Origin of the sequence: Halobacillus sp. KGW1 (genome assembly GCF_001592845.1) — a bacterium.
In the GTDB taxonomy this organism is placed as follows: domain Bacteria; phylum Bacillota; class Bacilli; order Bacillales; family Halobacillaceae; genus Halobacillus.
Genome location: NZ_LSOC01000002.1, coordinates 1,120 through 114,500 on the forward strand (window position 1 = coordinate 1,120; position 113,381 = coordinate 114,500).

118 protein-coding genes, 7 tRNA genes and 1 riboswitch (1 of these 126 running past the window's edge) are annotated in these 113,381 nt (G+C 46.5%); of the genes, 86 read left to right on the forward strand and 39 right to left on the reverse strand.

What is annotated here, in order from left to right; all coding sequences use genetic code 11:
* Positions 1–14 precede the first annotated feature (14 nt).
* From AXG56_RS00500 to AXG56_RS00530, 7 genes are all read left to right on the forward strand, one after another.
* Positions 15–85: transfer RNA gene (locus AXG56_RS00500), tRNA-Trp, on the forward strand.
* Between the two features lie 15 nt (positions 86–100).
* Positions 101–176 (forward strand) — tRNA-His (locus AXG56_RS00505).
* 27 nt (positions 177–203) lie between these two features.
* Positions 204–278: transfer RNA gene (locus tag AXG56_RS00510), tRNA-Gln, on the forward strand.
* 8 nt (positions 279–286) lie between these two features.
* Positions 287–361 (forward strand) — tRNA-Gly (locus AXG56_RS00515).
* Between the two features lie 61 nt (positions 362–422).
* Positions 423–496: transfer RNA gene (locus tag AXG56_RS00520), tRNA-Cys, on the forward strand.
* 8 nt (positions 497–504) lie between these two features.
* A tRNA-Leu gene (locus tag AXG56_RS00525) sits at positions 505–586 on the forward strand.
* A gap of 220 nt (positions 587–806) precedes the next feature.
* Positions 807–1,241, forward strand: a complete 435-nt coding sequence (locus AXG56_RS00530) for an endonuclease domain-containing protein (RefSeq protein WP_008634550.1) — start codon at positions 807–809, stop codon at positions 1,239–1,241.
* 33 nt (positions 1,242–1,274) lie between these two features.
* Here the strand turns inward: AXG56_RS00530 and ade are convergent, their stop codons facing one another.
* The gene (gene ade, locus AXG56_RS00535; RefSeq protein WP_062512767.1) at positions 1,275–3,020 is read right to left on the reverse strand and encodes an adenine deaminase; all 1,746 of its coding nucleotides are present in this window, start codon (positions 3,018–3,020) and stop codon (positions 1,275–1,277) included.
* 94 nt (positions 3,021–3,114) lie between these two features.
* Positions 3,115–3,216: riboswitch (purine riboswitch) on the reverse strand.
* 133 nt (positions 3,217–3,349) lie between these two features.
* On the opposite strand from ade, the gene AXG56_RS00540 reads away from it, so the two are divergent.
* The 10 genes from AXG56_RS00540 to AXG56_RS00585 all read left to right on the forward strand — a co-directional run bounded on the left by AXG56_RS00540 (position 3,350) and on the right by AXG56_RS00585 (position 11,722).
* Positions 3,350–4,522, forward strand: a complete 1,173-nt coding sequence (locus AXG56_RS00540; RefSeq protein WP_008634554.1) for a TraB/GumN family protein — start codon at positions 3,350–3,352, stop codon at positions 4,520–4,522.
* Between the two features lie 177 nt (positions 4,523–4,699).
* Entirely contained in the window at positions 4,700–5,203 is a 504-nt protein-coding gene (locus tag AXG56_RS00545; protein WP_062512768.1) for a hypothetical protein, read from the forward strand.
* A 170-nt stretch (positions 5,204–5,373) separates the two neighbouring features.
* Positions 5,374–5,826, forward strand: a complete 453-nt coding sequence (locus AXG56_RS00550; RefSeq protein ID WP_008634557.1) for a hypothetical protein — start codon at positions 5,374–5,376, stop codon at positions 5,824–5,826.
* A gap of 185 nt (positions 5,827–6,011) precedes the next feature.
* Positions 6,012–6,085, forward strand: a tRNA-Gly gene (locus tag AXG56_RS00555).
* Between the two features lie 131 nt (positions 6,086–6,216).
* The gene (locus AXG56_RS00560) at positions 6,217–7,926 is read left to right on the forward strand and encodes an ABC-ATPase domain-containing protein (RefSeq protein ID WP_026578300.1); all 1,710 of its coding nucleotides are present in this window, start codon (positions 6,217–6,219) and stop codon (positions 7,924–7,926) included.
* Between the two features lie 16 nt (positions 7,927–7,942).
* Positions 7,943–9,076 carry a tRNA epoxyqueuosine(34) reductase QueG gene (gene queG / locus AXG56_RS00565; RefSeq protein ID WP_008634559.1) on the forward strand — a complete coding sequence of 378 codons (1,134 nt, stop codon included), beginning with the start codon at positions 7,943–7,945 and terminating at the stop codon, positions 9,074–9,076.
* A gap of 73 nt (positions 9,077–9,149) precedes the next feature.
* Positions 9,150–9,704 carry a methylated-DNA--[protein]-cysteine S-methyltransferase gene (locus AXG56_RS19805; protein ID WP_008634562.1) on the forward strand — a complete coding sequence of 185 codons (555 nt, stop codon included), beginning with the start codon at positions 9,150–9,152 and terminating at the stop codon, positions 9,702–9,704.
* A 75-nt stretch (positions 9,705–9,779) separates the two neighbouring features.
* A complete protein-coding gene (locus AXG56_RS00575; protein ID WP_008634564.1) occupies positions 9,780–10,643 on the forward strand; it encodes an amidase domain-containing protein in 864 nt (287 codons plus the stop codon).
* 51 nt (positions 10,644–10,694) lie between these two features.
* Positions 10,695–11,171: a tRNA (uridine(34)/cytosine(34)/5-carboxymethylaminomethyluridine(34)-2'-O)-methyltransferase TrmL gene (gene trmL, locus AXG56_RS00580; RefSeq protein ID WP_008634566.1), complete on the forward strand. Its 477-nt coding sequence runs from the start codon at positions 10,695–10,697 to the stop codon at positions 11,169–11,171.
* 323 nt (positions 11,172–11,494) lie between these two features.
* On the forward strand, positions 11,495–11,722 hold the full coding sequence (locus AXG56_RS00585; protein ID WP_008634568.1) for a hypothetical protein: 228 nt from the start codon (positions 11,495–11,497) through the stop codon (positions 11,720–11,722).
* A gap of 41 nt (positions 11,723–11,763) precedes the next feature.
* Here AXG56_RS00585 and lipA read toward each other — a convergent pair whose 3' ends face one another.
* Both lipA and AXG56_RS00595 read right to left on the reverse strand, forming a co-directional pair.
* A complete protein-coding gene (gene lipA, locus AXG56_RS00590; RefSeq protein WP_008634569.1) occupies positions 11,764–12,708 on the reverse strand; it encodes a lipoyl synthase in 945 nt (314 codons plus the stop codon).
* Between the two features lie 17 nt (positions 12,709–12,725).
* Positions 12,726–13,541: a biotin/lipoate A/B protein ligase family protein gene (locus AXG56_RS00595; RefSeq protein ID WP_008634570.1), complete on the reverse strand. Its 816-nt coding sequence runs from the start codon at positions 13,539–13,541 to the stop codon at positions 12,726–12,728.
* A 200-nt stretch (positions 13,542–13,741) separates the two neighbouring features.
* Here AXG56_RS00595 and AXG56_RS00600 point away from each other — a divergent pair, with 200 nt between their 5' ends.
* The 17 genes from AXG56_RS00600 to AXG56_RS00680 all read left to right on the forward strand — a co-directional run bounded on the left by AXG56_RS00600 (position 13,742) and on the right by AXG56_RS00680 (position 36,724).
* Positions 13,742–13,921: a hypothetical protein gene (locus AXG56_RS00600; RefSeq protein WP_026578302.1), complete on the forward strand. Its 180-nt coding sequence runs from the start codon at positions 13,742–13,744 to the stop codon at positions 13,919–13,921.
* A 212-nt stretch (positions 13,922–14,133) separates the two neighbouring features.
* The gene (locus AXG56_RS00605) at positions 14,134–16,029 is read left to right on the forward strand and encodes a PrkA family serine protein kinase (protein ID WP_008634571.1); all 1,896 of its coding nucleotides are present in this window, start codon (positions 14,134–14,136) and stop codon (positions 16,027–16,029) included.
* 85 nt (positions 16,030–16,114) lie between these two features.
* Entirely contained in the window at positions 16,115–17,647 is a 1,533-nt protein-coding gene (locus AXG56_RS00610; protein ID WP_008634572.1) for a Ppx/GppA family phosphatase, read from the forward strand.
* Positions 17,648–17,678: 31 nt separating this feature from the next.
* Positions 17,679–19,778 (forward strand): RNA degradosome polyphosphate kinase, encoded by a 2,100-nt coding sequence (locus AXG56_RS00615; protein ID WP_062512770.1) that lies wholly within the window; start codon positions 17,679–17,681, stop codon positions 19,776–19,778.
* 254 nt (positions 19,779–20,032) lie between these two features.
* Entirely contained in the window at positions 20,033–22,843 is a 2,811-nt protein-coding gene (locus AXG56_RS00620; RefSeq protein ID WP_051348973.1) for a 2-oxoglutarate dehydrogenase E1 component, read from the forward strand.
* Positions 22,840–24,126: a 2-oxoglutarate dehydrogenase complex dihydrolipoyllysine-residue succinyltransferase gene (gene odhB, locus AXG56_RS00625; protein ID WP_062512771.1), complete on the forward strand. Its 1,287-nt coding sequence runs from the start codon at positions 22,840–22,842 to the stop codon at positions 24,124–24,126. Before AXG56_RS00620 ends, odhB begins: the two co-directional genes overlap by 4 nt.
* A 189-nt stretch (positions 24,127–24,315) precedes the next feature.
* On the forward strand, positions 24,316–24,603 hold the full coding sequence (locus AXG56_RS00630; RefSeq protein WP_008634576.1) for a hypothetical protein: 288 nt from the start codon (positions 24,316–24,318) through the stop codon (positions 24,601–24,603).
* Positions 24,604–24,636: 33 nt separating this feature from the next.
* Complete coding sequence (yidC, locus tag AXG56_RS00635; protein WP_026578305.1) at positions 24,637–25,380, forward strand: membrane protein insertase YidC; 744 nt, start codon at positions 24,637–24,639, stop codon at positions 25,378–25,380.
* 173 nt (positions 25,381–25,553) lie between these two features.
* Positions 25,554–26,711 (forward strand): sporulation protein YhbH, encoded by a 1,158-nt coding sequence (gene yhbH, locus AXG56_RS00640; protein ID WP_008634580.1) that lies wholly within the window; start codon positions 25,554–25,556, stop codon positions 26,709–26,711.
* A 282-nt stretch (positions 26,712–26,993) separates the two neighbouring features.
* Complete coding sequence (gene proC / locus AXG56_RS00645) at positions 26,994–27,806, forward strand: pyrroline-5-carboxylate reductase (RefSeq protein ID WP_008634582.1); 813 nt, start codon at positions 26,994–26,996, stop codon at positions 27,804–27,806.
* Positions 27,807–27,864: 58 nt separating this feature from the next.
* Positions 27,865–28,344 carry a PH domain-containing protein gene (locus tag AXG56_RS00650; RefSeq protein WP_062512773.1) on the forward strand — a complete coding sequence of 160 codons (480 nt, stop codon included), beginning with the start codon at positions 27,865–27,867 and terminating at the stop codon, positions 28,342–28,344.
* Positions 28,334–29,794, forward strand: coding sequence for a PH domain-containing protein (locus tag AXG56_RS00655; protein ID WP_062512774.1), 1,461 nt, complete (start codon positions 28,334–28,336; stop codon positions 29,792–29,794). Before AXG56_RS00650 ends, AXG56_RS00655 begins: the two co-directional genes overlap by 11 nt.
* A 139-nt stretch (positions 29,795–29,933) precedes the next feature.
* The gene (locus tag AXG56_RS00660; RefSeq protein ID WP_062512775.1) at positions 29,934–31,226 is read left to right on the forward strand and encodes an NCS2 family permease; all 1,293 of its coding nucleotides are present in this window, start codon (positions 29,934–29,936) and stop codon (positions 31,224–31,226) included.
* 107 nt (positions 31,227–31,333) lie between these two features.
* Complete coding sequence (locus AXG56_RS00665; protein WP_062512777.1) at positions 31,334–32,908, forward strand: spore germination protein; 1,575 nt, start codon at positions 31,334–31,336, stop codon at positions 32,906–32,908.
* On the forward strand, positions 32,847–33,998 hold the full coding sequence (locus tag AXG56_RS00670; protein WP_062512779.1) for an endospore germination permease: 1,152 nt from the start codon (positions 32,847–32,849) through the stop codon (positions 33,996–33,998). The genes AXG56_RS00665 and AXG56_RS00670 overlap by 62 nt, the downstream gene beginning before the upstream one ends.
* Before the next feature lie 4 nt (positions 33,999–34,002).
* The gene (locus AXG56_RS00675) at positions 34,003–35,121 is read left to right on the forward strand and encodes a Ger(x)C family spore germination protein (protein ID WP_062512782.1); all 1,119 of its coding nucleotides are present in this window, start codon (positions 34,003–34,005) and stop codon (positions 35,119–35,121) included.
* A 415-nt stretch (positions 35,122–35,536) separates the two neighbouring features.
* The gene (locus AXG56_RS00680) at positions 35,537–36,724 is read left to right on the forward strand and encodes a NupC/NupG family nucleoside CNT transporter (protein WP_062512784.1); all 1,188 of its coding nucleotides are present in this window, start codon (positions 35,537–35,539) and stop codon (positions 36,722–36,724) included.
* Between the two features lie 52 nt (positions 36,725–36,776).
* Here AXG56_RS00680 and AXG56_RS00685 read toward each other — a convergent pair whose 3' ends face one another.
* Positions 36,777–38,138, reverse strand: coding sequence for an MATE family efflux transporter (locus AXG56_RS00685; RefSeq protein WP_026578311.1), 1,362 nt, complete (start codon positions 38,136–38,138; stop codon positions 36,777–36,779).
* A gap of 111 nt (positions 38,139–38,249) precedes the next feature.
* On the opposite strand from AXG56_RS00685, the gene AXG56_RS00690 reads away from it, so the two are divergent.
* The 5 genes from AXG56_RS00690 to AXG56_RS00710 all read left to right on the forward strand — a co-directional run bounded on the left by AXG56_RS00690 (position 38,250) and on the right by AXG56_RS00710 (position 42,158).
* Entirely contained in the window at positions 38,250–39,326 is a 1,077-nt protein-coding gene (locus AXG56_RS00690) for an undecaprenyldiphospho-muramoylpentapeptide beta-N-acetylglucosaminyltransferase (RefSeq protein WP_062512786.1), read from the forward strand.
* 219 nt (positions 39,327–39,545) lie between these two features.
* A complete protein-coding gene (locus AXG56_RS00695) occupies positions 39,546–40,955 on the forward strand; it encodes a methyl-accepting chemotaxis protein (protein ID WP_062512787.1) in 1,410 nt (469 codons plus the stop codon).
* Complete coding sequence (locus AXG56_RS00700; protein WP_008634600.1) at positions 40,930–41,232, forward strand: STAS domain-containing protein; 303 nt, start codon at positions 40,930–40,932, stop codon at positions 41,230–41,232. Before AXG56_RS00695 ends, AXG56_RS00700 begins: the two co-directional genes overlap by 26 nt.
* 145 nt (positions 41,233–41,377) lie before the next feature.
* The gene (locus AXG56_RS00705; RefSeq protein ID WP_062512789.1) at positions 41,378–41,800 is read left to right on the forward strand and encodes an ATP-binding protein; all 423 of its coding nucleotides are present in this window, start codon (positions 41,378–41,380) and stop codon (positions 41,798–41,800) included.
* Between the two features lie 7 nt (positions 41,801–41,807).
* Entirely contained in the window at positions 41,808–42,158 is a 351-nt protein-coding gene (locus AXG56_RS00710) for a hypothetical protein (RefSeq protein WP_026578315.1), read from the forward strand.
* Positions 42,159–42,199: 41 nt separating this feature from the next.
* Here the strand turns inward: AXG56_RS00710 and AXG56_RS00715 are convergent, their stop codons facing one another.
* Genes AXG56_RS00715 through AXG56_RS00725 form a run of 3 tightly spaced genes read right to left on the reverse strand, consistent with a single transcriptional unit; the run spans position 42,200 to position 45,868 of the window.
* Positions 42,200–43,333, reverse strand: a complete 1,134-nt coding sequence (locus tag AXG56_RS00715; protein ID WP_062512791.1) for a Ger(x)C family spore germination protein — start codon at positions 43,331–43,333, stop codon at positions 42,200–42,202.
* Positions 43,311–44,435, reverse strand: a complete 1,125-nt coding sequence (locus tag AXG56_RS00720; RefSeq protein WP_062512793.1) for a GerAB/ArcD/ProY family transporter — start codon at positions 44,433–44,435, stop codon at positions 43,311–43,313. The genes AXG56_RS00715 and AXG56_RS00720 overlap by 23 nt, the downstream gene beginning before the upstream one ends.
* On the reverse strand, positions 44,432–45,868 hold the full coding sequence (locus AXG56_RS00725) for a spore germination protein (protein WP_235601452.1): 1,437 nt from the start codon (positions 45,866–45,868) through the stop codon (positions 44,432–44,434). The genes AXG56_RS00720 and AXG56_RS00725 overlap by 4 nt, the downstream gene beginning before the upstream one ends.
* A gap of 138 nt (positions 45,869–46,006) precedes the next feature.
* Here AXG56_RS00725 and AXG56_RS00730 point away from each other — a divergent pair, with 138 nt between their 5' ends.
* Together AXG56_RS00730 and AXG56_RS00735 are read left to right on the forward strand one after the other, a co-directional pair.
* On the forward strand, positions 46,007–47,011 hold the full coding sequence (locus AXG56_RS00730; protein WP_062512797.1) for a TIGR00341 family protein: 1,005 nt from the start codon (positions 46,007–46,009) through the stop codon (positions 47,009–47,011).
* Between the two features lie 157 nt (positions 47,012–47,168).
* The gene (locus AXG56_RS00735; RefSeq protein WP_062512799.1) at positions 47,169–47,993 is read left to right on the forward strand and encodes a S1C family serine protease; all 825 of its coding nucleotides are present in this window, start codon (positions 47,169–47,171) and stop codon (positions 47,991–47,993) included.
* A 46-nt stretch (positions 47,994–48,039) separates the two neighbouring features.
* On the opposite strand, the gene AXG56_RS00740 is transcribed toward AXG56_RS00735, so the two are convergent.
* Complete coding sequence (locus AXG56_RS00740; RefSeq protein WP_008634615.1) at positions 48,040–48,633, reverse strand: flavodoxin family protein; 594 nt, start codon at positions 48,631–48,633, stop codon at positions 48,040–48,042.
* 424 nt (positions 48,634–49,057) lie between these two features.
* Between AXG56_RS00740 and sigI the strand changes: the two genes are divergently transcribed.
* The 4 genes from sigI to AXG56_RS00760 all read left to right on the forward strand — a co-directional run bounded on the left by sigI (position 49,058) and on the right by AXG56_RS00760 (position 52,841).
* Positions 49,058–49,798 (forward strand): RNA polymerase sigma factor SigI, encoded by a 741-nt coding sequence (gene sigI / locus AXG56_RS00745; RefSeq protein WP_008634616.1) that lies wholly within the window; start codon positions 49,058–49,060, stop codon positions 49,796–49,798.
* On the forward strand, positions 49,795–50,955 hold the full coding sequence (locus AXG56_RS00750) for an anti-sigma factor domain-containing protein (RefSeq protein ID WP_062512801.1): 1,161 nt from the start codon (positions 49,795–49,797) through the stop codon (positions 50,953–50,955). The genes sigI and AXG56_RS00750 overlap by 4 nt, the downstream gene beginning before the upstream one ends.
* A gap of 72 nt (positions 50,956–51,027) precedes the next feature.
* Positions 51,028–51,423 carry a DUF1499 domain-containing protein gene (locus tag AXG56_RS00755; RefSeq protein WP_008634618.1) on the forward strand — a complete coding sequence of 132 codons (396 nt, stop codon included), beginning with the start codon at positions 51,028–51,030 and terminating at the stop codon, positions 51,421–51,423.
* Entirely contained in the window at positions 51,420–52,841 is a 1,422-nt protein-coding gene (locus AXG56_RS00760; protein ID WP_008634619.1) for an NAD(P)/FAD-dependent oxidoreductase, read from the forward strand. The genes AXG56_RS00755 and AXG56_RS00760 overlap by 4 nt, the downstream gene beginning before the upstream one ends.
* 75 nt (positions 52,842–52,916) lie before the next feature.
* Here the strand turns inward: AXG56_RS00760 and AXG56_RS00765 are convergent, their stop codons facing one another.
* Positions 52,917–53,519: a TetR/AcrR family transcriptional regulator gene (locus AXG56_RS00765; RefSeq protein WP_008634620.1), complete on the reverse strand. Its 603-nt coding sequence runs from the start codon at positions 53,517–53,519 to the stop codon at positions 52,917–52,919.
* Positions 53,520–53,677: 158 nt separating this feature from the next.
* Here AXG56_RS00765 and AXG56_RS00770 point away from each other — a divergent pair, with 158 nt between their 5' ends.
* Complete coding sequence (locus AXG56_RS00770; protein ID WP_008634622.1) at positions 53,678–55,225, forward strand: GNAT family N-acetyltransferase; 1,548 nt, start codon at positions 53,678–53,680, stop codon at positions 55,223–55,225.
* 41 nt (positions 55,226–55,266) lie between these two features.
* Here the strand turns inward: AXG56_RS00770 and AXG56_RS00775 are convergent, their stop codons facing one another.
* Complete coding sequence (locus AXG56_RS00775; RefSeq protein ID WP_008634626.1) at positions 55,267–55,500, reverse strand: YhdB family protein; 234 nt, start codon at positions 55,498–55,500, stop codon at positions 55,267–55,269.
* Positions 55,501–55,686: 186 nt separating this feature from the next.
* Here AXG56_RS00775 and AXG56_RS00780 point away from each other — a divergent pair, with 186 nt between their 5' ends.
* The 6 genes from AXG56_RS00780 to AXG56_RS00805 all read left to right on the forward strand — a co-directional run bounded on the left by AXG56_RS00780 (position 55,687) and on the right by AXG56_RS00805 (position 60,801).
* Positions 55,687–56,154, forward strand: a complete 468-nt coding sequence (locus AXG56_RS00780; RefSeq protein WP_062512803.1) for a hypothetical protein — start codon at positions 55,687–55,689, stop codon at positions 56,152–56,154.
* A gap of 112 nt (positions 56,155–56,266) precedes the next feature.
* Positions 56,267–56,812, forward strand: a complete 546-nt coding sequence (locus AXG56_RS00785) for a YhcN/YlaJ family sporulation lipoprotein (RefSeq protein ID WP_008634629.1) — start codon at positions 56,267–56,269, stop codon at positions 56,810–56,812.
* 224 nt (positions 56,813–57,036) lie between these two features.
* Entirely contained in the window at positions 57,037–58,446 is a 1,410-nt protein-coding gene (locus AXG56_RS00790; protein ID WP_062512805.1) for a SpoVR family protein, read from the forward strand.
* Positions 58,447–58,461: 15 nt separating this feature from the next.
* On the forward strand, positions 58,462–59,181 hold the full coding sequence (locus AXG56_RS00795; protein ID WP_062512807.1) for a hypothetical protein: 720 nt from the start codon (positions 58,462–58,464) through the stop codon (positions 59,179–59,181).
* 169 nt (positions 59,182–59,350) lie between these two features.
* On the forward strand, positions 59,351–60,241 hold the full coding sequence (gene dat / locus AXG56_RS00800; protein ID WP_062512809.1) for a D-amino-acid transaminase: 891 nt from the start codon (positions 59,351–59,353) through the stop codon (positions 60,239–60,241).
* A gap of 113 nt (positions 60,242–60,354) precedes the next feature.
* The gene (locus AXG56_RS00805; RefSeq protein WP_235601453.1) at positions 60,355–60,801 is read left to right on the forward strand and encodes a hypothetical protein; all 447 of its coding nucleotides are present in this window, start codon (positions 60,355–60,357) and stop codon (positions 60,799–60,801) included.
* Positions 60,802–60,826: 25 nt separating this feature from the next.
* Here AXG56_RS00805 and AXG56_RS00810 read toward each other — a convergent pair whose 3' ends face one another.
* Positions 60,827–61,462, reverse strand: coding sequence for a YitT family protein (locus AXG56_RS00810; RefSeq protein ID WP_062512811.1), 636 nt, complete (start codon positions 61,460–61,462; stop codon positions 60,827–60,829).
* A 133-nt stretch (positions 61,463–61,595) separates the two neighbouring features.
* Between AXG56_RS00810 and AXG56_RS00815 the strand changes: the two genes are divergently transcribed.
* Positions 61,596–62,345: a (S)-benzoin forming benzil reductase gene (locus AXG56_RS00815; RefSeq protein WP_062512813.1), complete on the forward strand. Its 750-nt coding sequence runs from the start codon at positions 61,596–61,598 to the stop codon at positions 62,343–62,345.
* Between the two features lie 37 nt (positions 62,346–62,382).
* Here AXG56_RS00815 and AXG56_RS00820 read toward each other — a convergent pair whose 3' ends face one another.
* From AXG56_RS00820 to AXG56_RS00830, 3 genes are all read right to left on the reverse strand, one after another.
* Positions 62,383–63,360, reverse strand: coding sequence for a S66 peptidase family protein (locus tag AXG56_RS00820; RefSeq protein WP_062512815.1), 978 nt, complete (start codon positions 63,358–63,360; stop codon positions 62,383–62,385).
* 117 nt (positions 63,361–63,477) lie between these two features.
* Entirely contained in the window at positions 63,478–64,017 is a 540-nt protein-coding gene (locus AXG56_RS00825; RefSeq protein ID WP_008634666.1) for a dihydrofolate reductase family protein, read from the reverse strand.
* A gap of 94 nt (positions 64,018–64,111) precedes the next feature.
* A complete protein-coding gene (locus AXG56_RS00830) occupies positions 64,112–64,981 on the reverse strand; it encodes a DMT family transporter (protein ID WP_008634668.1) in 870 nt (289 codons plus the stop codon).
* A 129-nt stretch (positions 64,982–65,110) separates the two neighbouring features.
* Here AXG56_RS00830 and AXG56_RS00835 point away from each other — a divergent pair, with 129 nt between their 5' ends.
* Positions 65,111–65,407, forward strand: coding sequence for a hypothetical protein (locus AXG56_RS00835; RefSeq protein ID WP_062512817.1), 297 nt, complete (start codon positions 65,111–65,113; stop codon positions 65,405–65,407).
* A 24-nt stretch (positions 65,408–65,431) separates the two neighbouring features.
* Positions 65,432–65,998 carry a GNAT family N-acetyltransferase gene (locus AXG56_RS00840; protein WP_062512818.1) on the forward strand — a complete coding sequence of 189 codons (567 nt, stop codon included), beginning with the start codon at positions 65,432–65,434 and terminating at the stop codon, positions 65,996–65,998.
* A gap of 29 nt (positions 65,999–66,027) precedes the next feature.
* Here AXG56_RS00840 and AXG56_RS00845 read toward each other — a convergent pair whose 3' ends face one another.
* Positions 66,028–67,500 carry a SulP family inorganic anion transporter gene (locus tag AXG56_RS00845; protein WP_026578318.1) on the reverse strand — a complete coding sequence of 491 codons (1,473 nt, stop codon included), beginning with the start codon at positions 67,498–67,500 and terminating at the stop codon, positions 66,028–66,030.
* Positions 67,501–67,741: 241 nt separating this feature from the next.
* Here AXG56_RS00845 and AXG56_RS00850 point away from each other — a divergent pair, with 241 nt between their 5' ends.
* Positions 67,742–68,161: a universal stress protein gene (locus AXG56_RS00850; RefSeq protein ID WP_062512822.1), complete on the forward strand. Its 420-nt coding sequence runs from the start codon at positions 67,742–67,744 to the stop codon at positions 68,159–68,161.
* A gap of 53 nt (positions 68,162–68,214) precedes the next feature.
* Here AXG56_RS00850 and AXG56_RS00855 read toward each other — a convergent pair whose 3' ends face one another.
* The 3 genes from AXG56_RS00855 to AXG56_RS00865 all read right to left on the reverse strand — a co-directional run bounded on the left by AXG56_RS00855 (position 68,215) and on the right by AXG56_RS00865 (position 71,137).
* Positions 68,215–69,852: an ABC transporter permease gene (locus tag AXG56_RS00855; RefSeq protein WP_008634681.1), complete on the reverse strand. Its 1,638-nt coding sequence runs from the start codon at positions 69,850–69,852 to the stop codon at positions 68,215–68,217.
* Positions 69,845–70,567 (reverse strand): ABC transporter ATP-binding protein, encoded by a 723-nt coding sequence (locus AXG56_RS00860; RefSeq protein WP_062512824.1) that lies wholly within the window; start codon positions 70,565–70,567, stop codon positions 69,845–69,847. The genes AXG56_RS00855 and AXG56_RS00860 overlap by 8 nt, the downstream gene beginning before the upstream one ends.
* Positions 70,568–70,633: 66 nt before the next feature.
* Positions 70,634–71,137: a GNAT family N-acetyltransferase gene (locus tag AXG56_RS00865; RefSeq protein WP_062512826.1), complete on the reverse strand. Its 504-nt coding sequence runs from the start codon at positions 71,135–71,137 to the stop codon at positions 70,634–70,636.
* Between the two features lie 89 nt (positions 71,138–71,226).
* On the opposite strand from AXG56_RS00865, the gene AXG56_RS00870 reads away from it, so the two are divergent.
* Together AXG56_RS00870 and map are read left to right on the forward strand one after the other, a co-directional pair.
* Positions 71,227–71,781, forward strand: coding sequence for a sugar O-acetyltransferase (locus AXG56_RS00870; RefSeq protein WP_026578320.1), 555 nt, complete (start codon positions 71,227–71,229; stop codon positions 71,779–71,781).
* A gap of 87 nt (positions 71,782–71,868) precedes the next feature.
* A complete protein-coding gene (map, locus tag AXG56_RS00875; RefSeq protein WP_008634701.1) occupies positions 71,869–72,624 on the forward strand; it encodes a type I methionyl aminopeptidase in 756 nt (251 codons plus the stop codon).
* A gap of 73 nt (positions 72,625–72,697) precedes the next feature.
* Here the strand turns inward: map and AXG56_RS00880 are convergent, their stop codons facing one another.
* The 3 genes from AXG56_RS00880 to AXG56_RS00890 all read right to left on the reverse strand — a co-directional run bounded on the left by AXG56_RS00880 (position 72,698) and on the right by AXG56_RS00890 (position 74,790).
* Positions 72,698–72,895, reverse strand: coding sequence for a cold-shock protein (locus AXG56_RS00880; RefSeq protein ID WP_008634702.1), 198 nt, complete (start codon positions 72,893–72,895; stop codon positions 72,698–72,700).
* A gap of 195 nt (positions 72,896–73,090) precedes the next feature.
* A complete protein-coding gene (locus AXG56_RS00885; protein ID WP_062512828.1) occupies positions 73,091–73,942 on the reverse strand; it encodes a hypothetical protein in 852 nt (283 codons plus the stop codon).
* Positions 73,943–73,962: 20 nt separating this feature from the next.
* Positions 73,963–74,790, reverse strand: coding sequence for an alpha/beta fold hydrolase (locus AXG56_RS00890; RefSeq protein ID WP_008634704.1), 828 nt, complete (start codon positions 74,788–74,790; stop codon positions 73,963–73,965).
* A 95-nt stretch (positions 74,791–74,885) separates the two neighbouring features.
* Between AXG56_RS00890 and AXG56_RS00895 the strand changes: the two genes are divergently transcribed.
* Entirely contained in the window at positions 74,886–75,665 is a 780-nt protein-coding gene (locus tag AXG56_RS00895) for a cobalamin-binding protein (RefSeq protein WP_062512830.1), read from the forward strand.
* Positions 75,666–75,685: 20 nt separating this feature from the next.
* Here AXG56_RS00895 and AXG56_RS00900 read toward each other — a convergent pair whose 3' ends face one another.
* The gene (locus AXG56_RS00900; protein ID WP_062512832.1) at positions 75,686–76,522 is read right to left on the reverse strand and encodes an MBL fold metallo-hydrolase; all 837 of its coding nucleotides are present in this window, start codon (positions 76,520–76,522) and stop codon (positions 75,686–75,688) included.
* Positions 76,523–76,711: 189 nt separating this feature from the next.
* Positions 76,712–78,112 carry a Na+/H+ antiporter NhaC gene (gene nhaC, locus AXG56_RS00905; protein WP_008634710.1) on the reverse strand — a complete coding sequence of 467 codons (1,401 nt, stop codon included), beginning with the start codon at positions 78,110–78,112 and terminating at the stop codon, positions 76,712–76,714.
* Between the two features lie 400 nt (positions 78,113–78,512).
* Here nhaC and AXG56_RS00910 point away from each other — a divergent pair, with 400 nt between their 5' ends.
* From AXG56_RS00910 to AXG56_RS00920, 4 genes are all read left to right on the forward strand, one after another.
* Positions 78,513–79,253, forward strand: a complete 741-nt coding sequence (locus tag AXG56_RS00910) for an AzlC family ABC transporter permease (protein ID WP_008634712.1) — start codon at positions 78,513–78,515, stop codon at positions 79,251–79,253.
* Complete coding sequence (locus AXG56_RS00915; protein ID WP_008634714.1) at positions 79,250–79,543, forward strand: AzlD domain-containing protein; 294 nt, start codon at positions 79,250–79,252, stop codon at positions 79,541–79,543. Before AXG56_RS00910 ends, AXG56_RS00915 begins: the two co-directional genes overlap by 4 nt.
* Before the next feature lie 61 nt (positions 79,544–79,604).
* Positions 79,605–80,003, forward strand: coding sequence for a hypothetical protein (locus tag AXG56_RS19610; protein ID WP_008634716.1), 399 nt, complete (start codon positions 79,605–79,607; stop codon positions 80,001–80,003).
* Between the two features lie 122 nt (positions 80,004–80,125).
* On the forward strand, positions 80,126–80,659 hold the full coding sequence (locus AXG56_RS00920; RefSeq protein WP_008634718.1) for a GNAT family N-acetyltransferase: 534 nt from the start codon (positions 80,126–80,128) through the stop codon (positions 80,657–80,659).
* Positions 80,660–80,696: 37 nt separating this feature from the next.
* On the opposite strand, the gene AXG56_RS00925 is transcribed toward AXG56_RS00920, so the two are convergent.
* Positions 80,697–81,575: a cation diffusion facilitator family transporter gene (locus tag AXG56_RS00925; protein WP_062512834.1), complete on the reverse strand. Its 879-nt coding sequence runs from the start codon at positions 81,573–81,575 to the stop codon at positions 80,697–80,699.
* Positions 81,576–81,884: 309 nt separating this feature from the next.
* Between AXG56_RS00925 and wrbA the strand changes: the two genes are divergently transcribed.
* The 3 genes from wrbA (at position 81,885) to AXG56_RS00940 (ending at position 84,021) form a co-directional block, all read left to right on the forward strand.
* On the forward strand, positions 81,885–82,490 hold the full coding sequence (wrbA, locus tag AXG56_RS00930; protein WP_062512836.1) for an NAD(P)H:quinone oxidoreductase: 606 nt from the start codon (positions 81,885–81,887) through the stop codon (positions 82,488–82,490).
* Between the two features lie 382 nt (positions 82,491–82,872).
* Complete coding sequence (locus tag AXG56_RS00935; protein WP_008634724.1) at positions 82,873–83,115, forward strand: IDEAL domain-containing protein; 243 nt, start codon at positions 82,873–82,875, stop codon at positions 83,113–83,115.
* 126 nt (positions 83,116–83,241) lie between these two features.
* Positions 83,242–84,021 (forward strand): D-alanyl-D-alanine carboxypeptidase family protein, encoded by a 780-nt coding sequence (locus AXG56_RS00940; protein WP_035388439.1) that lies wholly within the window; start codon positions 83,242–83,244, stop codon positions 84,019–84,021.
* 217 nt (positions 84,022–84,238) lie between these two features.
* Here AXG56_RS00940 and AXG56_RS00945 read toward each other — a convergent pair whose 3' ends face one another.
* A complete protein-coding gene (locus AXG56_RS00945; RefSeq protein WP_026578328.1) occupies positions 84,239–84,859 on the reverse strand; it encodes an NAD(P)-dependent oxidoreductase in 621 nt (206 codons plus the stop codon).
* A gap of 340 nt (positions 84,860–85,199) precedes the next feature.
* On the opposite strand from AXG56_RS00945, the gene fumC reads away from it, so the two are divergent.
* The 3 genes from fumC to AXG56_RS00960 all read left to right on the forward strand — a co-directional run bounded on the left by fumC (position 85,200) and on the right by AXG56_RS00960 (position 87,224).
* Complete coding sequence (gene fumC, locus AXG56_RS00950; protein WP_062512839.1) at positions 85,200–86,591, forward strand: class II fumarate hydratase; 1,392 nt, start codon at positions 85,200–85,202, stop codon at positions 86,589–86,591.
* A gap of 131 nt (positions 86,592–86,722) precedes the next feature.
* On the forward strand, positions 86,723–86,926 hold the full coding sequence (locus AXG56_RS00955) for an alpha/beta-type small acid-soluble spore protein (RefSeq protein ID WP_008634733.1): 204 nt from the start codon (positions 86,723–86,725) through the stop codon (positions 86,924–86,926).
* Positions 86,927–86,990: 64 nt separating this feature from the next.
* Complete coding sequence (locus AXG56_RS00960; protein ID WP_062512841.1) at positions 86,991–87,224, forward strand: hypothetical protein; 234 nt, start codon at positions 86,991–86,993, stop codon at positions 87,222–87,224.
* A gap of 98 nt (positions 87,225–87,322) precedes the next feature.
* Here the strand turns inward: AXG56_RS00960 and AXG56_RS00965 are convergent, their stop codons facing one another.
* Together AXG56_RS00965 and AXG56_RS00970 are read right to left on the reverse strand one after the other, a co-directional pair.
* Positions 87,323–88,420, reverse strand: a complete 1,098-nt coding sequence (locus AXG56_RS00965) for an ABC transporter ATP-binding protein (protein ID WP_008634738.1) — start codon at positions 88,418–88,420, stop codon at positions 87,323–87,325.
* A 143-nt stretch (positions 88,421–88,563) separates the two neighbouring features.
* A complete protein-coding gene (locus AXG56_RS00970; protein WP_026578331.1) occupies positions 88,564–89,457 on the reverse strand; it encodes a CdaR family transcriptional regulator in 894 nt (297 codons plus the stop codon).
* A 120-nt stretch (positions 89,458–89,577) separates the two neighbouring features.
* On the opposite strand from AXG56_RS00970, the gene AXG56_RS00975 reads away from it, so the two are divergent.
* Complete coding sequence (locus AXG56_RS00975; RefSeq protein WP_008634743.1) at positions 89,578–89,859, forward strand: metal-sensitive transcriptional regulator; 282 nt, start codon at positions 89,578–89,580, stop codon at positions 89,857–89,859.
* A gap of 70 nt (positions 89,860–89,929) precedes the next feature.
* On the opposite strand, the gene AXG56_RS19615 is transcribed toward AXG56_RS00975, so the two are convergent.
* On the reverse strand, positions 89,930–90,106 hold the full coding sequence (locus AXG56_RS19615) for a hypothetical protein (RefSeq protein WP_008634745.1): 177 nt from the start codon (positions 90,104–90,106) through the stop codon (positions 89,930–89,932).
* A gap of 133 nt (positions 90,107–90,239) precedes the next feature.
* Between AXG56_RS19615 and AXG56_RS00980 the strand changes: the two genes are divergently transcribed.
* The 3 genes from AXG56_RS00980 to AXG56_RS00990 all read left to right on the forward strand — a co-directional run bounded on the left by AXG56_RS00980 (position 90,240) and on the right by AXG56_RS00990 (position 92,753).
* Positions 90,240–91,376, forward strand: a complete 1,137-nt coding sequence (locus tag AXG56_RS00980; RefSeq protein ID WP_026578333.1) for a DUF445 domain-containing protein — start codon at positions 90,240–90,242, stop codon at positions 91,374–91,376.
* 86 nt (positions 91,377–91,462) lie between these two features.
* The gene (locus AXG56_RS00985; RefSeq protein WP_008634748.1) at positions 91,463–91,822 is read left to right on the forward strand and encodes a YlbF family regulator; all 360 of its coding nucleotides are present in this window, start codon (positions 91,463–91,465) and stop codon (positions 91,820–91,822) included.
* A gap of 160 nt (positions 91,823–91,982) precedes the next feature.
* Positions 91,983–92,753 (forward strand): enoyl-CoA hydratase, encoded by a 771-nt coding sequence (locus AXG56_RS00990; protein ID WP_026578334.1) that lies wholly within the window; start codon positions 91,983–91,985, stop codon positions 92,751–92,753.
* 46 nt (positions 92,754–92,799) lie between these two features.
* Here AXG56_RS00990 and AXG56_RS00995 read toward each other — a convergent pair whose 3' ends face one another.
* Entirely contained in the window at positions 92,800–92,985 is a 186-nt protein-coding gene (locus AXG56_RS00995; RefSeq protein ID WP_026578335.1) for a YhzD family protein, read from the reverse strand.
* A 160-nt stretch (positions 92,986–93,145) separates the two neighbouring features.
* Between AXG56_RS00995 and AXG56_RS01000 the strand changes: the two genes are divergently transcribed.
* The 6 genes from AXG56_RS01000 (at position 93,146) to AXG56_RS01025 (ending at position 101,196) form a co-directional block, all read left to right on the forward strand.
* Positions 93,146–94,045 carry an ABC transporter ATP-binding protein gene (locus AXG56_RS01000; RefSeq protein ID WP_008634754.1) on the forward strand — a complete coding sequence of 300 codons (900 nt, stop codon included), beginning with the start codon at positions 93,146–93,148 and terminating at the stop codon, positions 94,043–94,045.
* Entirely contained in the window at positions 94,038–95,291 is a 1,254-nt protein-coding gene (locus tag AXG56_RS01005; RefSeq protein ID WP_026578336.1) for an ABC transporter permease, read from the forward strand. Before AXG56_RS01000 ends, AXG56_RS01005 begins: the two co-directional genes overlap by 8 nt.
* Positions 95,292–95,411: 120 nt before the next feature.
* Positions 95,412–96,659: a DNA repair exonuclease gene (locus tag AXG56_RS01010; protein WP_051348946.1), complete on the forward strand. Its 1,248-nt coding sequence runs from the start codon at positions 95,412–95,414 to the stop codon at positions 96,657–96,659.
* Positions 96,656–99,577, forward strand: a complete 2,922-nt coding sequence (locus tag AXG56_RS01015; protein WP_062512843.1) for an AAA family ATPase — start codon at positions 96,656–96,658, stop codon at positions 99,575–99,577. Before AXG56_RS01010 ends, AXG56_RS01015 begins: the two co-directional genes overlap by 4 nt.
* A gap of 92 nt (positions 99,578–99,669) precedes the next feature.
* Positions 99,670–100,932, forward strand: a complete 1,263-nt coding sequence (locus AXG56_RS01020) for an MFS transporter (protein WP_008634757.1) — start codon at positions 99,670–99,672, stop codon at positions 100,930–100,932.
* Between the two features lie 72 nt (positions 100,933–101,004).
* The gene (locus tag AXG56_RS01025; protein ID WP_008634758.1) at positions 101,005–101,196 is read left to right on the forward strand and encodes a sporulation YhaL family protein; all 192 of its coding nucleotides are present in this window, start codon (positions 101,005–101,007) and stop codon (positions 101,194–101,196) included.
* 40 nt (positions 101,197–101,236) lie between these two features.
* Here AXG56_RS01025 and AXG56_RS01030 read toward each other — a convergent pair whose 3' ends face one another.
* The 3 genes from AXG56_RS01030 to AXG56_RS01040 form a co-directional block, all read right to left on the reverse strand.
* Complete coding sequence (locus AXG56_RS01030) at positions 101,237–102,127, reverse strand: peptidylprolyl isomerase (protein ID WP_008634760.1); 891 nt, start codon at positions 102,125–102,127, stop codon at positions 101,237–101,239.
* A 233-nt stretch (positions 102,128–102,360) separates the two neighbouring features.
* Positions 102,361–102,543, reverse strand: coding sequence for a hypothetical protein (locus AXG56_RS01035; RefSeq protein ID WP_008634761.1), 183 nt, complete (start codon positions 102,541–102,543; stop codon positions 102,361–102,363).
* A gap of 119 nt (positions 102,544–102,662) precedes the next feature.
* The gene (locus AXG56_RS01040) at positions 102,663–103,214 is read right to left on the reverse strand and encodes a DUF3267 domain-containing protein (RefSeq protein WP_008634763.1); all 552 of its coding nucleotides are present in this window, start codon (positions 103,212–103,214) and stop codon (positions 102,663–102,665) included.
* 226 nt (positions 103,215–103,440) lie between these two features.
* Between AXG56_RS01040 and AXG56_RS01045 the strand changes: the two genes are divergently transcribed.
* Positions 103,441–103,773 (forward strand): DUF1878 family protein, encoded by a 333-nt coding sequence (locus AXG56_RS01045; RefSeq protein WP_008634765.1) that lies wholly within the window; start codon positions 103,441–103,443, stop codon positions 103,771–103,773.
* 52 nt (positions 103,774–103,825) lie between these two features.
* Here AXG56_RS01045 and AXG56_RS01050 read toward each other — a convergent pair whose 3' ends face one another.
* From AXG56_RS01050 to AXG56_RS01065, 4 genes are all read right to left on the reverse strand, one after another.
* Positions 103,826–104,398, reverse strand: coding sequence for an HTH-type transcriptional regulator Hpr (locus AXG56_RS01050; protein ID WP_062512845.1), 573 nt, complete (start codon positions 104,396–104,398; stop codon positions 103,826–103,828).
* A 513-nt stretch (positions 104,399–104,911) separates the two neighbouring features.
* Positions 104,912–105,319, reverse strand: coding sequence for a YtxH domain-containing protein (locus AXG56_RS01055; RefSeq protein WP_062512847.1), 408 nt, complete (start codon positions 105,317–105,319; stop codon positions 104,912–104,914).
* A gap of 148 nt (positions 105,320–105,467) precedes the next feature.
* Positions 105,468–106,007 (reverse strand): tryptophan transporter, encoded by a 540-nt coding sequence (locus AXG56_RS01060; protein ID WP_008634771.1) that lies wholly within the window; start codon positions 106,005–106,007, stop codon positions 105,468–105,470.
* 127 nt (positions 106,008–106,134) lie between these two features.
* Positions 106,135–106,557 (reverse strand): HIT family protein, encoded by a 423-nt coding sequence (locus AXG56_RS01065; RefSeq protein WP_062512850.1) that lies wholly within the window; start codon positions 106,555–106,557, stop codon positions 106,135–106,137.
* Between the two features lie 135 nt (positions 106,558–106,692).
* Between AXG56_RS01065 and AXG56_RS01070 the strand changes: the two genes are divergently transcribed.
* From AXG56_RS01070 to AXG56_RS01080, 3 genes are all read left to right on the forward strand, one after another.
* A complete protein-coding gene (locus AXG56_RS01070; RefSeq protein WP_062512852.1) occupies positions 106,693–107,436 on the forward strand; it encodes an ABC transporter ATP-binding protein in 744 nt (247 codons plus the stop codon).
* Entirely contained in the window at positions 107,429–108,643 is a 1,215-nt protein-coding gene (locus AXG56_RS01075) for an ABC transporter permease (protein ID WP_008634777.1), read from the forward strand. The genes AXG56_RS01070 and AXG56_RS01075 overlap by 8 nt, the downstream gene beginning before the upstream one ends.
* A 110-nt stretch (positions 108,644–108,753) precedes the next feature.
* Positions 108,754–109,455: an EcsC family protein gene (locus AXG56_RS01080; protein WP_008634779.1), complete on the forward strand. Its 702-nt coding sequence runs from the start codon at positions 108,754–108,756 to the stop codon at positions 109,453–109,455.
* Here the strand turns inward: AXG56_RS01080 and AXG56_RS01085 are convergent.
* Complete coding sequence (locus AXG56_RS01085; protein WP_062512854.1) at positions 109,452–110,630, reverse strand: M20 family metallopeptidase; 1,179 nt, start codon at positions 110,628–110,630, stop codon at positions 109,452–109,454. The two genes, AXG56_RS01080 and AXG56_RS01085, sit on opposite strands and share 4 nt — an antisense overlap.
* 123 nt (positions 110,631–110,753) lie before the next feature.
* Positions 110,754–111,191 (reverse strand): ferritin-like domain-containing protein, encoded by a 438-nt coding sequence (locus tag AXG56_RS01090; RefSeq protein ID WP_008634790.1) that lies wholly within the window; start codon positions 111,189–111,191, stop codon positions 110,754–110,756.
* A 205-nt stretch (positions 111,192–111,396) separates the two neighbouring features.
* On the opposite strand from AXG56_RS01090, the gene AXG56_RS01095 reads away from it, so the two are divergent.
* Together AXG56_RS01095 and AXG56_RS01100 are read left to right on the forward strand one after the other, a co-directional pair.
* Positions 111,397–111,822: a disulfide oxidoreductase gene (locus AXG56_RS01095; protein WP_152522229.1), complete on the forward strand. Its 426-nt coding sequence runs from the start codon at positions 111,397–111,399 to the stop codon at positions 111,820–111,822.
* On the forward strand, positions 111,819–112,316 hold the full coding sequence (locus AXG56_RS01100) for a thioredoxin family protein (protein WP_062512855.1): 498 nt from the start codon (positions 111,819–111,821) through the stop codon (positions 112,314–112,316). The genes AXG56_RS01095 and AXG56_RS01100 overlap by 4 nt, the downstream gene beginning before the upstream one ends.
* A gap of 79 nt (positions 112,317–112,395) precedes the next feature.
* On the opposite strand, the gene AXG56_RS01105 is transcribed toward AXG56_RS01100, so the two are convergent.
* Positions 112,396–112,902: an antibiotic biosynthesis monooxygenase gene (locus AXG56_RS01105; RefSeq protein WP_008634803.1), complete on the reverse strand. Its 507-nt coding sequence runs from the start codon at positions 112,900–112,902 to the stop codon at positions 112,396–112,398.
* A gap of 96 nt (positions 112,903–112,998) precedes the next feature.
* On the opposite strand from AXG56_RS01105, the gene AXG56_RS01110 reads away from it, so the two are divergent.
* Positions 112,999–113,381: the start of a transglycosylase domain-containing protein gene (locus AXG56_RS01110; RefSeq protein ID WP_235601454.1), read on the forward strand. 1,762 nt of this gene lie beyond the right edge of the window; 383 of the gene's 2,145 nt are visible here — the first part of the coding sequence; the start codon lies at positions 112,999–113,001; the stop codon falls past the right edge of the window.

The following is a 113,381-nucleotide window of genomic DNA, read 5'->3' on the forward strand; positions in this document are numbered from 1 at the left end:
CATTTCATTCAAATAGGGGTATAGTTTAATGGTAAAACTACGGTCTCCAAAACCGTCAATGTGGGTTCAATTCCTACTACCCCTGCTTTTACTTCATATGGCGGCTGTGGCGAAGTGGTTAACGCACCGGATTGTGGTTCCGGCATTCGTGGGTTCGATTCCCATCAGCCGCCCCATTAATATTTCTCAACTGAACTGATCATTGGGCCATAGCCAAGCGGTAAGGCAACGGTTTTTGGTACCGTCATGCGCTGGTTCGAATCCAGCTGGCCCAGCCATTACATATGCGGGAGTAGTTCAGTGGTAGAACACCACCTTGCCAAGGTGGGGGTCGCGGGTTCGAATCCCGTCTCCCGCTCCAATAAAACTTTGAATATATTCAGTGCCACTTGAATATGTTAGAATGTAAATAATAAATAAGTGGCGGCATAGCCAAGCGGTAAGGCAGAGGACTGCAACTCCTTTATCACCGGTTCGATTCCGGTTGCCGCCTCCAAGACATATGCCGGTGTGGCGGAATTGGCAGACGCGCACGACTCAAAATCGTGTTCCTCACGGAGTGTCGGTTCGACCCCGACCACCGGTACTACAAGAATGAAAAGACGTTATCCTTATAACAGGATAACGTCTTTTTTGTTTTGCAGATAGGGTCTTTCTTATTCAATTAAAAACATGGTGAAAGACTGTGGAAGCTGTCGATCACTTCTAAAAAGTGGGGACACACAAAGAGGTACAAAATGGTCATTTTCGTTCTTTTACGAATAGAATGCCAGGGTGTTTGGATAGAATGGTAGTGGGTGATAAAGATGAATATGATGATGTTTTTGGAATACGCTGCTTTCATGGGTCTGCTGATTCTTTCTGTTGTCCTCATTCTGCGTATCAAAGGGGAGGAAAGAGTTCCGTCCTTGGATGAGAAGGACATCCTTTCTTCCACGATTGTGAAGAAATTGTACAGCGAACTTGTGTCGCATGGACTTCGGCCGGCTCTCCGTCATCAGGTGGGGAAATATCAGGTGGACGTTGCTTTTCCTTCCGTGAAAATTGCAGTGGAGGCTGTGGAACATGACTTTTTGGTCTCCTCTCCGGCAATGAATCAGGAATGGGAGAAGGATGAGTATCTGAGGAACCATGGCTGGAAGATTCTTCGTTTCAGTGGAGCGAGGATTGAAGAAGACCTGCCGAGAGTGGTCGAGAAGATCAGTCGGGAACTAAGTGTGAAATCGAATTCAAGCTCATAAAAACGGCCCGGCGAAGTCGCCAGGCCGTTTTATTTATGAACAGGAAACGTCAATATGACGAAGTTTAGTAACGTCGAACAAGCCTTTGTCTGTCAGTTTCAGAGACGGGATGACCGGCAGTGTGAGGAAGGATAGGGTAAGGAATGGATTGAAATCTCCTTGGAACCCCTGCTCCTTTAATGAATGGTGCACATGATCCAAGGCGGCATTAACTTCTTCTGCCGTTTTGTCGGACATCAGACCTCCGATAGGAAGCGAGAGGGATGCGGCAGGCTTTCCATCGACAACGACAGCAAGTCCGCCGTTTATGTCTGAGAGATGCTTGATTGCTTGGATCATATCATGATCATTCGTACCGACGGCGACAATGTTATGGGAATCGTGGGCAATCGTTGTAGCAATGGCTCCGCGCTTTAAGCCGAGTCCTTTCACGACACCGAGTCCGATATTGCCTGTTTGATGATGACGTTCCACTGCAGCCAGCTTCAACTGATCTTCTTCCACAGAAGGAAGGAAAGAGCCGTTCTCTACCTGGACATGTTCCACGTTGTGGTCGGTTCTCAGGCTGTTAGGATTGATTTTTATGACGTTAGCTTTGGAGGATTCCATCGGGATTTTCAGTGAAACTTCCGACAGTTCCGGCAGGTGGACAGTGTTGGTAATCGCTGATGCAAGGTCCTTCCTGCCCGGAGCAGGTCCGATGTAGGAACCATTCTTGGCAACATGCTTTCCTTCCTTATAGACATCTGAGATTACAGGATCATTCAAGTCGTCAAACAAGATCAAATCGGCTTTATATCCGGGAGCGACAGCCCCTTTATCAGTCAGTCCGTAACATTCTGCAGCATTCAGGGATGCCATCTGGATGGCCGTTATCGGATCTGTCCCGTTTGCTATGGCCAGACGGACATGATGATCGATGCTGCCGTTTCGAAGCAGATCATCGATATGTTTATCATCGGTGCAGAAGAAGAAGCGCCGTGAATTGTGAGGCTTTACTGCTGGAAGCAGGGCAAGCAGGTCTTTGGCAACCGATCCTTCCCGCATCATGACATACATCCCTCTCCGGATACGTTCAAGGGCGTCTCCCGGCGTGTTGCACTCATGATCCGTCAGGACACCGGCAGCTCTGTAGATGTTAATGGCGTGCGGGTCCAGACCTGCCAGGTGACCGTCAATCTTTTTCCCTTCCAGGGTCGTGGACGTCAACTTGCCGATGAGATCGGGTGCGGCGCTCCGGAGGGAGGGGTAGTCCATCACTTCTGCCAGGCCAAGTACTTGGGGATGGTCATAGTAGGGACGAAGATCTTCATCCATGAGACGGGCACCTGCGTTTTCGAACGGTGTGGCGGGGACACAGGATGGCAGCATGAAATGCATATCCATACAGGTATCCTTCGCCTGATCGAGCATGAACTGGATGCCGCGGTTTCCACAGACGTTGGCTACTTCATGTGGGTCTGTAACGATCGTCGTCACGCCGTGGGGAAGAACGACTCTCGCGAATTCTTCGGGAGGAACCATAGAGGATTCGATGTGGACATGTCCGTCGATGAAGGCAGGAGCAATGTACTTCCCATGGGCATCGATTACTTCGTTTCCATCGTATTCGCCGATTCCTGAAATCGTGCCTTCTGTGATGGCTATATCTGCTTCCAGGACTTCCATATTGAAAACATCGATGATGCGCCCGTTCTTAATGACGACATCAGCGGGAACATCCTTATTTGCTGTCCGGATGCGTTTCGTTAGTATATCTTTGGGTGTATTGGCTGTCATAATGGAATCTCCTCCTTTTGATGAAAAAACCCCCTAGCATTTTTTCTAAAACTAGAGGGTACAAAAGAAGGACAGGCTGTATGTCGTACATGCACATGCAGCCTATCCCTCTCGTAGTCAAACCATTTACGGTAGTTCGGTAGAAACGTTTGGACCCTATTTCCAAATATATACGAGCTGTATGGATTTATTATAGAGATTTTATCTTTCTCCTTTCCGTTTGTCAACGCCCGGGATAAATCAGGGGAAAGGATTCTCTTTTAAGGGAATCTAGTTTAATATGGTAGAAGAGAGGTAAATTTCTGACTTAAGACAAAGGAAGGTTTTTGATGTCTATAATGGAAGAGAATATAACAAGAATACATATTGGTGAGAAGGAATTCATTCTTATCGGTACTGCCCACGTGTCGAAGCAGAGCGCAGAACAGGTGAAGGAAGTCATCGAAGCGGAACGGCCGGACTCTGTTTGTGTCGAGCTCGATGAGCAGCGTTTTGAATCGATCCGTGACGGGGACCGATGGAAGAATACAGATATATTTGAAGTGATCAAAAGTAAAAAAGCGTCGTTGCTGCTCGTCAACCTGGCGATCTCTTCGTTTCAGAAGAAGATGGCGAAGCAATTCGGGATCCAGGCGGGCCAGGAGATGATCCAGGGAATCGAATCAGCTGAGAAAACGGGAGCGGAACTGGTTCTTGCCGACCGTAACATCCAAATTACTTTTGCAAGGATTTGGGGAAATATCGGTTTCAAGGGAAAGGCGAAGCTGCTTCTCTCGATCATTTACGGGATCTTCAGTAAAGAGGAGATATCAGAGGAAGAGTTGGAGAAGCTGAAAACACAGGATATGCTGGATGGTATGCTCCAGGATATGACGGATAGTTTCCCTACGTTGAAGAAGCCGTTGATCGATGAGCGTGATCAGTACTTGGCGCATTCCATCAAGCATGCTCCAGGGAATAAAGTGGTCGCTGTTTTGGGAGCTGCCCACGTTCCGGGGATCAAAGAAGAGATCCATAAAGAGCATGACTTGAAGAAATTGACGGAGCGGCCGAAGAAATCAAAAGCGCCGAAGATCATCGGTTGGACGATTCCTTTATTGATATTGTCGGTCATTGTCTATACGTTCTTCTCCAACCCTGCCGCAGGGACGCAGCAGACCATCAGCTGGATCCTTTGGAACGGATCTTTTTCGGCATTAGGAACCGCTGTCGCCTTAGCTCATCCGCTGGCAGTTGTGACGGCCTTCATCATGGCGCCGATCACTTCGTTGAATCCGCTGATTGCAGCAGGCTGGTTCGCGGGTATTGTCCAGGCGTACTTCCGACGTCCGAATGTAGGAGACTTCGATACGCTGTCGGATGATGTGACGAGTGTGAAAGGCTTTTGGAATAACAAAGTGACACGGATCCTTCTCGTAGTCGTTCTTGCCAACCTCGGAAGTTCATTAGGTACGTTTATCGGTGGCGCAGACGTCATTCGCTTGTTTATCCGAAATTTATAAGTGGAGAATGGGTAATCTTTGGACATTGCTTCCCTGTGGAGGGAGGCGATGTTCTTTTTTATATTCTTTTGTTTTTTTCTGACATCCGTTTACAGTAATTTTTTGTAATGTTACAATCATGTTACAAAGTGTCGAAAAATTCCTTTTGTTCAGAGGGATAAGGAAGGAACGGGGTAAATGAGCAGGTTTGTGAAAGTCACGTCCATACTGGGAATTGCAGCAATCAGCTTTGGAGTGTGGCAGTTAAGTCAGCAGGATAGTCAAGCGAATATAGAAGCAAGTCCAAAGGAAACCATCAGCGAGCATTCACAAACTTATCAGAGGATACACATTGACAAAGAAGAAGCGGAAGAACAGAAGGTATCCGTACGAGCGCCTGTGGATGCACGGACAGTCAGATCCTTCAAGGAAGCGGTGGAGAAGCAAAAGGAAGTAAAGGTATTAGTGGAAGGCGTCGGTGAACCAGAAGGAAAGGAAGAGCCGAAGTGGTCTGATATTGAGAAAGATAGTAAGGAAAAAATCCAGTTGTTGGATAAATTAACGGGCTTATCGGACAATGATATTGTGGAAGAATTCGCAAAAAAGGCCAATCATAAGCTGGAACGTGCCTTGGATAGCAAACAGGCAGCGGAATACATAGAAACGGTAGAGCTCTTCCATTACATCTCCGAGCAGTTATGAGAAATGACGTCAACGGGAAAAGAAGGGAACGACGTCGAAACTATCGAACTTTCGAAACCCCTTGAAGTATCGTGATTGGTAAATATTGTTTATATTTGCCAGCATTCGTTTTAGCAGCTCTTGAAACGGGGACTTGAACAGAGAAAGCAAATAAAGGAGGTTTTCTATTCATGTCCCAAACACTGAAGGAAAGACTAAGTACGGAAGAACTGGGTCACCTGCAAAGAGCCGCTGTACTGGAATTTACGGAAGACCTGTTTGAGTCTGATAACTATTGCTCGCTCGAAGCTGCCGATTCAGACCTGGATCAATTATTTATTGTCAATCGGAACGATCGTACGTTGACAGTGCTCAGTATGTCCAAGGACATGTCGCTGAAGAAGGAAACACTCTTTACAGATCGGATCATTTCCATGAAAGAATACTTCGAGGATTACAGCATGAATGAGAATACAGCTCCCCGGAAGATCGAAGTCGTTTTTGATGGGGGACGGACCCTGTTGATCGAACCGGATCTCTCCGGTGAGAAGGCCGAGATGTACAAAAAGCCTGAAATCGCCCGGCAGGTCCAAGAGGAGTTTGAGAATCTGATTGCAGCATTAAAGAATACCGTAATTCTGTAAAAAGAAAAGAGACGGCCCGCATCCACGGATGCGGGTCGTCTTTTGTTTGGACATTGTGTATTGCAACACGCTTAACACGATCCTGTCATGAAAAAACAATATTCGACAAGAAATTGCAAATTAATTGTTGCATGGTTAAAAAACGATTGTTATAATAGCAAATGTACTTCCGATGAGGGAGACATGCGGGTGTAGTTTAGTGGTAAAACCTCAGCCTTCCAAGCTGATGATGAGGGTTCGATTCCCTTCACCCGCTCCAAAAGCTATTATTTTTTATACTTATGTGAACCAACGCAGTGTTTCGTTAAATGGATAACGAAGCATTGCGTTTTTTCTTGAGGAAAAATGGATACATCCTATAGTAGAACTACAAATCAGGAGGAATCCACTATGAACCGGTTACAGCAGCAACTGAAACAGATAGATGGTAAAAGTTATAAAGCATACAAGCAGCTTCAGGGGAATTATCGTTTCCCGAATTACGATTTATTCTTGGATTATGTCCAGGGGGATCCGTTTGCATCCCCGTCCAAAATCAGAATCCGAATCCCGGATAAACAGCGGGAAATGAAAGCGAGTTGGAAAGACGGGAGCAGACGGAAGTATTACACGGAAGACAGATTGACAAGAGCCGTGGCAAAAAGGATAAGTAAAACCCAGACGAGTGTGAAAGGGAGCGGCAAAAGCGGAATCGTTTCTGTCGATCGTCCCGGTCAGGAAATATTGGAGCGGACGGCTGTTCAGTTGGAGAACGATTCTGTGGTCGTTTGTCTTACGGTAGGTCTGCCTGCGAATGGGAGACGGATCAATGGGAAACAGGCAGAGAAACTGTTCTTCTCTATATTACCGGAAATCATGAAACAGTCGATTTTTAAAATCAAGGATGAAGAATTGGAAGCAGCCTGCCAGCTTGCCGATCAGCATGAAGCGATTCTCCGTGAAATGAAGAAGAACGATTGGATTTCGTTTATAGCAGACGGTTCAGTCCTTCCAAGGGAGAGCGGCATCAGTCAGCGCCCGATGAAGGACGCGGTACCGTTCCGGAGCCCGGAGGAGAAGCGGGTGTCCTTCTCCATTCCACACAGAGAGGAACCGTTGACGGGGATGGCTCTGAACAAAGGAATTGTATTGATTGTCGGTGGAGGTTATCATGGTAAAAGTACCCTCTTGAATGCAATGGAGCGGGGTGTGTATCCTCATATTCAAGGGGATGGAAGGGAGTATGTGCTGACGGACCCCGATGCAGTCAAAGTTCGTGCGGAGGATGGCCGTCAGGTGACGAATGTAGATATTTCCCCATTCATCAAAAATCTTCCTCATGGTGCAGATACGACGACTTTCTCCACAGAAAACGCCAGCGGCAGCACGTCACAGGCCGCGAATGTAATAGAAGCTTTGGAAGCAGGTGCTACGACGCTTCTCGTCGATGAAGACACGAGTGCTACGAACTTCATGATCCGTGATGAACGGATGCAGCAGCTTGTTGTACAGGAGAAGGAACCAATCACTCCTTTCCTTGATAAAGTCAAGCAGCTCAGAGATGGCTTGGGAATCTCTACGCTCCTCGTGATGGGCGGATCCGGAGACTATTTCCAGGTGGCCGACGACGTCATTATGATGGATCAATACATTCCTTATGATGTCACGAAGAAGGCAAAGCAAATTGCCGAAGCGTATCCGACTGGACGTACGACCCAGGAGCAAGCGGCTTTTGGAACCCTGCCGAAGCGGGCGTTCCTTCCGAGTACTATCCAGGCACAAAAAGGCAGGAAGGAAAAGATGCAGGCGAAAGGGTTGAAAAGAATTCTCATGGGGCATACCGATATAGAGTTGGACGGGATCGAGCAGTTGATCGATTCGTCCCAGACGAGAATGATTGCCGATATTCTGCTTCATTTGGAGAAGAGAGGCATCTGGAAAGAAGAACGGAGTGTATCGGAAATACTCTCCATGATTGAGAAACAAATGAACGAAGAGGGGCTGGCATCTTTTGCACCTTTCAAAAACCAGCATCCCGGGGAGCTTGCCAGACCACGAATGATGGAAATAGCAGCGGTACTCAACCGCATACGGACAGCTAAAGTTAAAGACTTACGATAGAAAGGAGAGGATCAGGGTGGATTATCAACAGCTGAAAGACGAAGTCATCGCATACAGCAAAGAAATAGGCATTGATAAAATCGGCTTCGCTGCAGCAGACGTGTTCGGCGAACTGAAGGCACGCCTGATCCGTCAGGAAGAGCTCGGCTATCAGTCCGGATTTGAGAAAGGAAGCGCAGAAGAGCGTACGGAACCGAGTCGCCTTCTCCCGGGGGCACAATCGATCCTGTCGATCGCCCTGGCCTATCCTTCCAAAATGAAAGACGCTCCGAAAAGCAGAAAGGGAGAGCGAAGAGGCCTTTTCTGCCGCGCCTCCTGGGGACAGGATTACCATGATGTACTGCGCGACCGCCTGCAGAAGTTGGGGGAATTCCTTAAACAGAAAGTGCCCGACGCCGAACTGAAGATGATGGTGGATACGGGGGAACTTTCCGACAGGGCTGTGGCAGAGCGGGCCGGTATAGGCTTCAGCGGGAAGAACTGCGCCGTCATCACTCCGGAGTTCGGCTCATATGTATATTTAGGAGAAATAGTTACTAATATCCCTTTTGCCCCGGATGAACCGGTGGACGACAGCTGCGGGGACTGTTCCATCTGCGTGGATGCATGTCCGACCGATGCTCTCGTGCAGGGCGGGCAGTTGAATGCCCAGCGGTGTATCGCTTTCCTTACGCAGACGAAGGATTTTCTTCCGGATGAATTCCGAACAGTGATCGGCAATCGCCTCTATGGATGCGATACCTGTCAGACGGTCTGTCCGAAGAACAGAAAGAAAGATTTTCATAACCATGAAGAATTCGAGCCGGACCCTGAAGTTGTGAAACCAAAATTGGTTCCGCTCTTATCCATTTCCAATCGAGAATTCAAGAATACCTATGGTTCTATATCAGGATCCTGGAGAGGTAAAAAACCTATTCAGCGTAATGCTATCCTCGCGCTCGCCCATTACCGGGATGAGACGGCCGTTCCGGAGTTGATCCGATTGATGAAGGAAGATCCACGTCCGGTGATCCGGGGGACATCTGCCTGGGCACTCGGCAAGATTGGAACAGAGGACGGCAGGGAAGAGATCCTTAAGGCAATGGAGAAAGAAGAGAACGATCAGGTACGGGTGGAAATGGAGAAAGGGCTCCAATTTGAGAAACTATAAGCGCCTGTACCTTTTCATCTATCTACAGCTCTTGTATAATAGAAAATAATGTTAATTGAAGAAGGGGTTGACCATGAACCATCAGTCTTTCTTATATCATGACACATTCGAGACTCCTTTAGGTGCTGTTACAGTACTTGCGAATGATGAAGGGGTCTGCCGCATTGATTATGGCAAATACGAAGATCGGACCGCATTCTATCAAACTTGGAAAAGGAAGCACTTTCTCAAAGGGGAGTTGGTCTACGACCCTGAGCAAACATATGTGGCACAGACGAGGGAGGAACTCCAGGAATATTTTGCAGGCAGGCGTTCGGAATTCCAGGTACCTCTCCAATGTTACGGTACGGACTTTCAACGGCAGGTCTGGCGGACGCTGCACCACCAGATCCCTTATGGAGAAACACGTTCCTATAAGGACATCGCCTCCTATATCCACGCCCCGAAAGCGATCCGGGCTGTCGGAGGTGCTGTTAACCAAAATCCATTTTCTATCGTGGTCCCGTGTCACCGGGTCATTGGAAGTAACGGGAAACTCGTAGGGTATGCGGGTGGAATAGATAAGAAAGAGAAGTTATTAGAGCTCGAACGAGAGCACCATTCCGTAACGGAACATAGAAGCGGCTGATCCTGTTTGGATGAGCCGTTTTTTTCATGTATTCCTATCCTTTTTCATAGATATGAAGGTGGGGAGGGGAGACGGATGAGTGCTGTTCATTTATTACAGCGGTACTGGGAGAGAATCATGGATCGCCTGTTTGACCAGAACGAAGAAGAGTGGCTGAGAAAGAAAGTCGACGCATTAGAAGCGGGTGGGAAGTCGCTGCGACGGGTTACATTTGAACTGAAACCGTACCACCGGGCCGCCTACGACAAGGAGGTCTGTCTTGATTATTTGCTGCACGTCTCCATGTTGGTGAAGGACGGACCGCGAACTTACTTGGAAGAAGGAATATACGAGGGAAGAAGCAGATTCTCTAAAGGGGAGTGGCTGGATCATCGAATCCGAACGGAGCGCCCGGGTACGGATTCCTTAACATCCGCTTTGGAATTCAGTCATTCAAGGGAGAGGGAGGAGAGCCGTTTTACGTACGACAGAAGAGCAGCCGTGCGCTACGCGGACAGGTGGTGGGACAGCTATAACCCGGCTTACCGGCACTTTGATGTCGATTGCACCAATTATGTATCTCAGTGTCTGCGGGCCGGTGGTGCCCCTATGCATGGCTCGCCTGCAAGAAGTAAGGGATGGTGGTATGGAAGTGGGACATGGAGCTACAGCTGGACGGTCGCTCATGCGCTGCGCTGGTATATGAGTGGTGCGCGGAAAGGATTGACGGCTACGGAAGTATCATCAGCCGATCAGCTGTCGCCGGGGGATATCATCTGCTATGATTTCCAGGGGAACGGGCGCTTTGATCATAATACGATCGTAACAAGGAAGGATGCGAGCGGTATGCCGCTCGTCAATGCCCATACATCTAACAGCCGACATCGTTACTGGGCCTATGAAGATTCTACCGCCTATACCCCGTCAATCCAGTACAAATTTTTCCGAATTGACGGATGAACGGTATGTTATAATGGTCTGGTTGATTATGACTAGACTGAGGTGAAAGACATGCCGAACCATATTGTTTTATTTGAACCGGAGATTCCGGCTAATACCGGTAATATTGCAAGGACCTGCTTAGCGACAAATACAGAACTTCATTTGATCCGTCCGCTTGGTTTCTCAACAGATGATAAGATGCTTCGCCGGGCCGGTTTGGACTACTGGCATAAGGTGAACGTCCACTATCATGATTCCATTAAAGAATTGTACGAGGCTTATCCGGAAGCGGAATTTTATTACATTGAAAATTTCGGAACGAAGTCGTATGCCGATTTCGATTTCAGCAGTCCGGAGAAAGATTGGATGTTCGTATTCGGGAAAGAAACGACAGGCATACCGAAAGACCTCCTTGAGGGATTGGAAGATCGCTGCCTGCGCATCCCTATGACAGGGGAAGTTCGTTCTTTGAATTTATCGAACACCGCCTCCATCATTTTATACGATGCGTTGAAGCAGCAAGGCTATCCAAACTTGATCAAATGACAAAAAAGAGTGCGTCCGCAAAGGGAGGCACTCTTTTCCTTATTTCTTAGGTGATCCAGCCTTCGTGTTGTAGCCGGCAGTGAAAATGGCCGTAAGAAATGCAACGCTTACAAGAATGATCAAAGTTAGATTCATCGTCCATCCTCCTTTATTAGCCAGACAAGTCGTTCTGGTCTTTATTATACCTCACTTCCAAATTGAAGGAAATGGCTTGTCCTGCTAATTTTATCCTTTCTCGGATGACAGATGCCTATACGCCTCACCGGGCGTTTACATAGAGTGAAGAGTAGGTGAATAACCAAGGTTGGATTGGAGGAGTAGGAATGAATCAATATTCGTATTACTACCCGAATCACATGCAGGATGGCTTCCGCGATGAAGATGAACGGTTCTTCTTTTTAGGGCCGTTCGCCGGCGGACTGCTCGGCGGTTTTCTCGGAGGTGCACTTGCTCCAGGTTTCTACGGAGGTTTTGGTGGAGGGTATCCGCCACCGCCGCCTCCGTACTATGGCGGATACTACGGACGTCCCCCATACGGCGGTTTCTGGTAAATGGAAAAGGCCCCTCGAATGGAGGGGCCTTTTCGTTTAAGTTAGAAGTTTGTTGTATCCAATTCTTTTCCTTGAGACTCATAGCCTTTCATGTATTTGATTCGGCGCTGAGCGGATGTGGAATTGACTTGTTCATCTGCGTGGTAAGAAGAACGGACCATCGGACCGGCTTCACAGTGTCGGAAGCCTTTATCCAGAGCGATTTGTTTCAGCTCTTCGAACTCATCCGGATGGTAATAGCGTTCCACATTCAAGTGTTTTTTCGTCGGCTGCAAATATTGGCCGATTGTCATGATATCGACATTGTTTTCCAGCAGGTCGTCCATCGCTTGAATAATTTCTTCTTTCGTTTCCCCGAGGCCGACCATGATGCTTGATTTTGTCGGTGTGTTAGGGCGGATTTCCTTAACGCGGCGCAGCAATTCCAGAGAACGGTCGTACATCGCACGAGCGCGGACTTTCTTAGTAAGTCGACGTACGGTTTCGATGTTGTGATTGAAGATGTCCGGCTCTCCAGCCATAAGTGTGTGAAGGCTCTCGTAATCACCTTTCATGTCAGAAGGAAGGATTTCCACCGTGCATCCAGGGACACGTCGGCGAATCGCTTTTACCGTTTCCGCGAAAACGGCTGCACCACCGTCATTCAGATCGTCACGGGCGACAGCTGTGACCACTACGTGTTTCAGTCCCATGATTTCGACAGATTCAGCCACGCGTTCCGGCTCTCCCCAGTCCAATTCGTTCGGAAGTCCGGTTTTTACCGCGCAGAAGCGGCACCCGCGTGTGCACGTATCCCCAAGGATCATAAAGGTTGCCGTTTTACGTTCGCTCCAGCATTCGTGAATATTCGGGCAGCGTGCTTCCTCACAAACCGTGTTCAGTTTCTTCTCCCTCATCAGCTTTTTCAGCCCGGTGTAGGATTTGTTCGTGTTGATTTTGATTTTAAGCCAATCCGGCTTTCTTATGTACTCTTGGTCTTTAGCCATGTTGTCCACTCCTTTAATTATCGGGAAAAGTTCCACTCATCCGATTGATATCGTTCTGCGGCGATTTTCTCTACTGTTTTCCATTGATCATCAGAGAGTTCGAAAGGTTCAAGCGTTATGTCCATCCCTTTTTCAAATCCACTCTTAAACGCATGTTTTGTCTCGTTGAAATCAACGGGCTTATCGAGCAGTTGGTTGATGGCAACCGCTTTGTCTCCGAATGCTTTTCGCGCGCGTTCTTTCACCCGTTCATTTTTATATAGGAACATATCGAAAAGCTTGACATCATCTACATCAATCGGGATCGATCCGTGCTGCAGGATGATTCCCTTTTTGCGTGTCTGGGCACTGCCAGCAGCTTTCTTTCCCTCTACAATCAGTTCATACCAGGACGGCTCTTCAAAACATACGGCAGAGCCTGTCACGCCAAGTTTACCTTCCGGTACAGCAAAATCAGCTTGGATCCCCAGGTTGCGAAACCCTTCTAGGAGTCCTTTGGAAATTACCAAATAGGCTTCTTTCACGGAAGCCGGCATCGCTTCATGTTGTTCTGAGACGATAACACTGTATGTCAGTTCTTTGTCGTGCAGAACAGCCCGGCCGCCGGTTTGGCGACGGACAAGCTCGTAGCCGTGTTTTTTCACGCCATCCATGTCTATCTTCCCGTTCACTTTCTGAAAGTACCCTACGGATAAGCCGGCTGGTGCCCAGCCGTAGAATCGGAGGACAGGCGGAATTTCTCCGGCTCTGTGCCAATTCATCAAAGCCTCATCCAGTGCCATGTTCATGGCAGGAGTACAGTGACCGGAATCGACAAAGTACCATGTTTCCATATGCAATCCTTCTTTCTGTCAGTTAAGCACTTTATCACATTAAAATAACCACAATCATTCTAACAAGGGCAATGGAATGTGTCAAAATTTGCAAAGGATGTAAATGTCCTTGTTTTATAGGTTGAATTACCCAGTTACAATGGTTGGTGGCATACATAAGTACAGAATTGTTTTATAATTGAAACAGGAGGGGATGCCTTGTGAATCAGTCTTTGATATCCAGTGTGCTTTTTTTGATCAGCGCTTTCATTTGGGCATTGCTAGCAATCATTTATGAAGAATTCCGACTCCTCAATTTTTTTCTTTTTATTACTTTTCTGGTAATCGGACTGGCGAAGAGGCGCCGGTATCAGGAACGAAGGGATTATGAAGAAGACTGAAATTTCCAGTCTTCTTTTTTTATGGTCAAGATTTGAAGCGGTGCGGCATAGGCATGAAGAAGGTGGACAGCTCAGGTGCTAAAGGGGATGGACCTTCTAACGGTCTCTGGTGTCCGCCTGCATCCTTAATTACGAGTCAGTCACACATGTTTTCGATAATCCAAGCATAGGATGTATTAAAATTCGTCTCTTACGACGGGGGAGGTCGCGAAGTGGACATTTTAAAGAAAATACAAGACCACCGGGAACACGAAGAGGAACTCAAATGGGAAGGTACGTTCGCAGAATATTTGGATCTATTGAAAGAACGTCCGTATTTAGCTCAATCCGCACATTCCCGCGTTTACAATATGATCAAGAATGCGGGGGTTGCAGAAGAACATGACCATAAGCGGTATAAATTCTTCGATGAGGATATTTATGGTCTTGATGAAGCGATGGAGAAACTGGTAGAGGAGTACTTCCACCCTGCGGCAAGGCGGTTGGATGTCAGGAAGCGGATCCTTTTATTAATGGGACCGGTCAGTGGTGGTAAATCGACGCTTGTCAACTTGTTGAAGCGGGGAATGGAAGAATACACCCATACAGCGGAAGGCGCGGTCTTTGCCATTAAAGGATGCCCGATGCATGAAGATCCCCTGCATTTAATACCTAACCATTTGAGGAAAGAATTCCAGGAGGAGTATGGAATTCGTATAGAGGGCAGTTTGTCACCTTTGAATACCATGCGGGTCGAGACAGAATATGACGGCCGGATTGAGGACGTTCAAGTAGAGCGTATCTTTTTCTCCGAAGATAAGCGTACAGGCATTGGAACATTCAGTCCATCTGATCCGAAATCTCAGGATATCGCCGATTTGACAGGATCGATCGACTTTTCTACTATCGCCCAGTTTGGTTCGGAATCGGACCCTCGTGCGTACCGGTTTGACGGGGAATTGAATAAAGCGAACCGCGGCATCATGGAATTCCAGGAGATGCTGAAGTGTGATGAGAAATTCCTGTGGCACCTGCTCAGTTTGACGCAGGAAGGGAATTTCAAAGCCGGTAGATTCGCGCTAATATCTGCAGATGAATTGATCATCGCCCATACGAACGAAGCGGAGTATCGGTCTTTCATTGCTAATAAGAAGAACGAAGCTCTCCACTCCCGTATGATCGTGATGCCGGTCCCTTATAACTTGAAAGTGAGTCAGGAAGAGAAAATCTATGAGAAGATGATCCGGGAAAGCGATATAAGAGACGTGCACATCGCACCACATACGCTGCGGGTTGCGGCAATGTTCACGATATTGACAAGGCTTAAGGAGTCGAAGAAAGCTTCCATTGATGTATTGAAGAAGATGCGTCTGTACGATGGAGAAATCCTGGAGGGCTTCAGTGATGTGGATGTCGAGGAGTTGAAGAAGGAGCATGCAGATGAGGGAATGAGCGGAATTGATCCTCGTTATGTCATTAACCGGATTTCATCCACCATCATCAAGAAGGAGTTGACTTCCATCAACGCGCTGGACGTTCTCCGGTCGTTGAAGGACGGCCTTGGAAGCCATGCCTCCATTTCCAGTGATGATAAGGAGCGTTACTTGGATTTCATATCCCTTGCACGGAAGGAATACGATGAGATCGCTAAGAAAGAAGTTCAGAAAGCGTTCGTCTATTCTTATGAAGAGTCAGCTGTCACTTTGATGGATAACTACCTGGATAATGTCGAAGCTTATTGCAACAAAGCGAAACTTCGTGACCCTCTGACAGGAGAGGAGTTGAATCCGGATGAACGTTTGATGCGTTCCATTGAAGAGCAGATCGGTGTTTCTGAAAACGCGAAGAAAGCGTTCCGGGAAGAAATCTTGATTCGTATCTCCGCCTATGCCCGTAAAGGGAAGAAGTTCGATTACCAATCTCATGAACGGCTTAGAGAAGCCATTCAGAAGAAGCTGTTTGCCGACTTGAAAGACGTAGTGAAAATTACGACGTCTACGAAAACACCGGATGAACAGCAGCTTAAGAAGATCAATGAAGTGGTGGCGACTCTCGTGGATGAGCATGGATACAACTCCAGCTCCGCTAATGAATTGCTTAAATATGTAGGAAGTCTTTTAAACCGATAAACTTGTCGTACCCCCGCCTTCGACAGCGAAGGCTGGGGTTTTTCTATGGTATAATGTCGGAAAATGAAGGGAGTGGGGAGAGACGATGCCGAAGAAATATTATGCCATCATCGATGTCGGTTCCAATACCATGCGTTTGGTCATTTACAGGAGAGACAATGGCGGGCGTTTCCGTGAAATTGAAAACGTAAAGGCGGTGGCCCGCCTTAGAAGTCACCTGCAGGATGACGGTACTCTGTCCAACGCAGGTATGGATACCCTTTTAAGAACGTTGAAAGGATTCAGCGAGGTTGTTCTCTCCTATCGTCTGGAAGAGCTCATTTGTGTCGCTACGGCTACCATCCGTCAGGCTGGGAACCAGGAGGATATCATACGAGCTGTGTCAGATGAGACAGGGTTTGATATGAGGATTCTTACAGAGCAGGAGGAAGCCTATTATGGTTACCTTGCTGTCGTTAATTCCACACCTGTCAAGGAAGGGATCACGATTGACATCGGAGGAGGCAGTACGGAAGTTACATATTTCAAAGACCGTCAGCTGATCGACTCTCACAGCTTCCCCTTCGGTGCCTTGACCTTAAAGCAGGATTTCTTTGCAGACGATCTTCCATCAGAAGAAGAGCTGGGAGAGCTCCGCAGGTATCTGCTTGAGCAGTTCGGTACGCTCCCATGGTTGAAGGACCGCCGTGTTCCTGTTATCGGAATCGGCGGCGGAGCCAGGAACCTTGTCCAAATCGACCAGAATATGAAGGAATACCCGCTTGCGGGACTGCATCAATACAGAATGAAGGAAAATGACCTTGCTTTCATTAAGAATTATCTGCACACCCTGTCTATGGAAAAACTGCAGAAAGTAGAAGGGTTATCGAAAGATCGTGCCGATATCATCTTACCGGCTACCGAGGTTTTTCACTGTCTATACGACCGGGCAGCGGCGACCAGCTTTATCCTCAGCCGTAAAGGGTTGAGGGACGGAATCTTTTATGAACAGTTGACGAAAGATATGGGGACAGATGTGTTTCCGAATGTACTGGAAGAAAGCATCCAGGAACTCGTCAGTGACTATGACTTGAACCTTAAGCAGATTCATCATGTCCAGCACTTGGCTGGCGATCTCTTCCGTGCCCTTCAGGAGAAGGGAATCGGGTCTTTGAATAAGGAAGACTGGCTCGAAGTGAAACGTGCCGGCCACGTGTTTAATTTAGGAGAATATATTGACGGGGAATCGAGTTCTCAACACACTTTTTATCTGCTTGCGAATCGTACGATCGACGGACTGATGCATACGGACAGGCTGCGTCTCGCTCTGCTCGCTTCTTTTAAAAATAAAACGGTGTTTAAACAGTTCCTGTCTCCTTTCAAGGAATGGTTCTTAAAAGAAGAACGGAAAAAACTCCGTCTGATGGGGGCACTTCTGAAATTATGCTACAGTCTCGACAGTACGAGGAGGCAGGCTGTGGAGAAGTTGGAAGTTGAGGTGACTTCGGAGGAAGTCCTGCTCATCTGCCATTGTAAAGGAGCGTGGATGGCGGAGGAATACCAGGCGGAAAAGCATAAAAAGCATTTGGAAAAGTCGATCAAGAGGTCTATTACGATGCAGTTTGTGGAAAAGAGATAACGAAGCGAATACGAGATAAAGGGTGATCACCATGTCCATGGAAGATGAGAAGGCGGTGCTGGGGCGGCCGGATTATTATAACAACCGTGAACTCAGCTGGCTCGCGTTTAATGAGAGGGTGCTCGCTGAGGCGCTCGATTTGGATAATCCATTGATGGAACGGTTGAAATTTCTTGCCATCGGTTCCTCCAACCTGGACGAATTCTTCATGGTCCGCGTAGCGGGTCTGAAAGATCAGGTGAAGGCTGGTTTTAACAAACCGGAGAATAAAGCAGGTCTGACTCCAAAGCAGCAGTTAAAGAGGATTGCGGATACCAACCACCGGATCGTTGACAGGCAATACGACTCTTTCCGCTCTATGAAGGCGGAGCTGAAAGAGGAAGGGATCAACTTAATGAACATGGCGGACCTCTCCAATGCAGAAAAAGCGTTACTGGAAAAATATTTCGATGAAGAGATCTTTCCTGTTCTTACTCCAATGGCTGTAGATGCGTACCGGCCATTTCCCATGCTCTTGAATAAATCGATCAATCTGGCAATTGTCATACGAGATGTTCTGGATCCGGAACAATCTAAGAAAACAGCTATTGTCCAGGTGCCTTCGGTGCTCGACCGTTTCATTCAACTGGATCATCAGACAGACTATCCGTTTATTCTCCTCGAAGAAGTCATCGGTCACTTCATCGGAAAGCTCTTCAAAGGGTATGAAGTAGAATCGATAACGGAATTCAGAATAACGAGAAATGCTGATATGACCATTCACGAAGAAGGTGCTCGTGATCTACTGAAAGAAATTGAGAAAGAATTAAAAAAGAGGAAATGGGGAGCTGCCGTCCGTCTGGAAGTCCGGGAAGGCAAATATGATGAGAATGTTATCCATTTTCTCCGTAAGGTATTGGAAGTAGAAAAAGCCGATATTTATGTGAATGACGGACCTTTGGATCTTACTTTTTTGTTCGCGTTCCATGGTGCATTGGAGAAAGAAAAGGAGCATTTATACTATGAAACATTGATTCCCCAGCCCCCGAAGGATCTGGAAGGAAGAGAAGATATCTTTCAAGCGATCGAAGAGAAGGATATCTTCCTCCATCATCCGTACGAATCATTCGCGCCGGTCGTCGACTTCGTTTCCGACGCAGCGGATGACCCATACGTCCTTGCGATCAAGCAGACGCTCTACCGGGTGAGCGGCGACTCTCCCATTATCGATGCTTTGAAACGAGCAGCAGAAAACGGCAAGCAAGTGACGGTGTTAGTGGAGCTGAAGGCCCGGTTTGACGAAGAAAACAACGTCCAATGGGCAAAAGAATTGGAAAAGGCAGGCTGTCATGTCATTTACGGGATGACATACCTCAAGACCCACAGCAAAATTACTCTCATCGTCCGGAAGAAAGAAAAAAAGATTGAGCGGTACGTGCATTTAGGCACAGGGAACTATAATGACCAGACGGCATCGTTATACACCGATATGGGCATCTTCACCGCTGACGATCCATTCGGAACGGATGCGACCGATTTCTTCAATTATTTGAGCGGCTACACAGAAAAACCGCAATTTCATTATCTTTCCATGGCTCCGTTCGATATCCGTAATGATTTTATCCGCTGCATAGAACAGGAAATCCGTTTTCATGAAGAATATGGGAACGGCCGGATCATTGCAAAGATGAATTCACTGACGGATAAGTATTTGATTATGAAGCTCTATGAAGCTTCCCGAGCGGGCGTTCACATCGATCTGATCGTCCGCGGCATCTGCTGTCTGCGTCCGGGTATTCAAGGGGTGAGTCAGAACATCCGTGTCATCAGTATTGTCGGACGGCTTCTTGAGCACAGCCGGATCTATTATTTCCGCCACCACGGACAGGATAAACTTTTTCTGTCTTCTGCAGATATGATGACAAGGAACATGGTCAAACGGGTGGAACTCCTGTTTCCTGTGGTTGAACCTGCGATTAAGCTCAGGCTGAATAAGATTCTGTCTATCATGCTTAGCGATAATGTGAAGGCGAGGGAGCAGAGGAACGACGGCAGTTATGTGTATGTGAAGCGGGACCACGGGCAGGAGCAGATCGACAGCCAGCGGCTTCTGTATGACATGGCTTACCGCGTGCTGGAAGATGAAGAATGAGCGTCCAACAGATTATTTGGAAAAAAGTGAAAAAGGCGTACCCATGCGGTCGCCTTTCTTGTTATAATGGTCTTGTTGATATTTTGAAAAAAAACAGTGAAATTTGTTGAATAAGTAAGCGTTTCAATTCTATAATAGTACTTGGACTTGGAAACGTTTTCGAGGAAACGATAGCCAACAATTACTTGGGGGTATTTTACGTGTCTAAACAAGGCTCCAATCAAAGCTTTTGGGAAATTTTCCATGGCCCCAACATGGGGTATATTGAAGAACAATTCGAACAATATGAGAACGATCCTAGTGCTGTCGATCCTTCCTTGCGGGAGATCTTCGAAGAGCACGGGGCACCGGACTGGATGGAAAGCGCACCGGCGTCTGCAGTAGAGACGAACGGAAAGGCGGCACCTTCAGGGCTGGACGTTGCAAAGATCTCCTCAGCGTTGAAACTTGTTGAGGCTATTCGTCGTCATGGTCATCTTCACGCTAACATATATGCCGTGGGAAGCGATGAACGACCATCAACAAATTTACTTGAACTAGAAACATATGGCCTGAAAGAGCAGGATCTCAAGGAGATGCCTGCAGAATGGGTATGGCCTGATTCGCCTATCAAGCTGGATAACGCCCTTCAGGTCGTCCGTACCTTGAAAGAAAGGTATGCAGGTACTATTTCGTTTGAATTCGGCCATGTGAACAATGAAGACGAAAGAAAATGGCTTCTTGATAAAGTGGATACCGGTTCCTATCAGGCATCTTTGAGTAAGGAAGAGAAGAAACAGCTGCTTCACCGGCTTGCAGAGGTGGAGGGTTTTGAAAACTTCCTTGCGAAAACCTTTGTGGCGCAGAAGCGATTCTCCATTGAAGGTTTGGACGTTATGGTTCCGATGCTTGACCATATTATCCAGTCTGCCTCCCTTGATCGTATTAAAAATATCATGATGGGTATGGCCCACCGTGGACGTTTGAACGTCCTTGCGCACATTCTCGGTAAGCCGTACGACAAGATCTTTTCCGAGTTTCATCACTCTCCGGATAAAGAATTGATGCCTTCGGAAGGTTCCATGGGAATCAACTACGGCTGGACAGGAGATGTGAAGTACCACTTTGGTGCGAGAAGAGAAATCGAGAACGGGGAACAATCGGCGACACGTGTAACGTTGAGCCACAACCCTTCCCACTTGGAATATGTTAATCCGGTGGTAGAAGGATTCACAAGAGCAGCTCAGGATGATCGCTCGGAACCTGGCTATCCGGAGATGGACCAGGATGAAGCTGTCGGTCTGCTTATTCATGGAGACGCTGCCTTCATTGGAGAAGGTGTTGTCGCTGAAACATTGAACATGAGTGACCTTCCGGGTTATCGTACCGGAGGAACCGTTCACATTATTGCAAACAACTTGATCGGGTTTACGACGAACAGAAAAGACGGTCGCTCTACAAGGTATGCCAGTGACTTGGCGAAAGGTTTTGAGATACCTGTCGTCCATGTCAATGCGGATGATCCGATCGCCTGCTTGTCTGCGATGACGTTCGCCTATGAATACCGCAAGAAGTTTCATAAAGACTTCCTGATTGACCTGGTCGGCTATCGTCGCTTTGGACATAACGAAATGGACGAGCCGAGATCAACACAGCCGAAGCTCTATAAAGAGATTGACGATCATGCAACGGTCGCGGAAATCTTTGAAAAGCAGCTTCAGGGTGAGGCAATCGTGGAAGAAGGAACGCTTGCCGGGATGAAGGAAGAATTTGAACAGAAACTCCGTGATATTTACAACAATATGGGAGAACACGAAACAACTTCGCCGGATGTGAAAGATCGTCCAAGCGGGGTGGAGCGTGATCTTGATGAGATCCAAACGGCTATCGGCCGCGATCGCCTTACAAGCCTTAATGAGGGATTGTTGAAACGCCCGGAAGGCTTCAACGGGTTCAAAAAACTTGAAAAGATTTTGCAGCGCCGTGCCAAAATGCTGGATGATGGTCAGAAAGTGGACTGGGCTACGGCGGAAGCGCTTGCTTTTGCTTCGATTCTCGAAGACGGCACGCCGATCCGTATTACCGGACAGGATACCGAGCGGGGGACATTTGCCCACCGTCACCTCGTCCTGCACGACGTGGAAACAGGAGAGACCTATTGCCCGCTGCACGGACTGGAACAGGCAAAAGCCTCCTTTGATATTCATAACAGTCCGCTATCGGAAGCCGGAGTGATCGGTTTTGAGTACGGCTACAGTGTACAGGCTCCGGAAGCGCTCGTCCTTTGGGAGGCGCAGTTCGGTGATTTCGCCAACGCCGGACAGGTCATCTTTGACCAGTTCATTTCCGCCGGCCGTGCCAAATGGGGCGAGAAGTCCAGTATGGTCTTTCTTCTGCCGCACGGATATGAAGGACAGGGGCCGGAACACTCAAGCGCACGTTTAGAGCGTTTCTTGCAGTTGGCTGCTGAGAACAACTGGACGGTCGCTAATGTTACCTCATCCGCTCAGTATTTCCACTTGCTGCGCAGGCAGGCGGCGATCAGCAATGAAGAAGAAGCGCGTCCGCTTGTCTTGATGACACCGAAGAGTCTGCTCCGTAACCAGCGTGTAGCCGTAGGGAGTCAGCAGTTCGTTGACGGTCATTTCCAATCAATTATGAAACAGCCGCTGCTTTCAGAGAACAAGGATAAGAAGAAAGTGAAAACGCTTCTCCTTGGAAGCGGAAAGATCATGGTTGATATTGAGGATAAAGTGGAGAACAGTGACGAGAGTTTTGAAACGATCGATGCTGTAAGAATTGAACAGATTTATCCATTCCCTGAAAAACACCTGGCAGAGATGCTGGAAACGTATCCGAATTTAGAAGAACTCGTATGGGTCCAAGAAGAACCGCAGAACATGGGTAGCTGGTATTTCGTAGAAGGAATCCTTTATAAGCTGTTGAAAGAGGGACAGATCCACCGTTATGTTGGACGACCTCATCGCGCATCTCCTTCTGTCGGAGAACCGAACATCCATAAAACAGAGCAAAATCGCATTATTCACGAAGCGCTACAGATTTCTAAAGGAGGAAATACGAAATGAAGGAAATAAAAGTTCCTGAATTAGCTGAATCCATAACAGAAGGTACGATCGCAGAGTGGTTAGTGAAAAAAGGGGATCAGGTGGAAAAAGGCGACCCGATTCTTGAATTGGAAACGGATAAAGTAAACGTAGAAGTAAATGCGGACGCAAGCGGCATCATTGCCGAGCTGCTTGCCGGGGAAGGGGATGACGTCGAAGTCGGAGACGTCATCGCCAAAGTGGATGAGAACGGTGAAGCAGGTGGCGGCAGTTCGGAAGTAGAAGGTTCCGCCAAGGAAGAACCGGCACCATCTAACGAAAAACAGGAAAAAGAAGAGCCTGCACAGAAAACGGAAGAGAAGCAGCCGGAAGAAAGCAATGGATCCAAAGACGTCATTGCGACACCTGCTGCCCGCAAACGCGCCCGTGAGCTCGGAATCGACCTTAGCGAAGTTTCCGCACGCGATCCACTTGGCCGCATCCGTCCGGAAGATGTCGACGCAGCAGCAAAAGGCAGCGGAAACAAGCAGGAACAGCCGAAAGCTTCCTCCTCTTCCAAAGAGAAAGAGAAACAGAACAGCTCAGATTCCAATGATTTCGATAAGCCGGTGGAACGCATCAAGATGTCCCGACGCCGTCAGACAATTGCCAAGCGTCTCGTCGAAGCACAGCAGACATCCGCTATGCTTACAACGTTCAACGAGGTGGACATGACGAATGTCATGAAGCTTCGTAGTGAACGGAAGGAATCCTTCCAGAAGAAACATGATATTAAGCTTGGGTTCATGTCCTTCTTCACCAAAGCGGCTGTCGGTGCTTTGAAAGAGTTCCCGCTTATCAATGCAGAAATTCAAGGCAATGAAATCATTAAGAAGAAATTCTATGACATTGGAATGGCCGTATCTACAGAAGAAGGTTTGGTCGTACCGGTCGTCCGTGACGCCGATCGTCTTGATTTTGCAGGTATTGAGAAAGGTATTGCTGATTTGGCGACAAAAGCACGAAACAAAGAACTTGGTTTGGAAGACTTGCAGGGCGGGTCGTTCACGATCACTAATGGAGGTATCTTCGGTTCCATGCTTTCTACACCGATTCTGAATGCTCCACAGGTCGGGATCCTCGGTCTTCATAACATTGAGAAGCGTGCAAAAGTTATGCCTGATGATTCGATTCAGGTGCGTCCAATGATGTATATTGCCCTTTCCTATGATCATAGAATCGTAGATGGTAAAGATGCTGTTCAATTCCTGAAGCGTATCAAAGAAATGATTGAAGATCCGTTTGATCTTCTATTGGAAGGCTGAGTTATTCACGGAAATAAAGGCTGTGCATCTTCCCTGGGACAGGGGGGAGGCACAGCCTTTTTCTTTACCAGAAGAGAAGGCGGTTTAGTCTTTCCCGGTATCTGTGTTAATATAGAAGGAGAAAAATGATGAAACGTTTCTTCTGCTTGATTCGTATCATTATTACTACCGCATAGAAAAGAGATGCTTATGTTCCCAATAATGGAATGGCTGGACGGATCTTATGATTTGCTGTTCCTGTCTATATACGTAACCGCCCTTACCGGTATGGCGCTTCAATCGCTGTGGTCCCACTTCATTAATGACTCTTCATCATGGATAGAGGATCGATCCATTGAATTAATGACAGCTGATACGGGACAGATCGGTGAAAGTACGGGGGCAGTGTTCGTACAACCGTTAATCCATTGGCTCCGCCGTACGGTTTGGAGGCAGGAGGCTTCGGACGAAAGCGACTATTCCCTCATTATTCGTTAACAGATATACACGAATAATGAGGAGGAATTATAATTGAAACGTTTATTATCCATTTTCGGTTTATTGACATTGCTGCTTGCCGGGTGTTCGCCATCTGATCAACAAGGGGGAGGCTTCTTCCACACCTATTTCGTAGAGCCGTTCATTCAGGCGATTCAGTTCCTTGCAGGATTGTTTCATGATAACTATGGACTGGCTATCATTATCATTACGCTCGGTGTCCGCTTCATTCTGATGCCGATCATGCTGAGAACTTACAAGAACAGTCAGCAGATGCGTGTGAAGATGAATACCGTCAAACCGGAGATGACCCTTGTTCAGGATAAGATGAAGAAGGCGAAGACACCAGAAGAAAAGCAAAAGGCTCAGGCGGAAATGATGGAACTGTATCGTAAACACGACATCAATCCGATGAACATGGGCTGTCTGCCGATTCTCATTCAAATGCCTATATTTATGGGTGTGTACTATGCTATTCGAAGCTCTGAAGAGATTGCAACCCATTCATTCCTCTGGTTCGATCTCGGTCAATCAGATATTGCGATGGCGTTAATAGCTGGATTGTTGTATTTCATTCAATACCGCGTTACCTTGATTGGAATACCGGAACAGCAGCAAAAGCAGATGAAAGTGATTGGTCTTCTGTCTCCGATCATGATTCTGATCATTTCCTTTAATGCCCCATCCGCGCTGCCTCTTTATTGGGCAGTCGGAGGACTGTTCCTGATCATTCAGACATTAATTTCTAAAAAACTATATCCTGTTCAACAAAGCTGATGAAAAGCACAGTCCTATTAATAGGACTGTGCTTTTCTGTTTGTTCGAGGATAGCGTTTAGGTGGGATAGGGCAGGTTTTTATATGAAATTATCCATTCCTCTCTTAATAAGTTTCATCCATTGACGTGGACCTGCATACGATAAAGTAATACTCGATTAGGAGGGAAAAAATATGGATGAAGAGAAAAGTTTCGTAATCGCCGAAGACGACTGGTCCCTCCATCGGAAAGGCTACGACGATCAACGGCGACATCAGGAAAAAGTAAAAGACGCCATGAACAAGCAGCTTCCTGATCTTATTACAGAAGAGAATATTGTGATGTCGAATGGAAAACGAGTCGTAAAGATTCCTATACGTTCCCTTGATGAATATAAGATTCGATACAACTACGAGAAGAATAAGCATGCAGGACAAGGAGACGGGGACAGCCAGGTCGGAGATGTAGTGGCCCAGGCTCCTCAGTCAAAAGGAAAGCCTGGAGACGGTGATGGAGCAGGTGATCAGGCAGGAGAAGACTACTATGAAGCGGAAATTTCCCTTGCAGAGTTGGAGGAAGCCTTGTTCAAGGAGCTGACGCTTCCCAACCTTGATGAAAAAGAAAAAGACAATATTATTCAGACCGATATTGAGTTCAGCGATATTCGGAAGACCGGATTGACAGGAAACATTGACAAGAAGCGTACAATGTTGGAGGCGTATAAGCGGAATGCATTGAGCGGGGATGCGGCTTTTGCACCGATTTATCCGGAAGATATCCGTTTTAAAACGTGGAATGAAAAAACAAAGCCGGAATCAAAAGCTGTCGTTCTTGCCATGATGGATACGAGCGGCTCGATGGGACAGTGGGAAAAATATATGGCGCGCAGTTTCTTCTTCTGGATGAATCGTTTTCTAGGGAAGAATTATGAGACAGTCGAAGTAGAGTTTGTTGCGCACCATACACAGGCGAAAGTAGTCAGTGAGGAAGATTTCTTCTCGAAAGGCGAAAGTGGTGGAACGATTTGTTCTTCGGCCTACCGCAAAGCGTTGGAATTGATAGAGACGAAATATTCACCGGATCGCTATAATATCTATCCGTTCCACTTCTCGGACGGCGATAATTTAACATCAGACAACAAACGCTGCCTCGGGTTAATTGATCAGCTGATTGAAGTTTCCCAGATGTTCGGTTATGGAGAAGTAAATCAGTATAACCGCTCTTCGAGTCTCATGCAGGCGTACAAAACGATTGATCATCCGAAGTTCAGGCACTATATTCTTCGGAGGAAAGCGGATGTGTTCCATGCCATGAAGCACTTTTTTAATGAGCAGGGAGAAGTTGTTAAATGAATCTTTTCGAACCGGATGGCCCCAAGGCCATCCGGTTTCGTTTGTCTACACGAAAAAAGCTGAGCTTAGGGCAGCTCAGCTTTTTTCGTAGCAGCTATGATATTTTGGGCGTTTCACTATGATATGAAGAATACAGTTTCTATTATAGGTAATCCAGAACAGTTTGTAAACCTCTCTTCTAGAAAATATGTAATTTTTACTAGAAACTTACAACAACCCGAAAGGAATTGTACAGTCGACCTTCTTCCTATACAATAAGGAAAGATGAAGGGGGAATGTACGGTGAATAAGCGGATTGGGTTCATTGGTTGCGGACAAATGGGGCGTGCGATGATTCAGGGCATGATTGATGCGGGTCTCGTCCAGGCGGAGGAGATAGCCGCAACGGCCCTGTCGGATGAAACGATTGACTTCGTAACCGATGAGTACGGGATTCAGATCAATCATGACAATAAACAACTGGCCAGAGAATGTGACCTGCTGTTTCTTGCTATCAAGCCATATGTGTATGAAGATGTGATAAAAGAAATAAAAGACGATGTACCGGCGGATACAGTGGTCGTTACCATTGCCGCCGGTATCACTCTGCAGGCGATGAGGGATGCGTTCGGCCGTGATGTCAAAGTGATACGCTCGATGCCTAATACGCCTTCCTTGGTAGGTGCCGGGATGAGTGCCTTATGTCCGAATGAACTCGTTTCAAAAGAAGAGTTGGCGGACGTAATGGAAGTGTTTGAGAGCTTTGGAGAAGCCGAAATCGTTCCCGAGAAGCTGATGGACGCTGTCCCGTCCGTAAGCGGGTCGGCACCGGCCTTTATTTATATGCTTATTGAAGCCATGGCTGATGCAGCTGTCGCTCAAGGATTTCCGCGGGATAAAGCGTATAAGATGGTTACCCAGACGGTGGAAGGCTCCGCCCGGATGGTACGGGAAACTGGTAAACATCCTGGTGAACTGAAGGATGCTGTCTGTACCCCCGGGGGGACGACCATAGCCGGAGTAACGAAATTAGAAGAAGCAGGTCTTCGAAATGCGATCATCCAAGGGATGTACGCATGTACAGAGAAGTCTAAAGAATTATCTAAAGGAAAGTAAAGGGGAAAAAACCGGACGAAATGTCCGGTTTTTTTAAACCGTTTGAGGAGGTGGAGAGATGGAGCAGCAACTGCGGCGGGTCATATCTGAAAAAGCTTTGTTTATCTGGAGAATTCATGGAGGAATTCAGGCTTTTCTTCTTTTCCTGATCTGCATTGCACTTTCGACTGCTGTTTATTTTTGGCAATGGCCGGTCTGGCTCGTCTTCACGGGTGCAGGAACATTGCTCCTGCACGTAGTGCTTATGATCTGGCTGATTCCTGTTTGGCGTTGGCGGCGCTGGAAATACCATGTCAGCGAAAAGGATATTGATATCCAACATGGTATTTTTATTGTGACTCGAACGCTTATACCTATGGTACGTGTGCAGCATGTCGATACAGAACAGGGGCCGTTATTAAGGAAGTTCGGGGTTTCCACCATTCGGATTTCGACAGCCGCCACCGTTCATAAAATTCCGGCGCTTGATCAAAAGGAAGCGGAAAGGCTGAGGTTGTCCATTTCTGCGCTGGCAAGGGTGGCCGAAGATGATGTTTAAAAAGAGACGCCTTCATCCTTTATCCGCTCTCCTTCATGTCGGGGGCCTGTTGAAAAATGCGTTTTTTCCTTTAATCGTTATTCTTTTCTTGAATGGCGGAAATATTGTTAAGGGTAATATGGGATGGATGCCTCTGCTTATCGGGGGCGGCATTTTTGGGCTCGTGTTTGTTTCCGGGCTTATAAGGTGGTGGCGCTTCACGTATCGAGTGGAAGAAGGGGAGCTTAGAATCGAATACGGGTTAATTTTCCGGAAGAAACGGTACATACCTTTGGAGCGGATTCAAAGTCTCGATCATTCCGAGGGAATCGTTCATCGACCTTTCGGCTTAGTAAAGCTGTCCATAGAGACAGCGGCTTCCAGCGTTGGGAATGCGGAAGCGGAATTAACTGCCATTCGATTGTTCGAAGCGCTTGAACTGGAAGCGTTATTGGTACAAGCGCATAAGGAAGAATCGGAGTCGCTTCTAATCCAAGGTCACGAGGAGAAGAGGAACTATCTGTTCCGAATGGACACGAAGGACATTATGCTGATGGCTGTAACCTCCGGGGGAGCGGGTGTGGTACTTTCCGGCGTTGCCGTATTTTTGTCCCAAGCGACAGACATACTTCCTATGGGCTGGATGTATGATCAGCTCATCCAGTGGATCCGCTTCGGATTCTTTCTTGCAGCCCTTCTTGTTTTCGGTGTCTTCGTGTTTGCATATGGCTTTTCCATTCTCCTTGCATTCATCCGTTATGCCGGCTTTTCCGTTTCTTTGGAGGGGGAGGATGTCATCATAACGAGAGGGCTTCTCGAGAAGAAACAGATTACTGTTCCAATCAATCGAATACAGGGGATCCGGGTGGACGAGAATATGCTCAGACAGCCCATCGGCTATGTCAGTGTGACACTGATTAGTGCAGGCGGGACCGTCGATAAAGGATCAGAACATAAGTGGAATCTGTTTCCTTTGATTAAGAAGAAAGACCTGCCCGCGGTATTGAAAAGTGTGCTGCCGGAGTATCAATGGAACGATGTGTACAATAAGGCGCCGAAACGGGGGAGAAGAAGGTACCTGATTACTTATACCTTGTTCCCGCTGATCGGCTCCGCTGCTGTGAGTATTTTCTTCTTTCCATACGGTCTGTTATCTATGATTTCCTTTCCTCTGTTTCTCGTACTGGGCGACCTGGCTTTCCGTGATGCCGGGTGGCGGATCGATAATCAGCAGCTGACTCTGCGCAACCGGTCATGGAGCAGGCATACGTTTCTGATGAAGAAACACCGGATACAGTCTGCCCGTATAACACAAACCATTTTTCAAAAGAATGCAGATCTCGGCAGTGTAAGGTGTACACTCCCTTCTGGACAAGGGCCGGCAGTAGCGCGTTGCTTCCATTTGGATAAGGACACGGCAGAAGAGATCCTGACATGGTACAAACCTGGATATCATAACGAAAACCGGTAGAAGGAGGAAGGCTCTGCCGGTTTTTTTACTGCTTGTAAGCTAAACACGAACATTAACAATTTTAATGTTGATTTTTGTTCGTGAAAAGTATATGATAGGGAACGTTGTCATCATAAAAGAAAGTCAGGTGTTCATGACTATGAAACGTTTTTTTAAATTAGATCAAAACCAGACCAACGTCAAAACGGAAATTCTTGCGGGAATTACGACGTTCTTGACGATGGCCTATATTATAGTAGTCAACCCCGTCATCCTGTCGGGTGCGGATGTGCCGTTCCAGCAAGTGTTCATGGCTACGATTCTTGCCGCTGTGATCGGAACGCTGATCATGTCCTTTGCTGCCAATTATCCAATCGCCATAGCTCCCGGAATGGGATTGAACGCATACTTCGTGACGGAAGTGGTGCAGCAGGATGTCAGCTACTCCGTTATGTTCGGTGCGGTATTCGTTTCCGGTATTCTTTTCGTTATCTTGAGTATGACGAGTCTGCGCAAGACGTTGATTAAGGCTATTCCTCCTTCTTTGAAGTATGGAATTACATCAGGAATCGGCTTATTTATCGCGTTTCTCGGGCTGCGCATGAGTGGGATCATCGAGCCGAGCGAATCCACGTTAGTGACTCTTGGTGACCTGACGGCGCCGGGACAGCTGCTTACCGTCTTCGGACTGATTGTCACGTTGATTCTCATCGCACGAAATGTGACAGGAGGTCTGTTCATCGGAATGTTCCTGACAGGTCTTGTCGGCTTTTTCACTGGTCAGCTTGAAATCAACGGATTTGTGGATGCGCCGCCTGCTCCAGTTTTTTGGGACATGGATATTGGTGCCGTATTCAGTAACGGTTTATACACCGTCGTATTCGCTTTTCTGCTCGTTACGATCTTCGATACGACAGGTACGATGGTCGGAGTGGCCGAGCAGGCAGGGTTCATTAAACCGGACGGAAGCCTGCCGCGTGCCCGTGCCGCATTGATGGCAGATGCTTCTGCCACTACGGTGGGTGCCATGTTCGGGACGAGTCCGTCTTCTGCTTATGTAGAGTCTTCTTCTGGAGTCGCAGCAGGTGGTCGTACAGGGCTGACGACGCTTGTCGTGGCTGCTCTGTTCCTATTGTCGATGTTCTTCTCTCCAATCGTCGGAGCTGTATCAGGGCTTCCGGCAATTACGGCGCCGGTCTTGATCATCGTCGGGTGCTTCATGATGGAAGGACTTGCCAAGGTCAATTGGGGTTCATTCGATGATGCTTTCCCGGCTTTCATCATTATATTGTCCATGCCTCTTACATCCAGCATTGCTACAGGAATTTCCTTCGGTTTCATCACGTATCCGATCTTGAAGCTTGTAGTCGGAAAAGGAAAAGAAGTACACTGGATTCTTTATATGTTCGCCATTATTTTCATCCTTCAACTGGCCTTCTTCCCGGGTCATTGATTCTAAAGCAACCACTTCTGTGGTTGCTTTTTTTTTATACCTGCTATTTTCCCGTAGGACAGTATAGTTTTACCATGGCGGTGGCAATCTAAGTGCAGGTGATGCATATGGGATTTTTAAAACGATTATTTTTCGGAGATCATACGAAAATTTCAGATAGGAAAATTGCTGATCAAGCCGATGAGCCGGTCCAGCTCAGTACAATGAAGCTCGCTGAAAATGTGGAGTACATTTTGAATGCCTTCCACGAAACGAATGACCTGAAAATAAGGGTGATGCATAAGGGAAATGCGGCTTTAATGTACTTCGAATCCATGAGTGAGCAGGAAAAGATTCATGAGAAGATCTTTGAGCCGGTTCAACTTGGTAATGTCGACAGCATAGCGGAAATTCCGGATTGTAAACATACCAATAACCTTGAAGAAGCGATCGTTACGCTGCTTCGGGGGCATGCCATTTATTTGGAAGATGGCAGCCGCCGCATTTCGATGTTTAACGTAACCTCATCCTTCAATAGAAGTCCGGAAGAGCCGGCCAATGAGAAAGTAGTACGCGGATCGCACGATGGCTTCGTCGAGAACATGATGATCAATATCAACCTTGTCAGGAAGAGGATCGAGCATAGGGATTTAACGGTTAAATACTACAAGCTCGGAAAGAAAACCAACACCAATGTCGGTCTTTTATATATGGATGGAATTACAGATCCAACTCTTGTTGAAGAGATTGAGAAACGGATGAAGACGATCCACACAGATATGGTGCACAGTCCGGGATATGTAGAGGAATTCATTGAAGACCAGACCGTTTCTCCATTCCCGCAAATGCTTAATACCGAACGTCCTGATCGGGTAGTGGCCAATTTGATGGAAGGGAGGGTCGTCATCATGGCTGAGGGTAGTCCTACGGCCTTGATTGCACCTTCTACCTTCTTCATGTTTTATCAATCGCCGGATGACTACAACATGCGCTGGTTTACGGGCACCTTTATTCGCTTGATCCGTTTATTCAGTTTTGTCATAGCAGTGACGCTGCCCGCATTTTATATTGCTGTCGTTAGTTTTCATTTTGAAGTGATTCCGGATGAGCTCATCGTCCCCGTCAAGTCATCGATAAACGAAATAGCCTATCCACCGATTATGGAAGCGTTAGTGATGGTCATCATCATCGAGCTGATAAGGGAAGCGGGGATCAGGCTGCCGCAGCCGATCGGACAGACGATCGGCATTGTCGGCGGTCTCGTCATTGGAGATGCGGTCGTCAGGGCCGGTCTTGTATCCAATTTGATGGTCATCGTCGTTGCATTGACGGCCATCGCATCCTTCGTCGTCCCGTCGAATGAACTGAGTACGACGCTGCGCCTGTTGACGTTTCCATTAATCCTGCTTGCCGGGACGCTCGGATTTATCGGTATCGTCTTCGGAATGTTGTTCATTCTTGTGCATTTGACAAGGCTTCATTCTTTCGGCGTACCTTATTTTGCGCCGCTTGCTCCTTTAAGCCTTGTCGACCTTAAAGATACATTTGTGCGTGTACCTCTGCCAATGATGAAACGAAGACCGAAAGACGCTCACTCGATTGATCCTGTTGCCTTTAAATCGTCTAGGGAGTGGAAGCAAATTGAGCACGAAAAAGAAGAACAAGCAAAAGCAAACGATACCTCAAAGCCAGGCGAATCCTAAGCCGGAGCAAAAACTGTCTCAGCGTCAGTTCTTTTTCATGATCATTCAAACCCAAATCGGGGTCGGGGTGCTGTCTATTCCCCATGAGCTTCATAATGCATCCAAACAGGATGGATGGATTTCTTTAATTATTGCAGCGGTTCTTATACAAATCGTGGTGCTCGTCATCTGGCTGACCGCAAGAAACCACCCGGAGAACAACTTGTTTCAAATTAACGAACTTATCTTCTCCAAATGGATCGGAAAAGGGCTCAGCTTCCTCTATGTTCTCTACTTCATTGCTGTCGGCACGTTGATCATTCTCTTGTACGGGCGGATGATCAGTGTTTGGGTCCTGCCCAACACCCCGCTATGGGTGCTGTCGTTGCTAATGATTCTTATTTGCGGCTATTTGGTCGCGGGCGGCCTGCTTGTGGTAGCCAGACTTTATACGATGCTGTCCTTCCTGCTTATCATTTTGATTGCGCTTGTTATTTATTCCATGAAAGAAATGAACCTCATGTATATTCTCCCCGTTTTTGAAGAAGGTGTCGGAAGGGTTCTCAAAGGGGTGGATAAAGCCGTCCTTTCCTTTTTTGGATTTATCGTTTCCCTTGTTATATTTCCGAAGGTGGAAGGAACACCGAAGCAGCGACTGAAGACGATGGTGAAGGCGCACTGGTTTGTCACCGGGTTTTACCTGTTTACCGTTTTCGCAAGCTTTACTTTCTTCAGCTCGATGGAATTGACGACCATTCCGGAACCGCTCTTATATATGTTGAAATCTTTTGAACTGCCAATCATCGCAAGGATTGACCTATTCTTCATATCCATTTGGATCATCAGTGTAGCTACATCCTTTGCCACCTATATTTATATGGGAAGCCTTGGACTGAAGCATACGTTCATGAAGAAAGGAAATGTCCGGCATATTGTATTGATTAGTTCCGTCATTTTTGTCATTACGATGTATATGGGGTTTGACATCACAAAAGTAGAAACCTTTAACAAGTTCGTGGTCTACGCCGGTTATTTCTTTTCCCTGATGCTCCCATTTATTATGCTCCCATTCAGTTATCTTGCGAAAAAACGGAAGAAAGGAAAGGGCTGAACGTATGAAACGATGCATCATAGCACTCGCATGTCTGCTTTTGCTGACAGGCTGTTGGGATGAACGTCAGTTTAAGAATATGAAGCTGGTCCTTTCCATGGGATTGGATAAAGGGGAGGAGCAGGAAATCCGCCAGACCGTTTCCATTCCGACTGTGGAGAGAGGGTTGGATGGACCTGGGGCAGAAAAGGTGCAGATCATCTCCACCGATGCTCATACGCCCAGGGATGGAAGGGATAAAATTGACCAGATGATATCGGAATCGTTCGATCCTTCCAAGCTGCGCGTCATCGTGCTCGGAGAAGAACTGGCGAAAGAGAATATGTATCCCGTTTTGGATGAACTTTACCGTAACCCGAACAGTAATTTGAATGCCGCTTTAGTCATTGCAGATGGTACAACTGCCGAAGGAATTCTGAATGTGAAGAATGAAAATGAAATGAGGATCAGCAACTATTTAAGCGGGATTATCGAAGCTGGAGTTGCCGCCACCCATACAACCGGTGAAAATCTACAGATGCTGAACGCTGAAATTCTGGAACCGGGCGTCGATTTTTCCGTACCGACGATGGCGGTAGATGAAAACAGGCAGCTGTTGATCATTACCGGGATGGGTCTCTTTCACGGAAAACATTACACTGGAAAGAAAATTGACTCTTCTTTGACGGTCCTTTACATGCTTCTCGAAGGGAAAATGGGAAATGTGGCAAGGCTTACGGAAAAGATATCCGATGGAGAAGATGATGATCTGCTTAATTTTGTTACCGTTCATGTCTTGAAGAATGACCGAAAGATGAAAATAGACGTAGTAAACGGGGAAGTGAAGGTGAAAATCAATCTGAACTTATCGGTGAAGATTGTGGAATACCCTTCCGATCATCTTTACGTCAAAGGCAAAATCGGAACGGTTGAGAAAGAGCTTGAAAAAGTGTTGACAGAGAAAGCAGAAAGCATTATTTCCACCATTCAAGAGGCTAACAGCGACGTCCTGGGTGTTGGAAGGCGTGTAAGGGCTTATCATAATAAAGAGTGGAAAAAACTGAACTGGGAAGAAGAGTACCCTAATATAACAATGGATCCCCATATCAAGGTGAAGGTTGTCCAGCACGGGATCATCAATTAGAAATGTACAAAAAGTGAAACCTTTAAGCAAGCTCACTCGTCTGTATAGAGAATCATAAAGGAAGTAATGGACCGGGAGGGTCTCTCATCAGATGCCAAATGACAGAGCTCTTCCATTCATTCATACATCACTATACCTCCCCTAAGGTATAGCCCTCGTCGATTGACCACCGACGGGGGTATTTTATTTTGTAGAAAATGGGAGGACTTTGTTCCTTTATTATACAAATGTAAGAATGACATCTGCGAATTTAGACATATTAAGATGTGACTAGACACTTGTCAGCGTTTCCATATTTTTTTCTTGTGAATAAACCTTGCATGACGTCTGACAACCTGATAAAATCCATAATAGAATTACTTTGTGTAAGCATTTTCATAAGGGTCAAAACAACAACATCAGGGGAGGATTTATTGTGGATATTCTTTTAGGTATTCTTGCTGTTGCGGTCATTCTCGGGATCGCTTTTTTAATGTCCAATGATCGTAAGAACATTAATTATAAGGGCATCGTGATTATGATCGCCGTTCAGTTGATCATCACGTGGTTTATGTTTAATACGGAAATCGGGAGAATCATCATTGACGGGATCTCTACCGGCTTCAACAAGCTGATCGGTTACGGATCCGAAGGGGTCGCTTTCGTCCTCGGCGGTTTTGAAATCGGAGAGGGCGGCGTGTTTTTCTTCAATGTCCTGTTGATCATCATATTCTTCGCTACTATTTTGTCTGTGCTGACATATTTGAAGATTTTGCCATTCATCATTAAGTATCTCGGTTGGGGTCTTTCCAAAATTACAGGTCTTCCGAAAGTAGAATCATTTAACGCTGTCAACAGTATCTTCTTCGGCCAATCGGAAGCGTTGATTGCCATCAAGTCTCAGTTCCATAATTTGAATGATAACCGTCTGTACATTGTCAGTGCATCAGCGATGGGATCTGTTTCCGCATCCATCGTCGGAGCATATCTCGGGATGCTTCCTCCACAATATATCCTTGTGGCACTGCCGCTTAACATGTTCAGTGCATTGATCGTCTCCTCGATGATTGCACCGGTCAAGGTTCCTAAAGAAGAGGACAAGGTAGACGTGAAAGACGTATCAAATGCCAAGAGCTTCTTCGAAGCGATGGGTAACGGTGCCCTTGATGGTGGTAAGATTGCCTTGATTGTTGCAGCTATGCTGATCGCCTTCATCGCCTCCCTGGAGCTTGTGAACGCGGTATTTGGAGCTGTCTTCAATGGATTTACCCTTCAGGAACTGCTTGGATACATCATTTCGCCTCTAGGTATCCTTATGGGTATCCCGATGAGTGAAGTAGTCGATGCAGGAGCGATCATGGGGACGAAGATCGTGACGAACGAATTTGTCGCTATGCTTCAATTCCAAGGTATGCTTGACGCTGTGTCTGAGAAGACGATTGGTATCGTCACTGTGTTCTTGACAAGCTTTGCCAACTTCTCCTCTATCGGTATCATTGCAGGTACGGTACAGGGAATTGATGCAGAGAAGGGTGCGCGCGTTTCCGGTTTCGGTATGAAACTGTTGATCGGTGCCACACTTGCTTCTATGTTGTCTGCGACGATTGCCGGATTGTTCATTTAATAGAAAAAAGCCGACTGAGGATCATATCCTGAGCCGGCTTTTTTTGTCTTTCTTATGTAGAAAGAGCGGTTTTTCTTTCTCTGCGCTGTATATGCAGCATGCGCAGAAGCAGGGTAACAGCACCGGCTGTCAACCCAAGGGTCAGGCTGATCCAATATCCGTAGGGACCGAAGCTTGTGTAGTTCGCCAGTAGATAACCGCTCGGGAGACCAATGCCCCAGTAAGAGATGAATGCCATGATGAGCGTTATGTTCACGTCTTTGTACCCGCGCAGGATACCTTGAAGAGGTGCACCGAAACCATCGGATAACTGAAAGAAAATAGCAAAGAAGATGAAATTCTTCGTCAGTTCGATCACTTTCTCATCAGAGCTGTATAGACGAGCCACCGTATCATCAAAAGTGAACAAGATGACACCAGCTACGATACTCATCATAACGGCAAACGTAATACCCAGATAGGAATACGCGCGTGCCGCCTGGTGCCGCCCTCCTCCTATTTCAAATCCCACCGCAATCGTCAAGGTAAAGGCGATGCTCAATGGAATCATATAAAGGAAGGAAGCAAAGTTGATCGCTGCCTGGTGCGCCGCAATTGTGTTCGTATCATAGGCCGTCATAAACAGGGTGACAGCTGCGAAAATGCTCGTTTCAAAAAAGATGGAAAAACCGATGGGAATGCCGATTTTCAGTTGAGCAGCCCATTCTTTCATAACCGGGAGGACAGGATTTCTGAATATCCCGTACTTTTTTATAGACGGTAGCTTATGTATAAGCATAACGATTACACCGAGAGAGACCCAGTATGTTATGGCACTTGCTACTCCTGCCCCGACACCGCCGAGCTCCGGAGCACCGAACTTACCGAAAATGAAGAGGTAATTGAAGAAGACATTTGTCGGAAGCGTCAACAGAATGACCAGCATGGATATCTTCGTCATTCCGAGCGCGTCTACAAAGGAACGCAATAAGTTAAAAATGAATAAAGGAATGATGCCGGCACTGAGAGCAATCAAATAATATTTAGCGACACGATTCACTTCTGGCTCGATATCCATGAGAGAAAGAACAGGATCGAGCAGGAAGAATCCGACACAGGCAACCGTGACGGCAAGGGCGATGGCAAGGTAAATCCCCTGCTTGACAGAATGGGTGATTTCCCCTGATTTTCCAGCGCCTTTCAACTGGGCAACGATGGGGGACACAGCCATCAGAATTCCGTTCAAACCAGTGAAGACAGGCACCCATATGCTTGACCCGATCGCAACTCCGGCCAGTTGGTCAGGACCTGCTTTCCCTGCCATAATCGTGTCGAAGAAGTTCATGGCGTACAAACCGATTTGAGTGATCAGGATGGGTACCAGAATCGTGAAGAACAATTTCATTTTTTCTTTTAAAGTCTTTGTTTCATACATAGGACCCCTTCTTTTCTGTTACAATTCTTTTAGAGGAAACATGAGGATTATAGCATATCGGGGCTGAACAGCCTACCTTTTGAGTACCTCAGAAAGGACGTTGAACGAAATATGAACCGTAATAAAAGGATTTTATTTACCGGTGGTGGAACAGCAGGGCACGTGATTGTGAACCTGGCCCTCATTCCGGAATTCCAAGAACAAGGATATGATGTAGACTATATTGGATCTTATGAAGGAATTGAGCGTCAGCTGATCGAGCCGTTGGAGGGCGTAACGTATCATGGCATATCCACCGGTAAACTGCGCAGGTATATGTCGAAGGAAAATTTTAAGGATCCGTTTAAAGTATTGAAAGGATTGATGCAGTCCCTCCGGATTCTTTCGAAGCGGAAGCCGGATGTCATCTTCTCCAAAGGTGGATTCGTTTCTGTTCCCGTTGTCATGGCGGGAAAAATTAAAAATGTCCCGACGGTTATTCACGAATCGGACTATACTCCAGGACTTGCCAACAAGTTGTCGTTCCCGTTTGCGAAGAAAATCCTTGCGACTTTTCCCGAAACGATGCAGCATCTGCCGGAAGGGAAAGGCGAGTTCATTGGAGCCGTCGTGCGTGAAGAATTGTTCACCGGTGACCGTTTGAAGGGGTTATCGATGTGTGGATTCCATAAACAGAAGCCGGTCGTTATGGTCATGGGAGGCAGTATGGGATCGAAGCGGATCAATGATGCCATCCGTGAAAACTTAGACGACTTGCTGAAGGACGTACAAATCATCCATATCTGTGGAAAAGGAAACGAAGATTCCACTATCCATAGACAGGGATATGCCCAGTTCGAGTATGTGCAAGATGAATTGAAGCACCTATTCGCCGCTTCGGATTATGTCGTTTCCCGCGCAGGTTCCAATGCGATCTTCGAGTTTCTGGCTTTAAAGAAACCGATGCTCCTCATTCCGTTATCCAGAGCAGCGAGCAGAGGGGACCAAATTTTAAATGCCGACTCCTTCGTAAAACAGGGCTATGCGTTAAAACTGGAAGAGGAAGAATTGACGAGCGAGCGTTTTCTTGCAGAACTGCAGAAATTGATGAAGGAAGAACGAGCGATCCTCTCAGCTATGGAGAGTTATCAAAGTGAGGAAGCAAAAGAAAAAGTGATGACAAGAATTAAGGAACAACAGAGAAGATAAATTATAGAGGGATACCTCTTATCCAGAACCAAACTATATCCATGAATCATAAGTTATCGTTTAATCATAACCGATAACCCTTTGCACCAAAAGGTGTGAAGGGTTATTTTTTTAATTTTATGAATTTTTAGAAAAAAAGTGGTTTGTCTGCAGGAAGATAGGGTATTTGTTTATTATTATAATGGAAATAAGTCATAAGTCTTAGGAGGAGTTGATCATATGAATGAGAAAAGTAGTTCGGCATTCACCCAATGGAGTATAGCGAAGAAGCTTATGCTGGTTGTCGTTGCAGCAACCGTCTTCAGTCTGCTTATGGGGACGCCGATTTCGTATGTCCAGCGTTTTCTGCTGCAGTCAGAGCTTGCAGAAGCTCTCGGTCCAACGGCCGTCGCATTTATTCAAACCTATTTTACTATTCTCATCAACCTGTTTATTATGGTGGCTTTTGTGTATTGCGGCATACGGAAGGTTATCTCGAAGCCGATGAAGGAACTGGAGGCCCATATGAAATCCATGAACGGGTCGACCATCGATTTATCAAAGGATATGGATATAAGGACGAAGGATGAGTTTGGCAGGCTGGCTGCGACCTTTAATCGATTAAACGCTACGCTTCGTAATGTCGTGCAGACGTTTAAAGAGTCCAGTGAATCGGTAGCAGCGACATCAGAAGAGAATGCAGCATCCGCAGATGAAGTAGAGGAACAGTCCAAGCGGGTGATGGTACAGGGGGAGATGCTGCAAAAACTAGCGGAAAAGGGGGAGGTGACAGTAAGAGAGGTATCGCGTAGTCTTTTGGAGCTTTCCTCCCTGATCCAAATTGCAAAACAACGGGCAGAGTTGGCAAGAGAATCGTCAGAAGCTACTGTGGAAGCTGCGGAGGAGGGGAAGAGCGCCGTACAAACTGTCCTTGAAACGATGCATGGGATCAAGAATCAAAATGCCAGAACGAAAGTAGAGATTGAGAACCTTCATCATTTCTCCAGCAAGATTAACCGAATGGTAGATACGATTTCAAACATTGCTGAGCAGACGAATCTGCTTGCATTGAATGCGGCGATTGAAGCGGCAAGGGCTGGAGACTCCGGTAGAGGATTTGCTGTTGTTGCCGATGAAGTGAGGAAGCTTGCGGAAGAGTCCACCAAGGAAGCTGCAGAAATCGCTGATGTTGTTAAACAGGTGACCGATACGACCGCTGATGCATCGAAAGAAATGGAGCGAAGCGTAGCGCTCATTGAAGACGGAGTGAAATTTGCTGGACAAGCGGACGACTCCCTCCGGCAGATCGAAGAATCCTTCCAGCAGTCGGAAGCAGAATTGAAAGAGATTAAAATAGTGACAGGAGAAAAAGTGGCAACGAGTGCCGATATTCTCTCCTTAATCAAAAGCCTTGGTCATTTTCTCGACGAAACTGCCATCTCCTCCAGGGAAATGGACCTTCGTACGAAGGAAATTAATACTTCCATCGCCAATATCGTCGGAACATCCGACCATATGAGCCGGATGGCAACAGAATTGACGGATGAATTGAGAGTTTTTGAAACGTCCAAACACACGGAAGCAACCGTTTCACCATTATTTGAAACAGAAAGGGGGCGTCGAAATGAACGGAACAATCAAGCCTCTTAATCGAGGAGCTGCCATCCGTTTCCCTGTTAAGGACGATATTCGAGATATCGTTGACTTTCGCAGTGCTATGCTGGATAGGATAGAAAAAGGAGAAACCTATCTTACGGTAGATATGTCAGATACGCTGGTGGTGGACAGTGCCGGCCTTGGTATTCTGGTAACGGGGTATAAACGTTTGCAGGAGAAGGGTGGGCACTTGATCATCAGAGGTGTCCGTAATTCTGTGAAGGAGACATTTGTTCAGGCACGATTGTCAGATATATTCACTTTCCAATGATTCACTCCTGTTGCTGAGTCTTCCGATATTTGTAAAATAACCGTTAATCCCCCTTTTGAAATCCCGGGGATAAGGGAATAGATGAATGAACCAATCATTCAGGTCTAATTTACAATCATCGACTCAGCGGAGGAGAGGTTGAATTATGAAGACATCAATAGAAGCGAAAATAAGACATCCGAGAGAGTTGAAGTCCGTCCGGCGAAGGTATTATCCCTATCTAGCGAAGTTCTACGGACACGACCAACTTCTGGTGGATGCTTCCATCAGCGAAGCGGTTTGGAATGCGTGGACATACGGCCATGATAAACAGAGCCATTATCCTATTTATTTAAACCTGCGCTTTTTGAATACGCGATTGATTGTTCGTATATCGGATCATGGAGGAGGATTTGATTGGAGATCTTATCACTTGGCCGGTGATGTAAAGCAGTGGTTTCCGACGCTTGATGATTTGGAACAGAGCGGACGAGGTATAATGTTAATGCTTAGAGTTATGGATGTTTTGCGGTATAATGATAGTGGCAATGAATGTTTGCTGATGAAAAAATATCTATTTCAGGAGTAGATCTTTCGTGAAAACAAACATGTGTCGCTACTGCTATAAAGAAATCAGGGATAGGGATGAACTGGTAACGGCGTCAAACTGGTTTCGCATCCGCCCTTATCATTACCGCTGTTTTGAAAAAATGGAGCAGGATACAAAAACTATCGCAGGAACGTGGACACCAATCAATGGTCGAGTCGGGCTGATTACCGTTCTTTTAATGGCTGTTCTTTCTGGACTTATGTTGTTAACGGACTTACTTGGTGGGATTGGAGACCTGCTTGGTGTATTGGCATTGTACCCGATCCTGCTGCGTGTTCTATCCTATTTCGTCTTTGAGATGCCTCTGCCTAAACTGGCGGATGATAAACGAAAATAGCGTGAAGTATGAAGACCGCTGCCATATGGTAGCGGTCTTTATTATTCGGATATCCCGTATCGGACCAAACGGAAGTTAACCTTGAATTCAACGTTTATATCTTGAATTTGATCTTTCCAGTTTTCTTTCTTCACACGGTTCGTCCGGTTTTTGGAATTATATTCTGCTCCAAAGCCTACAGGATCGACTTGCAGTTCTTTGAAAATCTCCATCGTTTCTTTTAAGCGTTTTGTTATTGCCTGTTCCAATTCTTTTTCGATTGCTTCGATCGCTTTCTCTTCTTTTAAATCGATGTCTTTTGTGATTTCCAGGAGACGTGCTTTCATATCGATCTCCATCGTATAGCGGGTGGGATCGCCCTTTGTCACTTTTACTTTTTTATCGGTGTCCAACTCATGAAGGGATAACAAAAGTTTCCCGCTTGTTGTAGAAATCGTTCCCGTTTCCTTTAAGTGATCATTCAGTGAATCGGACGGCAGCTCTATTTGAAACTCCCCGAATTCGAATTCGTTCTTCATCAACATTAAATAAAAGACATCTTTTTCATTTAATATAGAAACAAAGCGGTCGTCCTGGAACAAAGCGACCCCCTGAATAATCGCTTTGTTTTGACTCATGGATAAAACAGGAAGCACCGGGTCGATGCCATCATCGTAGTATTCCCTCATGAAAAACGTCATTAAAGCATTAGGGATGGTTTCGTCTTTTATGCTTTTTTCAATTAAGCGTTGGATATACGTTCCTGTATTAGGTTTATCCTCAGAATTGTTGGATTGGAGCAGTTGGCTTGTCGGGACCGTACTGACGGCCAAATATCCCATATCGGATATTTTCGCGTCCCGTTGCAACGTATCCATATACTTCATCATGCCGTTGGCTGCCAGCTTATCTTGGAACAATTCTAAACGGACCTGCCCCGAAACGAGTTTATGACTTGTCATGTGATCGGTTGCCGCGCGCAAACCCTTTGATGTTTCCGCTTCTGCAGAAACTACTTGGGAAGTGCCGGTAGCCGTCGGATCGAATTCATACATAACCATCGTTCCTCGGAGCCGCTGGTCATCAAGTAAGTCGTATCCCACGGCCGTAATAATACCTAGCTGTTCAATATAGCTTTTAGGAATGCATCCGCATAACAGAAGAAGGGTGAGGCTAATTAGGGTCCATTTTTTCATTAGAATTCCCCTTCCTGAATACTTTCTTTAGAAGTAGTACTGCATAGAGCAGCCAAGGATAAACAAATACGACCCAAAATCCAACCTCTCCGGTAATGGAGGTAAGGAAGTTGATGCCAATACGTTCTTCAATAAGGACGGAAAAGAAGAACAGCATCAGAGCGGTTATATAGAGGCTCGGTTTCTTAGGAAAACGGAACAGACGCTTCAAAGAGTGGATGATGATCCATCCAAACAGAACGATATTTGGAATGATTACCATCATCCATAGGGCTACAGCGAGAAAATCGAAACGCTCAATGATGGAGAAGCTGATAATCTTGAACAGCGACAACGTCGCCCATACCGTCTCCTTCAATTCATCCGGGCTGAAGTAGCCGATGGAGACGACCGTCACCAGCAGAATGAGGATCGTCGTAAAGAATACACCGGCATGAGCTGCCACTGCAATTTTTTTCTTGTTCTGGATGTAAGGATAGATGAAAAATAAGATTTCCAGCCCTAATACAGAATAAGCAACTTGTTTCGCCCCGGCGAGAATCTCCATTGGGGAGCTCATGAAAATAGGGGTGAGGTGCTTCCAGTCCATAAACGTCACTGGTTTATAGACGGGAAGCACCAGCCAGATGGTTAAGAAAAAGAAGAGAAAGCTGGTACCTACGACAACTCGGAATCCTCCCAGGATGCTGTAAACCATCAGAATCAGCATGAAAGCACTCATCAGCCATATAGGGATTTGCGGGAAAATAAATACCTGAACCACTTCAATGTAATTCTTCATGACTGTCAACAGTAACAAAAATATATACAGGATATAGAGGACGCCGAGGCCTTTGCCGATCCAGCGTCCAAACAGATCCATTTGGACACCGATCAAGTCTGTGTTCTCATAATTCCGAAGAATGGTCAGCATCAGGAGGACAAGCACATGCATATAAGCACCGGTAACCAGTACCGAAACCCAGGCATCCACCCCTGCCTCCAAAAATAAGATTCTTGGAACACCCATTAACCCTGCACCGATTTGACAGGTATGGATGATGAAAAAGACGTAGAAGGCATGGACAGCTTTATCTGGATTTAATCGAATATTAATATTCATGGAGACTTCACATCTTTATGCTCTTCGGCTTTACTGCTGTTGTATCTCGTTGGATCCTGCGGCATGGTACTTACCGGGCGCCGGCTGTTCTTCTGGAAAGGTACCCGGAATAAGGAATCATTAAAGTCTCTCCACTGAAAGGGATAGATTGGAGCAAGGTAAGGGCGGCCGAGAGACTTTTGTTTTAAGAGATGGATGATAAGGAAGGATAAGGCGAATACGATTCCAACGAGACCCCACATTCCAGCCAGTATGATCATGGGGAACCGTATGATCCTTACAGCCGTCCCCATTAAATAGCTTGGTGCGGTGAAAGAAGCAAGGGCACTTAATGCAATGATAATAATAAGGATATTACTGGTGAACCCTGCCTGGACGGCAGCCTGGCCAAGGACAATACCGCCCACAATACCCATGGTTTGTCCGACCTTCGTCGGCAGTCGAGCTCCCGCCTCTCTTAACAATTCAATGAGAATTTCGAGTAGTAGTGCTTCCAGTACGGGCGGGAATGGAACCGTAGCTCTCGATTGTCCTAACGATACGAGCAGAGTACTCGGAATGATCTCATAATGATAAGTGAGGGCCGCAACGTACATTGGTGTCAAGATGATGGATATGGCCATGGCAATAAAACGCAGCATCCGAATGAACGATCCCATGTTCCACCTCATATACAGATCCTCGGTCGATTCGAAGAAGCTGAACAAAGACATAGGCCCGACCAGCATCGTCGGGCTTTTATCCACCATCACCCCGACTCTTCCTTTTACGATCGAATTACAGAAACGGTCCGGTAATTCGGTAAATATTAATTGAGGAAAGACGCTGGTGGAGGAGTCCTCAATCAGCTGCCCCAGTACGCTGGAATCTTCAATCTGATCTACTTGCAGGTTTTTAATTCTTTCCCGGAAGGTAGCTACATTCTCCTTATCCGCCATCGACTTTAAGTAGACAATGCGGACTTCGGAAGGAATTCTTTCTCCAACGATCAGCTTTTCCATAACGAGATCGTCCGTGTCCAGCCGCCAACGTACGACATTCAAATTGGTGTTCAATGATTCTGTAAAAGAGACTTGAGGTCCGAACACGAGAGACTCGGTTTCAGCACGGTTCAATCCTCGATCGTCCAGTTTTGGTAACGCAAAAATTACGGCTTCCTTTTCCCCTTCGATATAAACGGATATACTTCCGTGCAGCACTTTTTGGGTGATTTGATCTACAGAACTTACGCATTCCGATGCAGCGATCGGTATCTTATTCATCAAGGCATCGTTTGTCCAGCGTTTAGGGGAGGCAGTAAGGGCATTTAAGATTTCACGTTCGAGTCTTTCTCTGTCGACAAGGTAAGAAATGAACTGGACGACAATTGCCTGCCCTTTAATATGGAAGACCTTCTGGATAAGGTCCGTACTATTATTGAATTTCTTCTTCATAGTCTCCTTATATTCTTCAGTGCTTAACAGAAGTTTCTCCAATTCTTACTCACCCGCCTCTTATTCTTAGTTGGAATTAGTATGTGGAATAAGGGGGACATTATGAGAAATTAATGCAAAATCGGAGAGTGATTTCTCATGAGTCTGCAACTGATTGAAGCCTATATTCCTGATCGTCATTTCCAAAAAGTTGATCAGAAATTAAAAGAATATACACACCGTTCCTATTGGGTTTCCGATGAGCCTGAAGAAAGAAAGCTGATTCGGATGCTGACGGACACGAATGAAGTCGAGTCCATCCTGAATTATTTGGAGAGTATTTCCAATGTTATTGATGGGTTCGAAACGATGCTTTTTCCCGTACAGACCTACATATCCAGGGAAACAGTTGAAGAGGACGCGGATCGGGAGAATGAGGAGGAGAAACGTCTTCTCCTTCGAGCAAGCCGCCAGGAGCTGATGGATAGTGTGGAAAAGAGCAGTAAAATCACATTGAATTATACTTTGTTAATCATATTGTCAGCCATTGTCGCAACGGTTGGGTTTTTGAAAGACAGTGAAGCGGTGGTCATCGGAGCGATGGTGATTGCTCCAATGATTGGTCCTGTCATAGCTGTAGCTTTCAGTTCGATCCTGGGAGATTATAAGCGTCTTCTTATCTCCGGTTTGACCTCCTTGTACGGGGTGGCAATTGTATTGGTCATATCGGTTGCTTTCGGATATTTTACCGATATGGGAATGCATAATGCTCAGTATCTGGAGCGGACAAAGGTGGAAATCCTGGACATTTTTCTAGGGGTAGCTTCCGGAGCGGCAGGTGCACTCGCGTTTCTGAATCGCCTGTCCGGTAACCTTGTCGGTGTTATGGTCGCTGTTGCACTGCTGCCACCTTCCGTCGCAATGGGGATGTCTCTTGGTGATGGAGCCTTTCAAGCTGCGTACGGAGCTTTCTTATTAGTAGCGGTTAATATTATGTCCATTCTGCTTGCTGCTGTCCTCATTTTTTCTATAAGCGGTATCCGGCCGGTGCGCTGGAGTGAAGTGAAGAGAGCGAATGTATCGAGACTGCTGTCCATCGTATTTGTCTCCATGATCGTGTTTTTCTTAGCTGTTGTCATCCTGGTCGGGAAGAGTATGCGATAAGGCATATTTCCCGGGTAATACAAAAAATCCTGAATTCTTGTCGAATTTTCGAGAGCTGCATAAATGAGCACGTCTTTTTCGTAAATCGTGGTACAATGATACTTGCATTCCATGATAGGAAGGAATGCCTTGACTGCTGCACATGGGAGGACGTCTCATGAAAGAGCATGACAAAGATGAAATAGATATTATAGATGAAGATTTATATGAAGAGATAGATGAGGATGAGTTGTACGAGCTGGTTCAAGAGGAAAAGCGGAAGGCATGGGAGAAGGCGAGAATGGAAAAAGAAAGCCATCAGTCTAAACGTCCGTTTCCAAAATGGATTTTCTGGCTGGTAGCAGGGGTGATGGTCATTAACATCATCGCCGTTCTTCCCAATACTTTCTCGATTCCGGCCCTTGATTTCTTAGTCACCTCAGCGAAATTGTCCACAGACGAAGATACTGCCGCCCGAAAGAAAGCGGTTGTCGTCGTGGAAGCGGGAGAGAGTCGAGGTACTGGTTTTGCTGTATCAGAAAAAGGTCTGATTCTTACCAATCATCACGTAATCGAAGGGGAAAAGCGGATCGCGGTTGCATTCACCGAGGAAGGGTTATTTGAAGCGGAAGTAGTGAAAAGGTACCCGGACATCGATTTGGCCCTGCTCAGAATCGAAGGCTCCGGGCTTCCTTATTTGGAACTGGCGGAGGAAGGTGCCGGCAGGACGAATGAGAAGGTATCCTTCATCGGCAATCCCCTCAGCTTCACTAATATAGCGAATGAAGGAGTATTGATCGGGTACACACAGCTCTCCAATTGGGAAGTCCCGGTTTGGATGATGGATGCTCCCGTCTACAGAGGTAATTCGGGTAGCCCGGTTTTGAATCAGGAGGGGAAAGTCATCGGTGTCGTGTTTGCGACGCTTGATGATCCGGAGGAAGGACGCGTCGGCCTGGCCGTTCCCATTGAATACTATTTGGAAAAAGGGGAAAGTCCATGAAAAAAGAAACAGCAGGAGAAACCGGCTGTTCCTTTTTTCCGTGGAATTATTCCGCCGTTACCTGTTTTCTGATCCGGTTCCCTGTAACGGGAATCGGATGGAAGGTTAGTATTTCGGCGAAGTGTATGAGGTTATAAGTCATTTTGTCGATTTGGTCTTTGCTGTGATCGTGCTTTTGGCAGACGGCACTGGAGTGGGGAGGCAGGGTGAAACCTAGCATCGACAGATAGTACTGGATGGATTGAGCAGCGGCCTGGGATCCTCCGTAGCCGCCGTCGGCAATGATCGCTCCACCTACCTTATTGTAGAAGACCCCCTGGCCTTTCTGGTTCGTCATTTGATGGTAGCCTTGGAGTCTTTCAAGCACTAGGGAGGCAAGGCTGCTCTTGTCCCCCATTGTAATCGGTGTCCCAAGCAGGATGATATCTGCTTCTAAGATCTTCTCGAATATGAACGGCCAGTCTTCTTCCTGATCCAGCTTTTGGGTAATTCCGAATTCGATGTGGAAATCTCGAAGATGAATCCGTTCAACGTCAATTTTTTCTTTTTGGAAAATCCGTGCCGCTGCATCAAGGAGCTGCTCCGTGTCGGTTTCTTTGCTGCCTTTTTCCAAACTGCAATTCAAGAGTATCGCTCTCATAAAGTGATTCCTCCTTTCTATGAGTCGTTTTTTTTGTTATGTCCGATATAGATACACTTAAGATATAACCCAGTTCTTCCACAGATAAACCAACTGTTAAGTCGTGTTCAAGGATGGAAATGGCGATGCCAGGCTGTGCATTCCTTTCTTCACATGGATGATAATGGAGTGGATTGGGTACAAAGGACTTATTTTTTGAAATGTTTATTTAACAAAATGTAAACCAGATGTGGTGGAACGTCATACACTTATTCAGTAAAATGGTCATGCTTGCTTACAATACTTTTTTACCTGCCTGACGAACGGCATACTTCAGAAACACCGGTTGATACAAAGCTGTAACATAATTGAAATAAAAATGGTTTGAGACACCCAGAAAAGACACAAATAAGACGAAAATAGTAGTAGCTGGAGGTGATAAAGGTTGATCAAACGTCTTTTTTCCAAAAATGACGACACCTCCCTGGATGAACAAGTAGCTTCGGCTAAGCAGGGGGATGACGAAGCGCGGAACGAAATGCTTAAACAGTATCAACCTTTCATCGCCAAAAGTGTTTCTGAAGTATGCAAGAGATATATCGACCCTGCGAGAGATGATGAATTCAGTATCGGACTGCTTGCGTTCAACGAAGCGATCCAGTCGTATTCGTGTGATAAGGGAAGCTCCTTCCTCTCTTTCGCCCGTCTCGTTATTAAACGAAAAGTTATTGATCATATCCGTAATGAACAGAAAAGGATTTCCGTAACTTCGTTGGATGAAGACTTTCACGACGACGAACAGATGGAGAATCCTATCGAGATCTCAGCGGCCAAAGATCGGTACATTCTAGAGACAGAGGCGTGGCATCGAAAGGAAGAAATCCTGGAATTCAAAGCAGAATTGAAGAAATACAAACTTTCCTTCGATGAACTGATCGACGTGTCGCCGAAGCACCGGGATGCCAGAGAATCAGCAGTCCAGGTCGCACGACTCGTCTTCGAAGATGAGCATTTGAGAAACCAGGTCATTGTGAAAGGCCGACTGCCTATCAAAGACCTCGTGCATCAAGTCGACGTCAGCAAGAAAACGTTGGAAAGGAACCGTAAATTCATCATCGCACTCGTACTCATATTGAACGGGGATTACATTTATCTCAAAGATTATCTGAAAGGGGTGGGTATGTGAGAAAAGGTATTGTCATGGAGCAGAGCAAACGTTACATGATTGTCATGACAAAAGATGGCCAGTTCCATCGTGCTCATAAAATGGCTGGCGCTGAGATCGGAATGGAAGTCCAATTCTCTGTAGTGGAACCTCGAAAGGGAATGGTTCTTTGGTCCTGTGTCAAGCGTCATAATCATATGAAAGTGGCCATTTTTGCTATTATTTTCCTTCTGGCGTTGTTTCCAGCCTATTCCTGGTACGGAAGCAATCAAGCGTATGCCTATATGAATATTGACATCAATCCGAGTGTGGAACTTGAATTGAATGACCACATGCAGGTGCTGGATATAACCCCTCAGAATGCAGAAGCGGAAGAGATTGTCGCTTCTCTTGGGGATTGGAAGAAGAGAGATGCCTCGGAAGTGACGTTTGATTTAATCAATAAAAGTCACGAAAAGGGGTATGTCAATGAAGCCAATCAAGTGTTGATTGGAATCAGTTATTTACAGTCTGAATATGATCATGATTATGCAGAAGAAATGGAAGAATACTTAACAGAGCAGGAAGAACATTTGTCTGTAGCGACTTTCCTTGTCCCTGACGATTTAAGGCGTCAGGCAGAGAAAGGCAAAGAGACGGTGAACGAACTGCTTGCCGATCGGTTGAGTGACGATTCTACAGAGGAAGAAGCAGAGACGCAGGCGGTAGCCATCGAAGATGACGATAAAGAAATTATTCAATCCTTTTATAACGACGATGAGTCTTCTGAAGGCAGCGAAGAGTCTGTTGTCCCTGTGGAAATCCCAGTACTTCCGAATGTAGAGAAGAAGAATCCTCATGCGACTTCTCCAACAGAACCGGAAGGGATGAATGCTGACAAACCATTGTCCGATCCCGCGCAACCGCAAGATCCCCCTGACGAAAAGGTGAAGGGGCGGGACATCAATCCGAATGTGCCGGAGAAGGAAAGAACAGAACCTTCGGTGGAACATCGGAAGGATAAAGACAAATCTACAGAGCGGAAACAAGGGAAAGCGGATCGTCCGGAAGGTAATCCTGAGAAGCCGGAGAAAGACGACCATGATCCTGCACCTGAAACGGACAAATTGAAAAAACAAAAAAAAGAAGAGAAAAGTAAGGACCCGGCTCCTAACAACCGGAACGATGAACACTCCTGATCTATACAGGAGTGTTTTTTTCTTTGGATTTGAGTGAATATATAGGTAACTGCTGGAAAAGGAGGAAGACGAATGAAGGATTCTTACATTGGTGTGAAAAGCGGACGGCTTTCGGCATGCCCGGATAAGCCGAACTGTGTTTCCACCCAGGCGGATCAGGAAGAGAAACGGATGAGTCCGCTGCCGTTCACCCGTGATTTAGAGACATCAAAAAAACATATCATGAATGTCCTTGGGGATATGGACCGGACGAAGGTGGAAATAGAGGAGGACCACTACATTCATACGGTTGTAACTACCAAGGTATTAAAGTTCAAGGATGACGTGGAATTTTACTTCGATCCGGATGAACGTGTCATCCATTTCCGCTCTGCATCGAGGGTCGGGTACTCAGACTTCGGTGTCAATAAGAAACGGATGCAGGAGATATCAAAGAAATATGAGCAGGTAAGGAGACAGGAGTTATGACATTCGATTATCAGGTTGCGGTCATCGGTGGAGGGTCCGGTGGATTAACGGTAGCTGCAGGTGCAGCGAACTTCGGAGCTGATGTCGCTTTGATCGAGAGGAAGACAGAGCTTGGAGGAGATTGTCTACATTACGGCTGTATGCCGTCGAAAGCATTGATCCAGGCAGCCAAAGAGGTCTACGACCATTCCCGTTTCAAAGAACTCACACCGAATGAGTATGATCGTCTTTTCAAAAAGGTGATGGACCGTGTGTCCGAAGCGGTGGAGGACGTACAGCAGCATGATTCCAAAGAACGATTCATCGATCTCGGCATTGATATATTTGAAGCAGAGGCTGCGTTTGAAGATGAACATACTCTGCGCGTGGGAGATCGGAAAATAACGGCCAAGCGTTTTGTCATCGCCACCGGGTCTTCACCGGCCGTTCCACCGATAGACGGGTTGCATGCGGTGGACTATCTGACGAACGAGACCATTTTCTCCCTTAAGACACGGCCGGATTCTCTAGTCGTGATCGGTGGTGGGGTAATCGGCGCCGAGCTGGCACAAGCTATGAGCCGTCTCGGTATTGATGTTACCATCATCGAAGGTGCGGATCAGATTTTGTCCAAAGAGGACAAAGAAATCTCCCAAACAGCCTGCAGGATCATGGAGGAAGAATTGACCGTCCTTACCGGCGCAAAGATTGAGCGTGTGGAGCAGGCAGATGGAAAAACGATTGTGCATTACAGGAAAGACGGCCGGACCCTCAGGGTTGAGTCCGAAGCGCTTTTGGTTGCTGCAGGTCGACAAGCGAATATAGAGAAGCTCAGTCTGCCTAAAGCGGGAGTGAATGTAGTGGAAGGACACATAGATGTGGATCATGCAATGAGAACCTCTGCCAAGCATATCTATGCCGTCGGCGACTGCAATGGCTCGATGCCGTTTACCCACGTCGCAGGGATGGAAGGGAAGCTTGCCGTCTCGAATGCCGTGTTGGGACTTTCGCGGAAAGCATCGTATGCGAAGGTGCCGTGGGTCGTCTATACCGATCCGGAAATATACCATTTGGGACTTACAGAATCGGAAGCAAAAGAACAATATGGAGATAAACTTTTGACGTTTAAAATGAAACTGGCCGACAACGATCGGTTTATGGCCGAGCGCAGAAAAGACGGCCTTGTTAAAATTTTGACTACGGAGAGTGGTAAGATCGTCGGTGCCCATGCCATCGGTGCCGGTGCCGGGGAGTGGATGCAGGAAGTAGGGACGGTTCAGGCACTGAACAAGAAGTTCCAGTCCATTTCTAATGTTCTCCACCCTTATCCGGCACGGAATAACGTCGTTTCACAGACGGCGGATCTATATTGGAGAGAGAAGCTGTTCGGCAGCCGCATCAACGATGTCATCCGCTGGTATGTAAGAAAACTGCGTTAATGAATTTCCTCTTATTAGGATGAATTTAAAAAGGAAGAAACGCCGGCGATGCCGGGTCTCTTCCTTTTGTTACTTTTATAGGTGATCCTTGTCCATTCCTGCTAAACCATAAAAAAACAAGTCCGACCATTCTTCACTGAGCGATTCAGGAGAAGCGGTGAAGAAGTCAGCATTCGTCCGCAGTGCTTTGTAGTACATATCGATATAGAGCAGGATGGACTGGAAGGAAAGGCTGGCACGGACGGATCCTTCCGCTTTCCCCTGTTCAATCAACTCCGTCAGGATCGGTATCGTTTCCCGGGCTGTAAAACGGTCGACCCAATCTTTCAGCTCAGGATGACTGCCGGTCACTGCTTGCAGGAAATCCTGGTGCAGATGCAGCATGTTCTCTTTTTTGTCTTGTAAAAGTTTGTGGATTTTATCACGAAACGATTGGTCGGTGTTCTGAACGGTAGCACGGAATTGTTCGGTTTGATCCTTTATAAACATTTGGACAGCTTCGAATAAGAGCTCGTCTTTGCCGCCAAAATAATTGTAAATCGTTACTTGAGATACTTGGGCTTTCGCTGCAATTTCTTTAATACTCACCTTCTGAACTCCGGATTCGCTGAATAAACGGAGGGCGGTATGGAGGATTGCCTGTTTCTTTCGTTCTTTTCGTTTTTCAAAGCCATTCATTCGCTACACCTCTTCCCATCCATCATACATGAGGTTTTGAAACGGTTCAATTCAATGGTTTCATTTATTTATCTTCAACGCTTCCAGACTAGACAGGAGTTATGTCTGTTGAGTACGATTAAGTGGACAAGAGATCGATTAGAAAGGGACGATATACGATGTCGAAGGAGTTAGACCTGACCCAATACGAGAAGAAAATTATCGTAAGAACGATGCAGGAAAAAGATATAGAGCAGATTTTTGAATTGCAGCAGGTGTGTTTCCCAGGGATGGATCCGTGGAAGCGGGAGCATTTGGAAAGCCATTTGAAGCATTTTCCTGAAGGACAGTTTGTCGTCGAATACGAGGGGAAAATCATCGGGAGCTGTTCCAGTCTGATTGTCAATTTCGATGAATATGACGATAAACATACGTGGGATGATATTACGGATGAAGGGTATATCACCAATCACGACCCTGATGGATATAACTTATATGGAATTGAAGTAATGGTCCATCCGGAGTACCGTGGGATGAAAATCGGCCGCAGACTTTATGAGGCACGTAAAGACCTGGCCAGAGAGCTCAACTTGAAAAGTATTATTATCGGAGGGAGAATTCCGAATTATCACCAGTATGAAAATGAGCTGAGTCCGAGAGAGTACGTAGAAGAAGTAAGGAATCAGAACATTTACGACCCGGTCCTCACTTTCCAGGTGATGAATGGTTTTACGGTTATGCGGATCAATCCTGACTACCTTCCGGATGACAGAGCTTCCATGAAATATGCGACGTTGATGGAATGGAACAATATTGATTACCGTGCCAGAACAAAACGTTATTTCAAGACAAGTCACCCGGTTCGGATCATGGTCATTCAATACATGATGAAAAATATTGATTCCTTCGAGGAGTTCGCTAAGCAATGTGAATATTACGTTGATGTTGCAGCGGATTACGGCTCGGATTTCGCCGTATTTCCAGAGATATTCACGACACAGTTGATGTCATTCCTGGAAGAAAAGGTGCCTTCCAAAGCTGTCCGCAAACTGAGTGAATTCACGGAAGATTATATTGAAATGTTCACCGACTTGGCGGTGAAATACAATGTTAATATTATCGGCGGCTCGCATTTCGTCGAAGAAGATGAACAGATCTACAATATATCGTACCTGTTCCGCAGGGATGGAACGATTGAAAAGCAGTATAAAATTCACGTAACGCCGAATGAACGGACGTGGTGGGGTATCCAGCCGGGAGATGCCATCAAGGTGTTCGATACCGATTGTGGAAAGATTGCCATTCAGATCTGTTACGACATCCAATTTCCTGAATTGGCGCGTTATGCCGTTGATCAGGGTGCGAATATTATTTTTGTTCCATTTTGTACGGATGACCGCCAGGGATATTTACGAGTCCGTTACTGTGCGCAGGCACGTGCCGTTGAGAATCAGGTTTACACCGTCATTGCAGGGACAGTCGGAAACTTGACGCAGGTGGAGAACATGGATATTCAATATGCCCAGTCTGGTATCTTCACACCATCAGATTTTGAATTTGCACGTGATGGCATTATCGGGGAATGTAACGCCAATGTAGAGACGGTTGTCGTCGGTGATGTTGATTTAGAGATTCTGCGCCGACAGCGAAAGTCCGGGACGGTCCGTCAGCTTCGGGATCGCAGGCGCGACCTGTTCCGATTGGAGTATAATGTGGAAACAGAATAAGGTAAGAAGAAAGCTCTCCGGATTTCTCCGGAGAGCTTTCTTTATATGGTGAAACTCGGCTCCAGCGTCTTCGTCTGGGCGTGGTCGATATAACTCAATAACGCTTCATGGGCTTCGAGCATTTCACTTTGATCACTCGGGTAATAACAGGAATGCAGGAATGATTCGATCTTTTTTGATAAGAACTGGTCTCGTGTGCGGACCATCAAAACAAGTAAGTCATCCCATTGTCCCCAAATCATGAAGTGAAGTGCTTTGTCATAATCGTAATTCATGATGGACACATCCTCTGTTTAATGAAGCTTACGATTATTATCTCCTGTCCGGGAGTGTTAACTCGAGTGAGTTCGTCACATTTATGGGAATGCCGACACATTGTTACGTATTTCTTCCGCAAAATAAAGCGAAATTTGTTATGATGGAGTGGAAAAGTTTTGCTGTGATGGGGGAGAGTCGGGTAAATGAATAATCGAGTAATGCTGTACATAAACACAGGAATCACCGCTTTATTCGTCATCAGTCTGTTCATAAGTTTTGCAACGATGGAAGCGGAAGGAACGCACCAGACATGGGTGACGATTACGGAATGTGTTGGAGGTGCTTCCATACTATTGGCGGGTATTTCTTTGGTTTACTTAAAAGATGAGCACCGTTTCGTGCCATTATCTATATTGTATTTTTTTGCCCCATGGCTTTTGTATGCACTCGGGCATGAGATCGGTTTCGATGCATCGACACCTTACGTCTGGGCCTGGTTTATCGGTTTGTACCTTCTGTTGATTGCGGGCTTCATCCTGATCCGCATGCTTTATTTTAAAATGCACGGTGTTTATCAATTAATTCCGGCAGTCCTTCTATTTGTGAACGGAATCCTGCTGGTTTACCTTCTTTTTCTTCAACTATGGTGGCTGCTGCCATTCGGTTCTTAAGCCGACCCCCGGTCTTCTTCGGAAGGCCGGGTTTTTTTGCCTCTGTTTGCTGTCGCATATTTAGAAGGTACCCACACATACTACCCATAAATCCATGGAAGGAGGTAGACGCATGAAAATAAAAGCACTTGCTATCGGACTGTTGGCAGCAACGTCGCTTGTAGCCTGTCAAGCAGAACAGGAAGCGAGAGATAACGATGCCAATTATGACGGTGTTCAGAACACAAGGTTTGAACGCTCCGCCGACAATATGTATGAAGAAGGTAACAATGCCAATCAGTATGACAATGACCGCGGAATGCAGCATAATACGAATTACCATGTAGCTAAAGATGCAGCAAACCGTATCGAGAAAAATGTCAAAGGCGTCAAGAATGTTTATGTGTTGAAAACACGTGACAATGCCTATGTAGCGGCAGAGCTTGATAATCCAACCGGAGACAAGAACGAAGTTTCCGATGAAATGGAGAAGCAGATCAAAAAAGCGGTGAAGGATTCGGATCAGGATATTAACAATGTCTATATTTCCACGAATCCGGACTTCGTTGATTTGACGAACAACTATGTACAGGATGTAGAAAACGGACAACCTGTACGTGGTTTCTTCCGTGAATTCGGAGAAATGGTTGACCGGGTTTTCCCGGACCAACGCTCGTAAGCAAAACCCCAAGGCCCTTCGTGGGTCTTGGGCATTCTTTTTTTGCATAGGGGCGGGTCCTCTAAATTTTCACTGCAGTCTGAAAGAGCAGGATATACTCCTGTACATAGAAACTTAAAACAGATAGAAGGATGCGTGTCGATGTTCTAACTTGGCTCATTCCTTCATGTTCACGGTCCCCCTTTCATATAGTTAAGTAAGCGAAATTGAAGGAGGGGGCATCTTTGAAGCCAGATGACCAAAAAAAACTGGAATATGCCATCAGGGAAATAACAGAGATTGCTAAAGGTTTCGGACTGGATTTCTATCCGATGCGGTATGAGGTCTGTCCTGATGATATCATTTATACATTCGGCGCATACGGCATGCCGACGCGATTCTCTCATTGGAGCTTTGGTAAGCAGTACTATAAAATGAAGCTTCAGTATGATTTAGGACTGAGTAAAATATATGAACTTGTCATTAATTCGAATCCCTGCTACGCGTTTCTGCTCAATTCCAACAGCCTGATCCAGAACAAGTTGATTGTTGCCCACGTTCTTGCACACTGTGACTTCTTCAAAAATAACGCCAGGTTTCAGAATACGAAGAGGGATATGGTCGAGAGCATGGCGGCAACGGCCGAAAGGATTGCTGCATACGACCGATTATATGGTAAGGAAGAAGTGGAATCTTTCCTGGATGCTGTTCTGGCTATACAGGAACATATCGATCCTTCGCTCGTAAGGCCGAAACTCGCCTGGTCTTTGGATGAAGAGGAAAGTGAAGAGAAGGCCCCGCGTACGGTTTACGATGATCTGTGGAAAATGGATGAATCTTCCTCTGAAGAGCAGCCAGCCTTCCGTAAGAAAAAGAAGTTTCCGCCTCGTCCAGAAAAGGACTTGCTGTTGTTTATTGAACAATACAGCAGGGATCTCGAGGACTGGCAGCGGGATATTCTGACGATGATGCGTGAAGAAATGCTCTATTTCTGGCCTCAACTGGAAACGAAAATTATGAACGAAGGGTGGGCGTCCTTCTGGCATGCCCGTATTATCAGAGAAATGGACCTGACAAGTGACGAAGCGATTGAATTCGCCAAGTTGAATGCCAGTGTTGTCCAGCCGTCGAAGACACAGTTGAACCCTTATTACCTCGGACTGAAAATTTTTGAAGACATAGAAGAGCGTTATAATAATCCGACAGCAGAAATGAGGAAACACGGTATTGAGCCCGGAAGCGGTCGAGAGAAGATGTACGAAGTACGGGAGATCGAGTCCGATCAGAGCTTCATCCGGAACTATTTAACGAAGGAATTGGTGCGTCAGGAGGATTTATATCTTTTTCAAAAGCAGGGACAGAAATATAAAATAACCGATAAAGATCATGAATCGATAAGAGATCAGCTCGTAACGATGCGTGTCAATGGAGGGTTTCCTTATCTTACCGTCCAGGACGGTGATTATATGAAGAGCGGCGAGTTATATATTAAGCATCATTTTGAAGAGGTGGAGCTGGATGTTGGGTACTTGGAGAAGACGCTCCCATACATTCATCAGCTCTGGGGCCGCCCTGTCCATATGGAAACACTCATAGAAGGACGGGACGTCGTGTTCAGCTATGGAGGAAAAAAGATTCAAAAGAAATACTTGTAAGTACCGGACGGCCCTGTGAAAGGGCCGTCGTTTTTTTACATAAGAGACTTCCAAACGACAGCATCTGATCCGACGCTTGGGGAAAGCGGGTTCAAGGAGGAGGATGCCGTCGGATTTTCACGTTCAACGATCGCTCTATCAGAAGGGTTTCTCTGCTATAATGGCGGTAAACGTTACCATTCGGGGGAGGCGTGGAATTTGAAACGTGTTCGTTTGGCGATTGCAGGTCTCGTTGTCCTTCTGATCATCTGCTGTTTCTTTTATTTCGATAATCGTAAGTTAAATCAATTGGCTGGTGATGAGTTGTATCCTATGGCAGGCGAACCTACACAGCATCCACAGCCGCTGACAGCGTCGTCGGTAGATATAGGGAATACGGGAATCCACGTAACGAGACTGTACAGTACCAATGCTTCTAAAGGGCTTTTTATGGGCATCTGGTATGGAAAGGGTAATAATAAAATGAATGCTGCTGAAAACGACTGGCTGATGGAAGACGGGGAAATCGATTTTCTTGTACAGGCCGTGGATACGAACGGAACAACCTTCAACGGTGAAATGAATGGTGTGATCCGAGGCACTTTCTCCACATTCCGGTATGTGAAGTTCGATGATTTCCATTATGATGATGAACTGGAGTCCATCACCCTCGCTTTCTACCCATTGATGGAAGGGGAGGAAGGAAAGGAGCCCTATCCCCATGCGTGGCTGGAAACATCGATTCCGGTAGAGTAACGAGCAAGGAATGGCTTCCTCCTGCATAGGTTAGTTTAAGACGGAGGACGGAGACGGACTGGTATCGGAAATGCTGTTTGTGCAAATATTTCGTAAATAATGTCCCTAACTTCTCTGTTTTCTGATACACTATTCGTTAATCGATATTAGGAGTGGAGGATGCTTATTCATGACGATTTATGACCATGTTTTGACAGAAGGCGGCTTTGTTGACCAGAACGATCTGCGTTACCCGTTTGAGGAACGGGGACTCCAATTCGGAGACGGCATCTACGAAGTCATCCGGGTTTACAACGGGACCAGTTATTTAATTCAGGAACATGTCGAGAGGCTGTACCGCTCAGCGGCGGCTGTTAAGATCAATGTTCCTTTTTCCAAAGAAGACATGTACCACAAGATGGAAGAGCTGCTTCATAAGAACGGGATCGACGGGGATGCCAAAATCTATCTTCAGATCACACGCGGATCTGCTCCACGCGACCACGTCTTTCCTTTAAATACAAATGCGAATCTTTATGCTTATGTGAAAGATCTTCCGCGTCCGGAGGCATTCCTTCGTGAGGGTGTATCAGCTGTAACACAGGAGGACGTAAGGTGGGATTGGTGCTACATTAAGAGCCTCAACCTGCTTCCGAACGTCCTTGCCAAGCAGGCGGCAAAAGAACAAAACTGTTACGAAGCCATTCTCCATAAACAGGGAGAAGTGACCGAGTGCAGTTCATCGAATATCTATTTGGTAAAAGATGGGAGCGTGTACACGCATCCGGCTAAGAAGAACATCCTTCATGGGTGTGTACGTATGCGAGTAGAGGCATTCTGCAGTGAGGAGGGCGTTTCTTTCATCGAGCAGGCGTTCCAGGTGGAAGACATATGGAATGCGGATGAAGTATTTCTTTCCAGCAGTACCTCAGAGGTGATGCCAGTCATCCAGGTTGATGGAAAACAGGTAGGGAACGGTGTGCCCGGGACCGTTACACGTACGCTTCAGAAGAAATATGAAGAAGATGCAAAGCTTTCTGCAGACGCATCTCTATTCTCCAGCGAAGTCGCAGCAGAATAGAAGTGGAACCCGCCCGGCATGAACCGGGCGGGTTTTTCGTGTGCGCTGGTTTCACGGGGCTCCCTTTCTTTTTCTATGGTATGCTATAATGCTTAATGAAATCTTCGGAGGGAGTGAGCGATTTGGCAGACGTCAAAATCGAAATGACGAAAGAACAATATGAAACGCTTGTGGAAGCGGTATTTCTTGGAACATGGATGGTTAACTCAACGAAGATGGAACTGGACGAAGCGTTTGAAGATGTTCGGGAACTTGTTCTATCTAAATATAAAGAAGCCGGATTAGAAGACCGTATCGTTTATCAGGATGCCATGGATATACATGACCTCGATGTGGATTATGAGTCTAAGCTGCTTGATACGCATGTGGAGGATTATGATGAATTCAGTTTCTGGGACAAGCTTGTGGAGAAGCTTACTGAAAAGGAATGGACAGAGAAGTATGGACCGATGGAAGGTTCTATGAATGAAGAGCAAATGATGAAGCGTCTGGAGATCGAGGAGAAGATCGGGCAGAAGCTTGAAGAAACTGGAGTAACGAAGCTTTCATTTGATAAGTAACGGACAAAAAGCGTGAGGCACGGCGTCACGCTTTTTGTTTCTCTTTTTTATTTGATTTCGTCCACATGCCCGCAACGGGTCGTGCGAGCGGGAAGGACCATTGAATAAACGGCCCGAGAAGGATGGCTACAAGTAATGTTCCGATACCGACCGGCGCTCCTAACAGGAAGCCGATCAAAGCCATTCCCGATTCGGTGAATATCCGGACGGTACTCTTTGATTGATTGGTCCTTTCGTTCATAATCATCATGAAATGATCGAGGGGGATTCTTGGGAATGGTGTACGCAGGTAAAAAGCGATTCCGACAGCGGTGGCGAACAAACCGAGCGAGAAGGTTCCCCATTGGCTCCACCATGCTTCCAATTCAACGTCGGCAAGCATCCCGTAAAGAAAGATATCGAGCGTGCGGCCGCGTATAATGATTGGAATCAGCGATTCATATTGCGGCCGCTTTTTCTCCAGTTTGGCATTAATGAGAAGTAGTATGATGAATGCCGCAATCATGACGCTCCCGACAGTCACAGGCAGGTGCATCGATAAACCTACTGCGATACTGTCCCCGGGACCGACACCAAGACCAGAACGGATAATCAATGCCAGGCCGAGACTGGAAACGATCAGCCCTGCTGCATAGATGATAAACAATAAAAAGTATTTCATGGTCGTCTCCTTTGGCAAGATTCAAATGGACTGCGTATATCATATCGCTACCGGTGGGGGATGTAAAGCGATGCTGTATGGAGTGGTTTCGTCCTATAACGGGAACAGAAAAAAGAAAAGGAGGAGAAGATGAATGAACTATGCAATTATTACCGGTGCTTCACGTGGTCTCGGAGAAGCGATAGCCGAGCAGTTGATGGATCAACAGGTATCTATACTTTCCTTATCTCGAACTTCTAATGAAGCGTTGAAACAGAGAGCAAAGGAGAAAGGGGTCTCTTTTTACCACGTTGCCTGTGATTTAAGTGAAGCAGAAGATACAGAAAGAGCGGTGGCGCGTGCATCCGAAATTGTCTTCCGACCGGATACGGATTACATCTACCTTGTAAATAATGCCGGTGTCGTAGAACCCATCGAGACGGTAGGTCAGTTGGACCCTGATTCGATTTCCAAGCATATTCGAATAAACGTAACGGCACCGATGGTCCTCACTAATCATTTTTTGAAGGAAGCGAACAGCCGCAGCATACAGATGGGAATCATCAATATTACTTCCGGAGCGGCAGAGAAAACGATTCATGGTTGGAGTGTGTACAGCAGTTCGAAAGCAGCACTGAATAAGTTTACAGAGACACTGGCACTTGAGCAGAAAGATCGTACGCATACCATTATTTCCTTTAGTCCAGGCGTCATGGATACGGAGATGCAGGGCGATATCCGCTCATCATCCAAGGATGCTTTTGCTGATGTAGAAAAATTTAAAAAGCTGAAGGAAGAAGGCGGGCTGAGGTCACCGGAAGAGGTGGCCGCTGTCCTGATGAAACTGCTTGGGGATAAAAGTATAGAAAATGGGAAAGTATATCGGCTTTACGATCTAATTTAAAACGAAATCCGCCCTTTGGAGGGCGGATTTCGTTTTATTAATGCTTTAGAATTTCAATGCACGGGCTCTCATTGGAAGTGGAGATCCGTACACGTCCGCCGATTGGGAAGGTGAACATAGGCGTCGTATGACCGAAGCTTGCTCCGGCAATAATCGGTATGTGGTCGAGTTCCCGTTTGGAGCGGATGATGGCTGTAAGCTGTTCGTCTGTGATGTCTGAAACTTCCTGAAACTTTCCGAATACGATCCCCTGCACTTTATCAAAACCTGGTTGATGGAGCAGGGACTGCAAATCCCGATCGAATGTCCCTGCGTTCGTGAGTTTGTCATCTTCCAGAAATAAAACCGTGCCTTCCAGTGCCGGCATATACTCTGTTCCTTGGAGGAGGTTGAGCGTGCAGAGATTTCCCCCCAGGGATATCCCTTCTGCTTCGCCTTCATTCAGAACGATACAGCCCGGATTCGGATGAAACGTTCTGTCTTCCTGATTTATGTACCATAAATCATCGCTCCAATGATCAGCAGGTGTGATGCTGATGGGTTTATCTGATGTCATCATATCAATGAAATGCTTGAAGGTGTATGCCGTCCCGCTTTTCATTCCGAACGTTGAAAAGTGGGGACCATTGTAGGTGACAAGACCTGTCTGTTTATAAATACTGCTGGAAAGAGCCGTAATATCAGAGTATCCGCAAAAAATCTTCGGATTTCTACCGATCAACTCATAATCGATGTAGCGGAGCAGCTGATTGCTGTCATAACCGCCGAGAGTCGTCCACACTGCTTTCACTGCCGGGTCGAGAAACGCTTCGTGCAGGTCCGATATGCGATGTTCAATAGGATTCGAGTGCAGAGATCTGTGCTCATCTGCATAAGTGCTGAAGGTCACGATAAATCCTGCGTCGGTCATCCGTTGTACAGCTAACTGCTTTTGATCCTCCGCTACAATAGCCAGCGATTCGGCAGGGGAAATCACACGTATTTCATCCCCTTGCTTCAATTTTTCAGGAAACATAGTCCAAGCCCTCTCTTTCTTTTGAAATTACTCAACTATATCAAATAGGGAAGAAAGAGTCTAGATAAATTTGGAAAATGGGGAGAATAGAAGAGTGCAGCCGTAAAGAAGATGTGCCTACTTCTCCGTGGCAGTATTTCTGCGCGCATAGGTGACAAGCAGCATACCATCAGGATAGTGCTTCACGTCTTTGGTCATCAACTCTTCTTCGTGCTCATTATCGAGAAACAGTCGAATGCCTCTGCCAATTAACGTCGGCTGGATGGCTATTTGAAATTCGTCGATCAAGCCGGCACCAATGAAGTGATGAATCAACTGGGCGCCACCGACCACCCATATGTTGCGGTCCTGCTCCTTCGACATAATTTGAATGAAAGGAACAATCTGCTCCGGTTCTAAATACGTCGCAAAATGATCATGACCTTGTCTGTGATCGCTGACCACATAAACATCCTTTGACTTGTAAGGGAACTCATCCGTCAATTCGAAAATATGGTCATACGTTTTCCGACCGAGAATGATGGTATCGATCGTTTGGAGAAACGCTTCATATCCGTAATCTTCATCGGTATCACTCCAGAGCCAGTCAATGCTCCCGTCCTCTCTTGCAATATATCCATCCAACGACTGGGCGATGTAAAGGATCACTTTTCCCATATCAGGTCCTCCTTCTTAATCGTACTTCAGACTAATCATAAAGAAAAAAGAGGCGAAAGAAAAGAAGCGCCCATTCACATGGACGCTTTCTTCTTCAGGCTTGTTCTGTTTTCTTTGCTTCTTTATTATTACGCAGGAACATGTACAGAGAAGCACCGAAGATGACGACATAGCCGATCACACTCAGAATATCAGGTATTTGTCCGAAGAGCAGAATGCTGATAAGGGCCGAGTACACCACTGTTGAATAGAAGAAAATAGAGATTTCTCTTGCTGGTGCGAACTTGTAAGCAATAGTCAGTCCGAACTGTCCGAGGGTAGCAAATAACCCGGCAGAGAGCAGGTAAACCCATTGTTTAACCGTCATCGGCTCATAGAACGCGATGGTAAACGGCAGAAGAATGACGGTGGTGAAGAAAGAGAAATAGAAAACGATCGTGTAGAATTTTTCTCTGTCTCCAAGCACACGAAGCAGCGTATAGGCACCTGCCGCAAATACTGCCGACAGCACCCCGGAGACATAGGGAATGAACTCTACCGAAAACTGTGGCTTAATAATAAACAAGGTTCCTACGAATGCGATAATAACAGCAATGATCTGATAAAGACGAGCTTTCTCTTTCAAGAAAATCGCTGAAAAAATGATCAGAAGAAAGGGACTCAATTTATTAAGCATGTCCGCATCCGAAAGGACCAGATGATCGATCGCATAAAAGTAAAGAACGATACCGATTGCTCCTAAGGTGGATCGGGAAAGCAGAAGCACCTGGTTCTCCTTCTTGCCAAAGAGCCGCTCTTTATTGTAAAGAACGAAACCGAATGCGATGACGGCAGAAACCAGATTACGGAATAATGTCTTTTGAACGGTGGGCACATCTCCTGACAGCTTGACAAATGCAGCCATCATGGAAAAGCCGAATGCTGATATCAATAATAGGATGATTCCTTTGTTTCGATTACTCATGATGGGTGACCTCCTGTTGTTCTTAGGATATACAAAAAAACACCTTTTCCATCCTAATACAAATTTCCTGCGAAGAAAAGGGAGAACACTCAAGCCCTGTTCTTTAGAAAAGAATGAGGTATACTAAAAGTGAATAAGGAAAGGACGGTTCTTATGATTTGTTCCCATCCGGTTTATTGGAAAGAGCGGAAGATCGAGAATAACAGACAAGTTTATATAGAGCATGAAGCGGTGCTCGAGCTGTTCGAAGACAGAGTCCAGGCTCCTGATGAACAATTCACCATAGATCAAATCCACGATGTTTCCTATAGAGGATTGTCGGAGACGTATGGTTTCTTCTATTTACACACGATTAAGGGTGTGCGGACGTTTATCGTCAAAGAGACGCCCCTGCACTGGATCGAGGCATTCCGGACGTGCAGGTGACATGAGTGATAGGAAGGGATATATGTGCGATCGGTAATAGAGAGTAAACGAATATATTTCAGAGAAGTGGAAGAGGGGGACTGGCCGGCCTTCTACCCGTTTGCTTCCAATGAAGAAGCGGTTCGCTATCAGCCGTGGGGGCCTAATACTCCGGAGGACTGCCAGTTTTTCGTCCGCCAGGTAATGTATGACCGGCAGCAAAGGCATCGCAGTCGCTTCGTTTTCGTTATTGTGAGCAGGCAGGATGGTGTGATTCTCGGTAATATGGAATTGAATATAAGGGACTGGGATGGTGTCGGGGAAATAGGGTTCATCATTAATCCTGATTATTGGGGAAAAGGGTACGCCACGGAGGCCGTACACCTTATCTTGGATTATAGTTTCGGTCTATGCGGTTTGCATCGAATTGCAGCGGTTTCCTGTCCGGAAAATAAGGCATGCATCCGAGTTCTGGAAAAAGCGAAGATGGTTAGAGAAGGCCTCTTGAGGAAGGATCTTTTCATTAAGGGGAAATGGATGGATTCTTGTGTTTACAGTATGTTAAAGGAAGAGTGGGAACAAGGAAAAAGAAGCGCAGAGCCTGCGAATTAGGCTTCCTGCGCTTCTTTGTTTACTTATGATTAATGATTAGACGCCGATGCGCCGGGTTTGTCGTACACAGCAAGGCGTTCTACGAGTTTGGAACTGTCCTTGTTAAGTCCGACAACGGAAACGTCTTTTTCATGTTCTCTGAATTTGATGACAAGCTTGTCAACGGCTCCGACTGCGGAATCATCCCACAGATGGGCGTTTGTAAAGTCTATTTCTACGTGATCCGCATCGACGGTGTAGTCGAATTGCTTAATTAAGTTCTCGGTAGAAGCAAAGAACACCTGTCCGCTGACACGGTACACGATTTTCTGTGCCCCCTCATCCAAGGAACGTTCGACATGTACTTTAGATATTTTAGCAGCGAAGAAAATCGCGCTCAAAAGTACACCCGCAAGGACGCCGCGTGATAAATCGTGCGTCATGACGACAGTACCGACTGTAATGACCATCACGGCTGTATCGGTAATCGGTGCCTTATGAAATTTAGTTAAGGAAGACCAGTCGAAGGTTCCGACCGAAACCATGATCATAACACCTACGAGCACAGCCATCGGTATTTGTACAAGCAGATCGTTAAATACGATGATCAGCAGCATCATGAAGATGCCGGCAACTAAAGTAGACAATCGTCCACGTCCGCCGGAAGAGACGTTGATGACAGATTGGCCAATCATCGCACAACCGGCCATACCACCGAAAAGGCCGGAGACAACGTTAGCGACCCCTTGGCCGCGAGCTTCTTTGTTCTTATCGCTTTCCGTGTCTGTCATATCGTCAACGATTTGAGCAGTAAGCAGGGACTCTAGCAACCCGACGAAGGCTAAAGCCAGGGAAATCGGAAAGATGATCTGTAATGTCTCAAACGTCAACGGAATGTCAGGCAGTAGGAAAACGGGGAGGGTACTGGACAATTCCCCCATGTCTCCTACCGTTTTAAGTCCTGTCCCTGTTGTAATGGCGATGATTGTCATCACGATGATGGCAACGAGCGGGGACGGCACAGCTTTTGTGAACCTGGGCAGAATATAGATGATAGCCAGTGAACCTGCAACCATCGCATACATCGCCAACCCTGCTCCTTCAAAGTGAACGAGCTGAGAGGAGAAAATAAGGATGGCCAGTGCATTCACAAATCCGACCATGACGGAGCGCGGAATAAAGCGCATGAACCGGCCGATTTTCAGAACACCAAGCAGAAACTGCAGGATACCTGTCAGGATTGTGGCGGCAAGCAGATACTCGAGTCCGTAATCTTTGACCAGAGTAACCATCAAAACAGCCATCGCACCTGTAGCAGCGGATATCATCCCGGGACGTCCGCCGATGAATGCGATGACGACAGCGATACAGAAGGAAGCGTACAAACCTACCATGGGGTCGACTCCAGCTATGATAGAGAATGCGATTGCCTCAGGGATGAGCGCCATAGCGACGACCAAGCCTGAGAGCACATCGTTTTTTACGTTTCCAAACCATTGTTGTTTAATTGTAAGAGTGTTCAATCGTACACCTCTTTCCTTGTTATTTGAACTGTCCATGACAGTCCTTCATTCCGGCAAGAACGATGAGATTATAACACTTATTCCAGATGAAACATAATGCGATGTAAGCGTGAAAATCCTGTTCATGCGCTTATATTCTTATCTTTACTCTTTTATTCTCTGTTTTTCGCAATTCGGATAGTGGAGTGAATATAGGTGGAAACAATCATGGTAGAATAAGGATAAGAAGGGGGGAGGAACCATGTTCGCGAAGATATTAGTTGCTGCTGACGGATCCAAGCACTCGTTCCGGGCTGCAGAAAAAGCGGGGGAGATTGCAGCAATGCAGGAAGATGCGGAGGTGACCGTTCTTTACGTAGTGGATAAAGAGAAAGCGAAGTCGGATGTGTTAAATGCTGGTGACAAGGAGACAATCGATCAAAGGAGAAAGGAAAGGCTTCAACCTGTGGAAGCTATTTATAAGGAAAAAGAGGTCCCTTTTCAAACGGTCATCTGCCATGGGGACCCTGGTCCGACTATCGTAACCTACGCTAACACGGAAGCCTTCGACCTCCTTGTTATCGGGAGCCGGGGATTGAATACTTTGCAGGAAATGGTGCTGGGAAGTGTGAGCCATAAAGTAGCGAAGCGTGCCGACTGCCCTGTCATGATCGTCAAATGAAGAGAAAGGCTGTTTCAGTAATAAAAGGCATGGGGAGTCCCCATGCCTTTTGATCAGCTGATTTTATGATACTTCTCTCTGACCATTTTATTTAATAGGAGATGGCCGAGGGTAATTAAGAGTAATAGGAAAGCAAGTACGATTCCGGTAGTCATCCAAAGTCCTTCCAGGCTGCTGTGCCACAGGAAGAAGATGAACAATCCGAATAGGACTGCTTCGACAGCGAGAGGTACAATCGTAATGAACCGGCCCTTGAATACTTCCCGTTCATCTGTCCAATTCAATTTCGGACTGTACAGGTCGATCAGCATTCCCCCGATGCCGGCAAGCCAGCTCATAGCCAGGGAAAGAAGGAACCAGATCCCCCAGATAAGCAGTGGAACTTTGAGTACGATCAGCGCCCCGGCACTGATAATGACCAACGTGAGCAGGTTCATCGTAAAGGAAGTCCACAGCTTACTGAAGATGACAAGCTTTGGCTGGATGGGTAAGTATAAATGATTAAACCAGCTCTTCCCGTCCCGGGAGATAGAAGAAAAGGAAGCTGGATTAACTCCAAGAGCAATGACAGCTACACCAAATGTCCCCAGTATGGCTTTTTTACCGGGAATATCAGCTAACTGTTGGCCGAAGCCGGCCATCGGACCATTCATATCCATTAGAAGGATGACGATCAAAAACACAGGAAAGAACAGGCTCTGCACGAAAATCTGTGTAAAGAACGTCGGTGTCCGAAAGATGACCCGCATCTCTTTCTGCCATAAACGAAGAAGAAGTGGACGTCTTTGCAGGCTTTTATCAAAATCTTCGGATTGGAAAGTGCTGCGTCTTCCCCCGGATAGTCCAAGCACCCCGCGGAAGTAAAGTTTCTGACCTATGGAAGCGAATAGAATGACAGCGGCGATCGCCAAGGCAATCATCAGCAGCAGGTAAAGGATTCCTCCCACACTGGCAGGTTCTGTAAGGGCGATACTGCTGAAATAAGCAGTCGGAACGAATTTCGTTACCATTTCCAGAAGGCCGTTCTGCTCAAGGAGCAGAGCAGCTATGTCGCTGTTTGTCCCACCATCCATACGGATAAGGACATTGATACCGATAGCAAATACAAAACCAAGCATTCCGACGATGATTTTCGTGCGGTCTTTGTTCTTAGAAATATTAGCGAAACGCATGATGAACATGACCAGTATCGACGTCACGACGAACGGAATGATCGGTGTAATCACCCACATGATGATGGAAAAAAAGTAATAAAGCACGCCGGCTCCGCTGTTCAATCCGTAAAAGATTAACGAAGGCAGCAGCAAAGCTGTATTTAATAAGTATAAAGAAAGAAAAGGGACAGCCGATTTCCCAAACAGGATTTGATATGGCTGTAAAGGAAGAGGAATAAAGGATTCAACGTCTTCCGCAAAATAAAATGAACTCAGAACCGTCCCAATGCTTAAGAAAAAGAACAAAATCGTCATCAACACAAATAAAAGTCCGAGAATAAGATTTTCCATACCGAGCGGCTCAAAGGCGGTGTACATATTGCCTATGATACCGTTGAGAAAATAAAGGATCATTAATCCGAAGGGGATGAGTGCAATAACGAGAAAACCGTAGCCCAGCTTTTCACTATTGCTCTTCCCCTGCATGGAGAGCTGCATTTTCAACATGGCTTTCGTCAGGATCCACGCTTTATTCATTTTCCGTCAACTCCAGGAACAGCCTTTCCAGGTTGTCATCTTCTTTGAACTGCTGCCGCATTTCCGTCATATTGCCTTGGAACTGGACATGGCCGTTATGTATAATAGCTACCTCATCACAAAGCTGCTCCACCACTTCTAAGACGTGTGTCGAGAAGAAGACGATCTTCCCTCTGGCGGCATGGTCACGCATCAGCTCTTTCAATGTATAAGCGGACTTTGGATCGAGTCCTGTCAAAGGTTCATCCAGAATCCACACATCCGGGTCGTGCAGCAGCACGCCGGTGACGACTATTTTCTGCTTCATCCCATGAGAGTAGGTTTGAATATGGTCATTCAGTGCATTATAAATACCAAAGCTTTTTGTAAGTTCATCGATTCTCCGGCGTCGTAAATCCTCTGGAACATCGAAAATATCGGCAATGAAGTTCAAGTATTCGATTCCTTTCAGGCGGAGAAATATATCAGAGCGGTCCGGAACATATCCGAAGAGGCGCTTCGCTTTCATTGGATCTTTTGATATATCAACCCCGTTCAGGGTAATGCTCCCATCATCGATCGGAAGAATACCTGTCATCATTTTAATAGTCGTCGATTTGCCGGCGCCGTTTGGTCCTAAAAATCCGAAGATCTTCCCGTCAGGAATGGAGAGGTCCAGTTCCCGGACCGCCTGTTTGCCGGCGAAGCTCTTGGATATCCGGTTGATTTCTATCATATTTATCTACTCCTTTTATCAACAAGTTCTCACTACATGTACGGTCGAGGGCCGGGAAACGTTTCATTATGTAAGGAAGCACTCCATATGCTCTTCATCAAGGTACCGTTTCTCCAGTTTGACCGCATGTTTCTCCGTACCGTATGTCTTGAATCCAACCTTGGCGTAAAGTCTTTTTGCTGCTTTGTTTTCTGTGACGACGGAAAGGTGAAGCAGTTCGATGCGGATGGCTTTGGCGAATTGCATCACTTCGTTCATCAGCATTTCCCCACCGCCCGATCCGCGGATGGAAGGTGTGACATACATGGCTACGATATTTGCTTTATGTAAGTACTTTGGATGCGTTTCTTTGACAAGGGTGACAACTCCGGACAGTTTTCCGTCTGAGAAAAGTCCGAATGTCCTGGAAAGATCGTTGTCCAGTCTATCTGCCGTTGTTGGAATAGGGTCCGGTCGCTGTTTCTCCTGGACGTAGGTGGTGAGGAAAGCGTCCGGGTTTGTCAGCAGTGCTTCGAGTCGGAGTTCATAATAGTCCGCTGCATCTTTCCCGTTCAGTTCTCTAACTTGCATCGAATCCCCCCTTAGTAGTGGTTCCTAGACTAGCGGAAAACTATGGTAAAGTAAAGAAAGAAATGGAAACCTATGACGGAGGTGCGAGAATGACGGAAAAAGAAAAGATGTTAGCTGGAGAATTATACGAATCGTGGGATGATCAACTCGTTGTGGAGCGGTCGCGGGCGAGGCAGCTCACCTACGCGTTGAACCATACGAAAGAGTCTGAATCCCATTATAGGAATCAATTGCTGCACGACCTTTTCGGATCCATTGAAGGAGAAATGAGCCTGGAGCCGCCGTTCCATTGTGATTACGGCTCCAACATCCACGTCGGGGACGGTTTCTTTGCAAATTTTGGGTGTATCTTTCTGGATGTATGCGCGATTACAATTGGAAAAAGGGTACTGCTTGGCCCGCAGGTGCAGATTTATACCGCTACCCACCCGATGGACAGAAAAACAAGAGCAAGCGGGCTGGAATCGGGGAAGCCGGTCACCATTGGAGATGATGTATGGATTGGTGGTAATGCCGTCATCTGTCCCGGGGTTACAATCGGTGATAATGTCATAATTGGTGCCGGCGCTGTCGTAACGAAAGACGTCCCTTCCGATGTTTTCATTGGAGGAAACCCTGCGTCTATCATTAAAGAAGTGGAATAAGGGCTAAGGGTGGTCGTTCTTTCATTTTTTCGTTATCATACTATATGGTGAACACATACGTAAGAAGATAGAAAGGGTTGAACCTAAATGATTAAACGTAAGAGTCGGAGAGAAATTGAGAAGATGCACGAAGCTGGTAAACTGTTGGCAAGTGTGCATGAACGTCTACGCAGCTTCATCAAGCCGGGCGTAACGACGATGGAAATTGAACAATTCGTAGAGAAATACTTGGCGGAACACGGAGCGACAGGGGAACAGAAAGGGTACCAAGGGTATGAATTCACAACATGTGCTTCCATTAATGATGAAATCTGCCATGGATTCCCTCGCACCGAGAAATTAAATGCCGGCGATATCGTAACGATTGATATGGTCGTAAACTTGAACGGCTACCTTGCTGACTCTGCCTGGACGCACGCGGTTGGAGAAATCAGTGAGGATGCCCGTAAGCTGATGGATGTAACGAAAACGTCCCTTTATAAGGGGATTGAGCAGGCAGTGCCGGGTAACCGCATTGGAGATATCGGTCATGCCATTCAAAGTTACGCAGAAGGAGAAGGGTATTCTGTCGTCCGTGACTTTACTGGACACGGCATTGGTGAATCCATTCACGAAGACCCATATATCCCTCACTTCGGAGCTGCCGGTAAAGGGGCACGTTTGAAAGATGGTATGGTCATTACGATTGAACCGATGATCAATATTGGTGGATGGGCAAGCCAGATGGATGAAAACAACTGGACAGCACGCACCGTAGACGGATCCTTGTCTGCTCAGTACGAGCATACCATTGCGATTACGAAAGATGGTCCAATCATCTTAACAGAGCAAAGCGAAGAATAAAGAAAAAGCCCGGCAATGGATGCCGGGCTTTTTCGTATAAAAAAACTCCCCGGAAAGGGGAGTTTATACGTCCTTATTTTTGAACGTTAGCTGCTTGTGGTCCACGCTGACCTTCTTCGATTTCGAAAGTTACAACTTGACCTTCTTCAAGAGTTTTGAAACCTTCTTCTTGAATTGCAGAGAAGTGTACGAAGACGTCGTCTTGACCTTCTACTTCAATAAATCCGAAACCTTTTTCTGCGTTAAACCATTTTACTGTACCTTCAACCATGTACAATTACCTCCTGCGTGGAACATCCACATTGTATTACTATTCTTGCTCTCTTCAATTCCATCAAGACGACATCTTTCAAAACATCTTCTCTTGCATGAATCTGATTGAACAACGAATAATTAACATCAGTATAACAGATGGCCCAATTGAATGAAAGCCCTATCTCGAAGAAAGTTGCCATTAATTTGGATGTTATTCCTGGGGCTGTTTTGTGTACGCTTTATTCAGCAGAGCGAAGAGGCTTTTCTCTACAATCGCATCCACATCCCCCTTAGGAATCCTGACTAATTCCGGCAGAGAATATCCCTGTTCGAGAAGGTGGGAAACAACGAGCCATCCGGTGTAATTGGCCTCTTTTTCGTAACCGGATGCGCCTGTACCTTTTGTAAAGGAATAGAGTGCTTCATAATCCGTCCGATGGAGGTGTGGAAGAATGTTGATCATCACCCGGTTAGGTTCACGGGTACATCCCTCCTGATCCCACGTGAAGCAGGGGTCAAATCTGCTGTCGTCCTCGAGAAGAGCCTGAGTCGTATGGAGAGCGACCCCTTCCTGGAATAGGAGCTGTCCAAGCGTCCTGGTGAAGCTCGGGGCAAGACCCGAACGGCTGCAGTGTACGACTCGGGCCAGTTCCTGAATCAACCGGGATTCACTCGCTTCCAGCTCAACCGGGAAGCAGAGGGTATAAGTATCTACTTCTTTAACGATGAAAGGGTCCGTTTCAAAGGTGCCTACGAAGAACAGCACGGTCAAAGATATCGGTTCTGTGTACCGCATTGTTTGTTTTATATAATCGAAACGATCGTTCAAGTCCACCGGGTCCATTTCAAAATACTTGATACGTTCGTAGGCGAGAGGGTACTGTCCCCACCCATATTCAAGCATTTCTTTAGCGAGCTGGTCATTCTGGTATCCCGGAGGTGTGTGGGGAAAAGCGTAATGTTCCTTCCAAAGGCTTAAGCGTTCATGCGGAGGTGTTTTGGATGCCAAATCATAAAACGTTAAGAAACGATCCAACATTTGTTCACACTTGACAGCAGTCATGATGATCTCCTCCCAATGGATTATGGTTTATTTAAGAATTCCAATCGTTTATTCCACACTTCTTGAGCATCACTGCCGATCCAAATCAAATGACTGTCCGAGTCGACTTCAAATATTTCACAATCACGGACGTTTGACTTCAATAGAACGGCATGGGCATAGGGGACGGAGCGGTCATAGTGGGAATACATCCCAAGTACCGGTACTTCCAGACGATCCATCACCGGGACCTGATGTCTCAAATCTGTCCGAAATCCTTTGCCGGAACGGGAAGTGGCAATCATGTCATAAATGAAGCGACGGTCGTTTGTAGACAACTCCCGGACGATATGATCGGCATCTTTCGTTGTTAACTCTGCCAGCATCTGTTTGATGACGAGGTCCGGAAATAGGGTAAGCATCGTCTTCAAACTTTTCCAAAATACTTTCTCAGCCGGGCCGAATAACACTTGTGCCCGCCGTCTTACTTTTTCTTCCCAAGGCATGGTCATTGCCGCTTCCATGATCAGCTTGGACACACGATCAGGGTGATGCAGTGCCAGGGCGATGCCGGTAGGACCTGCGGCTGATACAGCAATGACATGGACCTTCTCCAAACGTAAATGATTGAGAACTTCAATGATCGTATCGGCGAAAGCGTCAGGCGTGCGTCCTGTGGATATATCCGTTCCATCGTATCCTGGACGGGAAATCGTAAGCAGGGAATAGCCTTCATAGACAAGGCTGCCGTGGGAAAGGTCGGTTTCTCTGGTGCAGTGCCCGCCTTTCAGAAGCAGCACAACGGGGCCGACTCCTTTATATGTATATTCAACGACTCCTTTGGACGTATCGAGTAATGCTGTCGTCATGAAATCAGCCCTTTCTTTCATTTTCCATAAATTAAATATAAGCTATAATGAAGGAAATTGAAACATCAGATGATTCTGAAAAAAGAGGTGGGAACATGAGAATTGTGTCGATTTCTCCTAGCAATACTGAGATTGTCGCGTATTTGAATCAGACACATCTGTTGGTTGGTGTCGACAATTATTCTGATTACCCGGTGGAAGTAAAGAAGCTTCCAAAACTTGGCCCGGATTTGTCCATAGATATGGATAAAGTGGCTTCTTTGAAGCCTGACCTCGTCCTTGCGTCGTTATCCGTTCCGGGAATGGAGAAAAATATCGAAGCACTGGAAGACCGGGGCTTGCCCTACATTATATTGAAGGCGGACAGTCTTTATGAGATCGGCGAGGAAATCAGGAAAGTAGGCACAGCTCTTGGAGTAAAGCGGGAAGGAGAAGCAAAAGCATCGGCATTTCTCGCAGAAATTGATTCCTATCGACAGAAAAACAGGGAGAGTGGGGTTCGTCCTTCTCTTTACTGGGAGTGGTGGCCCAAACCGGTGTTCAGTCCTGGAGGAAAGAACTGGTTGACGGAAATAAGCGAGCTGGCTGGTGCTGTCAATATTTTTGCTGACAAGGATATCGCTAATTATAAGACCGATTGGGAAGAAGTGAAGAGGAGAGATCCCGATCATATCTGCATGGTCTGGGTCGGCGTTGCGGAGGATAAGATGAATCCCGATCTACTAAAGAAAAGACCAGGATGGAACGGGCTTAAGGCGTTAAAATACGAGAGGATTCACGTCTTGGAGGAATCGTTGTTCTGTCGTCCTGGTCCACGTCTGCTGGCTGGACTTAGACAGCTTGATACTTTACTAAATGAAAAAAGAGACGGATGAATTTCCGTCTCTTCGCCGGGCTAATGGATGTTTCGCTTATGCTTCGGCACCGCGAGCTCTTTGAAGTTTTTTGCGAGCTCCTCCAATTGGGTCGTCAGGAGCTCTCCTTCCATTGGAAGCCCATGACCGGTAATCGCTACTCCAGGGTTCAATGCAGCCAATGCCTTGACGGATTTTTCCGCATCGTCCCAGTTATGAGTGAAATAGGCAGGTGGCCCATGGACGTGTTGATGTTGAATGAACACAGCCATACTTGACTCCTGTTGAACCGTGATAAAGGCGTCGCCTGCAATCAGCGTCCTGTCCTTCTTTCTGAACAAGGAGACGTGTCCCGGTGTATGTCCCGGGGTGTGAACGATACGCCAATCCTCTAAATAAGGAAGTGTTCCATCTTCCGGAAGCGGGTGAACGTATTTGCTCAGATCGACCGGATCTGTTGGGAAGAACGGGGACAACAGCGAGAAGAGCCCGCCTCCAACTGTAGCATCTCCAACCGGATAATCCCGTTTGCCTGTTACATAATCCATCTCCAACGGGTGAATATATATGGGTACTTCCCAATGGTGTGCGAGCTTCTTCGCAGATCCGACATGGTCGAAGTGACCGTGAGTGAGGAGAATCGCCCGCGGGGGATTCTCCTGTCCAAACCTTTTTTCTGCCGCTTCAATAATCCGTTTGCTGTAATGAGCTATGCCGCAATCGATCAATACCCAGTCCTTGGTGTTCTTGTTTCCTATAAATACCACATTTGCAATCAGTGTTCTATAAAATGCAAGGTCCGGAAGAACTTCCTCTGCCTCTGCATGCCCCATATGCCAATCGTCATTCGAATGTTCTCCATGCTCGAACGTTTCCAATCGCTTCACCTCTTTCTTTTCCTTTCTTTATTTTGAGTGGTTCGCTCCTGCTTTATTCAAAAAGAGGGGATACGGAAACAGGATATGGTAATAAGGCTTCCGATCTGCGTTAAAGGTATGGCTTTTCCTGTCAATATTTCTTCTGAAAGCTGAAAAAAAGAGCGCAGAGTGCGCTCTTTTTACCTTTGTTCAATTCACTTTTCGATATGTTTCTTCTGCTTTCGGTGTCAGAGTCCTTCCCGTCAATCCGAAAAGGATCGTGAGTATCGGACAGAGGATACAGAAGAAGGCGAAAGGTAGGTAATCCAGCACCGAAACCCCGAGAACGTCGGCAAGGAAGACACCGCACACACTCCACGGAACGAGCGGATTGATTACTGTTCCGGCATCTTCCAGTGTCCGGGAGAGGTTCTTCTTCGCAAGACCTGCTTTCTCATACACGCTTTGGTATGCTTCTCCTGTCAGGAGAATGGAGAGGTATTGCTCTCCAATAGCAACATTGATCCCGATGGCTGTGAGTGCTGTCGAAACGGTCGCTGCCCGTGCGGATTTCAAAGTGCTCTGAACGCTGGAGAGAACGGCTGGTATCACTCCTGTAACAAAGAATAATCCTCCTAATGCGAGTGCCAGAATGACGAGAGAAACGGTGAAGAGCATTCCGTTCATCCCGCCACGGGTTAGCAACTGGTCGATGACTTCGTTTCCAGTCGTTCCCTGAAAACCTCCAAACCAAGTACTCCATAATGCCTGCCAGTCAAGGATTCCCCGTAAACCTGCGATGACAGTGGCAGTCATACTGCTGATGGCGAGAGATAAGAACGCCGGTCTTTTGGTCATCGTCATGATAACTAAGACAAGAAGAGGAATCCAAGACGTCCAATGCATTAATCCGGTGTCCACAAGACCGATACGAAATTCATCCAGTGCTTCTGTATTCGTCGATGCATCAGGAGACAGAAATATGAAAAGCACGAAAGTCAGAATGGAAGCCGGAATAGTCGTCCAGGCCATATTTTTGATATGATCGAATAAGTCGACCTTTACGACGGTAGAGGCAAGGTTGGTCGTATCTGACAATGGAGACATTTTATCTCCGAAGAAAGCACCGGAGACGATTGCTCCCGCTGTCATGGGTAAGGAAACATCTGCGGACTGTGCTACACCCATAAAGGCGACACCGACAGTTGCTGCGGTTGTAAAAGAACTCCCCAGGGCGACGCCTACGATGGCTGTGACCGCAAAGATGATGGCCAGGAACCAAGGACCTCCGGCCAGCAGGAAGCCTGTATTCATAAGTACGGGAATGGTACCGCTCGCCATCCAGCTGGAAATAAGTATTCCGATGACGAAGAATAACAGAACGGCTCCCATTCCCGTCTGAGCACCTTCGACCATACCGTGCTGCAATTGCTTAAACGACATCTTCTTTAAGAGACCGTAACCGATCATGATGAAGATGCCGATCAGAATCGGTACATGGGGAGTTGCCTGCAGACCTATAATGAAATAACTGATGACTCCCACTGTGATCAAAAGCATAATAATGGATTCTATGATGCCGGGCAGTGATTTGGGCTGTAAATGTAACATATCCTATTCCTCCTGTTCTTTTCTGCATACAAAAAAGCCTCGTCCTGGATCAGGGACGAAGCTTTACTCCGCGGTACCACCCTTGTTGGTAAGATAACTTACCCGCTCATTTGGTGTATCATCTGCAGCGAACCCTGTAATTCAAAGTTGGAAGGGCCCGGATTTCCACCATTTCATCCGGTCTCTGACTGCTGCTCTTTCCACTTCTACTTCGGAGTTCCTGATACGTATATATTCTTTTTCGCTTGAACGCTTTTGTGCAATGAAGTAAGTAAATACATAATATGAAAAACAAGGCTCCATGTCAATGGTTTTTTATGCTAGTCTATTTTCTTTGATCTTGATATTCTGTATATTGTAAATATTGTGAAGTTCTTAGTCGATCAGGAGGGGTTGCTAGATGGGAGCATCACTAATTGGAACGCCTGTTCCGGCGACACGTTTACATATGGTAAGGAACGGGATTGTTGCAGGTATGCCGATCATGCTCGGTTATCTCCCTGTAGCCTTGACCTATGGCGTACTGGCAGGGAGGTCGGGGATGACTATGGTGGAATTGACCTTAATGAGCGTATTGGTGTTCGCCGGAGCTGCGCAATTCCTGGCTGTAGGTATGGTGGCTTCGGGAACCGGAATCATCGAAATCATCCTTGCTACATTCGTTCTTAATTTTCGTCATTTTATCATGAGCTTTTCTTTTGTCAATCGTTTAAAAGGGATTGCCGTTAAAGCCAAGCTTCCGATGGCGCTTGGACTTACGGATGAAACGTTTGCTATGTCTTCCTTATATAAGGATCCTGCCGACGAGCGGCATGGAGCGTATTTCTATGCGTCTCTTATTTTGACTGCTTATGTTTCCTGGGTTGCGGGTTCTTTCTTCGGAGGAGTGCTCGGGGATGTCATGCCGGAACGTCTGAGTGACAGCATGGGAATTGCGTTATATGCGATGTTTATCGGACTATTAATTCCATCTTTAAAAGGGAGTGTTCGAGTCGCATCCATAGCAGGAGCGGCTATGCTCATTAATTTTATTTGTCAATCCTTTGAGATGAGTGAAGGATGGTCGATTGTTCTCGGTACGGTAATCGGCGGCTTCCTCGGGATATGGATGCCGGATGAAGAAGGGGGAGAAGGTAAGTGATCGTTTGGATGATTATCGGAATGGCCGTTGTTACAGCCATCCCTCGCATTGCTCCGGTCTGGATTGCCGGGTTCGTCAGCTTTCCTCCTTGGGTGGATCGGTGGTTAAATGCCGTTCCTTATGCCGCGTTAGGAGCGTTAATCTTTCCTGGTATTCTGCGTGTAAAGCCGGATGCCCCGCAGGTCGGTATCATTGCGGGTCTTGCGGCCGTTTTGTTAGCCTGGCTGAAAGTACCTGTCATAGGAGTGGTTCTTGGTGCGGTCATCGTGGTGTTCCTCCTGACGTTGTAGGCACACCTCTGGTTGGGGTGCATATCGTATAAGGATAATTCGCGGAAGGGATTTGATCGTTATGTACCGACAACAATGGTTTCCTTTCGGGCCGCCGGGACGACCGCCCGGCCCTTCAGGCCCCCCTGGACCTCCAGGGCTCCCACCCGGGCCTCCAGGACCGCCGTTTGGAGGTGGAAGTGGTGCAGGACAGCTGCCGCCCCCTCCGCCCCCTCCTCCGCCGGAACCGCAGCAAAATCAGTTCCAGTCTCCTGCCCCCCTTGCTGTGGATCCGCAGTCTCTGTTCGGCTGCATGTACCGGAATACGTGGATTCGCTTAGAGAATGGCAGCTCTTTCTGGTTTTATCCGACGTTCATCGGGAGGACGTCGGTCGCGGGATACAGATGGCAGCGCCGCCGGCAGCAATGGGTTTATACCGGTTTCGACACCCGGTTAATAGCAAGCTTCCAGTGTAGATAAGGGAGAAAGGATGATGCCCTCAGGTATCATCCTTTTTTATTGACGGCCGCAACGGGAAGAAGACTGCTATTTACAAGGCATTCTGATACAATAGAAGCATCTTAAGTGAAGGGACGAGTACCATGCCTGAAGTAAGAACGGCCCGTTTTGAAGATGCAGCCACTATAGCAGAAATACATGTGAAAAGCTGGAAATCCACGTATGAGGATCTAATAGCAGAGAAGGACTTAAGCAATACGACGGTCGAACATCGAATCGCGTTATGGGAAACCGTCCTGAAAAAACCGGTGAACGGTCAAATTGCCTATGTCATTGAGAACGATGATCACGAGCCCGTAGGATTTGTTTCCGGGGGGAAAGAGCGGACGAAAAACTACGGGTATGATGGAGAAATATATGCGATTTATTTATTGGAAGAATACCACGGAAAAGGATACGGAAAGCAGCTGCTGAAAGCATTTACGGAAGGAATGCTGGAAGCCGGATATCAATCGCTGCTCGTATGGGTGCTGACCAATAACCCGTCCAGCCGTTTTTATATTAAATATGGCGCCGACCCGGTGGAAGCGGAAAAGGTGACCATCGGACAAGGAACATACGAGGAGACTGCGTATGGATGGCGTAACCTTTTAGATCTTTTAGGAAAATTAAACTGAAGAAAAGCCCCTGCTGGAATTCCAGCAGGGGCTTTTCTTAATCCTCTTCTTTTTCGTAGGGCTCGATGTGAATGTGGGCATAAGTAATGTTGTTCTCTTTCTCCAGGTGGTCTTCGATTTCATCTGTAATGTCATGCCCCTGTTGAATGGTGATGTTGGGATCGACGTGAATGGTCGCATCGACCAGTGTTTTGTTTCCTTGAAGACGCGCTTTCACATCCTTTACCGCCCACACTTCCGGATGAGAAGCAATGGCTTCACGTATGTGCTCCAAGTCCCCTTCATCGTATCCGTCGGTAAGGGTATGGGTGGAGTCCTTGAAAATATCCCAAGCGGTTTTGCATATGATGAGGCCTACGATAAGACCTGCCAGAGGGTCCAGCCAAAAGACTCCGAACTGGGCGCCGAATATCCCGATAGCTGCGCCGATACTGACAAGGGCGTCGGAGCGGTTATCCTGTGCTGCGGCATAGACGGCACTGCTGTTGACCGACTTAGCAAGGTTTAAATTATAGCGGTAAACGCCATACATAATGACAGCGGCGACAAGAGCGGTCCAGGCGGTCAGCATCTGCGGCTGCGTTGATTTCTGTTCCAGGATGTCCTGAACGGTACCGATAATTACTTCCAGACCGACGGTCATCATGATAAACGCTGCAATCAGGGAAGCGATTGTCTCTGCGCGGAAGTGGCCGTAGTGATGATCAGCATCAGGCGGCTTCCTGGAAATTTTCAGCCCCACCAGTACAGCGATAGAGGCGATTACATCGGTTGTATTATTCAATCCGTCGGCTCGAAGCGCTTCGGAATCACCGATGGAAGCAATCGTCAGTTTGGCGATGGAGAGGATGACGTAGGCAATGATACTTACCCAAGCTCCACGCTCACCTTTCTTCAAATTATCGTAATCATTCATTCTTCAACCCCCGATGTATTCGGATAAAAGCAAGATATAGCTTACCAGATACATTTTCGTTGAGTCTAGAGAAAAAATGCTTTCCACAGGCATCTTGCTTGGCTGAGGTAAGGATAGTTGCCTTTGTTCAAAAACTCAATGGTGTTTAGTATGTGGAATTTTTTTGATAATAAATATATCTGATAATTAAGTCTATTTGTTTCCATTTAGAGGCAATTGGGTATAGAAGGCAGTGTATTGTACGAAGAATATGACAGATAGTAGGAGAGTAACGATTTTACCTTTAACTTAAAAAAAGGAGTGATCTGTATGTCTCAAGTCAAACTGGCAATCATTTATTACAGTTCGACAGGAACGAACTATAAGATGGCGAAGTGGGCGGAAGAGGAAGCGAAGCAAACAGGAGCAGAGGTGAAGCTTCTTCGCGTCCCGGAGCTTGCACCGATGGAGGCCATTGAGCAGAACCCTGCCTGGAAAGAACATTACTTACAGACGAAGGATGAAGTGGAAGAAGCGAAGGTGGATGACATGGACTGGGCTGATGCCATTTTGTTCAGTGTTCCCACCCGTTTCGGTAACGTACCGGCACAGTTCAAGCAGTATATGGATATGGCGGGTGGACTTTGGTTCCAAGGGAAGCTCGTCGACAAAGTGGTCAGCGCCATGACCTCTGCGCAAAACCCTCATGGAGGACAGGAATCGACACTCCTGAATCTCTACACGACTATGTTTCACTGGGGGGCACTCATTGCTGCGCCCGGATATACGGATGATGCAATATTTGCTTCCGGTGGAAATCCCTACGGTACAAGCGTCAGCGTCGATGCGGATGGCAATATGAAAGAAGATATTGAACCGGCCGTTCGTCATCAGGTCCGACGCACACTCGATGTCGCCGGTAAAATTAACAGGTAAGGGAGAAAGCAGCTTCTTAAGAAGCTGCTTTTTTTATGTCGGAAAACCCTCAGCAATGCAGAATACAATCTCCTTCATCGACGTTGGAACGATTCCACCTGCCGGCCCGGCTCCTTCTCCTGGATACATGACTGCTTCAAAAAGCGCGTCTATTTTTATTTCAGACGTGTATAGAATCGGATACGAATTCCAATTGGTTCTTAATTACCATTTTTTGTTTCGGAGGTAAGGTGGGAATCTTGGAATCAGCCCTCTATTAATGCGTTTTTGCAGGTTTATAAATTTTTAAAATGGGAATCATATAACTAAATATTCAGAAAACTTGTTGCGTTTGCTTGATAAATCCTGCATAATGAAAAAAAGCATGAAGGGGGTATTCAAAATGAGAAAGCAAAAGATCATTTACGTTATCCGTCGGGACCCCGAATACAAAGGGAAAGAGATTACGGCAAAGAGAGAATTGTCCTATGGTATTCAACTTGCCTCACGTCTGCTTTTAGATCACTTAAGTTATCAATTCAATAAAGAACGCCTGGACGAGCAGATAAACCGGGCCATTGATAACCATGACCGCGAAGAATTCGAGCGCTTGAGTAAACAATATCAACCCTTCACATGGGAATAAATGATAAAGCCACTGGGACATGCAGTGGCTTTTTTTAATGGAAAAGAGAAGGGTTTCCCATATGCAACATCTTCCTCTGAGTGTTATAGTAGACTATATGAATACAGATATAGGAAGGTAATAACATTGAAAAAAGCACTGGCAATAACTATGATCAGCCTGTCGCTGACTGCGTGTTCCATCAACACTCAAACGACAGAGCAGAAGGACGAAACCGTTCCGGCTTCGGCGGAACAGAAGCAACAGACATCCGAACAGAAACAGTCTCAGGAAACGAAGCAGGAGCAGTCCGAAGACATAGCCTTGGAGGATGGGACAGTACAGGTTGGTGAGCCGGAGAGCATCACCGCTGTGGTCAACAAGGAAAGAAAGCTGCCCGGTGATTATGTACCGAATGATCTGACCGTTCCAGACGTCCCGTTCTATTTTGAAGAATTCCAGGAGAAGAAGCAGCTGCGTGAACCTGCGGCACGGGCTCTGGAGGATCTGATTGCTGCTGCAGAGGCAGATGGGATGAACATCGTCGCTGCCTCCGGTTATCGCTCGTATGACCGTCAGACGGAAATTTACGATCGCAATGTGGAGATATACGGAAAAGAGGAGACCGATACCTTTTCCGCCGAACCTGGTACAAGTGAGCACCAGACAGGGCTTGCCATGGACGTGACGTCCGCTCAAATGGCATTCAAGCTCGATCAATCATTCGGGGAGACACCGGAAGGAAAGTGGCTCGCTGAGCATGCTCACGAATATGGATTCATTATCCGATATACAGAAGGAAAAGAAGACATAACAGGTTATACGTATGAGCCGTGGCACCTGCGGTATGTAGGGACGGAATACTCTACGGAAGTCCATGAAGAATCCAAGTCATTGGAAGAATTTTTCGGTTTTTATAAGGAATGAGTAAAAAAAGAACTCCCTTTCCAATGAACGGGAGTTCTTTTTTTTCAAGAAGTGATGTTTAAGGAGCAGGATGCTTCAAATGGGACGCTGCTTTAAGGGCTGCCGGTAATACTTCTTTTTGCTGTTCCGGAAGCTATCCCGCGACCAGCACATCTTTCATGCAGTCCGCAGCTGTCCAACGTTTCTTTTCATCGTACACTCCAAGACAAAATCTATCTTAATAGCAGATGCCGACTCTTTTTTGGGGGAATCGGCTGTCGATCATTTCCTGCATAGCAAATTCCGCAGTATCTGTAACCGTTATTTTTTTGCCGTCTTCCGGCAGTTTGTTTATTTCATAACGCACAATTCCTTCTTTTCCACCGTCAGGAAGGTAAGTGGGGCAGATAATCGTCCATTCAAGGTCGGACGCTTGCAATAGTCGATAAACCTGGGCGTGTTCTTCCGCAGCGAATGTCTGCTTCCGCTTGGATTCATTGGTTTCAAAGCGGAATTTCCCTTCCTCGTGCCGGCTGTTCAGTATGCCGGCGGTTCCAATAGTGACAATGCGGCTGATTCCCTTTTCCTTCATTACTTGAATAATGTGAGGAAATGATGTGGTTAATGTATCTGTTTTATCCGTACTCAGGCCACTGAAAACAAGATCGCAGCCATCCAGGGTTTGTCTGACGGCTGCCTCTTCTTTCGTATCTCCGACGATAAGCTCCGCACCCGGGATCATCGCTTCTGCTTTCGAGCGGTCTCTTACCAACGCTTTTACGGCGAACCCTCTTTCTATGGCATGCTTGACAACAAGCGAGCCAACTCGTCCTGTTGCTCCAAATACAGCTATTTTCATATAGATCAACTCCGTGTTTCTCCATTATCTTATTTCTTTTTCCTTACACACAAGACTCCTATGTAAACACTCGTCCATTTTAGACGCTACAAAAAAAGGGAGCCCGTTGCAAGGCCCCTTTTCACCACATTATACCCACTTGAGAGATCAAGCAATTATGGACGATGTGTTCAATGGTTGCTTGATACGGTCATTATACATAAAAATCAGAAAAATGTAAATAATCTGAAATAAAATAAGTGGTATTTTGTCAAAAAGAATCGGAACGGTACGTGATTGTTCAAAAGATTCTTGATACAATGAAATGGCAGAAAATGAAATGGTGAAAGGGAGGATTCTTATGGATTATCGTATGGAGAAGGATACCATTGGTGAAATCAAAGTGCCAAGTGAAAAATACTGGGGAGCACAAACACAGCGGAGTAAGCAGAACTTTCCGATCGGGGAAGAGAAGATGCCGAAGGAAGTTGTGGAAGGATTCGCTATATTGAAGAAAAGTGCAGCCAGGGCGAATGCAGAGCTCGGGCTTTTAGAAGCGGATAAAGCGGATGCCATCACCTACGCAGCGGATAAGATTATCGCAGGGGAGCTGGAGGAGCATTTCCCACTGGTCGTATGGCAGACAGGTAGTGGTACACAGTCCAATATGAACGTCAATGAAGTCATTGCCTACGTAGGAAACCAGTGGCTGGAGGAACAAGGCAAAGAAGTGCGTCTCCATCCAAATGACGACGTAAACAAATCACAAAGCTCGAATGATACCTACCCGACGGCGATGCATATCGCATCCGTAAGAAAAGTCGAAGACGTTGTACTTCCGGCTCTCGTACAATTGAAACAAACATTGAATGAAAAAATGGAAGCGTTTCATGAGATCGTTAAAATCGGCCGAACCCATTTGCAGGATGCCACTCCTTTAACATTGGGACAGGAGATCAGCGGCTGGCACCGTATGCTTGAAAAGACGGAAAAAATGCTGATTGAAAGCACTCAATATGTGAAGGAATTAGCTATCGGCGGCACAGCTGTAGGAACAGGGCTCAACGCTCATGTCGATTTCTCCGATCATGTCGTAGCTGAAATCAATAAAGTGACAGGAAAAACTTTCCTTTCTGCACCAAATAAATTCCATGCGCTTACATCTCATGATGAACTCGTCCATGCTCACGGAGCTTTAAAGGCATTAGCCGCGGATATGATGAAAATCGCCAACGACGTGCGCTGGCTTGCCAGCGGACCACGCTGCGGCATCGGTGAAATTACGATCCCGGCCAATGAACCGGGAAGCTCCATTATGCCTGGTAAAGTGAACCCTACTCAAAGTGAAGCCGTGACGATGGTGGCGGCCCAAGTAATGGGAAATGATGCGACCATCGGATTTGCAGCCAGTCAGGGAAATTTTGAACTGAATGTATTCAAACCGGTCATTGCTTATAATTTCCTCCAGTCTGCACAGCTCCTTGCCGACAGCATCGTTTCCTTTGATGAGCGATGTGCAAGTGGAATTGAACCGAATCATGAACAAATTGAAAAGAATCTGCGCGATTCCTTGATGCTTGTCACAGCCCTGAACCCGCATATCGGTTATGAGAATGCGGCGAAAATCGCCAAGACCGCTTATGAGAAAAATCAGACGCTGAAAGAGACTGCAGTCGAACTGGATCTGTTAACAGAAGAACAATTTGAAGAATATGTAGATCCTAAATCCATGACGAAACCGAACGCAAAGTAAGTAATACCAAGGGTTTTCAGCCATCGTGATCTCTTTTCGTTTTATCTCCAAAAATTTCCTCTGTTTTTTTTGACATAAAAAACAGATGTCCGACCCATACTACGATTACACAGGACAGGAGGTGAGACACGATGGCTAACAACAACAGTTCAAACGAGTTGGTTGTACCTGGCGTACAACAAGCTCTAGACCAAATGAAATACGAAATCGCTCAAGAATTCGGCGTACAACTTGGTGCTGACACTACAGCTCGCGCTAACGGTTCTGTAGGTGGAGAGATCACTAAGCGTCTTGTACAAATGGCTGAACAACAGTTCGGTGGATACCAAAAATAAATATTGGTGACGAAGGAGGAAGGGTGAGCCCTTCCTCCTTATTTTTTGTTAAAGGAGTCCACTTATGCAGGAATGCAGTGCATGCAATGGCTGGGGGGACCGGGAGTATAACTGCCCGCGATGCCCGAACCTCATGAAGGACGAAGGCCGTGCGGCGGATTATTTCGATGATTACAGTCCTTATCTCGATCAGAATGCCACCAATCTCGTGGACGGAGTGGAGAACTCTGGTACCGGTACATGTGTTCATTTGTTTGTATGTGATTCATGCGGGTGGCAGGATATCCGGCAGGTGTAAGGAGAGGAATGAAAAAAAGAATCCGGCATGACCATTATTGGTTCTGCCGGATTCTTTTCGTTTATACGTAAAATCGGTGGCTGTAAGATTGACGTATATTAGTGGATACGCAGTTCTGTATCTTTGTCGAAGAAGTGGACTTTGTTCATGTCGATCGCTAATTCAATCTTATCTCCGCCTTGAATGTCTGAGCGGGAGTCCACACGTGCGATGAATTCCTGATCGTTTACTTTAGAGTACAGGTAGGATTCGGATCCCATTAATTCCGCAACTTCGATATCAGCTGTGATTTTCTTATCCTGGTTGGCGTCAATGAACAAAGGTTCATCGTGCATATCTTCCGGTCGGACGCCGAGAATAATATCTTTGCCGATATAATTCTGCTCGCGAAGCGGCTTCATCTTACCTTCAGGAACGGCAATCTTAATTTCACCGAGCTCAATGTGCCCATCTGCCAGCGTTCCGTTCAGGAAGTTCATGGCGGGAGAACCGATGAAACCACCGACAAACACGTTATCCGGCTTGTCATAAACTTCTTTAGGAGCACCGACCTGCTGAATGATTCCGTCTTTCATAACGACAAGTCTCGTCGCCATTGTCATCGCTTCCGTCTGGTCGTGGGTAACATAAATCGTTGTCGTCTGCAGGCGCTGGTGCAGCTTCTGAATCTCGGCACGCATTTGCACACGAAGTTTCGCATCCAAGTTGGAGAGCGGTTCATCCATTAAGAACACTTTGGCATCACGTACGATGGCACGACCCAGCGCAACACGCTGGCGTTGTCCGCCTGATAACGCTTTCGGTTTACGGTCTAAAAGAGCTTCCAGACCAAGAATCTTGGCAGCATTGTTTACGCGTCGCTCAATTTCACTCTTGTCCATTTTACGGAGCTTCAGGCCGAATGCCATATTATCATAAACGTTCATGTGCGGGTACAAGGCGTAGTTCTGGAAGACCATCGCGATATCGCGGTCTTTAGGAGCAACATCATTCATGCGCTTATTATCGATCATGAAGTCGCCGCCGCTGATTTCTTCCAATCCGGCAATCATCCGGAGAGTGGTGGATTTTCCACAGCCGGAAGGACCGACGAAAACGATAAACTCTTTATCGTCGATATGTAAATTGAAATCATCTACCGCTTTCACATTTTTATCATAGATCTTATCGATATTCTTCAACATTAACTCTGCCATGATCATTTCCCCCTGTGCTAATTTTTAAAAACGCTTTCTGAAAACGTTTTCTTATTAGCTTCAGTGTAGCGGAGTTCCTTGATCTGGTAAATGGACAAAGTGCACAAACCTCTGTCGAATTGGTTTGTGCACTTTGTCGGATTTTACTGTTCCATTTGCAAAAGAGCCAGATATACCGGGACTGCCACTTCAAATTTCTTTACATCCAGTCCTGTTCTTTCAATGAATTTGTCGACCCTGTATTGCAGGCTGTTCCGGTGCATATACAATTTCTTAGCCGCGAGAGTCGTGTTGGAACCGGACTCGAGGAACACCCGGATGGTATCAAGCAGTTCCTTCTCCTCGTCCATATCTGAAAAAACGGTTCGTTTCATATAATTCCAATCCTCTCTGTTTAGAGAATCTAGAAAAAGGTACGGCAGGATTTCGATGGAGGACACGACGGGACCCAAATGATAATCGGCTGCAATAGCTGCTGCCCTTTCGGACCAGAGGAATACGGTGCGCGCATCTTGAATATGCGTTTCCGTATCACTGACATAGAAGCGGATGTCGGTATAGAGATCGCTCATCAATATGTCCGGGATGCCTTCCAAAGTGAGCAGTTCCTGATTTTCCTGAAATACTTCTTCAATAATCATTCCTTCCCGGTTATTCTTCCAAAGAATTGGTACTTCCTCCGGGAAAAGCGATTGGAAAGCTTCTTGTATCGATTCCTTATCAGGCGTTGTATCCTTGATGGAGAAAATTAAGAAACGAAAGGCCCGAGGCGGATGGAAATCAGGAGCTTTGTCCTGGCCTTTAAGTATTTGCCGCCATTGGGCTTCTCTTGTCGGTTCCCCGTGCCTCTCGTTGATCGGCGTGAGGAAAATCGACAGCAGGTCTGCTTCTTTATCGTGAAGTGCAGCTTTGTCAATACCGACCAAATCGCCGTCCTCCGTCGTAAACCATTGGAATTTTGCTGCCTCTTTTCTGTTTTTAGGTTTCTGTAATAAGATCGAAGGGTATATACGTGTGAGTTGATCGATTATCGTCATAGCTCGGCTCTCTTCCTTTTCATTAGAATATTTAATAATATAGTAGTACAATATAGGAATTACGCAAAGCGCTGTTATCAAAATAAGATAAAGGGTGTTAGTGGAGAGGAGGAAAAAGACATGGATCAATTGAAGGAAAAAAGCGTCTACGGTCAGGAGACCAAGAATCGGTTGAAGAGAATTGAGGGACAGGTCCGGGGCGTGTTGAAGATGATGGAAGAAGAAAAGGACTGCAAAGATGTCATCACCCAACTTTCCGCTGCCCGTTCTGCAATGGACCGTGCAATCGGGTACATCGTGGCGAAGAACCTGGAAGGATGCATTCGTCAGGCACATGAAGAAGGAGAATCAGCGGAGGATTTAATTAATGAAGCAGTTCAAATGATTGTTAAAAGCCGATGAGCTCGTCGGAATAAAGAAAGCTGTCGCTTCACCGCGTCTGGAACCCAGACCTTTTAGCGACAGCTTTTTTTTATTTCCCGTCTTTCTTATTTTCTGCCTGTTCCGGGATCTCATGGGCTTCTCCTATTTGTTCTCTGCCGTACACAGGGAGGACCGTGCCGCCGGCCATACCTTCATTGATCATACGGTCGACATCCAGCTCATATTTATCTTTTCCTTCGGGAGCTTCCTTTCGCTTCTTCGTCATTTTCTCACCTCCTTTTTTACATTCTGCCCGATATGGCAGAAACGATGAGGAAAGGAAGCGCTTCTTCTCTTATTGGCACGAGACGTGGAAATCGATTATACTTGGTACACTATGATTGGAAAGAAGGTTGAGCATGAATCCAGTACTACTCATCATCATGATGGTCGCCATCGGGGCCCTGATTGGTGGTTTGACGAATTCATTGGCTATTAAGATGCTTTTCCGTCCGTACCGGGCGGTTTATATAGGGAAATTCCGACTTCCATTTACACCCGGGTTGATTCCTAAGCGTCAGAAAGAACTGGCGCAGCAGCTTGGAAAGATGGTCGTCAACCATCTGTTGACAGCAGAAGGACTTCGAAGGAAATTGGAGCATCCGAAATTTCAGGAACAGATGACCGCGTTTGCCGGCCGTGAGGTTCAAAAATTACTGCAGCAGGACAAGCCTTTACGTGACCTGCTCAACAAGTATCACGTGGACGTTTCGACCGCTATGTTGGAACAACAGATAGAAGCATGGGTCGAAGAGCGTTATGATCTGGTTATGGAACGATATCGCACGGTTCCGCTTAAAGAGGTTCTGAAAGAGCAATGGCTGGAACAGGCGGACGAAAGTATAGAAGCTCTGGCCGGGCATCTGCAGGCGAGCGTCGAACAATACTTCCGAAGTGGGGAAGGCCGGGAGAAAGTGGAGGCGCTCATTGAAAATTATATGGACAACCAAGGTTTTCTTGGCAGCATGATTTCCTCATTCATCGGTCCGGAGGGACTGACGGAGCGTATTTATCCCCTTATACTAAAGTATGTTTCCGATAGAGAGATGAATGACTGGCTGCAGTCGATGCTTCGTAAAGAGAAGGACAAGCTGCTCGAGCAGCCGGTCGGTTTCTTTGAAGATAAGGTCGGAAGCCGGACGATCAGCAAAACTCTAGGCAGGACAGCCTCCAACGCCCTCCCTGTGGAAGAGTGGATGAACCGGACGGTACAGGAGTGGACAGCTCCTTATCAGAAGAAGATTGTAGAAGAGTTCGTGCCTGTGGTCGTTCAGAAATCGATCGTCCTGTTATCCTCGAAGATAGAAGGTCTCATGTCTACGATGAAACTTGCAGACATTGTTCAGGAAGAAGTGGAAGCCTTTCAAGTCGATCGACTGGAGGAAATGGTTCTCGGCATTTCCAGAAGGGAATTTAAGATGATTACGTATCTTGGTGCTCTTCTCGGTGGATTAATCGGAATATTACAGGGATTGATTGTCTTATTGATGGGATAACCGGTAATTCCTATACAGAACGAAATGAGTTTGTTATAGTGGGGTAGGAGTTTTGAAAGAACGAAATCTTAGGAGGTACGTAAATTATGTCAAACCTATACGATCACGCATATGATCTTGAGAAAGCAATCCGCAACAGCGAGGAATTCAACGGACTGAAAAGTGCTTATGAAGCAGTCATGAACGACGAAGCTGCGAAGAAAATGTTCGATGATTTCCGCGAAACACAAATCAACCTGCAGCAGAAACAAATGCAGGGTCAGGAAATTACAGAGGAAGAAGTGGAACAGGCACGCAACGTGGTAGAGCTTGTTCAGCAGCACCCTCAAATCTCCAAGCTTATGGAAGAAGAACAGCGTCTGAACACGGTTATCAATGACATCAGCCGCATCATCACGAAGCCGTTGGAAGAGCTTTACGGTAACCCGGAAGCACCTCAACAGTAAGTAATTCGTACACGCCGCCTGAAAAGGGCGGCGTTTTTTTTGCCTTTTTAAAGATGAAAAGGCAAAAACAAGGGAATGCTGTCGATCAAAGCAGGAAAATGAATGGTCATTCACGAAAGAGTATGCATGGTTCAATTCTTATCAACGAAGGGGAATGGATATGAGTCGATATATCATAGAAGAAAAAGATAATGTCGTCCATTTGAAAATCGCCCGAGGGGAGAAATACAATGCCCTTGATGCGGGAATGCTTAAGGAATTTGTCCAGGCGCTCCACGATGTAGAGGCGTGTGAGGCGCAGATTGTCGTCCTTTCAGGAGACGGGCAGGGATTTTGTGCGGGTGGGGATGTTACGATGATGACGGAAGTGGCGGATAAAGATGTATTTGCTGCTGTTATGAATGATATTGAATCCATCGTGACGTCGATATTCCGTATGCCTAAGATTGTCATAGCCGCTGTTCACGGACCAGCTGTAGGATTAGGATTAAGCATTGCCCTTTCGGCTGATTATATTATCGCGGATGCGGACGCCAAGCTTTCGATGAATTTCATTGGTATTGGTCTCGCTCCGGATGGAGGAGGTCATTTCTGGCTTCAAGAACGGCTTGGAACCCATCAAGCAAAGCACTTCGTCTGGGCTGGAGAACAGATGACGGCCGAACAAGCTCTCGAGCATAAACTGGTGGATAAAGTTGTAGAGGGAGACATACAGGCCGAAGCGGATACGTTCGCTGCCTATTGGAGCAGGCGTCCATTATCTTCGATGATTGCAACAAAGCAGATCTATCATCAATATCAAATGCCTCAACTGCAGCGTTATCTTGCAGATGAGAGGGAAGCGCAGTGGCAGCTGAGGCAGACCGCCGATCATGAAGAAGGCGTTCGTGCATTCGTTGAAAAGCGAAGACCACATTTTACCGGGAGATAAGAAAGTAGGAAAGCCACGCACCTGAAGATGCGTGGCTTGATTTATTTCATCGGTGAAACAGGACGAGACGGCCGTCCGGAGATACACAGCGGTGAGTGTAGCTGTCGTATCCCTTCTCTGCTAACTTTTGAGAACCAATATCTTTCGCTTTGTCATCGTTCTCTGCTTCGAATGCTTCATCCAGTACATTTGTGCCGTCCTTTTCGAATACGGTTAAGTAGTAACGCTTCATGGCAATGCCTCCTCAGGTGAATAATCGTTCATTTTCTTACATTGGCTTTTCATACGGGAAAATCCTGCATGGAAGCTGGATTTCTTTTATTTTCCTTGATTATGAAACCTTTTGTTCAAATAGGGCGTACGTATAGAGTACAGAAAGGGGAGAGAAAGGCATGACATTGAAATTAAAATCTGTGACGAAGCAGTTCGGGTCGTTTACAGCTGTGAATGATTTATCGCTGGAAATACCGGAAAAGCAGATCTTCGGGTTTCTTGGTGCGAATGGTGCGGGAAAAACGACGACGTTCCGGATGATTCTCGGGCTGCTGGATCAATCAGCAGGAGAGATTACGTGGGAGGGCGAGACCGTCGGTTACGATAAGAGTCATTTAATTGGTTATTTACCGGAGGAAAGAGGGCTGTATCCGAAACTGAAGGTTCGTGACCAACTCGTCTATCTCGCCTCTTTACGCGGGATGAAGAAGGCAGAAGCCGTAAAGGAAGTTAAAGCCTGGCTCGAACGTTTCAAAGTGCCGGAGTATGAACAGAAACGAGTCGAGGAGTTGTCCAAAGGAAACCAGCAAAAAATTCAGTTCATATCTGCCGTTTTACATAAGCCGAAGCTGCTGATTCTCGATGAGCCTTTTTCCGGATTAGACCCGGTTAATGTAGAGATGCTTAAGTCTGCTGTCGTCGATTTGAAAGAAGCAGGCACGTCGATTGTTTTCTCTTCCCACCGGATGGAGCATGTAGAAGAATTGTGTGAGCATTTATGCATCATGCATCACGGCCGCCCGGTTGTCCATGGAAAGTTGAAGGACATTAAACGTTCTTTCGGAAAAAAGAATATCCGTGTACATGCGGACTTCGATACGTCCTACTTGGAGGCGGTGGAAGGGGTGACGGCTTACAAGTCCATGTCGGAAGGATGCGAATTGCAGATTGCGGAGGAATCGGTTGCCGGCCGCGTGTTTGAAGCGCTTCATGGGAAAGGATTCGTACGCACCTTCGATTTAGAAGAGCCTACCTTGAATGATATTTTCATTGAGAAAGTGGGGTCTTCCTATGAATAAATTCTTCATTATGATGGGGCATGCCTATAAAAACAGAGTGAAGTCGAAATCATTCGTCATCACGACGGTTGTGATGGTTGCTCTTATTTTTCTAGTTTCCAACCTTCAATCCATCATCGAAACATTCTCAGGAGAAGAAGACAGCAGGGAAGTAGCAGTCCTTTCTGAAAATCCGGAATGGTACGCTGCACTGGAACAGACACTATCGACCAATGAAGAGATGGAATTAACGAATTACAAAGGGAACCTCGATGAAGCAAAAGAGGAAGTGGAATCCGGCAATTATGATTCCATTATCGAAATAGAAGCGGATGAATCCGGCCTGCCTGTCGCGACGTATTATGCGGATCAGATCGCTAATACAGGAGAGAGTGAACCTGTCCGCCAAGCACTGGAACAAATGAAGGTCCTTCAGGTGACACAAGATGCGAACGTCGATCCGGAAGTCCTTCAGCAGATTAATCAGCCGGTCGTCTTCGAGTTGGTAGCTTTGGAAGAGAGTGCAAAAACGGCCGAAGAATTGGAACAAACGCGTGGGATCGTCTACATCATGCTGTTCTTTATGTATTTTTCCGTCATCATGTACGGCAATATGATAGCGACGGAAGTGGCGACGGAGAAGTCGAGCCGCGTCATGGAAATACTCATTTCTTCCGTCTCACCTGTATCGCAGATGTTTGCAAAAATCATCGGAATTGCTCTGCTCGGTTTGACTCAGTTTGCCGTCTTTATCCTGGCTGGGTATATTGGCTTGAAACAGAGTGCTGATGGAGGCGAAGATACATTCCTCAGCTTCATCGGTCTGACCAATATTGAGCCGATGACCATTATCTATGCCGTCATCTTCTTCCTGCTCGGCTATCTGCTTTATGCTACGCTTGCAGCTATGCTCGGTTCTCTTGTCAGCAGACTGGAGGACGCCCAGCAGATCGTTGCACCGATGATCATGATGATCGTCATCGCCTTCTTCCTGGCAATAGTGGGCTTAAGCATGCCGGATGCCACATTCATCACAGCAGCTTCGTATTTCCCATTCTTTACGCCGCTGCTTATGTTCCTGCGTGTAGGTATGCTGGATGTACCCGGTTGGGAAGTAGCTTTATCCCTAGGGGTTCTTATTGGATCGATCGTACTGCTTGCCGTCATCGGTGCAAGGATTTACCGCGGCGGTGTTCTCATGTACGGGAAATCCACGTCACTCAAGGATGTGAAGACGGCCCTTCAATTATCTAAAAAGGAAAAATAAAGCTGGAGATCTGCGGGAGAGGGCTTCCGCAGATCTTTTTTTGTGTTATAGGGGAACGTGCATTCGTTTCTTTCGTTTGGTAAAATGAAGACAAAGCTATTGGAAAAGGGGAAAGTCTACATGCATAAACCGATCCGTTTTATCCACAGTGCGGACCTGCACCTCGACAGCCTCTTCAAGACGAAGGGACATCTCGATGATCGTATACTGGAGCAGCTGCGCGAAAGTACCTTCCATGCATTCGATAAGCTGGTCCAGGCAGCTATTGAGCATGAGGTGGATTTTGTGCTGATTACCGGTGACTTATATAATGAAGAAAACCGGAGTCTGAAAGCACAGGTTCACCTCCGGGAAGGATTCAAACGCTTGAAGAAGTTTGGAATCCCTGTGTTTTTAAGCTACGGTAACCATGACTTTACGAAGGGGATGGAAGATCCAATTGAGTTCCCTGACAATGTACATATTTTTCGATCAGAGAATGTAGAACATTTTATATATGAAAAGCAGGGGGAGCCACTCGCTCATATATATGGCTTCAGTTATGAAACAAAAGCGGTGGAAGACAGAAAAGCACTCGAATACAAGCGTACAGGGGCCCCGGCATATCATATCGGAATGCTCCACGGCAGCTTGGATTCGAACAGCGATCATGATGTATATGCTCCGTTCACAATAAGTGAATTGAGGGAGCGTGACATGGACTACTGGGCGCTCGGTCATATTCATAAGCGAAGCATACTTTCCGAGGATCCGCCAATCGTGTATCCGGGAAACATCCAGGGAAGATCCATGAAGGAACAAGGGGAAAAAGGCTGCTATCTGGTGGAAAATAAAGACGGAACCTGGAGCCGCAGCTTCCTGCCGCTGCATACGGTAACGTTCGAAGCGAAGAAGGCAGCTTGTTTATCCGATCATCCACAGGCGATTGAAAAGGCATTAGACGAAGCGAAGTCGCAAGTCGGTGGAGCGAAGTCTGCTGTTATGCTGGAGGTGACGCTGACAGCAGAAGGTGGAGTGCTCAAGCGATGGGCAGAGCAAGGGACAGTCGATGAGTGGGTGGAAGTCCTGAACGAAGCGGAAGATGTAAACAGGGAAGATTGGATATGGATCGATCGTGTCGTTATTAATGATCAGCCTGGCTGGGAAGAAGCGGAACTTCGACGTGGAAACCACTTTCCCGGTGAGCTCTTAAAGATATCTGATGAAATAGGGGACGCAGAACTGGAGGAATGGCTGGCTCCAGTCTTTCAACATCGGAAAATAGCTAAATATGCGGCAGAGATGTCCAGCGAAGAACGACTTTCCATCATGCAGGAAGCGAAGGCGCTGACCATTGACCGGTTATGGAAGGGAGAGGACAGCGAGTGAAAATCCTCGAGTGGAAAATTTACGGATTCGGAAAATGGAACGACCAGTCGATGGAGCTCTCCACTACTCAGGTGAACCTGTTAACCGGCCCGAATGAAGCAGGTAAGTCGACGTTGTATCAATTCATCCTGTTCATGCTTTTCGGTATGAATCCAAAACAAAGGGAACGTTATCTGCCGAAATCCGGCGGAGCAATGGGGGGGCGGTTGGTGATAGAGACGGAAACAGAAGGGGTCGTATCGATCGAGCGCATCCATGATCGTCATAACGGCCGTGCCGTCTGTAGGATGGAAACAGGGGAAGAATATGGGGAAGAATGGTTAGGAGAGCTTCTCGGAGCCGCTGATCGGCATGTGTATCAATCGATATTCAGCTTCAATTCTGAAGACCTTCTTTCCCTGGAGGAAGTTACCGGAGAAAATCTTGGCGAGTTACTGCTGAATATCGGTCTCACAGGGTCCGACGAAATTTATCAAACTGAGAAATGGTTGGAGAAGATGACGGAAGACCGTTTTAAGCCGAAAGGGAGAAAGCCGATCATTAACGAGCAGCTGCAACGATTGGAAAATCTCGATCGCGAGCGAAGAGCGGCTGAAATGGAAGAGAAAGATTACCAGCGATTCCTGGAGGAAGAGAAGCGTACGCGCGAGGAACTCGATTATCTTGACCAAGCGTGGCAGGAGAATTTGAACCGTCTATACAGAGCACAGCAGCTAATCAAAGCGAGGCCGGTGCTGCTGCAGTATCACCAAACGAAGGAAGAGGCGGAAGGCAAAGATAAGAACCTTCCCTTCCCGGTGTCCGGAAGAGAACGTTACCAGCAGTTAAGAGAATCTCTGCTTCCGTTAGAGTCGGAACAAAGAATGCTGGAAAGCAGGATAGAAGAGCTGAGAGAGGAACAGGCGGAACTCCTGGACAAGGTGGATGAAGATATGGGGGGGTTGGCCCCGTCTGTTTTAGCTGAAAAAGAGGGGTACGAGAGGCTCAGCCATGAACAGGAACAGTTGGAAGAGCGCCGACTGTCCTTGAATGAATCTGTCAACAGGGACTTGAAGAATATGGATGTTCCGGTGGGAGTGGAGGAACTCGACGAGTATACTCTGCCTTTCTATATTGAGGAAACATGGCGTGATCTACATGCAGAGTCCCAAATGGTGGAGCAGGAAGAGCGTCGTATAGAAGAACAGTGGACGGAAATGTCGCGGACTTTTGATCGTGTAGAAGTCCGAAAGGCAGAGATCGAGGAAGAACGGATCAGCAGGGATCAGCGGGACAGGTATGAAAAGCAGATAGAAGCTGCTTATGAGTCGGCTGCCGCTTCCAATCCGGACAGACAGGGACGTACGACAAAGGATCAGCTCTATAAACGGAGAACGGTTGGTGCAGGTGCAGCTGCGGGTTTTGTCCTGTTTATCGGTATTCTGATTGCATCAGGCGCTGGTAATGGATGGTTTTATCTACTCCTCCTTGGACTCGCCGCCATAAGCGGAGCAGCCGCCTTTATGAGTCATAAAAGGATCCGCATCCTCGCTGTATCTGCGTCAAATAAGCTTCCTATATCCCCGCACGGCCTGGAGGAAGCGAGAAGACAGATAAAGAGAGAGGAAAAGCTTCAGGCGGAGTGGGAACATTTGCACCAGCAATGGAAACGACTCAGCCAAGAGGAGATTCGACTTGAGGAGAAGCGCAGCCATTTGTCGCAGAGAAAGAATAGACTGGACGCCGGCATCGACGAACAGAAAAGTCTGTACCCATTCCTGACATCGTTGCAGCTCGCTTATTGGGAAAAACTCTATCATCTATTGACGAGAGCCCGGGATAAGAAGTTGGAGTTGAATCAAACGGTGAAGAGAATGGAAGAGAATAGAGAGCAGCTTCTTCTTTCTGAAGAGCGGCTGAAAGCTTTTCATCACCAGATGAAATGGGAATATAACTCGAAGGATGTGCAGAGAGGATGGCAGCGGCTCTCGGACTGGATTCATGAGCAGGAAAAGATCGATGAAAGAAGGCAGCAGCTGGAACAATCCATTTTAGGAATGAAGGAAAAGAAGAAAACCTGCCTGGATCGGATGAAAGTCTATCAGGATAAAAAGTATGAGCTTTTTTCCATGGCAGGTGTTGATAAGGAAGAAGACTTCCTGTTGAAGTCGAAGGAGAAAGAGGAAGCAGAAGATCTTCACGCACGGCTTTATGAACTCGGACAAAGAGTGGAGGGAATGCTGTCGGACGAAGAGCAGCAGGAATACGCCGTATGGTCGATGGTCCCTGACGAATCGTTTCTTCATGCAACAGTGGAGAAATTTCAGGCAGAGAAAGAGCAGCTGGAAGCGAAGAAGAAGGATACCCAGAAATTGCTTGTGGAAACGACAAGCAAGCTTCAATCACTGGAACGTTCCGGTCGGCGCTCGGAAACGGCACATCGTTTTCAAACAGAGAAAGACCGCCTTCAGGAACAAGTGAAAGAGTGGGCGAAATATCAAGTGGCACTTCAGTTTCTTAGAAAAACCAAGCAAGCGTACAAGGATGGCTATCTACCTCGTGTGATGGATACGGCGGAACGTTATTTTCATAAGCTTACGAAGGGCAAGTACGGGGAGATTTTTCTTTCGGAAGGTACGGAGGTTATACAGGTAAGGGATGGGGATGGCGTCGTCTACAATCCTGAAGAACTATCCAGAGGTACGAGGGACCAGTTGTATGTTTCCTTCCGTCTTGCCTTGGCGGAAACCATGGCGGATTCGTTCCAGCTTCCGTTTCTTGTGGATGATGCGTTTGTCCATTTTGATAAGGATCGTCTTGATACGATGCTGCAGATTCTGGAAGATATTTCTTTGAGGAATCAGGTGCTGCTTTTCTCATGGAGAAGCGACTTGTCTGTGCATTTCCGCTCTGCCCATACGATCGAGTTAACATCGTAATAAAAAGGATGGTGCTCTGCTTATGCGCACGATGCCGTATGATGGAACACGTGTGGAAGTGGAGCATTTTATATGGACAGGAGAAATAAAAAATGAAGTGGAAAGACTGGGATAGAAATTTAAAGATCCGTTTGTTTGGAGAAGGGACGATGAATGTACTGTTCTGGGCATTCTTCCCTTTCATGACCATCTTTTTTGAACGTTCTTTCGGAAAAGATCAAGCCGGCCTGATGTTGATCATGTCACAGGCATTTTCGGTCGTCGCCAGTCTGACCGGCGGCTATTGTGCCGATCGTTTCGGCCGAAAGAAGATGATGGTTTTCTCAGCTCTTGGAGAATGCGGGGCATTCGTGCTGTTTGCTGCTGCGAATTCCCCCTGGCTGGATTCACCTTGGTTGACCTTCACGGCTTTCAGCCTGCTCGGGGTTTTCGGAGCGTTATACTGGCCGGCTTCGCACGCAATGGTGGCGGATGTCGTGGAAGAGAAGCACCGCGCAGGTGTTTTCGCTGTGTTCTATACGTCCATTAATATCGCGGTCGTCATCGGACCGTTGATCGGGAGTTACGTTTTCTATGAGCACCGATTTGAGATGCTTTTGACAGGGATCGTCGTTACCGCAGTGCTTGCCTTTGTGCTTTGGTATTTCCTTGAAGAAACGGTGCAGGTGAAAGAGCGTCATAAAACAGAGGGGAAAGGGTTCTTTGCCGTCTTATGGGAGGAATTGGCTGCTTACAGACTCATCGCAACGGACAAGCTGTTCCTCTTGTTCATTGTGGCCGGTGTCCTCGTCGCTCAAACATTCATGCAGCTTGATTTATTGATAGCTGTGTACACAAGTGAAGTCATCGACAATCAAACCCTGCTTGCATTCGGGAATTGGGAATGGACCGTTTCCGGCGAAAGGGCCTTCGGTTTGATTTTGGCTGAAAATGGCCTGCTTGTTGCTTTGTTCACAGTCATTGTCACCAGATGGATGACTCGTTATAAAGAAAAATGGGTTTTTATCGGTTCGAGTCTCTTGTACGCATGCGGGATTGTTCTGTACGGTTTCACGCAATCCATTTGGGTATTTGTCCTCGCCATGGCACTCTTTACGTTTGCTGAATTGATGGTCGTCGGTATACAGGAGAGCTTTGTATCGAAACTTGCCCCGGAAGATATGCGCGGTCAATATTTCTCAGCGGCATCGTTGAGGTTTACCCTCGGGCGTTTATTAGCACCATTCAGCCTCATCCTCTCCAACTACTTAGGCTTTACCATGACCTTTGTATTGTTAGGAGTCTTCGCTTTGTTGAGTGCCGGAGTATATAGTGTCATGTTTCACAGGCTGGAGAAAAAGGAAAGTGCAGCTTAATGGAGAAGCTTGTTCATAAACTACTTCTTTCCTACATAAGATAGTGACAAATGGGATAGGGAGGATATATCCATGCTATTCGGATTTCCAATTTGGGTCATCTTGTGTGTTGTTTTTATATTTTTAAGCGGCTATATGGCATTCCGTGCAATGAAAGCGGAGCAGAGTCTGGAGCAGGAACATATCGAGAGGGAAGGGCAAGTGTATTTAAAGCGGATGGAACAGGAACGGGAGCGGAAGAAGAAGGCAGTCGTTTCCAAATGAAAAGCCAGGTGAATGCTCACCTGGCTTTTTTGATGGAGTATTATTCTTCTGTCTGCTGCTCGGAATCGGCTTCTTCTTTATCGAAAAGATCTTTGAATTGGTCGATTTTCACATCAGGATTGGCATCCTCGATGATTTGATCCATTTTTTCCTGAATGGCAGCTTGATCGAGCTTGCTGCTCTTCAGTGTGCGTTCAATTTCAGCTTTTTCATCTTCGTAAGAACCTACGTCTTCCACCTCACGCGTATCTGTAAGTTTGATGATGTGGAATCCATAAGAAGTTTGGACAGGGTCACTTACTTCGCCTTTTTCCAATCCGTATGCAGCATCTTCAAACTCTTCAACCATTTGTCCCGGACCGAACCAGCCGAGTTCTCCACCGCTCTCTGCACTTGTATCTGTGGAGTATTCTTTCGCAAGCTCAGCAAAATCTCCCCCGTCGGCAAGTTTCTGCTCGACTTCCTTCGCTGTTTCTTCATCTTCTACAAGGATATGGCTCGCTTGAAGTTCCGTCTTCATGCGGTCATAATATTCCTTCACTTCTTCTTCTTTGACTTCGATGTCCTCAGTCGCTGCTTTTTCCTGCAGTAGGCTTAAACGAAGCGTTTCTTTGAATTCATCTTCATCTTTAATATTGCTCTGTTTCAGAAGGTCTTCAAATTGATCACCGGTTTGGTCTTTGATCTTCTGCAATTCTTTGTCGACTTCCTCATCGGAAACTTCGTAGTTGCTCTTCAGCACTTCTTCCAGGACAAGTTGATTCAGGACTTGCTCTCCAGCCTGGTTTTGCAGTTCCTGGTAGAACTCTTCCTTCGTCACTTCTCCATCTTTTGTTTTCACGACCGCTTCGGACTCATCGGCATCCGATGAACATGCGGACAGGGTAAGTACACTTGCTGCTAAGGCAGCACTTATGACTATTTTCTTCATAGCTTGGACACTCCTAAACCTGTAATGTAGTTTTCCTGACGTAGAGGTTTTATCTTAACAGCCTATGAGTTAATATAACATATTTTCCTTCGTCAGTTCTATATGGACCCTATAAAATGTGTGAATAATTGGTTAATCGACGTTTTTCTTATAGCAGAAGGGGGAATAAGAAGTGGATGCGATGGAAGACATAAAAAAACAGGCCGGGTTAGGAGAACCTGCCTGCCTGCTTCTTATAGTGTATTCAGTACTTCCACATATGATGAAATCAATAAGATTGTAATCAACACATTAATAGTCCGGAAGACGCGGGTTTGCTTTTCATTCGACATTTTCGTCTTTAAGCATAAGGAATGAGTGAGTGAATTAAACACGAATAGAATGACGAGCGCGTACAAGCTGAATCCAATTGCCATGTTGAAGAACCTCCTTTATTCCCTATGAAACTACTCTATCAAAATTTGGATGGAATGAACAGAAAAAACACCCCTCATGATAAAAAACAGCGCCCCTTTTAACGGGCGCTGTTTTATTGTCACGCTTTAGGCTGGTGGATAAGGATGTCGTATCCTTCCTTGGCGTTTTCGATCAGGCATTTCTTCGGTGCTTTCGCGAAATGATTCAGATAAAGGTAATCCGGGAAAGACAGGCCGATGTTCACAGATGCCAGCAGGACAAAGTAAGCGAAGTAGTGAGGGAACATATATCCCATGATCAACGCCGGAAACGTAATTAACATCGTTGGCGCAAGAGCCATAGCGATGGATGTCTGTTTCGAAAGCTTTGTCTTGCATTGGTAAGTGAAAGTCGGAACGCATCTTTTCTTGACCCGGAACTTAACGTGCAGCCGCTTATAACTAAGAATAAGTGGCAGCATGTGCATCAGCCGGTGAATCGACGGCAGAAAGAACATCAGTAATAGAAATGGCAGAAAGCCTCGATCGTTCACATCGTGGCTGCCATGAATCATGGAAAAAGGCAGATACAAAAGTAAAAACGACAGTAAACCTGTCATGAAAGACATGAGTAAAAGACGATTCAAGCCGAATTCTTTATTGATGTTGACTGATTTCCAGCAGTTCATCATAAGAATCCCTCCCTTGCTACTAAAAATGGTGTAATTGTATAATGAATAAATAAGATATGTTTGATTGTTTGACAGCCGATTAAGCGGCACAAATGGAATAATAGTATGTTTCTACACAAAAAGCAATAGGTTTTATGTAAAAAAATGATTGTCTTTTAAACTTGCAGGGAACGGATAGGTAACCCCTGTAAATAAAGCGTTAACAAGGCGTTGTGGAGGGAAGATTGTGAATAAAGAAAATAATGGGGATTTATGTGCGTTTCATTTGCAGTTGCTGCTGGACGTGGAAGAGATGGATAGATATCCTTTTACAAGGCTGGTTATTGATCGGGAAGTGACAAAGAGGGAGTATCGGCAGACGATGCATCTGCTGGATACGTTAGAAGCTCGCTATGAACAGGAGAAGGAAATCGGATTAATGGATCATACGCCGCTGCTGCTGCACTATGCCGGGATGCTCTGTCCCAAGCTCCCTGTCGGCGAATCCTTGGAAGCTCTTTTAGAAGAAGGATTGTACGAAGAGTTGATCAGCAGACTATTACTACTACATAAACCATAAAAAACCCTTTCCCCGAATCGGTTCGAGGAAAGGGTTTTTTATTGCCTGTTATTTACGAAGATTTAGACTGTTGCTTGTAACTTTCGATATCCGTAGGCTGTTTGATGTTTGTCTCCTGCTCAATATTCTCAAGAGAACGTTCTAGAATTTCCATATATTCATCTCCGTAGATCTCTTTAATCAGGGCAGATAAATCAAGGAATTCCGGTAATTTCCCATACATTTCTGTCATCGGCATCACACCACGCAGCACAGAATTATCTTCTGGATTGTATTCATTTAGTGTTGCTTCCAACAGTTCGACTCCGTCTGCAGTCAATTCCACGTATGTGTTTCTCTTATCATTTTCCCGTTTGGAAAACTGCAGAAGGCCTCGCTCTTCCATTTTCTTCGAGAAATTGAAGGCAGTGGATACATGCATGACTCCATATTTTGAAATCTCTGAGATGCTCGCACCTTTTAAATGGTAAGCAATCCATAAAATATGGTGTTCATTAATGTTCAACTGGAACGGCTTAATCCAATCTTGCCAATCCTTTTCGATGGCTTTCCAAAGCGCCTTGGACAACTGCGCCATTTTATGACTATAGAAAATCGCCTCTCGCTTGGAAACTTTATCCTTCATACATCTCACCTTCTTTTGGTTTTGTATTAGCTTATATTTTGACACGTTTGTCCTAACATAAAAAGATATAATGCGTTAGTTTACGATGATATCCTTCTCCACTATTAATGATATAAAATTTCTATGAATTATCAAGATATAATGTGCTGATATAGTATAAAAATTTCTCGACGCCGGGTGTCCTCCCTTATGGAACACTTTCCCGAGACTGACGATTTCAAACTATAAATGTATAGGTATTTTAACATAAATTGACTGGAAGGGCGGGCAGTTTTGAGATTTCGATGCAAAAGACATCTTCAAAACTGTGGGGAAGTCAGAGGAGTAACATGTTTACATGATGTTTTCATTCGTTCACAACCGCTTTGATTTTAGTGATTCAGTGTCTTCTCAAATGGAGCAAGACGTAAGTGGAAGATTTCTTCATGAAAATATTCAGAGACCTCCAATGTTGATAAAGACGTCAGGTTTAAAAAAAGGACTCCCGCTTCGTGCAGCAGGAGTCCTTTGCGTTTACTGGTGGTTAATGACTTCATGACTTGGCTGGGTTGTGTGGCCCGGCTGTTCTGCTTTGGCCTTCTCTTCCAGCTCTTTCAAGCTTTCTTCGATCTGTTCCAAGTACTTTTGAATGTTCTTCTGATGAGGCTCTACGGTACGCTTCCAGCCTTCAATGGAAGTCTTCACGTCTTCGGAAAGCTCTTTGATCAGCTCCGCGCCTTCTTTGGAAGTCTGAGCAATCTGATCCTTCAACTGGAATCCTTCTTCTTTCAAACTGAGGACGGTGTTCTTCAAATTCTCACTCCTCAGTTTCGCGTTCTCCCTGAAGTCCCGCCCGGAAGAAGGCGTATTAAGCAGGGTGTAAATGGCTGCTGCCGTACCTCCGACAAGAAAACCTAAAGCTAATGATTTACCGTTTGGCATATTCCGTCTCCTTTCGAAAATGGCTCTTATTTATATTTTCTCTTAATATGTATGATTGAAACATGAAAAACAACAAAAAATTCCTTGCTCCTCGAAGTAGTAAATCAAGGGCACTACGCCCGTAGTGCCCTTGCAGCATCCTCTGCTGTTATTTTGCTGTCACACCGGCGGCTGTCTTGGCGATGGATGTCCGTTTCATGATTTTCGTGGCAATCGGGTAGACTACCGCGATGAACAGGATGTTAAAGGCAGTTGCAGGCAACACGACGGTTGCGAACATAATACCGAAACTGGCATCCATCAACCCGATGATATAAAGAACAACGGCTAGGAAAATCGATCCGCTGATCATCGTGCCGATGCCGGCAAGTACAGGCTGTGTGACTTTATGATGAGAGATTTTCTTCGTCATCAGTACGAGAGCGAAAAATGCGAAAGCAGTAACGGGCTTATCAATGATATTGGCCAGTTGGCCGCCCGGGGCTGTGGTCGTAAGTGCGGATATGAACGCAGTCGCAAGGGAAATTAAAAGCACATATGGTACTTTTGGAAACATCAGAATCCCTAAGAACATCATGGCAAGCATCATATCCGGACGCATCCCGAAGAAAAACGGCGGTGCTACGGCGTGAAGCACGGCTCCAATTCCTACTAACAACGATAACATGACTAATACTCGAATATTCATTTACAAACCTCTCCTCAACTATGCTGGTCTCTACTGTATTTACGTCCAGGTGTGTCCTCATGACCACCTGCGATCGTATGCAGATATTATATCAAAAGCTCGTTAAAAATCAAAAAAGACGGCTGTTTTATAGATGGCTCCCGATCTGGGCTGCGATTGTCTGCAGGTCATCGCTTGAGTAGTCGTCGGTATGCACTTCCCACTTGGCATCAAACCCATCCCCTTCGCCGTAGCGGGGAATCAGGTGGATATGTAGATGGAAAACCGACTGTCCTGCCGGAGCTTCGTTATTGTTCAGGATATTCATTCCGATCGGTTCATACTGCTTTTTGATTGCGTTCGCTATGGCTGGTACCTTCGAAAACAGGCGGGCAGCTGTTTCCGGATCGGTGTGGTACACGTCTTGTGTATGGTGTTTCGGGATGACGAGGGTATGTCCTTTCGTCACTTGGCTGATGTCGAGGAAGGCGTACACGTCTTCATCTTCATATACCTTTGCCGACGGGATTTCGCCGTCGATAATTTTACAAAAAATACACGATTCTGCCATATGTCAACACTCCTTTTCTTTTGTCATTCATTGTATCACAGAAACTCTGCTGTTCTCGACGGCGAAAAGTGTATCGCGGAAGGAAATATGATAAAATTTTGGCAAACGTGATGTTCAAGAAAATGGGGGAATACAATGGAACCTTTATTACATATTGAAGATCTCCACGGAGGTTATACGCACAAAAACGTCCTGCACGGCATTTCCTTCGATGTGAATCCACAGGAAATTGTCGGTCTGATCGGACTGAACGGAGCAGGGAAGAGTACGACGATCAAACACATCATCGGCATGATGCAGGCGAAGAAAGGAAAGGTCGCCATCAACGGAACTTCTTTTGATGAAGAGCCGGAGAAATACAGGCAGCAGCTCGGTTATATACCGGAAATGCCGATCCTGTACGATGAACTGACTCTTTATGAACACCTGCATTTGACCGCGATGGCTTACAACGTTCCGGAGGATGAATTCAAGAAAAGGATGGACCCGCTCTTAAAAGAATTTCGGATGGAGAAGAAGCTGAAATGGTTCCCTGTTCATTTCTCGAAAGGGATGAGACAGAAGGTGATGATCATGTGTGCTTTCCTGATCGAACCAGAGCTGTATATCGTCGATGAACCGTTCGTCGGTCTCGATCCGCTCGGAATCCAGTCCTATCTTCAGATGATGGAGGATATGCGCGACAAAGGGGCTGGAATCCTGATGTCGACCCATATCCTCGCGACGGCCGAGAAGTACTGCGATCGTTTCATCATTCTTCATGACGGGGAAATACGCGCACAAGGCACGCTGGAAGAACTGCGCCGTTCGTTTGGTAAAGCGCAGGCATCACTTGATGATATCTATGTGGAACTGACGAAGGAAGAGCAGCATGATTAATGCCAAGGAATTTTGGAAAAAACGCTTCTCCGCACATATGAAAGAAACGAACCGGTACTTGAAGTACATTTTTAACGGTCACATGGCCGTTGCGATGTTCTTCTTCGTTTCCGCTCTCGCCTATTTCTATCAGCAGTGGCTGCAGGATATCCCGGAAGGCTTTCCAACGGCTTTGATCGTAGGTGCGGCTTTCGGATATATGGTGAGCTACAGCCCGGTGCGTACGCTTCTCAAAGAGCCGGACCTAGTGTTTCTTCTTCCTGCAGAATATCAGCTCGGAGATTATTTCAGACGCTGCTTGTACTACAGCTATGTCATCCAGCTATACCTCATTTTCCTGATAGGTGCTGCGCTTGGGCCGCTGTATTTCGCCACTTATCCGGAATTCGGCACCCGCCATTATTTGATGATGATCGGAGTCGCACTCATCATCAAGGTGTGGAATATGTTGTCGAACTGGTGGATGCTGAAAGAACGCAGTCCGCGGATCCGAGTCACGGACCAGCTTGTAAAAGCCGTCCTGAATGTCGTCATCTTTTACTTCCTGGCGAAAGGGGAGTGGTTGTTTGCAAGTATCGTAACCGTTCTGCTTGTGGTCGTCGTTCTTTATTCGTACAACCTTTCCAGAAAAAAAGCCGGGCTGACTTGGGATCTGCTTGTACAAAAAGACCAGCAAAGGATGCGTACGTTTTACAGAATCGCCAATATGTTTACGGATGTCCCTCATTTGAAGAACACCGTCAAGAAAAGACATGGTTTAGTTCGGGCACTGATTGGTGGACTGACCTATCGGCAAGACCAGGCTTTCGCTTATTTATACCGGATTACGTTCGTCAGAAGCAGTGATTATCTGGGCATGTATTTCCGTTTGATCGTCATAGGCGGTCTCGCTGTCTGGTTCGTTCCGAATGTCTGGTTCAAAGCGGCCTTCGCTCTCCTGTTTCTTTATTTGACCGCTTTTCAAATGATGTCGCTCTGGAACCATCACCGGACGATTGCCTGGATGGATATTTATCCATTAAAGAAGGAATGGAAAACGAAAGCGCTGCTTAGTTGGATGAAGCAGCTTATGCTGTTTCAGACATTTCTCTTCGGACTCTTATTCCTTGTCCAATGGAACCCTGTCGGTCTCGTCATCGTTTGGGGAGGCGGAGCAGTATTCAGCTATCTATTTATAAATAGTTATGTGAAACAAAAGCTGGTTTAGAAACGTACACGTTTACGGCCCGGCTTCATCCGGACATTGTCCCGGCATTCCTCCTCGGAAGACCGGCATGTCCGGATTTTTCATATAATAATCGGAATGGAGGGAGATACATGTCCTATGAATCACGTGTAAAGAGTGAAGCCGAGCGATGGGCCCGCGCGCTTGAGAAACGACCTTCCCGGCTGCAGCGGTCATCCAAGCGGTTTCAGACGAAAGTGAATGATAAAATTCCGGACAACGTGCATAAGGTAGTCACGGAAGCCGTCAAAGGAATGATCGAAACCGCTTTGACAACATCGAAATATATAGATCGGGTCGAAGTAGATCCGGAATGGACGTTTGCAGAAAAGGAAGAGAAAGTGATGGAACTGCGCCGTAAATATAGCAGGAGTGCGGCATTAGAGGGGGCTGGAACAGGCCTCGGAGGTTTCTGGATCGGGTTGGCCGACTTCCCACTGCTCTTAAGTATAAAAATGAAGTTTTTATTTGATGCAGGTCAGGTTTATGGATGGCAAGTGGAAAGGTATGAAGAAAGGCTTTATCTTCTTCATATATTTCTGCTCGCTTTCTCAAGTGATGAGGCGAGAGCAGGGGTGAAAGAAAAGCTTTGGAAGTGGGAAGAGCTTCCGGAAGAAGCGAAGCAGATGGATTGGCAGACTCTTCAGCAGGAATATCGGGATACGATTGATTTTGTGAAGCTGTTCCAACTGCTCCCTGGAGTCGGGGCTGTAGTGGGATTCGCCGTAAATGGCAGAATGCTTCATCATTTAGGGGAGACGGCGATGCAGTGCTGCCGTCTCCGGATTCTTTAATGTTTATGGTTTTCCTGGTAGCTGAGGAATGTTTGGAACAGCGTCTTTGCAGCGTGTTTCATTGCCCGCTCATCAAAGTCGAATTTCGGGTGATGATGAGGGTAAAAGTGGTCCGGTAGTCTTGCTCCGGTGAAATAATAGGCGCCCGGTTTCTCCAGCAAATAATAGGAAAAGTCTTCGCCGGCCATACTTGGAGCTATTTCTTCTGTTTTCAGCCCGGCTTCTGCTTTCGGAGCATTTTTAAGGATTAACTCGGCCTCTTCCGCATGATTAATGACGGGAGGATATCCTTTATGATATTCCAGGGTGTACGCTGCATCATAACCGGTACATGTCCCTTTCAGGATCTTCTCGATTTCTTCGATAATGGAATCCTGGACTTTTGTTTCGAACGTCCGGACGGTACCGGTAATTTTAGCGGAGTCAGCAATGACGTTGAATGTTTGTCCTGCCTCGAACGTTCCGATAGTGACAACAGCCGTTTTAAGTGGGTCTACACGTCTGCTCACGATTTGCTGCAGGGAAGTGACGAGCTGGGAGCCGATGACAATAGCATCTTTTGTTTGATGAGGCATTGCTCCGTGTCCGCCTTTACCGTGAATGGTGATCTCAAAGCGGTCGGCACCGGCCATGAACGCGCTCTTGGACGTCTGGATCGTTCCGAATGGGGCATCGACCCATAAGTGGGTACCGAAGACAGCATCGACGCCGTCGATAGCTCCGGCTTCCACCATCGGTTTCGCCCCGCCGGGAGCATATTCTTCGGCATGTTGATGAAGAAACAGGATCGTTCCCGGAATCTCTTCTTTATACGGCAGAACGGCTTCTGCTAACCCGAGGAGCGCTGCTGTATGACCGTCATGGCCGCAGGCATGCATGACACCGTCGTTTTTCGAGCGGTAGGGGACATCGTTTTCCTCCTGAATCGGAAGTGCGTCGAAATCCGCACGCAGAGCGACGGTCTTACCTGGTTTCCCGCCTTTCAGAGTGGCGATGACGCCGTTACCTCCTATGCCCGTTTCATACGGGATGCCCAGCTTCTCGTATGTATCTGCAATGTATTTCGCTGTCTGTTCCTCTTCAAAGGAAACTTCCGGGTGCTGATGTAAGTACCTTCTCGTTTCGACCATCTTGTCGTACAAATCGTCGATCGCTTGGAAAATATTTTCCCACATGTTTATCTGCCTCCTTTTCCTATGTGTAAATTTTAATACACTCCCGAGGCATTCACAAACAAATATTATTATTCTGATAATAAGAAAAGCCCCGGCACGGCCGGGGCTTTTCTGGATATGCTGTTAATCGTGAAGGCGTGAATCCTGCAGCAGGCGGCCGATTTCTTCCATGTGGCCGGTTTCATCTGCAATCATATCATCAAGCTTGACGGACAACTCTGTCAGCCCGAGTTCCTCTGCCTGCGCTTTACGTTCTTCATACCGTTGAATCGTCTGGCGTTCTGCCTCTTTCGCTTCTTCGAGCATCGGCCGGACATCCTTCAACTGTTTTACTTCTGCCGGAGTCGTCGTAGGCGTTCCGCCCAGTGTGCTGATTTTTTCTGCCAGATAGAGGGCATGGCCCTGCTCGTCGGCTACTTCACTTTCAAAGAACGGCTTTAAAACAGACCGGTACAAGCCTGTGACGACAGCGGCATTATACGTGTACATGATTGATGCCGCATACTCATGGGACAAATCCTCGTTTAAGCCTTCGATCAATGCTTTCATTTTTTCATCCATCGAGCAACATCCTTTCGTAAAACATGGTCTATAATTATCATTCCCCGTGCCTTTTCCTTTAAACATCAGCACTCATATATGGAGGAAGACGGTGGGTATTTCCCTGGAAATAGGGGGTTGTCCGGCAGCCGGGAAATCCCTTTGTTTTCCTTTGGATCCATTGTATAATGGCAGGTGAGAGAGAGGTTAAGAAAGGATTTGGCGTATGAAAAAAGACATGGAAACACGGGTTTTCCTTATATGGGCAGTGGCGCTCGTCGCTACCGCCGGGAGTTTGTTCTTTTCCGAAGTGCTCGGCTATATTCCGTGCGAGCTGTGCTGGTATCAAAGGATCCTTATGTACCCGCTCGTCCTGATTTACGGTACTTCTCTGATTAAGAAAAATATGGACATCGCCCTGCCGGGGCTCTTCATGAGTGGAATCGGTTCACTCGTATCGATCTATCATTACTGTATCCAGAAAATTCCTGCACTGTCGACGACCGACAGCTGCGGACTTGTCCCTTGTAACGGGCAATACATCAACGTATTCGGCTTCATCACGATTCCTTTTCTGGCCGGTATCGCATTCCTTATCATCTTCATCATTCATTTGACACTTGTTAGACAGAAGGGGAGAAAAGAAGCATGAAAAAGAATATGATCATTTTTGCAAGTATTCTCGCTGTATTAATTGTCGTCCTGATTGTCGTCGTGAACTATCAAAACGGCCAGAAGACGGCGGATAATCCTTATGGAAAAGACAACTTGGATCAGGCGACGATCGATCAGCTCGATGATCCGAACTATCAGAACCAGATCCAGCCGGACGAGCTCCAGGAAGAAATCGCGTCCGGGGAGCCGGTTACGGTCTACTTTTACAGTCCTACCTGTGTCCACTGTCAGCGGACGACCCCGGTGCTTGTTCCGATGACCGATGAACTCGGAGTTGATATGAAGAAGCTGAATTTGGATGAGTTTGAAGATCAATTCCAGGAATACGGCATTGAATCAACGCCGACGCTCGTCCATTTTGAAGACGGGGAAGAGCAGGCACGGATCGTCGGCGAGCAGTCCGTCACAGCTTTCGATGATTTCTTTCATCAGGAAGTGCTGAAGGACGCAGAAGAGGAAGGGCAGGGCTGAACGAGCAGCTTCGCGGGTTTCCTCTGATATTTCAGGCAACAAAAAAAGTGAGCGGCCTCGTGCCGCTCACTTTTCTATACTACCCGTCAAGCTGTGTCATATGGTATTTGGTGATATAAGCGTCACCGTCGATGAAAGAAGGCTTCTTGGCGTGCTTCGGTCCGGACTTCTTATGGGCATCGTCAAAGGATTTGGAGTTCTTCCAATCTTCAAAATCCTGTTCGTTCCGCCACTGGGTGAAGACGACATAGGTGTTACCTTTCAAAGGACGGAGGATGCGGATGGCTTGAAAACCTTCGCGCTGTTCCACATTTCCAGCCCGTTGTTTGAAGCGGTCCTCGAATACGGGACGGCCTTCGTCGCTGACAGGGATGTTATTCATGACCACGAAGCCGTCCGCTTGAACGGTTCCGACGTGGTCGACGGTTTCATAATCCCGTCCTTCTTCAAAGATGGATGTATCCTCCCCTTCATAATAAGCGACGGTCTTATCTCCGTCCTGCATGAAAAACAGAGGGGCTTGTGGATGCTGCTCTTTCAGTTTGGATAGATAGTTTAATGTACCATGCGTCATCGAAACCTTCATAACCGATGTCTCCTTTCTTCACGTTGGTTCCAGTTTACCAACCGCCGATCCACCATGGCAAGCAGGAAGGAGAATAGCAGGAAAGGATGCAAATAGTTGAACTTCAAGAAAATAACAGAAAAACTGCCGCCGTGGAGCAAACGGTTGAAGTGGCCGGGCATTGTCCTTGGTTCCTTCTTCCTGCTTGCACTCATCGGCTATATGACGATTCTTTTCGGCGGCCGGTTTGTTGTAGAGGAAGAAGATTTGATATTGAATGAAATGACGACGGTAGAAACGCCGGATGGAGACGTCATCGAGCGGATCTATACGGAGAATCGTCAGGTCGTCCCGATCTCCCAAATTCCGGAGCACGTGCAGGAAGCTTTCATCGCAGTGGAGGACAGCCGCTTCCGGGACCATTCCGGTGTAGACTTTAAAGGCATTATGCGAGCCGTCTATAAAGATATTATCGCCATGAAGAAAGTGGAAGGAGCGAG

What these genes read in the sequence shown, in the direction of transcription:
- AXG56_RS00530 (WP_008634550.1), top strand. Translation starts at nt 807, where the DNA reads ATGAATATGATGATGTTTTTGGAATACGCTGCTTTCATGGGTCTGCTG.
- ade (WP_062512767.1), bottom strand. Translation starts at nt 3,020, where the DNA reads ATGACAGCCAATACACCCAAAGATATACTAACGAAACGCATCCGGACA.
- AXG56_RS00540 (WP_008634554.1), top strand. Translation starts at nt 3,350, where the DNA reads ATGTCTATAATGGAAGAGAATATAACAAGAATACATATTGGTGAGAAG.
- AXG56_RS00545 (WP_062512768.1), top strand. Translation starts at nt 4,700, where the DNA reads ATGAGCAGGTTTGTGAAAGTCACGTCCATACTGGGAATTGCAGCAATC.
- AXG56_RS00550 (WP_008634557.1), top strand. Translation starts at nt 5,374, where the DNA reads ATGTCCCAAACACTGAAGGAAAGACTAAGTACGGAAGAACTGGGTCAC.
- AXG56_RS00560 (WP_026578300.1), top strand. Translation starts at nt 6,217, where the DNA reads ATGAACCGGTTACAGCAGCAACTGAAACAGATAGATGGTAAAAGTTAT.
- AXG56_RS19805 (WP_008634562.1), top strand. Translation starts at nt 9,150, where the DNA reads ATGAACCATCAGTCTTTCTTATATCATGACACATTCGAGACTCCTTTA.
- AXG56_RS00575 (WP_008634564.1), top strand. Translation starts at nt 9,780, where the DNA reads ATGAGTGCTGTTCATTTATTACAGCGGTACTGGGAGAGAATCATGGAT.
- trmL (WP_008634566.1), top strand. Translation starts at nt 10,695, where the DNA reads ATGCCGAACCATATTGTTTTATTTGAACCGGAGATTCCGGCTAATACC.
- AXG56_RS00585 (WP_008634568.1), top strand. Translation starts at nt 11,495, where the DNA reads ATGAATCAATATTCGTATTACTACCCGAATCACATGCAGGATGGCTTC.
- lipA (WP_008634569.1), bottom strand. Translation starts at nt 12,708, where the DNA reads ATGGCTAAAGACCAAGAGTACATAAGAAAGCCGGATTGGCTTAAAATC.
- AXG56_RS00595 (WP_008634570.1), bottom strand. Translation starts at nt 13,541, where the DNA reads ATGGAAACATGGTACTTTGTCGATTCCGGTCACTGTACTCCTGCCATG.
- AXG56_RS00610 (WP_008634572.1), top strand. Translation starts at nt 16,115, where the DNA reads ATGCCGAAGAAATATTATGCCATCATCGATGTCGGTTCCAATACCATG.
- AXG56_RS00615 (WP_062512770.1), top strand. Translation starts at nt 17,679, where the DNA reads ATGTCCATGGAAGATGAGAAGGCGGTGCTGGGGCGGCCGGATTATTAT.
- AXG56_RS00620 (WP_051348973.1), top strand. Translation starts at nt 20,033, where the DNA reads ATGGGGTATATTGAAGAACAATTCGAACAATATGAGAACGATCCTAGT.
- odhB (WP_062512771.1), top strand. Translation starts at nt 22,840, where the DNA reads ATGAAGGAAATAAAAGTTCCTGAATTAGCTGAATCCATAACAGAAGGT.
- AXG56_RS00630 (WP_008634576.1), top strand. Translation starts at nt 24,316, where the DNA reads ATGTTCCCAATAATGGAATGGCTGGACGGATCTTATGATTTGCTGTTC.
- yhbH (WP_008634580.1), top strand. Translation starts at nt 25,554, where the DNA reads ATGGATGAAGAGAAAAGTTTCGTAATCGCCGAAGACGACTGGTCCCTC.
- AXG56_RS00650 (WP_062512773.1), top strand. Translation starts at nt 27,865, where the DNA reads ATGGAGCAGCAACTGCGGCGGGTCATATCTGAAAAAGCTTTGTTTATC.
- AXG56_RS00655 (WP_062512774.1), top strand. Translation starts at nt 28,334, where the DNA reads ATGATGTTTAAAAAGAGACGCCTTCATCCTTTATCCGCTCTCCTTCAT.
- AXG56_RS00660 (WP_062512775.1), top strand. Translation starts at nt 29,934, where the DNA reads ATGAAACGTTTTTTTAAATTAGATCAAAACCAGACCAACGTCAAAACG.
- AXG56_RS00665 (WP_062512777.1), top strand. Translation starts at nt 31,334, where the DNA reads ATGGGATTTTTAAAACGATTATTTTTCGGAGATCATACGAAAATTTCA.
- AXG56_RS00675 (WP_062512782.1), top strand. Translation starts at nt 34,003, where the DNA reads ATGAAACGATGCATCATAGCACTCGCATGTCTGCTTTTGCTGACAGGC.
- AXG56_RS00685 (WP_026578311.1), bottom strand. Translation starts at nt 38,138, where the DNA reads ATGTATGAAACAAAGACTTTAAAAGAAAAAATGAAATTGTTCTTCACG.
- AXG56_RS00690 (WP_062512786.1), top strand. Translation starts at nt 38,250, where the DNA reads ATGAACCGTAATAAAAGGATTTTATTTACCGGTGGTGGAACAGCAGGG.
- AXG56_RS00695 (WP_062512787.1), top strand. Translation starts at nt 39,546, where the DNA reads ATGAATGAGAAAAGTAGTTCGGCATTCACCCAATGGAGTATAGCGAAG.
- AXG56_RS00700 (WP_008634600.1), top strand. Translation starts at nt 40,930, where the DNA reads ATGAACGGAACAATCAAGCCTCTTAATCGAGGAGCTGCCATCCGTTTC.
- AXG56_RS00705 (WP_062512789.1), top strand. Translation starts at nt 41,378, where the DNA reads ATGAAGACATCAATAGAAGCGAAAATAAGACATCCGAGAGAGTTGAAG.
- AXG56_RS00715 (WP_062512791.1), bottom strand. Translation starts at nt 43,333, where the DNA reads ATGAAAAAATGGACCCTAATTAGCCTCACCCTTCTTCTGTTATGCGGA.
- AXG56_RS00720 (WP_062512793.1), bottom strand. Translation starts at nt 44,435, where the DNA reads ATGAATATTAATATTCGATTAAATCCAGATAAAGCTGTCCATGCCTTC.
- AXG56_RS00725 (WP_235601452.1), bottom strand. Translation starts at nt 45,868, where the DNA reads ATGAAGAAGAAATTCAATAATAGTACGGACCTTATCCAGAAGGTCTTC.
- AXG56_RS00730 (WP_062512797.1), top strand. Translation starts at nt 46,007, where the DNA reads ATGAGTCTGCAACTGATTGAAGCCTATATTCCTGATCGTCATTTCCAA.
- AXG56_RS00735 (WP_062512799.1), top strand. Translation starts at nt 47,169, where the DNA reads ATGAAAGAGCATGACAAAGATGAAATAGATATTATAGATGAAGATTTA.
- AXG56_RS00740 (WP_008634615.1), bottom strand. Translation starts at nt 48,633, where the DNA reads ATGAGAGCGATACTCTTGAATTGCAGTTTGGAAAAAGGCAGCAAAGAA.
- AXG56_RS00755 (WP_008634618.1), top strand. Translation starts at nt 51,028, where the DNA reads ATGAAGGATTCTTACATTGGTGTGAAAAGCGGACGGCTTTCGGCATGC.
- AXG56_RS00760 (WP_008634619.1), top strand. Translation starts at nt 51,420, where the DNA reads ATGACATTCGATTATCAGGTTGCGGTCATCGGTGGAGGGTCCGGTGGA.
- AXG56_RS00765 (WP_008634620.1), bottom strand. Translation starts at nt 53,519, where the DNA reads ATGAATGGCTTTGAAAAACGAAAAGAACGAAAGAAACAGGCAATCCTC.
- AXG56_RS00770 (WP_008634622.1), top strand. Translation starts at nt 53,678, where the DNA reads ATGTCGAAGGAGTTAGACCTGACCCAATACGAGAAGAAAATTATCGTA.
- AXG56_RS00775 (WP_008634626.1), bottom strand. Translation starts at nt 55,500, where the DNA reads ATGAATTACGATTATGACAAAGCACTTCACTTCATGATTTGGGGACAA.
- AXG56_RS00780 (WP_062512803.1), top strand. Translation starts at nt 55,687, where the DNA reads ATGAATAATCGAGTAATGCTGTACATAAACACAGGAATCACCGCTTTA.
- AXG56_RS00785 (WP_008634629.1), top strand. Translation starts at nt 56,267, where the DNA reads ATGAAAATAAAAGCACTTGCTATCGGACTGTTGGCAGCAACGTCGCTT.
- dat (WP_062512809.1), top strand. Translation starts at nt 59,351, where the DNA reads ATGACGATTTATGACCATGTTTTGACAGAAGGCGGCTTTGTTGACCAG.
- AXG56_RS00810 (WP_062512811.1), bottom strand. Translation starts at nt 61,462, where the DNA reads ATGAAATACTTTTTATTGTTTATCATCTATGCAGCAGGGCTGATCGTT.
- AXG56_RS00815 (WP_062512813.1), top strand. Translation starts at nt 61,596, where the DNA reads ATGAACTATGCAATTATTACCGGTGCTTCACGTGGTCTCGGAGAAGCG.
- AXG56_RS00820 (WP_062512815.1), bottom strand. Translation starts at nt 63,360, where the DNA reads ATGTTTCCTGAAAAATTGAAGCAAGGGGATGAAATACGTGTGATTTCC.
- AXG56_RS00825 (WP_008634666.1), bottom strand. Translation starts at nt 64,017, where the DNA reads ATGGGAAAAGTGATCCTTTACATCGCCCAGTCGTTGGATGGATATATT.
- AXG56_RS00830 (WP_008634668.1), bottom strand. Translation starts at nt 64,981, where the DNA reads ATGAGTAATCGAAACAAAGGAATCATCCTATTATTGATATCAGCATTC.
- AXG56_RS00850 (WP_062512822.1), top strand. Translation starts at nt 67,742, where the DNA reads ATGTTCGCGAAGATATTAGTTGCTGCTGACGGATCCAAGCACTCGTTC.
- AXG56_RS00855 (WP_008634681.1), bottom strand. Translation starts at nt 69,852, where the DNA reads ATGAATAAAGCGTGGATCCTGACGAAAGCCATGTTGAAAATGCAGCTC.
- AXG56_RS00860 (WP_062512824.1), bottom strand. Translation starts at nt 70,567, where the DNA reads ATGATAGAAATCAACCGGATATCCAAGAGCTTCGCCGGCAAACAGGCG.
- AXG56_RS00865 (WP_062512826.1), bottom strand. Translation starts at nt 71,137, where the DNA reads ATGCAAGTTAGAGAACTGAACGGGAAAGATGCAGCGGACTATTATGAA.
- AXG56_RS00870 (WP_026578320.1), top strand. Translation starts at nt 71,227, where the DNA reads ATGACGGAAAAAGAAAAGATGTTAGCTGGAGAATTATACGAATCGTGG.
- map (WP_008634701.1), top strand. Translation starts at nt 71,869, where the DNA reads ATGATTAAACGTAAGAGTCGGAGAGAAATTGAGAAGATGCACGAAGCT.
- AXG56_RS00880 (WP_008634702.1), bottom strand. Translation starts at nt 72,895, where the DNA reads ATGGTTGAAGGTACAGTAAAATGGTTTAACGCAGAAAAAGGTTTCGGA.
- AXG56_RS00885 (WP_062512828.1), bottom strand. Translation starts at nt 73,942, where the DNA reads ATGACTGCTGTCAAGTGTGAACAAATGTTGGATCGTTTCTTAACGTTT.
- AXG56_RS00890 (WP_008634704.1), bottom strand. Translation starts at nt 74,790, where the DNA reads ATGACGACAGCATTACTCGATACGTCCAAAGGAGTCGTTGAATATACA.
- AXG56_RS00895 (WP_062512830.1), top strand. Translation starts at nt 74,886, where the DNA reads ATGAGAATTGTGTCGATTTCTCCTAGCAATACTGAGATTGTCGCGTAT.
- nhaC (WP_008634710.1), bottom strand. Translation starts at nt 78,112, where the DNA reads ATGTTACATTTACAGCCCAAATCACTGCCCGGCATCATAGAATCCATT.
- AXG56_RS00910 (WP_008634712.1), top strand. Translation starts at nt 78,513, where the DNA reads ATGGGAGCATCACTAATTGGAACGCCTGTTCCGGCGACACGTTTACAT.
- AXG56_RS19610 (WP_008634716.1), top strand. Translation starts at nt 79,605, where the DNA reads ATGTACCGACAACAATGGTTTCCTTTCGGGCCGCCGGGACGACCGCCC.
- AXG56_RS00920 (WP_008634718.1), top strand. Translation starts at nt 80,126, where the DNA reads ATGCCTGAAGTAAGAACGGCCCGTTTTGAAGATGCAGCCACTATAGCA.
- AXG56_RS00925 (WP_062512834.1), bottom strand. Translation starts at nt 81,575, where the DNA reads ATGAATGATTACGATAATTTGAAGAAAGGTGAGCGTGGAGCTTGGGTA.
- wrbA (WP_062512836.1), top strand. Translation starts at nt 81,885, where the DNA reads ATGTCTCAAGTCAAACTGGCAATCATTTATTACAGTTCGACAGGAACG.
- AXG56_RS00935 (WP_008634724.1), top strand. Translation starts at nt 82,873, where the DNA reads ATGAGAAAGCAAAAGATCATTTACGTTATCCGTCGGGACCCCGAATAC.
- AXG56_RS00945 (WP_026578328.1), bottom strand. Translation starts at nt 84,859, where the DNA reads ATGAAAATAGCTGTATTTGGAGCAACAGGACGAGTTGGCTCGCTTGTT.
- fumC (WP_062512839.1), top strand. Translation starts at nt 85,200, where the DNA reads ATGGATTATCGTATGGAGAAGGATACCATTGGTGAAATCAAAGTGCCA.
- AXG56_RS00955 (WP_008634733.1), top strand. Translation starts at nt 86,723, where the DNA reads ATGGCTAACAACAACAGTTCAAACGAGTTGGTTGTACCTGGCGTACAA.
- AXG56_RS00960 (WP_062512841.1), top strand. Translation starts at nt 86,991, where the DNA reads ATGCAGGAATGCAGTGCATGCAATGGCTGGGGGGACCGGGAGTATAAC.
- AXG56_RS00965 (WP_008634738.1), bottom strand. Translation starts at nt 88,420, where the DNA reads ATGGCAGAGTTAATGTTGAAGAATATCGATAAGATCTATGATAAAAAT.
- AXG56_RS00970 (WP_026578331.1), bottom strand. Translation starts at nt 89,457, where the DNA reads ATGACGATAATCGATCAACTCACACGTATATACCCTTCGATCTTATTA.
- AXG56_RS00975 (WP_008634743.1), top strand. Translation starts at nt 89,578, where the DNA reads ATGGATCAATTGAAGGAAAAAAGCGTCTACGGTCAGGAGACCAAGAAT.
- AXG56_RS19615 (WP_008634745.1), bottom strand. Translation starts at nt 90,106, where the DNA reads ATGACGAAGAAGCGAAAGGAAGCTCCCGAAGGAAAAGATAAATATGAG.
- AXG56_RS00980 (WP_026578333.1), top strand. Translation starts at nt 90,240, where the DNA reads ATGAATCCAGTACTACTCATCATCATGATGGTCGCCATCGGGGCCCTG.
- AXG56_RS00985 (WP_008634748.1), top strand. Translation starts at nt 91,463, where the DNA reads ATGTCAAACCTATACGATCACGCATATGATCTTGAGAAAGCAATCCGC.
- AXG56_RS00990 (WP_026578334.1), top strand. Translation starts at nt 91,983, where the DNA reads ATGAGTCGATATATCATAGAAGAAAAAGATAATGTCGTCCATTTGAAA.
- AXG56_RS00995 (WP_026578335.1), bottom strand. Translation starts at nt 92,985, where the DNA reads ATGAAGCGTTACTACTTAACCGTATTCGAAAAGGACGGCACAAATGTA.
- AXG56_RS01000 (WP_008634754.1), top strand. Translation starts at nt 93,146, where the DNA reads ATGACATTGAAATTAAAATCTGTGACGAAGCAGTTCGGGTCGTTTACA.
- AXG56_RS01005 (WP_026578336.1), top strand. Translation starts at nt 94,038, where the DNA reads ATGAATAAATTCTTCATTATGATGGGGCATGCCTATAAAAACAGAGTG.
- AXG56_RS01010 (WP_051348946.1), top strand. Translation starts at nt 95,412, where the DNA reads ATGCATAAACCGATCCGTTTTATCCACAGTGCGGACCTGCACCTCGAC.
- AXG56_RS01020 (WP_008634757.1), top strand. Translation starts at nt 99,670, where the DNA reads ATGAAGTGGAAAGACTGGGATAGAAATTTAAAGATCCGTTTGTTTGGA.
- AXG56_RS01025 (WP_008634758.1), top strand. Translation starts at nt 101,005, where the DNA reads ATGCTATTCGGATTTCCAATTTGGGTCATCTTGTGTGTTGTTTTTATA.
- AXG56_RS01030 (WP_008634760.1), bottom strand. Translation starts at nt 102,127, where the DNA reads ATGAAGAAAATAGTCATAAGTGCTGCCTTAGCAGCAAGTGTACTTACC.
- AXG56_RS01035 (WP_008634761.1), bottom strand. Translation starts at nt 102,543, where the DNA reads ATGGCAATTGGATTCAGCTTGTACGCGCTCGTCATTCTATTCGTGTTT.
- AXG56_RS01040 (WP_008634763.1), bottom strand. Translation starts at nt 103,214, where the DNA reads ATGATGAACTGCTGGAAATCAGTCAACATCAATAAAGAATTCGGCTTG.
- AXG56_RS01050 (WP_062512845.1), bottom strand. Translation starts at nt 104,398, where the DNA reads ATGAAGGATAAAGTTTCCAAGCGAGAGGCGATTTTCTATAGTCATAAA.
- AXG56_RS01055 (WP_062512847.1), bottom strand. Translation starts at nt 105,319, where the DNA reads ATGCCAAACGGTAAATCATTAGCTTTAGGTTTTCTTGTCGGAGGTACG.
- AXG56_RS01060 (WP_008634771.1), bottom strand. Translation starts at nt 106,007, where the DNA reads ATGAATATTCGAGTATTAGTCATGTTATCGTTGTTAGTAGGAATTGGA.
- AXG56_RS01065 (WP_062512850.1), bottom strand. Translation starts at nt 106,557, where the DNA reads ATGGCAGAATCGTGTATTTTTTGTAAAATTATCGACGGCGAAATCCCG.
- AXG56_RS01070 (WP_062512852.1), top strand. Translation starts at nt 106,693, where the DNA reads ATGGAACCTTTATTACATATTGAAGATCTCCACGGAGGTTATACGCAC.
- AXG56_RS01075 (WP_008634777.1), top strand. Translation starts at nt 107,429, where the DNA reads ATGATTAATGCCAAGGAATTTTGGAAAAAACGCTTCTCCGCACATATG.
- AXG56_RS01080 (WP_008634779.1), top strand. Translation starts at nt 108,754, where the DNA reads ATGTCCTATGAATCACGTGTAAAGAGTGAAGCCGAGCGATGGGCCCGC.
- AXG56_RS01085 (WP_062512854.1), bottom strand. Translation starts at nt 110,630, where the DNA reads ATGTGGGAAAATATTTTCCAAGCGATCGACGATTTGTACGACAAGATG.
- AXG56_RS01090 (WP_008634790.1), bottom strand. Translation starts at nt 111,191, where the DNA reads ATGGATGAAAAAATGAAAGCATTGATCGAAGGCTTAAACGAGGATTTG.
- AXG56_RS01095 (WP_152522229.1), top strand. Translation starts at nt 111,397, where the DNA reads ATGAAAAAAGACATGGAAACACGGGTTTTCCTTATATGGGCAGTGGCG.
- AXG56_RS01100 (WP_062512855.1), top strand. Translation starts at nt 111,819, where the DNA reads ATGAAAAAGAATATGATCATTTTTGCAAGTATTCTCGCTGTATTAATT.
- AXG56_RS01105 (WP_008634803.1), bottom strand. Translation starts at nt 112,902, where the DNA reads ATGAAGGTTTCGATGACGCATGGTACATTAAACTATCTATCCAAACTG.